Raw genomic sequence first — 111,760 nt, forward strand, 5'->3', positions numbered from 1 at the left:
GACCGACTCGACCTCGTCCTTCGGTTCGACGCGCAGCAGCCGCAGCAGGACGTTGGCGAAGGCGTTGATGCCGAACACGAACGGCCGCAGCGCCCGGGTGAGGGCGGCCAGCGGCGGGCCCAGCAGCAGGGCGCTGGGCACCGGAGCGGCGAGGGCGATGTTCTTCGGCACCATCTCGCCGATCAGCATGTGCAGATAGGTGGCGAGGGCCAGGGCGATGACGAACGCGATCGGGTGCACCAGGGCGTCCGGGATGTTCACCGCCTCGAAACCGGGCTCCATCAGGTGCGCGATGGCGGGTTCGGCGACCGCGCCGAGCACCAGGGAGGAGGCGGTGATGCCGAGCTGGGCGGTGGCCATCATCGCGGACAGGTGCTCCAGCGCCCACAGTGTCATCCGCGCGCGCTTCTCACCCGCCTGGGCGCGCGGTTCGATCTGGCTGCGGCGCACCGAGATCAGGGCGAACTCCGCGCCGACGAAGAAGGCGTTGGTCAGCAGGGTCAGGGCGCCGATGGCGAGCTGCAGGGCGGTCATCGGGCGCCTTCCAGGGCCTGGGCGAGCGGGGCGGGGGCCGGCTCGGTGACGCGTATGCGGTCGGCGCGGTGGTGCTCGACGTCCAGCACGTCCAGCCGCCAGCCGTCCAGTTCCACCACGTCGCCCTTGACGGGGATGCGGGCCAGGTGGGTGGCGATCAGTCCGGCGACGGTCTCGTACGGACCGTCCGGCGCGGTGAGCCCGATGCCGGCGAGCCGGTCGAGGCGGACGCTGCCGTCGGCCTCCCACACGGAGCGTCCGTCGTCGGTGTCCGGGGCGGGTGCCAGGTCGGGCATCTCGAAGGGGTCGTGTTCGTCGCGGACCTCGCCGACGACCTCCTCGACGATGTCCTCCACGGTGGCCACGCCCGCCGTGCCGCCGTACTCGTCGATGACGACGGCCATGGTGCGGTGCGCGCGCATCCGTTCCAGCAGCCGGTCGGCGGGGAGGCTGTCGGGCACCAGCAGCGGCGGGGCGGTCAGCTCGGTGACCGGGGTGCCGGCCCGCCGCTCGGGCTCCAGGGCGAGCACGTCGCGGATGTGGACGGTGCCGACCACCTCGTCGAGGCTGTCGCGGTAGACGGGGAAGCGGGACAGGCCGGTGGCGTGGCTGAGGGCGGCGGCGTCGGCCGCCGTGGCGTGCACTTCGAGGGCCTTGACGTCGACCCGGGGGGTCATCACGTTCTCGGCCGTCAGCTCGCTCAGGTGCAGGGTGCGGACGAAGAGCTCCGCGGAGTCCGCCTCCAGGGCGCCCTCGGCGGCCGAGCGCCGGGCGAGCGCGCCCAGTTCCTCGGCGGTGCGCGCGGAGGCCAGTTCCTCGGCGGGCTCCAGACCGACGCGGCGCACGAAGCGGTTGGCGGTGCTGTTGAGGTGGCCGATGAACGGGCCGAAGGCGGCGGTGAACGCGCGCTGGGGCCCGGCGACGACCTTCGCGACCGCGGCGGGACGGGAGATCGCCCAGTTCTTCGGGACCAGCTCGCCGATCACCATCAGCACCACGGTGGACAGCGCCACCCCCAGCAGGGTCGCCACGGTCGGGGCGGCGCCGCCCAGGCCGAGGGAGCGCAGGGGTCCGCGCAGCAGGGCGGCGAGGGAGGGTTCGGCGAGCATGCCGATCACCAGGGAGGTGACCGTGATGCCGAGCTGGGCGCCGGACAGCTGGAGTGTCAGGCGCCGTACCGCGCGCAGCGCGCCCTCGGCTCCGCGCTCGCCGGCTTCGGCGGCGCGCTCCAGTTCACCGCGCTCGACGGTGGTGAGGGAGAACTCCGCGGCGACGAAGACCGCGCAGGCCAGGGTCAGCAGCAGTGCGAGCAGGAGCAGCAGGACCTCGGTCACCGTGCCACCCCCGCTCCCCTGCTGGCCGTATGGCACGGACGGGCGGTGGTGGCACGGCTGCTACTGGGAGGATCACCCATCGGGAGACCGTCGCTCCTTCTCGGACGCGTGGGAGGAATGGTGTGGAAGCAGGATGGCCTGTTTCCACACCAACTGTAAAGGAGCCGCAAAGTCACTGATTCGGGCGCCACGCCCGCGCGGCACCGGGGCCACCGCCGTCGGGACGGCCACTCCTGGGGCGGTCATCGGGGAGACAGGCCCCGGTGACGGGCTCCCGCGGGGGCCGGTGGGCCGGGCGGTCCCCCGGCGTGGCCCGGCCGGGGACGCCTCAGGTGATCTGCAGCACGTCCTTCACGGGGCGGCGCGGGGTCGCCGGGCCCCGGGGGCCGTAGCCGAGGCGCAGCACCATGTGCACCTGCCCGGTGCCCGACGCCGGGTCGCGGACCAGCGGGCGCAGCGCCCGGTCCTCCAGGGCGTGCGAGGTGAGGGACGTCGCCAGGTCGGCCAGGGTGGCCTCCAGCAGGACGCGTTCCAGTGCCTGTCCGGCCCGCAGCCAGTCGGCGGGGCCCTCGCCGCGCGTGCTGAGCAGGGCCAGCCGCGGGGTGTTCTCGAACGTGGTGGTGCCGCGGTCGGCGACCGTGCGGCGGCCCGCGAAGTCACGGACGGGGGCCCGGCCGTCCTGCTTGCGCGGCCCGAAAGCGTACTCGGGGACGCCGTCGACGGCGGTGTCCGCCTCCGCGCCCAGCCGGGTCCAGCGCAGCACGTCCTCGTTGGCGCCGGGGTCGGCGAGGTCCCGGCTCTCCGCGTCGTGGACCAGGTCGAGCACCGTCTCGGCGTGCCAGGCACCGGGGAAGAGCAGCGTGGCCCCCTCCAGGGCCGCGGCGTTCTCCAGGGCCGCCCGTACCTCGTCCGGGAGGTCGCTGTCGGCGAAGGGGTGACGGCTGGTGTGCCGCTGCCGGATCGCCGGGTACAGCCGGCTCAGCTCCGCGTCCGCGGGGCGGTGCGGGAGCGGGGCGGACAGCCGGACGGCGGCGAGCAGCAGGGGGTCCGCGGGGTCGGGCAGCAGGTCGGTGTCCGCGACGAGGTCCGCGTGAGCGGTGGCGACCCGCAGGTTGAACAGGGCGGCGCCGCAGCCGATGTGCAGCGCCCGGCCGTCGGGGTCGGAGTGGGGCATGGCCCGTTCGGGATCGGCGCGCAGCAGCAGGAGGTGGTCCGCGGCGCGGTAGTGGAAGCGCCACGGCTGGGCGTTGTGCATGGACGGTGCCGCGGTCGCCGCGGCGACCAGCGTGGTGACCGTCCTGTCGTCGAGCGGTCGCGAAGCCATGCTGTCCTCCTCACACCACGGTACCGGCGCCGGTACTCCGCCGGGTTCCCCCGTCCGTCTGCCGGAACCCGGGACGTCCGGGACCGGTGTACGGCCCGCCGGGCCGCTGTCAGCCCTCCACCGTCGCCAGGTCCACGCCGTACAGGGAGCGTCCGCCGACGAGTTCGCGGCCGGTGACGATGTCGGGCTCGATCCGGACGAAGACCTCGTGCCGTGCGGGCACCCAGGCAACCGGCCCGTCGCGGAACAGCCGCTCGCGTTCGCCGGGGTCGGTGACCACGGCGGCGGAGCCGGTGACGACCACGCTCCAGCCGGCCTGCCGGGCCGCGTCGACGTCGTCGGCCTCGAAGGCGACCACCGCGCGGTCGACCGCACGGGCCAGCGCGGAGCCCGCGGCGGTGCGCAGCAGCACGGCACCGTCGTGGTCGAGGACGAAGGTGACCGGCAGCACGGCCGGCATGGCCCGGCGCGTGTAGACGATGCGGCCGACGGGCACGGTGGCCATCAGCCGCAGGGCCTCCGTGCGCCCGAGTTCGCGGAAACCGTCTTGGGGGTACATCGCCAGTCCGTCCGTTCGTCTCCGTGCAGCGGTGCTGCGTGCCTCGGTCCTGCGGCGGGCCGGCCCCGGATGCGAGGACCGGCGGTCCCGCTCCCGGCGGCGAACGGCCCCGGGACCGCGTCCGCCGGGCGGCTCGAGGGCCGGCGAAGGGGTGGTCGCGTCCGGTTCGCGGCGGACTCCGGCGTGCTCACCGCGCCGCGTGCCGTTCACAGGTGCGGTACGACGGCCACCGGGCAGCCTGCCTGCTGGAGCAGGGCGTGGGTGACCGGGCCGGTACGCGGTGTCCTCGGCCGGCCGGCTTGCCGGTGGCCGACGACCAGCAGCTCCGCGGTGGACGCCGCCCGCAGCAGGGCGTCCGCCGGCTTGCCCCGCACCACCGTCTCCAGGACGTCGACGTCGGGGTACTTGTCGCGCCAGACGCGGAGCACCGCGGAGACAAAGCCCAGCCACTCCTCCGCCCGCTGGGGGTCGCCGGCCAGGCCGACCTCGCCGGGGCCCAGGGTGAGCGGGTCGGGGGCGCGCCAGGCGTGCAGCACCCGCAGCCGCGCCCGGCGCGAACGGGCCGACTCGAAGGCGAACCCGATCACCTCGTCGCTCGGTTCGGTGACGTCGAGGCCGAGGAGGACGTCGCGCCGTCCGGCGCCGGTCTCCCCGTCGGGGCCCGGCGGTGTCCCGGTGTCCGCCCGTACGAGAACGACGGGATGCGTGGCCTTGGCCACCACACCGAGGGCGACCGAGCCCATGAGGAATCCGGTGATCCGGCCCAGCCCGCGGGAGCCGAGCACCAGCGGGTCGGCGTCCCCGGCCGCCTTCACCAGGGCGTCGACGGCCGGTCCCTCGACCTGGCCGTCGCGCAGGCGCACTCCGGGGCTCGCGGCGAGGGCGTGCTCCTCGGCCTGCCGCAGCACCCGCTGGGCCAGGGTCCGGCGGGCCGCGCCCGCGATCAGTGCCTCACCGCGCGGGGTTCCCTCGCGCACGTGGAGCAGGTGGAGGGACCGGCCACGACGGGTGGCCTCGCGCGCCGCCCACGCGGTGGCGGCCAGGCTCTCGGACGAACCATCGACTCCGACGACAACGGGCGGCAGCATGACACGCACCTCCGGGACGAGATCTTCTTCCCCGCTTCCAGCATCTCCGCGGCGGCGTCGCCGGCCCAGGGCCCACAGGGTCGTCGCCTGGGGCCGTCAGACCCCATTCGGGCGGCCCTCCGGCGGTACGGACGGCCCTGAGGCGTACGCGTGTGCGAGCCCAACCCGCGCTCCGCGGGGGTGACTTGAGGCGGCGTACGGGGACAGGGTGCGGCCGGACCGCCTATGCTTCTACGCGTTTGTAGAACGAATGCCGCACGCCTCCCGGGCGGGCGGCACCGTCCTCATGGAACACACGTACGTTTAAGGAGCGGACGCCCTCATGGTGTTCAAACGACTGCTCGGCTCACTCGGCGTGGGCGGCCCCACCGTCGACACGGTCCTCACCCCGGGCCCCGTCCGGCCCGGCGGGGAACTGACCGGCCGGGTCCACCTCAAGGGCGGCGGCGCCGCCTTCGACATCGAGCACATCACGCTGGAACTGGTGGCACGGGTGGAGGCCGAGCACGAGGAGGGCGAGAGCGAGGGCGTCGTCGCCTTCGGCCGTTTCACCGTCGGTGGTGGTTTCCGGCTCGGCGAGGACGAGGAACGCGACGTGCCGTTCGGCGTGACGCTGCCGTGGGAGACACCGATCACCGAGCTGTACGGGCAGCCGCTCGGCATCGTGCTCGGCGTACGCACCGAACTGTCGGTGGCGGGCGCCCGGGACAAGGGCGACCTCGACCCGCTGACCGTCGGCGCGCTGCCCGTGCAGGAGGAGATCCTGGACGCGTTCGGCCGGCTGGGCTTCGGCTTCCGGTCGGCGGACCTGGAGTACGGGCACATCGGCGGGACGGGGCAGCAGCTGCCCTTCTACCAGGAGATCGAGATCACCCCGTCGCCCGAGTACGCGCACCGGCTGAACGAGATCGAGGTGACGTTCCTCGCGCACCCCGGCGGCATGGAGGTCGTCCTGGAGGCCGACAAGCGCGGCGGCCTGTTCTCCGGCGGCCACGACGCGCTCACCCGGTTCACCGTCGGCCACCACGACTCCCGCAACTGGAACAGCGAGGTCGACGGCTGGGTGCGCCGGCTGGTCGAGCGGGGCGGGTACGGCGAGCACGCCGGACACCACGGCGACCACGGCCACGGCGACCACCACCGTTCCGGTCCCGGCATGGGGACGGTCGTCGCGGCGGGCGCCGCCGGACTGGCCGTCGGTGTCGTCGGCGGCATGGTCGCGGCCGAGGTCGTCGACGAGGTCGGGGACTTCTTCGAGGGCGACGAGGAGGACTGACGGCGGCGGCCGGAGGTCCCCGGGGCGCTTACTTCTACACTAATGTAGAAGTAAGCCGTGCCCGGAGCCGCATGCTCCGGGCACCCCCGACACGTACGGAGTCCTCATGGCCCTGTGGGACCGCCTCAAGGATTCTGCGTCCCAGATGCAGACCCAGCTGACGGCTAGGAAGAACGACCTCAAGAGCGGCGCCTTCCGCGACGCGAGCATGGCGATGTGCGCCCTGGTGGCGGCCGCCGACGGCACGGTGGACCCGTCCGAGCGGCAGCGCGTGGCCCAGCTCATCGCCACCAACGAGGTGCTGCAGAACTTCCCCGCCGACGACCTGCGCCGCCGCTTCGAGGACAACCTCGGCAAGCTCACCGCCGACTTCGCCTTCGGCAAGGTGAGTGTCCTGCAGGAGATCGCCAAGGCGAAGAAGAAGCCCGCCGAGGCGCGGGCCGTCATCCAGATCGGCATCGTCATCGGCGGCGCCGACGGCGACTTCGACCAGGACGAGCGGGCCGTGGTCCGCGAGGCGTGCTACGCCCTCGACCTGCCGCCGCACGAGTTCGACCTCTGAGCGGAGCGGACCACGCGGCGGGCCGGCCCCGGCCCGCCGCGCCCGCACGCCCCCGCCGTCCGGGTCACAGGGGCGTGGCCGCGTACAGGATGAGCGCCATCGTCACGGCGGAGTTCGCCGACGACATCGCGGACATGACGGCTCCCGCGGCGGCGCCCCACGCCGCCAGCCCCACCACGGTGAACAGCGACGGCCAGCGCCGCACGGCCGGGGCGGGCCCGAGCAGGGCCGCCACCCGGCGCGGAACCGGGCCGGCCGCGGCCAGGCCCGCCAGGGTGGACACCGGAGTGCCCCGCGACACCAGGGCCGCCCTGCCGATCGCCTGCGCGACGGCCCGGCGGCTGCCGACCCGCTGCGCGGCGTCCTCGTCCGCCCACCGTTCGGCCGTGTAGGCCACCGCGGTCCGCAGCGGCCGCAGGAACGGATTGGCCCGCGCGGCCAGCTGGACCGCGAGGAGGTAACGGTGGTGCCGGCCCGCGAGATGGGCCCGCTCGTGCGCGAACAGCGCCCGGCGTTCGGCCGGCCGGAGCCGCTCCAGCAGCCCGGTGGTCACCACCACCCGGTCCCGTCGCCCGCCCGGCAGCGCGTACGCGTAGGGCACCCCGTCGGGGAGGACCGCCACCTCCGTCCCGCGCAGCCCGGCCAGCGCCCGGTGGGCACGGCGGCGCACCCGGCCGTGCCGCCACAGCGTCCGGCCGCACGCCACCACCACCGCGCACAGGGCGGGGATCGCGGCCTTGCCGACGATCTCGTCGTACGGGACGGCGGCACGCACCTCGGGGTCGGACCAGCCGTCGGGCAGGGGGTTGCCGGGCAGCTGGGCGGTGCCGACCACCATCACCAGCGCCAGGCACACGGTGCTGCACACCGCCATCACCGCGGCCACCCCGGTCAGCAGCCGGGTCGCGGTGCGCGGGTGCAGATGGTGCTCGGCGAGGCGCGCGATCGGCCATGCGGTCAGGGGCAGCACCAGCGGCAGAAAGACGAAGACCCCCATGACGGCTCAGTCTTCCCCGCCGCTCTCCGGCCGTTCCAGCAGTTCCCGCAGCAGGCGCTCGTCGGCCGGACCGAGGCCGGTGACGAAACTGGCCAGTACCGCCTGCCGGTCGCTCTCGGCGTCCAGCATCTTGCGCATCCGGTGGGCGGCCAGGCCCGCCTGGTCCGACGCGGGTGTCCACGCGAAGGACCGGCCCGCGCGCCGGCGGGTGACCGCGCCCTTGGCCAGCAGCCGGGTCAGGATGGTGACGACGGTCGTGTAGGCGAGGTCCGTGCCGAGGCGTTCCTGCACCCAGCCGGCCGTCGCCGGGCCGTCCGCCTCCCGCAGCGCCGACAGGACCATCGCCTCCAGCTCGCCCTGCCCCCGCCGCCGGGAACGCTGCCGCTCCTCCGCCACGCCCTGACTCCCTTCCGCCACCGCCGGTTCACCGGGCAGACATCGTATAGACGCCCTCCCGGTCTCCCCGCGCGGTCCACAGGGGCCCACTCCTAATCTACAGTGATGTAGATTCACGCCCCCGCCCCGGAGAAGGAGCAGGACACCATGTTCGGACTGAGCGAGCTGGCCGTCATCCTCGTCGTCGTCATCGCGGTCCTCGCGGTCAAGAAGGGTCCGGACCTCATCCGCTCGGCGGGCAAGTCGACGCGCATCCTCAAGGCGGAGAGCCGCGCGCTGCGGACGCCCGCACCCGGGGAGGCCGAGCGCCCCGGCGGCACACCCCCGCGGGACGGCAGGCCGTGACCCCACCGCGGTGACGCTCCTTCACGGCGGGGGCTGCGAGCCGCTCCGACGAGGACATGAGCGGGCCGGGAGGCGGGCAGGAGGTCACCGGCGGCGACTCGAACGGCCCGGGGCGGGCGCCGCCCCGGGTGACCTTCGGTGCCGCAAGGCCGATACTGCCCTTAGCAGGATCTCCCGCCCGTCGGCCGACCCTCTTAGGAGATACCCGTGAAGATGCTCATCAACGTACCGGAGACCGTGGTGGCGGACGCGCTGCGCGGAATGGCCGCGGCGCATCCCGAGCTGTCGGTGGACGTGGAGAACCGGGTGATCGTCCGCAAGGACGCCCCCGTGGCCGGGAAGGTGGGCCTGGTGTCCGGCGGAGGATCCGGGCACGAGCCCCTGCACGGCGGGTTCGTGGGTCCCGGGATGCTGTCGGCGGCCTGTCCGGGCGAGGTGTTCACCTCTCCCGTGCCCGACCAGATGGTGCGGGCCGCCGCGGCCGTGGACAGCGGCGCCGGTGTGCTGTTCATCGTGAAGAACTACACCGGTGACGTCCTCAACTTCGACATGGCCGCCGAGCTGGCCGAGGACGAGGGCATCCAGGTCGCGAAGGTGCTGGTCAACGACGACGTGGCGGTGACCGACAGCCTGTACACGGCCGGGCGCCGGGGCACCGGCGCGACGCTGTTCGTGGAGAAGATCGCGGGCGCGGCGGCCGAGGCGGGCATGCCGCTGGAGCGGGTGGAGGCCGTCGCCCGGCAGGTGAACGAGAACTCCCGCAGCTTCGGCGTGGCGCTGAGCGCCTGCACCACCCCGTCCAAGGGCACGCCGACCTTCGATCTGCCCGAGGGGGAGCTGGAGCTGGGCATCGGCATCCACGGCGAGCCGGGCCGGGAGCGGCGGCCGATGATGACGTCCGGTGAGATCGCCGGGGCCGCCGTCGACGCGATCCTCGCCGACATCACCCCGCGCAACCCGGTGCTGGTCCTGGTCAACGGCATGGGCGCCACCCCGCTGCTGGAGCTGTACGGCTTCAATGCCGAGGTGCAGCGTGTGCTGGGCGAGCGCGGGGTCCCCGTGGCTCGCGTCCTCGTCGGCAACTACGTCACCTCGCTCGACATGGCGGGCGCCTCGGTCAGCCTGTGCCAGATCGACGAGGAGCTGCTGCGGCTGTGGGACGCCCCCGTGCGCACTCCGGGGCTGCGCTGGGGCATGTGAGAGACGCCGGGTGACGGTTCAGGAGTACCTACCACGCGAGGAGTTCCCGTGCTCGACGCCGACTTCTTCCGCCGTTGGATGACGGCCGCCGCCGCGTCCGTCGACCGCGAGGCGGACCGTCTCACCGCCCTCGACTCGCCGATCGGGGACGCCGACCACGGCAGCAACATGCAGCGCGGATTCCGGGCGGTGCGCGACGCGCTGGACAAGGAGCCGCCCGCCACCCCGGGAGCGGTGCTGACCCAGGCAGGGCGTCTGCTCATCTCGACCGTGGGCGGTGCGTCGGGGCCGCTGTACGGGACGCTGCTGCGCCGCGCGGGCAAGACACTCGGCGACGCCGCCGAGGTGGACCGGCGGCAGCTGGCCGAGGCGCTGCGCGCGGGGACGGACGCGGTGATGCGGCTCGGCGGCGCGGCGCCGGGCGACAAGACGATGATCGACGCGCTGGTGCCCGCGGTGGACGCGCTCGGCGACTCCTTCGCCGCCGCCCGCGACGCGGCGGAGGAAGGGGCCGTCGCGACGACACCCCTGCAGGCCCGCAAGGGCAGGGCCAGCTATCTCGGTGAGCGCAGCATCGGTCACCAGGACCCGGGGGCCACGTCGTCGGCGCTGCTGTTCGCCGCGCTGCTCGACGCCTCGGACACGGAGGCGGGCCATGAGTGACGACACGCGGGTGGGGATCGTGCTGGTGTCGCACAGCGCGACGGTCGCCGAGTCGGTGGCGGAGCTGGCCAAGGGCCTGGCGGGCTCCGGCAGCACGGTCGCCGTGGCTCCGGCGGGCGGCTCGGAGAGCGGCGGCCTCGGCACCAGCGCCGAACTGATCTCGGCGGCGGCGGCGTCGGTCGACCGCGGGGCCGGGGTGGCGGTGCTCACCGATCTGGGCAGCGCGGTGCTCACCGTGAAGGCGCTGCTCGCCGAGGGGGACGAACTCCCCGAGGACACCCGGCTGGTGGACGCGCCGTTCGTCGAGGGCGCGGTGGCCGCGGTGGTCACGGCGTCCACGGGGGCGGACCTGGCCGCGGTGGAGGCGGCGGCCGCGGAGGCGTACACGTACCGCAAGGTGTGACGGCCGCGGTGGCGGCCGGCCCGCTCGGTCAGTCGCCGCCGTTCACGAACGCGCGGGCCAGCCGCTCCCCCTGGGCCGCCGCGGCCTCGCGGTCCTCCACGGGGGTCACCTCGCTGCCCTTGAACACGATGTAGGTGACACCCGAGGGGGTGCCGCCGCCGTGCGGGTCCGGGTCGATGCCGAGCGAGTCCGCCGCGGCGTAGGAGGCCTCGCCGATGATGTCCGAGGGACCGGTGTCGCCGACGACCGCGTAGCGCACCCGGTCGCGGTACACCAGGGCCGCGACCGACCCGCCGCGCACGCCGTGGGACCGGTAGTCCCAGACGGCGCCGGGGGCGGGCACCACGATGTAGGGCAGCTTCTCGGCGCTCAGCGGCCGGCCGTCGGACCGGGCGAAGGCGGTGGAGGCGGAGAAGTGGGGGTCGGTGCCGGCGTTGCAGCGGAGGCCGGGACGGCCGTCGCAGTCGATGTCCATGTCGGCCTTCCAGAACACGGCGTCGCGGGTGCCGCAGACCGGGACGGTGGCACGGGCGCCGTGGTCCTTGCGGTAGCGGCCGTGGGAGACGGGCGTGCAGGTGCGCACCTTGTCCAGCAGTTCGGCGGCGCTGACGGGGGCCGTGCCCCGCCCGGGGACCGGTGCGGCACGGCGCGCGACGGCGGGGTCGGTGCGCCGCGGGGGGCCGGGGTCCGTGTGCCGCGCGGCCGCGGGGTCGGCGCGCCGTGGGGAGTCGGGGTCGGTGCGCGCGACGGCGGGGCCGGCGCGCCGTGCGGCGAGCGGGGCGGTGAGCCGCACGGGGACGAGTTCCGGGCGCCCCGGGCTGACGGGCGACATCTGTCGTGGAGCGACCGGGTGCGCGCGCCGCGCCGCCTGTTCGGTGCGGGGCTGGGGCGTGGCGGCGGGGGGCGACGAGGGGGCCAGCAGGGCGACACCGGCCAGGATCAGGGTGAGCGGCGGGACACAGGACACGGTCAAGGGGCGGCCTCTCGTCGGGGACACTGACACACACTCGGGCACTTTGCCCGATTTCAACCGAGTGTGACGGTATGACAAGCCCGCCTGGGCCGGACGGCACACGATCGCACCGGCGACCGCGCGAGAGGCCGGAACGCGAGCCCGCCCCCGTCCGGGCCGTCCCGCCGCGGGCACCGGCGCCGGATCCCCTGATGCCGGCACCCCGGGCCCCGGGCCGAACTCGACCGCCGCGCGGGGCCCTTCGGGCCGCCGGGACGCCGAGCGCGCACGGCGCCCCGGCACACCACCCCTTCCGCCCTCTTGATGTGGCCGCGTCAGCGGCCTCATATTGGTACGGACCAATTTCGGGTCGTCCGTGTTCCCCCGAGGGAGGCAGAGTCGTGCGTGGCGTTCCCCCAGCCGTGTCCTCGCGTCGCCTGCTCGCGCTCTGCGGGGTCCTCCTGCTGGTCGCCTCCTGCCGGTGGGGCGGATCCGGGGAGGCGGCGAGCGAGCGGCTCCCCGCCGCGCCCACCGGCGTCACGGCCGAAGCCGGCAGCGCCACGGGTGTGCACGTCATGTGGAACGCCGTCACCGCCACCGACGCGAAGGTGAGCCGGTACGAGGTGTACCGGGGCGCCACCAAGGTCGAAGAGGTGCCCGGTTCCCGGCACATGGTGGACGTCACCGGACTCCGGCCCGCGACCGCCCATGTCCTCACGGTGCGGGCCCGGGACACGGACGGGCGGCTCGGGCCGCCCAGCCGGGAGGTACGGGTGACGACCCCCGCGGCGGCCCCGGCCGACGACTCCCCGCCCGGCCGTCCCGCCGGGACGCGTGGCCGGGCGGCCGGAAGCCGGGCGGCCCAGCTGTCGTGGTCCGCCTCCGCGGACGACCGGGGCGTGGTGTCGTACGACATCCACCAGGGCGACACGAAGATCCACAGTGTGGGTGGGAACCAGACGGCCGCCGTCGTCACGGGGCTGCGGCCGGGAACCCGCTACGCGTTCACCGTCCGGGCCAGGGACGCGGCCGGCAACGTCTCCCCGCCCGGCGCCGTCGTCCGCCTCACCACCACGGGCGGCGCGGACGGCGGCGCCGCGACCGCTCCCACCGACTTCCGCGCCGTCAGCGAGGAGACCGACGGCGCCCACTACCTCGCCCTGACCTGGACGCCCCCGCGCGTCGACGGGGTGATCACCGAGTACGAGGTGCGCCTGGACGGCCGCACCGCCACCTCGCTCGTCTACGGCGGCGACGCGCCACGCGACCGGGCGGCCTACCGCTTCTACCTGGGCCCGGAGGCGGGAGTCACCCACCGGGTGCGGGTCCGGGCGATGCTGCCCGACGGGACCTGGGGCGGCTTCTCGGCCGAGCGCACGGTGACGACCGGCGCCCCCTCCTGATCCCCCCTCGGCACGCCCGGCGGCCCGGCGTCACCTGCCCGGATGCGGCCGGAGTGCGCGGCGGCCCCGCTGCCCTTTGGCTGGCCTCGTGGCAGCACGGGCGCTCCCCGACCTCGGCGGCGCAAGGGATGTACCGCCGGCCGTGCCGCCGGGAGGCAGTCCCCATGCACATCTCGAAGCCACTGCTCCGCTCCGGGCCCACCGTGGCAGCCGCCGCCGCGCTCGCCCTGTCCCTGGCCGGACCGGCCGCCGCGGCCGGCATCTCGGTGAGCACCACCGGGTCGACGGTCTCGGTCAGCACCACCGCGTGCACCCAGGTCAACGGCCACTGGGGCACCGCGTCGCTGCTCGGCAGCGGCCAGACCAGCTTCTCGCAGGGCCGCCAGGTGGCGCTGACGGGAACGGCCGCGGGCCAGTCCGCCGCCTGGTCGAACGTCGGCGCGGGCACCTACACGGTGATCGTGGTGTGCTCCGACGGCAGTACCGCGGGCACCCAGGCCGTCGTCGTCTCCCCCGTGTCCAGCCCCTCGGCCACCCCCACCGCCTCGCCCACCCGCGGCGTGATGGGCGGCGTCGGCGGCGGCTCGGCGGACTACGGCACGGTCACCCTGGTGGCGGGCGGCGCGCTGGTCGGGACCGGCCTGCTCGCCACGGCCTGGTACCTGCGCCGCCGCGCCCGGCCGCGCCACCTCTAGGGCCGGCGCCGGCCGCCATCACGTCCGACGCGCTCCGGTCGGGCGGCCGGCGTCATCTCCTTTGGTGGCCGGGCGGTCACGCCGTCCGCGCGCCCGGCCACTCCCCCTCGTCCGGCTCCGGCAGACTCTCGAACTCCGAGAGCGCGTGGTCGAGCCACTGGGTCCAGAACGTCTCCAGGTCGATGCCGGCCCGCAGCACCAGATGCCTCAGCCGGTCCTGCGGCCCGTCCTTGCCGGGCGGGAAGTCGCGCCGCTCGATCTCCCGGTACTCCTCCAACTGCCGCCCGTGCAACTCGCGGTGGCGCCGCAGATCGGCGTGGAGCCCTTCCGTGCCGACCACGGCCGCCGCCCTCAGCCGCAGCAGCGTCACATCCCTCATCGGCTTGGGGTCCTGGGACGCGGCGGTCCAGCGGGCCAGTTCGTCCCGGCCCGCCCGCAGCACCTCGTACGCCTTCTTCTGCCCGCGGGCCGGGTGCTCGGAGGGCAGGGCCCGGATGAGGCCCCCGGCCTCGAGTCTCCCCAGCTCACGGTAGATCTGCTGGTGGGTCGCGGACCAGAAGTAGCCGATCGACCTGTCGAACCGGCGGGTCAGCTCCAGCCCCGACGACGGCTTCTCGAGCAGGGCGGTGAGGATCGCGTGCGGGAGTGACATGCGCTCATCCTAGGAACGGGGCCCGGCCCTAGAGGGCCGCCGCCAGCTCCGTGCCCTGCTTGATGGCACGCTTGGCGTCCAGTTCGGCGGCCACGTCGGCACCGCCGATCAGGTGGACGGGGCGCCCGGCGGCGAGGAGCATGTCGTACAGGTCTCGGCGCGGCTCCTGCCCCGTGCACAGGACGACCGTGTCGACCTCCAGTACGGTGCTCTGGCCGTCGACGGTGACGTGCAGCCCGGCGTCGTCGATGCGGTCGTAGCGCACGCCCGGGACCATGGTGACCCCGCGGTGCCTGAGTTCGGTGCGGTGGATCCAGCCGGTGGTCTTGCCGAGTCCGGCGCCGACCTTGGAGGTCTTGCGCTGCAACAGGTGGACGGTGCGCGGCGGGGCGGGCCGCTCGGGCACGGCGAGGCCGCCGGGGGCACGGTAGTCCAGGTCGACGCCCCACTGCCGGAAGTACGTCTCGGGGTCCTCGTGCGCCTTGTCGCCGCCGTCGGTCAGGAACTCGGCGACGTCGAAGCCGATGCCGCCCGCGCCGAGGATCGCGACCCGGTCGCCGACGGGGGCCCCGTCGCGCAGCACGTCGAGGTAGCCGAGCACGCTCGGGTGGTCGACACCCGGGATGTCGGGGACGCGCGGGGTGACACCGGTGGCGACGACGATCTCGTCGTGCCCGGCCACGTCGTCGGCGGTGACGCGGGTCTCCAGCCGTACGTCGACGGCCAGTTCGGCGAGGCGGGTGCGGAAGTAGCGCAGCGTCTCGTCGAATTCCTGCTTGCCGGGGACCCTGCGCGCCACGTTGAGCTGCCCGCCGATCTCGCTCGCGGCGTCGAACAGGGTGACGTCGTGGCCGCGTTCGGCCGCGCTCACCGCGCAGGCCAGGCCGGCCGGGCCGGCGCCGACGACGGCGATCCGCTTGCGGCGGCGGGTCGGGGAGAGGACCAGCTCGGTCTCGTGGCAGGCGCGCGGGTTGACCAGGCAGGAGGTGATCTGTCCGCTGAAGGTGTGGTCGAGGCAGGCCTGGTTGCAGCCGATGCAGGTGTTGATCGCCTCGGAGCGGCCGTCGGCGGCCTTGGCGACGAAGTCGGGGTCGGCGAGCATGGGGCGGGCCATCGAGACCATGTCCGCCGTGCCCTCGGCGAGCAACTGCTCGGCGAGCTCGGGGGTGTTGATGCGGTTCGTGGTGACGAGCGGGACCGAGACCTCGCCCATGAGCCGCTTGGTCACCCAGGTGTAGGCGCCGCGCGGCACGGAGGTGGCGATGGTGGGGATGCGGGCCTCGTGCCAGCCGATGCCGGTGTTGATGAGGGTGGCGCCGGCCTCCTCGACGGCCTTGGCGAGGGTGATCACCTCGTCCAGGGTGGAGCCGCCGGGGACCAGGTCGAGCATGGAGAGCCGGTAGATGACGATGAAGTCCTCGCCGACCGCCTCGCGCACCCGGCGGACGATCTCGACGGGGAAGCGCATCCGGTTCTCGTAGGAGCCGCCCCAGCGGTCGGTGCGGTGGTTGGTCTGCCGGGCGATGAACTCGTTGATCAGGTAGCCCTCGGAGCCCATGATCTCGACGCCGTCGTAGCCGGCCTGCCGGGCGAGGCGGGCGGCGCGGGCGTAGTCGTCGACGGTGCGCTCGACCTCGTCGTCGGTGAGTTCGCGGGGCGCGAAGGGGCTGATCGGAGCCTGGAGGGAGCTGGGGGCGACCAGGTCGCGGTGGTAGGCGTAGCGGCCGAAGTGCAGGATCTGCATCGCGATGCGCCCGCCCTCGCGGTGCACCGCCTCGGTGACCTCCCGGTGCCGCTCGGCCTCGGCGTCGGTGGTGAGCTTGGCGCCGCCCTCGTAGGGCCGTCCCTCGTCGTTGGGGGCGATGCCGCCGGTGACGATGAGGCCCACTCCCCCGCGGGCGCGGGCGGCGTAGAACTCGGCCATGCGGGAGAAGCCGCCCTCGGCCTCCTCCAGGCCGACGTGCATGGAGCCCATGAGGACCCGGTTGGGCAGGGTGGTGAAGCCCAGGTCGAGGGGGGTCAGCAGGTGGGGGTAACGGCTCATCGGGCCCTCCGTGCGCGGTGTCGTGCCTGTAGTTGTAAGGCACGCGCACCCGCTTATGCAACTAGTTGCATAAAGGTGACGGAGGGCACAGCGGGCACGGGTTTCCCCGCGAGCAGGAGGTGCTCGCGGGGAAACCCGTGCCCGAGGTGCTTCAGGACCGGGCCTGCGGGCGTCGCGTCCGGAGCCCCGCGTAACCGGAATCGACGGACGCCCCGCCTGGCGGTCCGGTCGACGGGTCCCGGCCCCGCGGGCATGCGCCGCATGCCGGCGGGCGCGGGCCGGGACACGCACCGTGCGGCGTCACCTGCTTTCGAGGCGGACGTGCAGCTCCCGCTCCTGGTCGCCGGAGACCGTGGTGAGATCGCGCACGGTGAACAGCGAGTCGAGGGTGGTGCGGAACCGGTCGACAGCCCAGTAGCCGCCGTGCACGTCGGCGTCGACCGAAGAGGTCAGCCGCGTGGGGCGGGCGCCCTCGTGCGCGTCGGCGACGTCGAACGTGCCCAGCCACACCGTGGGCCGGGTCCGGTGGAGTTCCTCGGGCACGTCGTCGGAGCACCGGTCGGACGCGAAGCACGCGCACAGCGCGTCGAAGACGATCCGGGCGTCGTCCTTGCTGCACCCGCTGATCTCGACCGAGACGGACTCCGGGTGCGGTTGCCGGCTTTCCATCGTGATCGCTCCTCTCGTGGGTCACGCCGTCCCCACCCCCCACTCAGCAAAGCACCACATGCCGCGGAGCACTACCCGCGCGCCGACCCCGCGGAGCCCCGGTTCGCGGGCGCGCGCCACCCCGGTGGGGGAAGCTGGAGGCGAACGGCCGGAGCGGCGGAGAACCGCCCCCGCACGCGGTAGAACAAAGGGGTGTCGGCACGGTGAGGGTGTGCCCGGGAAACGGCGAAGGCGGGGCGTGCGATGAGTGCAGCGGGGTCGTTCCCGGCCGGCGGTGACCGGCCGGATCCCGGGCCGGCGCGTCCCAGCGGCCTGCTGGACGTGCTGCGCGTGGCCTCGGTGGTCCTGGACACCGAGGGGCGCATCACGCTCTGGAGCCCGCAGGCCGAGGAACTGTTCGGCTACAGCGCGCGGGAGGCACTGGGCCAGTACGCGGCCCGGATCATGGTGCACGAGGAACACCTGGACCTCGTGGTGAAACTGTTCGCCGACGTCATGCGCACCGGTCGGAGCTGGGCGGGCGCCTTCCCCATCCGGCGCAAGGACGGCGGCACCCGCCTGGTGGAGTTCCGCAACATGCGGCTGCTGGACGACCGGGGGGACGTGTACGCCCTCGGCCTCGCGGTGGACCAGTCGACCGTGCGCCGGCTCGAACGCGACGTCGCCCTGACCGCCCGGATCGTCGCCCAGTCCCCCATCGGCCTGGCCGTCCTGGACTCCGCGCTGCGGTACGTGTCGGTGAACCCGGCACTGGAGCAGATCAACGGCATCCCGGCCGAGCAGCACCTCGGCCGCACGGTCCGGGAGGTGGTGCCGCTGCTGGTCGTGGACGCGATCGAGGACGCCGCCCGTGAGGTGCTGGACACCGGCCGGCCCGCCGTCGACCTGTTCACCACCGGCCGCACCCCGGCCGACCCGGACGAGGACCACGCCTGGTCGGTGTCCCTGTACCGGCTGGAGAACGCGCTCGGCACGGTCCTGGGCGTGGCCATGTCCCTGGTGGACGTCACCGAGCAGTACCGGGCGAACGCCGAGGCCGAGAGCGCGCGGTGGCGGCTCGCGGTGATCGCCGACGCCACCGCCCGGATCGGCACCACCCTGGATCTCGACCGCACGGCCGGCGAACTCGCCGACGTGGCCGTGCCGGAACTGGCCGACGCGGCGGCGGTGGACCTGCTGGACACCGTGGTGCGGGGCCGGCGCAGCGCCCTCGGCCCCACCGAGGCGGCCGTGATGCGGCCGCTCGCGGTCCGCTCGGTGGACGCGGTCGACGTGGTGCCCGCGGCCGACCCGCCGGGCCGGGTGACCCGCTACCCTCCGGACCGGCTGATCACCGAGTGCGTGCGCACCGGACTGCCCGTGATGGTGGCGCGGGTGAAGGACGAGGACCTCGCCCGGATCGCCCGTTCCCCGGAGGCGGCGGGGCTGCCGGCGCGGGCGGGCGTCCACTCGTACCTGGCCGTGCCGCTGATCGCGCGCGGGGAGGTGCTCGGCGCCCTCGACCTCAAGCGCACGCGCACCCCCCGCCCCTTCGACGAGGACGACCTGCTGCTCGCGCGGGAGCTGGCCTCGCGCGCGGCGGTGCAGATCGACAACGCCCGCTGGTACCAGAACGCCCGCGACACCGCCCTGACCCTGCAGCGCAGTCTGCTGCCGAGCCATCCGCCCGTGACGGGCGGCCTCGAGGTCGCCTCCCGCTACCAGCCGGCCGGTGCCACCAGCGAGGTGGGCGGCGACTGGTTCGACGTGATCCCGCTGGACGACGACAGGACGGCGCTCGTCGTGGGGGACGTGATGGGCAGCGGCATCCCCGCCGCGGCCACCATGGGCCGGCTCCGCACGGCGACCCACACCCTCGCCTCCCTGGGCCTGGACCCGGCCGTGTTGCTGGAACACCTGGACCGGATCACCGGCGGGCTGGACCAGGCGATCGCCACCTGCGTGTACGCCGTCCACGATCCGCGCGAGCGGCGGTGCACCCTCGCCAACGCGGGGCACCTGCCGCCGGCCCGGGTCCGGACCGGCCGCCCACCCGAACTGCTCGACCTGCCCACCGGCGTGCCCCTGGGCGTGGGCGGGGTCGCGTTCTCCACGACCACCGTCGCACTGGAGCCGGGCGACCGGCTGGTGTTCTACACCGACGGTCTCGTGGAGACCCGCCGCGATCCGCTGGACGAGCGCCTCGACCGGCTGCTCGCCCTGCTGGACCGGCCCGGTCACTCCCTCGAGGAGGTCTGCGACCTGCTCCTGCGCACGCTGCGCGAACCCGACAACTTCGACGACGTGGCCCTGCTGATCGCCCGCGCGACGGCACCGGACGACTGAGCCCGGCCGCGTTCCGGCACCGGCGCCCGGCCACCGTCCGCCACCCCGGCCCGACTCCCGCCTGCCACCCCGGTCCGGCTCGGCCCGGTTCGGCCCGGTTACCGTCCGCCGCGCCGGACCGGCAGCGGTCTGACGCCGATCACGACATGGGCGTACCGCTCCTCGCAGACGGCCAGCCGGGTGCGCAGGCCGGCTCCGGTGAAGGCGGCGACGGCGGCGGGGGCCTGCCGGCTGCTGGTCTCCACCAGGAGCCGGCCACCGGGCGCGAGCCATCCGGGTGCCCCCTCGGCGACCCGTCGCAGGACGTCGAGGCCGTCCGCGCCGCCGTCGAGCGCGACGCGCGGCTCGTGGTCGCGGGCCTCCGGCGGCAGCAGGGCGATGTCGTCGCTGGGCACGTACGGCACGTTCGCCGCGAGGATGTCGACACGGCCCCGCAGCACGCCGGGGAGCGCGTCGAACAGATCGCCCCGGTGGACCTGCCCGCCGAGGGCTGCCACATTGCGGCGGGCGCAGCGGACCGCGGCCGGGTCGATGTCGGCGGCGTGCAGCTCCGCCGTGCCGAGTCCGGCCGCCAGGGCCGCTCCGACGGCGCCGGTGCCGCAGCACAGGTCCACCACGACGGCCGCGCCGGCCGTCTGCGCGAGAGCCTGTTCGACGAGGAACTCGGTGCGTCGGCGGGGGACGAAGACGCCCGGTTCCACGGTGATGCGCCGGCCGTGGAAGTCCGCCCAGCCGACGACGAGTTCGAGGGGCAGTCCGGCCGCCCGGCGCTCGACCATCGGGGCGATGTCGGCCGGGGTCGGGGCGGCGGCGGTGATCAGTTCGGCCTCGTCCTCGGCGAAGACGCACCCGGCGGCGCGGAGAGCCGCCACGACGGAATCCCGGGACGGGGGGCCGGGCGCGGGTGAGGGCGGAAGGTCAGGACGCGGGGAGGGTCCGGACGGGGTGTGCGGGGTGTGAGGCAAGAGCCTTGGGCCTTTCGGGAGCCGAAGGGCGCTCCCGCGGTCACACGCTGCCGGTGAACCGCGTCGCTTCGAGAGGGGAGCACCCGATCTGACAAGCGGTGATGGGTCCCACCTCCTTCGGCCTCCCGGCCGGGTCGGTCCGCGGCCGGACGGCCACAGTACCCGACGATCTCCCGGTCGTGCGGTGCGATGCGGCCTGGCGGCGCACGGGCCTTTCGCACCGCGTACCGTTGAACGCGGAAACACTTCAGCACCAGCCGTCACGGAAACACCGATCACGTGAACATCACCCGAGGCTTCACCGGCCGCCCCCGTGTGCACCATCCCGGACTGCCGCCCGGTCAGTACGACGCGGGCGACGAGTGGCCCGTCCTGTCGGCCGAGGTCACACCCGACCTCGCCCCGGCCGACTGGACCTTCCGGATCGACGGGCTGGTGGCGGAGCCCCGTACCTGGGACTGGGACGAGGCGCACGAGCTGCCCCCCTCGGCGTACGAGGGCGACATCCACTGTGTGACCGGCTGGTCGAAGTTCGGGGTGCGGTTCGGCGGTGTCTCGCTGGACGCGTTCCTGGACGTGGTCCGGCCCCATGGGTCGGCGACCCATGTGGTGGCGTACGCGCACACCGGCTACACCGCGAACCTGCCTCTCGCCGATGTGTCCGGCGGCCGGGCGTGGATCGTCTGGGAGTACGGCGGACGGCCGCTCGACGCCGAACACGGCGGTCCGGCGCGGCTGGTGGTGCCGCACCTGTACTTCTGGAAGAGCGTCAAGTGGCTCGCGGGGCTGCGGCTTCTCGACCACGACGAGCCGGGCTTCTGGGAGGGCAACGGGTACCACCCGCGCGGCAACCCCTGGGAGGAGCAGAGGTACTCCGGTGACTGAGCTGACGACGGAGACGGCCGGGGCGACGGAAGCGCCCGGGACGGCGGGGACGGTGCGCGGCGCTCAGGAGCGGTTCGCTCCGCCGACGCGGTTCGCTGTGCCCGGCCGCATCGCCGTGAGCCCGCAGGACGCCTCCGTGTGGCGGACGGCCACACTGACCGGGATCCGCCGCGAGACGCCCCGCGTGTCCTCCTTCCGGTTCGCCGTGCCCGGCTGGCCGGGACACCTGCCCGGCCAGCACCTGATGCTGCGGCTGACCGCCGAGGACGGATACGTGGCCCAGCGCCACTACTCGATCGCGTCCGCCCCGGACGACTCCGGGCACATCGAACTGACGCTGGACCACGTCGAGGGCGGCGAGGTCTCGGGCTGGTTCCACACGGTGGCCCGCCCCGGTGACCGGATCGAGGTGCGGGGCCCGCTCAGCGGCTTCTTCGCCTGGCCGGCCGACCGGCCCGCGCTGCTGGTGGGCGCGGGCTCCGGCGTGGTCCCGCTGTGGTCGATGGTGCGCTTCCACCGGTCGCGGGACATGAGGGTGCCGCTTCGGCTGCTGGTGTCGACGCGCAGTCCCGAGGACCTGATCTTCGCGCGCGAGATGCGGTCGGAGACCACACCGGTGTTCACGCGGAGCGCGCCGGAGGGTGAGGCCGTGGGACGTCTGGGGGCGGCCCATGTGGCGCCGTTCATGGCGAAACAGCCTCCCGGTGGGTGGGAGGCCTATGTGTGCGGTTCCAACTCCTTCGCCGAACACGCCTCCCGGCTGCTGGTGGCGGCCGGTCAGCCCGTGGAACGCATCCGGATCGAACGCTTCGGCTGACGCCGCTCCGGCGCCCGTCCGGACGGTGGGACTCGACGGGCCCGCACGCGCGCCCGGTGACGTGGTGCACGTGTGGTTCGACTCCCCTGAGCGTGCCGTGCCGCCCCCGGTCGACGACGCCTCCGTCCGGCAGTACGGCATCGGCGTGGGGACCGCCGCGGAGGGCGGCACGGTGGCCGTGGTGCTGCTCGCCCACCGCGCGGTGCGCCGGGTGGCGGTGCGGCGGAGGCCGGCGGAGTGGGAGCGGGCGTGGGCCCGCACCGGGCCGGAGCGGACGCACCGCGGGGTGGGAGCGGGGCGGGACGCGCGACCGGCCGAGACACCCTGCGGAAAACGCTTTCTGCGGCTTTCACCTGTGGTTTTCACGGAACCCCCTGGCGGCTTTCCGGATGATCCACGTACGGTGTCCTCGCTTCGCACTGTCTCTTCACGAAGGCGGTCCCTGATGGCCCTGTTCGACCTCCCCCTCGACGAACTGCGCGAGTACCGCAGCGAGTCCACGGCGCCCGAGGACTTCGACGCGTTCTGGTCCAAGACGCTCGACGAGGCGCGCGAGCACGATCTGGACGCGCGTTTCGAGCCGGTCGACACCGGACTGTCCACGGTGCGGGTGTTCGACGTGACGTTCGCCGGGTTCGGCGGTCATCCCGTGAAGGGCTGGCTGACGCTCCCCGCCGGGGCGGACGCCCCGCTGCCGCTGGTGGTCGAGTTCATCGGCTACGGCGGCGGCCGCGGACTCCCCCACGAACACCTGCTGTGGGCGTCCACGGGCCGGGCGCACTTCGTGATGGACACCCGCGGACAGGGCAGCGCCTGGGGTGCCGGCGGCGGTACGGCCGACCCGGTGGGAGGCGCCCCGGCGTACCCCGGGTTCATGACCCGCGGCATCGACGCGCCGGCGAACTACTACTACCGCCGGGTGTTCACCGACGCCGTCCGCGCGGTGGAGGCGGCGCGGTCGCATCCGCTGACCGACGCGAGCCGTACGGTGGCCGTCGGCTCCAGCCAGGGCGGGGGCATCGCCCTGGCGGTGGGCGGACTGGTGCCGGACCTGGCGGGCGTCGCGCCGGACGTGCCGTTCCTGTGCGACTTCCCGCGCGCGACGACGCTCACCGACCGGCACCCCTACCGGGAGATCGGCCTGTACCTGAAGACGCACCGCGGCCGCTTCGACGACGTCCTGCGCACCCTGTCCTACTTCGACGCCGTGCACTTCGCCGCCCGCGGCCGCGCCCCCGCGCTGTTCTCGGCGGCCCTGGAGGACCAGACCTGCCCGCCCTCGACGGTGTTCGCGGCGTTCCACGCCTGGGCGCACGAGGACAAGGCCATCGAGGTGTACGACTTCAACGACCACGAGGGCGGCGGACCGTTCCACGAGGCGGCCAAGCTCCGCTGGATGCGTTCGTACATCTGACCTCCGGCCGGCCGCCACGGCGCCGGGAGGAGCCGGTCGCCACCGGCCGGCGGGGCAGCCGTGCCGCGCTGTCCCGCCGCGGCGTTCGTGCGGGCCGGCCGGGGAGCGCGGGCCCGTCAGGCACCCGCTACCGCGCCGCCCGTTCCGCGACCACCAGCCGCACCTTCGGACTGCCGTCGGCCCGCCGCCCGAACTCGGGCAGCGGCCAGAACCGGACCCCGAATTCGGCCCTGCCCAGCTCCCGCCACATCTCACCGAAGCGGAAGCCCCGGTAGTACATGACGAACGGCGGCCGCCACACCGCGTTGCGCACCCGCATCGCCGCGTCGAACCCCCACAGCAGCCCGTAGGTGTACGAGCCCGGCCGCGGCGGGGCGACCACGGGGAACACGAAGCGCCCGCCCGGCCGCAGCACCGAGTGGACCTGGCCGAAGAGCCCCGGCAGCTCACCCGGCAGGAAGTGGCCGAACGCCCCGAAACTCGTCACGAGATCGAAGTCCGGGCCGAACGGCAGGTCCCGAGCGTCCGCCCGCACCCAGGTGACCGGCGGCCCCGGCGGACGGGTGCGGGCCCGCGCCACGTCCAGCATGCCGGCGCTGAAGTCCACGCCGGTGACGCCCTCCCCGCACACCTGCCTCAGCACGTCCACACCCGCCCCGGTGCCGCAGCACAGGTCGAGCCCCGTACCGAACGGGCCTGCCCGCCGCAGCGCCGACACCGTGGCGTCGAGGACCGAGTCCGGCGTGCGGAAGGGCGTGTGGTCGAACTTGGGCGCGAGGAGGTCGTAGCCGCGTTCCACGGACGACAGCGCCTGGACGGCGAGTTCACGCAGGCGAGGGCCTTCGGGGCTGAACATCGGTTCAGCCTAGAGGAGGGGCTCCGTCCGCAGGGGTCACCCCGGTGCCGACGCGCCCCCGGCGGCCGGCCGCGCGCCGAGGTGTGGCATCCGGGTGCTCGGCGGCGCTCTGCGGCCCTGGCAGCGCTGGGTTCCCGGGGCCCGTTCCTACGTTTGCGGTATGACTATCGGATTTGCCTCACGGGTGGCCGTGCCGACCTGCGCGCTCTGCGCGGCGGGTCTGCTGGTGCTGGCACCGGCCGCGGCCGCCACCGGTACGGGCGTCGATCCCGGGCCCCGGGCCACGCCCGCGGCCGCCTCGCTGCTGTACCGGCCCGGCACGCATGTCCGCCCGCACCGCGGAACGCCCGCGGTCCCGGACCTGTCCGCCCGATCGTGGCTGATCGCCGACGCCCGCACCGGAGAGGTGCTGGCGGCACACGACGCGCACCGCAGGCTGCCGCCCGCCAGCACCCTCAAGACCCTGTTCGCCCTCACCGTGCTGCCGGCCCTGCCGTCCGGCATCCGGCACCGGGTCGGCGCGGAGGAACTGGAGGACGTCGGCCCCGGCAGCAGCCTCGTCGGGGTCGCGGAGAACCGGACGTACCGGGTGGCCGACCTGTGGAACGGGGTCTTCCTCAGCTCCGGAAACGACGCCGTGCGCGTGCTGGCCGGGCTGACCGGCGGCTGGCGGGACACGGCCGAGCGGATGCAGGCCAAGGCCCGCTCCCTGGGCGCCCGGGACACCCGGGTGACGTCGCCCGACGGCTACGACGCGCCCGGACAGGTCTCGTCCGCCTTCGACCTGGCCGTGTTCGGGCGGGCCGGACTGCGCAATCCCGAGTTCGCCCGGTACTGCGCCCTGCGGGAGGCGCGGTTCCCGGGACGCGACGGCGACTCCTACGGGATCGTGAACACCAACCGGCTGCTCACCGGCGCGGACGGCGTGGCGCCGTACCGGGGCCTGATCGGGATCAAGAACGGCTACACCAGCGACGCCGGGAACACGCTCGTGGCGGCCGCGCGGCGCGGCGGGCGCACGCTCGTGGCGACGGTCATGAACCCCCGTTCGGACGACGGGTACGCGGTGTACGAGGAGACGCGCTCGCTGCTGGACTGGGGGTTCGCGGCGGCCGGGCGGGTCGACCCGGTGGGCTCGCTGGACGCCCTGCGGACCGGACCGCTGCGGGGGCCGGAGGCGGAGTCCGCGGCGGTGCCGGCCGCCCGGCGGCAGGACGGGCCGGGCCGGCCGGTGTCGTGGACGATCGCCGGCGCCGCCCTGCTGGGCGGGGCGGGGACGGCGCTGTTCCTGCGGCTCAGATGGGGTCCGGTGCCGGCGGGCTGACCGCGGCGCGCGGGCCGGAGGACGGACCGGCCGGGGCGTTCACGCGCAGGCCGGCGCCCGCACCGGATCGAGCGCCGGCACCGGGCGCACCTCGCCGACCGGCCGCCCGCCCCCGAGCAGCGGCTCGCCGGCGAACGCCGCGAGCAGTGAGGCGTCCACACCCGCGAGCGCCAGCGCCCCCGCGGTCACGGGCACGCGCGCCCGGGACGCACCGTCGGCGATCTTCACGGCGACGGCGCGGCCGTCGGGCAGGGCGGCGACCTGCACACCCTCGAAGCCGTCCTTGGCGAGCAGTCCGGGCACGGCCCGCATCAGCGCGGCCACGTCCCGGCCGGAGCCGGAGGCCATCTCGGCGTGTTCGCGCATCGCGTCGGCGACGCGTGCCCCGGGGGTGTCCGGCGCGGCGGTGGTGAGCCGGGCGGCGGCGACGGCGAGACCGCGCAGGGAGACCGCGAACAGCGGCGCGCCGCAGCCGTCCACGGTGACCGTGGCGACGCGCTGCCCGGTGAGTTCCTCGACCACCTCGGCGATCGCGCGCTGGAGGGGGTGGGCGGGGTCGAGGTAGTCGTCGAGGGACCAGCCGTTCAGCCGGGCGGTGTACAGCATGGCGGCGTGCTTGCCGGAGCAGTTCTGGGCGAGCCGGGACGGCGGGCGGCCCTGGCGCACCCAGACGTCCCGGACGGCCGGGTCGAACGGCAGGTCGGGCACGTTGCGCAGGTGGTCCTCGGTCAGTCCGGCCCGTTCGAGGATGCGCCGGGTGCCCGCCAGGTGGCGCTGCTCCCCCGAGTGGCTGGCCGCGGCGAGCGACAGCAGCGCGCCGTCGAGCGGCAGCCCGGCGCGGACCATGGCCACCGCCTGGAGGGGCTTGAGCGCGGAGCGCGGATAACAGGCCGCCTCGCTGTCGCCGATCTCGAAGCGGACGCCGCCGTCGGCGCCGAGGACGACGACGGAGCCGTGGTGGACGCCTTCGACGACCCCGCCGCGTATCAGGTGGGCGACGGGGGCGTGCAGGGGCTCGCGGATCGGGGGCGGGTCCACGGGGAGGCTGCTGTACATCACACTGCCTGGGGTCGGTCGTGGCGCGGCGCCGGGCGCACGATGTCGGTGAGGGTGGTCTCGACGCGGTCGAGATGGTGGGTCATGGCGTCCACGGCGTCGCGCTCGGAGCCGTCGGTCAGCGCGTTGAGGATCGCCCGGTGCTCACGGTCGGACTGCCCGCGGCGGTCGCCGAGTTCGTTGAGGAACGCGGACTGGCGGGCCAGCGCGTCCCTGATCTCCTCGATGACCCGGCGGAACACCGGGTTCTGGGCGGCCTCGGCGACGGCGAGGTGGAACAGGGTGTCCATCGCCACCCACGCGGCGGTGTCGGTCTCCCGCTCCATCCGGTCCAGGAGCCGCGCCAGACGGTCCAGGTCCTGCGGGGTGCGGCGCCGGGCGGCGTGCCCGGCGACCGGGATCTCGATGTGCCGGCGCACCTCCATGAGGTCGCCGGCCGCGTAGTCGCCGAAGGTGGGGTCCTGAACGGCGTCGGCCACGACGAACGTGCCCCTGCCGGTTCTGGAGACGGTCAGGCCCATCGTCTGCAGGGCCCGCAGGGACTCACGCAGGACGGGCCGGGAGACCCCGAGGGTGCGGCACAGCTCCGCCTCGGAGGGCAGTTTGTCGCCGATCGCGTACTCGCCGCGCTCTATGGCTCCGCGGAGGTGGCCGAGCACCGCCTCCATTGCGCTGACGCGCCGCGGACCCGCACCACCTGTCTGGCTGTCTGACAGGTTCACGCCTCGATCGTGCGGGGCGGGCCGGAGCGCTGTCAAGGCGGGGCGGGGTAAGGCCCGCCACACTCGCCGGTCCGCGTTCCGCCGGAGGTCATGACCACAGCGTCTCGCCCACGGCCGCGCCCGCGAAGGCCGCGGCCAGGGCGGCGGTCACGTTCGCCGCGACGTTGAGCACCGCGTAGCCGCGGGCGCCGGTCTCGGCCAGACGGAGGGTCTCGTAGGAGAACGTCGAATAGGTGGTCAGGGCGCCGCACAGGCCGGTCCCGAGCAGCAGGCGGAGGTCCTCGCCCACGGCGCCCGCGACGGCCGCTCCGGTGAGCAGGCCCAGGACCAGGGAGCCGGTGACGTTGACGGTGAAGGTTCCCCAGGGGAACACCGAGTCGTGCCGGGACTGCACCGCGCGGTCGGTGAGGTACCGCAGCGGGGCGCCGACCATGGCACCCAGCACCACGTACAGCCAGTTCATCGGGTCCCTTCGTCCGGCCGGGCGGTGCCCGGTCGGCGGACGGCCTCGCAGCGGTCGAGCAGGACCAGTCCGTCGGGGACGAGCGCGTCGAGTTCCGGGAGGAAGGCCCGTACGCGCTCCTCGGTGTCGACGACGACGACCGCCACCGGCAGCTCGTCGCCGAGGGACAGCAGCCGGGAGGTGTGCACGACGGAGGACGCGCCGAAGCCTTCGACACCGCGGAAGACACTGGCGCCCGCGAGTCCCGCCGCGTGCGCCCGGTGGACGATCTCCGAGTACAGGGGCCGGTGCCGCCAGGTGTCGTTCTCCCCGACGAACACGGTCAGGCGCGTCACGGTGCCGGTCGGTCGTGTCATGGGTGCCTCCTGACGAGAACACGGCGGGTCGCCGCGGCGGCCGTCCACACGGCGGCGAGGGCGGCGACGGGAGTGGCGACGAGGCAGGCCGCTCCCGCCGCCTGGTGGCCGCCGTCCAGCAGGTCACGGACGTCCACCGCGTACGTCGAGAAGGTGGTGAACCCGCCGAGGACACCGGTGCCGAGGAACGGGCGGACCAGGGGGTGGGCGGTGCGCACCTCGGTGACGATCACCATGAGGACGCCGATGGCGGCGCAGCCGGCGACGTTGACCCCGAGGACGGTCCAGGGGAAGGCGCCCGCCGGCGTCGGCCACCCGAGCGTGGCCGCGTAGCGGGCCGTGGCTCCCGCCGCCCCGCCGAGGGCGACCGCGGCGAGGACGGGGGCCTGGGCGCGCATGCCGGGCCGGGCCCGGCGGCCCTCGTTCTCCGGGGCTGTCACCGTCGTACGTCTCCCACTCGCTCGGGATCAGCGTAACGGCCGGACGGCGCCGCGGGGCACTCGGCCGGGTGCGCTACCAGCCCTTGCCGAAGACCTGCGCCACCTCGGCGATCCGCATCTCGTCGCGCCGGTAGCGCAGCCGGTCGGCGGAGGTGCTCAGCAGGCCGAGGGCCGTGAGGAGCCGCAGGTGGGTCAGGGCGGCCGGGCGGGGCACGCCGAGCCTCGTGGCGATGTCGTCCGCGGTGAGACCGTGCTCGGCGACAGCGGGTTCGCTCAGCCACGCCAGGATGCGCAGCCGTGTCCCGTCGACGGGATTCCTCAGCATCTCGTACACCTCCGCACCGGATTCCTCCTCCGGTGCCCTCCCACTGTCCCGCGACCGGGGCCCCGGTGTCCCGGTCTGCCGGTACCTTGTCCGGGACCCGACGTCCCCGCGGCACAGGGCGGTTCGGCCGTCGGCGCACGGTGGCGGCGGGGCACCGGCCGGAGTGCGGCGGCCCCCTGCCCCGCACCGGCCGGGGCAGGGAGCCCGGGTGTCACCTGTGGCGGAACCAGGCCGTCGCGGGCAGCGCGCGGTCGTCGTAGCCGAAGAGCGCCTGGTTCTCCCAGCCGTTGCCGGAGGAGGGGTCGGCCGGGTCCCAGCCGTTGCCGTCGCGGGCGGTCCAGGTGGCCTCCCAGTAGAAGACACCGAGGCCCCGGCCGTCCGGGACGGCCTCCACGATGCTCGCCACGTCGTTCATCCAGCGGGTCTGGCCGGTGGTGGACGCCGGGTAGCCGGGGACGAGTTCGCCGTCGAGGTCGATGATGTTCTCGAGGCCGTCCTCGCTGTCGAGCCGGAACGGGTAGGCCGTCTCGGCGACGAAGACGGGCTTGCCGTAGCGGCCGGCGGTGTCGTCCAGGGTCGTCTGGAAGTCGTGCAGGGTGCCGTGCCAGTAGCCGTAGTACGACAGGCCGACGGCGTCGAAGCGCACGCCGTGGGCGACGGCGTTGTCGAACCACCAGCGGGTGCCCTCCAGGTCGCCGCCCTCGGCGAGGTGCAGCGCGACGACCGTGGAGGGGCTGACCGCCTTGGCGGCGTCGTAGCCCGCGTTGAGCAGTCCGGCGAGCCCGCTCCAGTGGTCCGTGGAGCCCTCATTCCACAGCATGCCGCCGTTGATCTCGTTGCCGACCTGCACCATGTCGGCGGTGGTGCCCTGGGACTTGAGGGCGGCGAGCACGTCGTGGGTGTGGTCGTGGACGTCCTTCTTGAGCTGTCCGTAGCCGTGTCCGGCCCAGGCGGCGGGCTTGTACTGCTTGCCCGGGTCGGCCCAGGTGTCGGAGTAGTGGAAGTCGACGAGCAGCTTCATGCCCTGCGCCTTGATCCGCTTGGCCATGGCCAGGACGTGCGCCTTGTCGTTGTAGCCGTCGGCCGGGTCCACCCAGACCTTCAGGCGGGCGTAGTTCATGCCCGCGGACCGCAGGACGGCGACCGGGTCCCCGGCGGAGCCGGAGGCGGTGCGGTAGACGCCGCCCCGGGCTTCGCTCTTGGGCAGCGAGGAGATGTCGGCGCCCTTGACGGACAGGCCCGAGGTGCCGCGGGCGAAGGTCAGGTCGTCGACGTTGATCCAGTTGCCGGCGCGGGCGTCGCTGGTGACGCCGACGGTGCACTGGTTGCTGGTCACCCTGACCGGCACGACGATCCGTATCCAGCCGGAGTCGGACACCGGCAGGCCGGTGCGCTGCTCGGCTCCGCCGCAGTTCCTGAGGACGAGGTGGGCGGAGTTCTGGCCGCCGCCGGAGCGGACCCAGGCGGTGAGCCTGTAGTCGCCGTTGGCCAGGCCCGACAGGTACTGGTACGTCTCCACCTTGTAGGCGGAGGAGGACCAGTGGGTGAGGCGGTGGCCGCCGTCGCGGCCGCCGGACTCCGTGTAGGAGGCGGCGGTGTCGCCGTACTCGGACCAGCCGGCCGGTATGGCGGCGCCCGAACCGCCGCTTTCGAAGCCCGCGTTGGTGAGGGTGCTCGCGGCCGTCGCGGTCCGGGCGGGCAGGGTCGTGAGGGCGAGCCCGGCCACGAGCGGCGGCAGCAGGGCGCGGAGTGTGCGTCCGGGATGGAACATGGGCGTTCGTCGTCCCTTCGACGTGGGGGTGGGGGTGCCCCGGACCCGGGGAGGGGCCGGGGCCACCCTCCGCCCGCGGCCGGTGTGCTCGCGCGGGCGGAGGGGAGTCACGGCTCAGCCGTCGAGTCGCACGACCCGGACCGCTCCGGCCGGGACCGGCAGGCGGCCGACGGCGCGTTCACCGGTCAGCAGTTCGGTGCCGGACGTGTCCAGCGGCACCTTGGCATCGGCGGCGGTGTGGTTGATCACGAACAGGAAGGTGCCCGACTCGCCCGTGCGGCGCACCACTTCGACGTCGCGGGGCAGGTCGGTGCGCGGGGCGAGACCGGCGTCCTCGGCGGCCCGGCCGAGGAGGCCGGCGAGGCCCTCGGCGCCGAGACGGGTGGAGACGTACCAGGCGGTGCCGTCGCCGAGGCGGTGCCGGGTGACGGCGGGACGGCCGGCGGTGAGGCCGTCGGTGTAGGTCCACACGGTCTCGGCGCCCCGGGGCACCACGAACTCCGTCCAGACGTCGGCGTCGAGTTCCGCCTCGCCGGGGCCGGTGAGGCGGACCCGCTCGCCGCGCAGCAGGGGGGAGAACTCCTCGACGGTCAGGCCGAGAACATCGCGCAGGGCGCCCGGGTAGGGGCCCTCGTGCACGGCGTCGTGCTCGTCGACGATGCCGGAGAAGTACGACACGACCAGGGTGCCGCCGCCCTCGACGTACTCCCTGAGGTTGTTCCCCGCCGCCTCCGTCATCAGGTACAGGGCCGGTACGACGACGAGGGGGTACCTCGACAGGTCGGCTTCGGGGTGGGCGAAGTCGACGGTGAGGTGGTGGTCGTAGAGGGCCTCGTAGTAGGCGTCGGCGCGTTCGCGGGCGTCGTGGTCCTCGCTGGGGCGCCAGTCGAGGTTCTGCGCCCACCAGGACTGCCAGTCCCAGAGCACGGCCACGTCGGCCTCGGTGCGGGTGCCCCGGACCGCCGCCAGCGAGCCGACGGCCGCGCCGAGTTCCGTCACCTCACGGAAGACACGGGTCCCGGTGCCGCCGTGCGGCAGCATCGCGGAGTGGAACTTCTCGGCGCCGCGCCGGGACTGGCGCCACTGGAAGAACATCGCGCCGTCGGAGCCGCGGGCCACGTGGGCGAGGGAGTTGCGGGCCATCTGGCCGGGTGCCTTGGCGGGGTTGCGGGGCTGCCAGTTGACGCCCGAGGTGGAGTGTTCGAGAAGCAGCCAGGGGGCGCCGCCGCCGACGGAACGGGTGAGGTCGGCGGCCATGGCGAGGTTGACGTGGGTGCGGCGGCCGTCGGTGATCAGGTAGTGGTCGTTGGTGACGAGGTCCACCTCGCGGCCCCAGGCCCAGTAGTCGACGGAGTCGCACTGGCTGAGGGCGGTCATGAAGTTGGTGGTCACCGGGACGCCGGGCGTCAGGCGGTGCAGGATGTCCCGCTCGGCGGTGAAGTTCTCGCGCATCGTGGCGTCGGCGAACCGCCTGTAGTCCAGCGCGTGGGCCGGGTTGCCGGCCGTGGGGGTCGCGCGCGGCGGGTTGATCTCCTCGAACGAGGCGTAGCGCTGCCCCCAGAAGGCCGTTCCCCAGGCTTCGTTGACGGCCTCGACGGTGCCGTACACGGTCGCCAGCCAGTGGCGGAAGTGCGCGGCGCAGGAGTCGCAGTAGCAGGCCGAGACGGGGACGCCGTACTCGTTGTGGACGTGCCACATGGCGAGCGCGGGGTGGTCGCCGTAGCGTTCGGCGAGCCGGGTGGTGATGTTCGCGGCGGCGGCCCGGTAGTCGGCGTTGCTGTGGCAGATGGCGCCGCGGGAGCCGAACTCCAGGCGCACTCCCTCGGCGGTGACCGGCAGCGCGTCGGGGTGGGCGCGGTAGAACCAGGCGGGGGGCACCACGGTGGGCGTGCCCAGGTCGACGCGGATGCCGCCCGCGTGCAGCAGGTCCAGGCTGCGGTCGAGCCAGCCGAAGTCGTACGCGCCGGGCGAGGGTTCCAGCAGGGCCCAGGAGAAGATCCCGGCGCTCACCATGGTGACGCCGGCCTCCCGCATCAGCCGGACGTCCTCGTCCCAGACGGCCTCCGGCCACTGCTCGGGGTTGTAGTCCCCGCCGAACGCGAGCCCGGTGAGGCCCCTGGGGGTGGATTCCGGCATGGATTCTCTCCCGATGAGTCGAAGTTCTGAGAACGTGCACACACATTCTCTGCCGTGCGAAGCCCACAAAACCGCACAGCAACAACCATTGACAAGTGTCCGATGTGTTTCTCTACTGTGAACGCTCACAGAAGCATGGCTGGTCTTCGCATCGGGCGGAGGCCCCAGGTCAGGGGAGAGATCCATGCCGTACACGAAGCATCGTCGCCTCGTGAGTTCCGCCGTCGCCGTCGCGCTCGGCGCCTCCGCACTCGCCGCCTGTGGCTCGTCGTCCGACGACGACGGCGGGGCCCGGCCGGGTCCGGTGTCACTGACGTACTGGACCTGGACGCCCGGCATGGACAAGGTCGTGGACCTGTGGAACAAGGGGCCGGGCAAGGAGGAGCGGATCACCGTCACGGTGAAGAAGCAGGCGTCCGGCGACACGCTGGTGACCAAGATCCTCACCGCGCACAAGGCCGGCAAGGCGCCCGACCTGGTGCAGGCGGAGTACCAGGCGCTGCCCACCCTGGTCAGCAATGACGCGCTCGCCGACATCGGCGACACGGTGGGCGACGCGAAGAGCAAGTTCGCCGAGGGCGTCTGGCAGCAGACCACCCTGGGCACGGACGCCGTCTACGCGGTCCCCCAGGACATCGGGCCGATGATGTTCTACTACCGCGAGGACCTGTTCAAGGAGTACGGCCTCACCGTGCCGGCCACCTGGGACCAGTTCGCCGAGACCGCCCGGAAACTGAAGAAGGCGGCGCCCGACAAGGACCTGACCACCTTCTCCGCCAACGACTCCGGGCTGTTCGCGGGCCTCGCCCAGCAGGCCGGCGCCCGGTGGTGGACCACCTCCGGCGACCGGTGGAAGGTCGGCATCAACGACGCGGCGACGAAGAAGGTGGCCGAGTTCTGGGGCGGTCTGGTCGCGGAGGGCGCCGTCGACAACCAGCCGATGTACACCCCGGCCTGGAACAAGGCCCTCAACACCGGCAAGCAGATAGCGTGGGTGAGCGCCGTGTGGGCGCCGGGCACCCTGACCACCGCCGCGCCCGACACCAAGGGCAAGTGGGCCATGGCCCCGCTCCCCCAGTGGGACGGGGGCGGGAGCAGCACCGGCAGCTGGGGCGGCTCCTCCACCGCCGTGACCACGGACTCCGGGAACAGGGAAGCCGCCGCGAAGTTCGCCGCCTGGCTGAACACCGACGGCGAGGCGCTCAACGCGCTGGCCAGGGAGAGCGGCATCTACCCGGCCTCCACCTCGGCCCAGCTCAGCGGCGCCTTCACCAGCCCGCCGGAGTACTTCTCCAACCAGCCCGACTTCTACACCAGGGCCGCCCGGATCGCGGAGACGACCGCGCCCTCCGCCTGGGGACCGAACGTGAACGTCGCCTACACGACGTTCAAGGACGCCTTCGGTGCCGCCGCGAAGAACAAGTCGGACTTCACGGCCGCCCTGGACGCCATGCAGCGGGAGACGGTCGCCGACCTGAAGAAGCAGGGCTTCGGGGTCGCGGAGTGAAGTCCCCCGGCCGCCGGAAGCCGGACGGGGCCGGGAGGGCCCCGTCCGGTCGCCCCTCCCCCACCGCCCTCAGGCCGGCGCGCGGCGCCCCCTACTTCTTCCTGATCCCCGCGGCCCTCCTCTTCCTGCTGTTCTTCGCGCTGCCCATCGGGTACGCCGTCTGGCTCAGCTTCCGCAAGGTGCGGGTGTCCGGCCTCGGCCTGGGGGCGGGCGCCCGCGAGGAGGTCTGGGCCGGACCGGAGAACTACACCGGCGCCCTGTCCGACGGCGAACTGCTGAACGGCGCGCTGCGGGTGCTGGGGTACGGCGGCATCGTGGTGCCGGTGATGCTGGGCCTGGCCCTGGTGTTCGCGCTGATGCTGGACTCCGACCGGGTGCGGCTCGCCCCCTTCACCCGGCTCGCGATCTTCCTTCCCTACGCCGTTCCCGGTGTGGTGGCGGCCCTGCTGTGGGGCTTCCTGTACCTGCCGGACGTCAGCCCCTTCTACTTCGTGCTGGACAGGCTGGGGCTGCCGCAGCCGGATCTGCTGGACGGCGGCCCGCTCTATCTGGCGCTGTCGAACATCGCGGTCTGGGGCGGCACCGGCTTCAACATGATCGTCATCTACACCGCGCTGCGGGCGATCCCCGCCGAGGTGTACGAGGCGGCGAGGCTGGACGGCGCCGGCCCGCTGCAGATCGCGCTGCGGATCAAGATCCCGATGGTGGCGCCCTCGCTGGTGCTGACCTTCTTCTTCTCGATCATCGCGACGCTCCAGGTGTTCAACGAACCCACCACCCTCAAACCGCTCACCAATTCCGTGTCCACCACCTGGAGTCCGCTGATGAAGGTCTACCAGGACGCCTTCGGCAACGGCGACATCCACGCGGCCGCCGCCCAGGCGACGATCATCGCGCTCGCCACCCTGGTGCTGTCCTTCGGGTTCCTGCGGGCCGCGAGCCGGCGCACCAAGCAGGAGGCCGCACGATGAGTTCCCTCCCCCTGGCCGGGGCCGCGCCGGCGGCCGGCACGACCCGCGCTCCGGGGCGCCGCCGCCGGATCGCCCTCGTCCCGACCGTGACCCTGCTGCTGGGCGCGCTGTACTGCCTGCTGCCGGTCGCCTGGGTGGTCGTCGCGTCCACCAAGTCGGGCTCGGAGCTGTTCTCCACGTTCACGTTCTGGCCCGGCACCGGCTTCGCGGAGAACCTCTCCGACCTCGGCGCCTACCGCGACGGCGTCTACTGGCAGTGGATGGGCAACTCCGCCCTGTACGCCGGTCTGGGCGCACTGCTGTCGACGTGCGTGTCGGCGGTCAGCGGCTACGCCCTGGCGACCTACCGCTTCCGGGGCCGCGAGACGCTGTTCAACGTGCTGCTCGCCGGTGTGCTGATGCCCCCGGTGATCCTCGCCGTGCCGCAGTACCTGCTGCTGGCGCAGGCGGACCTCACCGACTCCCACCTGTCGGTGCTACTGCCGCAGATCCTCTCCCCGTACGGGGTCTATCTCGCGCGGATCTACGCGGCGGCCGCCGTGCCGGCGGACGTGGTGGAGGCCGGACGGATGGACGGCGCGGGCGAGTGGCACATCTTCACGCGGGTGGCGCTGCCGATGATGGTGCCCGGTCTGGTGACGGTCTTCCTGTTCCAGTTCGTGGCGATCTGGAACAACTTCCTGCTGCCGTACATCATGCTCAGCGACGACGAGAAGTTCCCGATCACCCTCGGCCTGTACACCCTGCTCGAACAGGGCGCCAGCACGCCGGCGCTGTACACCCTGGTGATCACGGGCGCGTTTCTCGCGGTGTTCCCGCTGGTGGCGCTCTTCCTGGTCGTCCAGCGGTTCTGGAGCCTGGATCTGCTGTCCGGGGCCGTAAAGTCATGACCATGGGCAACACGGGGGGCAGGCGCAAGCCGCCGACGATCCACGACGTGGCGCGCGAGGCCGGTGTCTCGCGCGGCACCGTCTCGCGGGTGCTCAACGGCGGCCACTACGTCAGCCCCACCGCGGCGGAGGCGGTCAACGCCGCGATCCGCAAGACGGGTTACGTCGTCAACCGGCACGCCCGCTCGCTGATCACCGGCCGCTCCGACTCGGTGGGCTTCCTGCTCACCGAACCCCAGGAGCGGTTCTTCGAGGACCCCAACTTCAACGTCCTGCTGCGGGGTTGTACGCAGGCACTGGCCGCGCACGACATTCCGCTGCTGCTGATGCTGGCCGGTACGGACGACGAACGGCGGCGCATCACCCGGTACATCACCGCCGGGCACGTGGACGGGGTGCTGCTGGTGTCCAGCCACTCCGGCGACCCGGTGGCCGAGGAACTGCGCGCCGCCGGAGTGCCGCTGGTCGCGTGCGGGAAGCCGATCGGGCTGGGCTCGAAGGTGAGCTACGTGGCCGCCGACGACCGGGACGGGGCGCGTGACATGGTGCGGCACCTGCTGGCCCTGGGCCGGCGCCGGATCGGCGTGGTGACCGGCCCGCAGGACACCCCCGGTGGCGTGGAACGCCTCGCCGGTTACCGGGAGGTGCTCGCGGAGGCGGGCGTGGAGGCCGACGAGCGGCTGGTCGTCCCCGGGGACTACAGCAGGGCCAGCGGCGAGGCGGCCGCCGAGCGGCTGCTGGCGCGGGCCCCGGACGTGGACGCCGTGTTCGTGGCCTCCGACCTGATGGCGCAGGGGGTACTCACCGCGCTGCACCGGGCGGGGCGCCGGGTGCCGGAGGACGTCGCCGTCGGCGGTTTCGACGACTCGCCCGCGGCCGTCGCCGCGACTCCGGAACTCACCACGATCCGTCAGCCGTGGGACCGCATCAGCGCGGAGATGGTGCGGGTGCTGCTGGCCCAGATGGGCGGTGAGGACCAGGCGGCGGTGATCCTGCCGACCGAGCTGGTGAAGCGGGACTCGACGTGACGGGCGCACCCCCGCGACCTGCCCGGACGGGCCGCCCCGGGCACGTTCATTGAATTTCGAACGAGTGTTACCGTTCGAGTATGGGAGCGACGGCGGCCGGCGCGCGGCTCGAGGAGCGGTGGCGTGACATCCTCGCGGTGCACGCGCGCACCCTGGGCGAGATCGACCGCGCGCTGCACGCGTACGGGATCGGCGCGTCCGACTTCGAGGTGCTGGACCTGCTGGCGGCCGGGACGGCCCGGGAGGGCGGGCAGTGCCGGGTGCAGGACCTGGCGGGCCGGGTCCACCTCAGCCAGAGCGCGCTGTCCCGCCTCGTCGCCCGGCTGGAGCGGGACGGCCTGGCCGAGCGGGCGATGTGCCCGGAGGACCGGCGCGGCGTGTACGTGGCGCTCACGCCCCGGGGCCGCGCCCTGCACGCCGAGGCACTGCCGCTGCAGCGGGCGGCCCTGGCCCGCGCCCTGGGCGGCCGGGCCGGGTGATCCCCGCGGGGCCGCGCCCCGGCACGCGGCGGCCGGTACGGGTCAGGGGCGGGCCAGCAGGGTGCGTACTCCCTCCGAGGTGAGCGTGAGGCGGTGCTCGGAGCTGCCGTCGATGGTGAGCGACAGGTCGTCGGCCGGCCATTGGGCGGCCAGCGCCCCGAGCGGGACGAGGCGGTAGCGGGAGACGAACGGCAGCAGTCCCGCCATCTCCAGCTCCGAGGTGAACACGGGCACCACGTGGTCGCCGCCCGGCTGCTCCAGCACCGGCAGTGCCACGGCGCCCGGGTCGGCGGCCTCCTCGTCGCCCGCGTCGTCGGGCACCGGGATCAGCACGTCGCTGTCGGCGAGGGCGTCCAGCGCCGCCGTGTCCTCGGTGTTCACGGACAGGGTGTCCAGGGCCCGCTGGGCGGGCGTGGGGGCGTTGTTCTCGTGCGCGGGTGTTTCCATGACAGATTCCCTGCTTGCGGCGGTCGTGCGGACCGCCCGGGACACGGTCCGCCCCGGGCACAGTGCTGGACGCATACCCGATCGGATGTCGCGCAACCATGCGAATCCCGGTGCCGCGAGCCCTCACGGAGACCCCCTCGGGAGCGCCCAGCCAGCATGGCTATCATATGAGCACCCTCTAGCTCGAAAGATGATCCTGTGACTGTCAACGAAGACTCGTTCACCGACTGGAAGCACCGCGAGGAAATCGCGGAGTCCATGATCCCGATCATCGGGAAGCTGCACCGCGAGCGGGACGTGACCGTCCTGCTGCACAGCCGCTCCTTGGTCAACAAGTCGGTGGTCAGCATCCTCAAGACCCACCGCTTCGCCCGGCAGATCGCCGGTGAGGAACTGTCGGTCACCGAGACGCTGCCCTTCCTGCACGCGCTCACCGCGCTCGACCTCGGCCCCTCCCAGATCGACATCGGTCTGCTCGCCGAGGCCTACCGGGCCGACGACCGGGGCCAGTCGGTGGCCGAGTTCACCGCGGAGGCCGTCGCCGGCGCCACCGGCGACAACAAGATCGACCGCCGTGAGCCGCGCGACGTCGTCCTCTACGGCTTCGGCCGCATCGGCCGTCTGCTGGCCCGGCTGCTGATCGAGAAGTCGGGCTCCGGCAACGGGCTGCGGCTGCGCGCGATCGTGGTCCGCCGGGGCGGCGAGCAGGACATCGTCAAGCGGGCCTCGCTGCTGCGCCGGGACTCCGTGCACGGCCAGTTCCAGGGCACGATCACCGTCGACGAGGCGAACAGCACGATCGTCGCCAACGGCAACACCGTGAAGGTGATCTACGCGAACGACCCGTCGGAGATCGACTACACGGCGTACGGCATCAAGAACGCCATCCTGATCGACAACACCGGCAAGTGGCGCGACCGCGAAGGGCTGTCGCTGCACCTGCGTCCCGGTGTCGACAAGGTGGTGCTGACCGCGCCCGGCAAGGGCGACGTGCCCAACATCGTGCACGGCGTCAACCACGACACCCTCAAGCCGGACGAGCAGATCCTGTCCTGCGCGTCCTGCACCACCAACGCGATCGTGCCGCCGCTGAAGGCGATGGCGGACGAGTACGGGGTGCTGCGCGGGCACGTGGAGACGGTCCACTCGTTCACCAACGACCAGAACCTGCTGGACAACTACCACAAGTCGGAGCGCCGCGGCCGTTCCGCGCCGCTGAACATGGTGATCACCGAGACCGGTGCCGCCTCGGCCGTCGCCAAGGCGCTGCCCGACCTCGACGCGACCATCACCGGCAGCTCGATCCGGGTCCCCGTGCCGGACGTGTCGATCGCGATCCTGAACCTCCAGCTGGCCCGCGCCACCGACCGCGAGGAGGTCCTCGACTACCTGCGCAACGTGTCGCTGACCTCCCCGCTGAAGCGCCAGATCGACTTCATCAGCGCGCCCGACGCGGTCTCCAGCGACTTCATCGGCTCGCGGCACGCCTCGATCGTGGACGCCGGAGCGCTCAAGGTCGAGGGCGACAACGCCATCCTGTACCTCTGGTACGACAACGAGTTCGGCTACTCGTGCCAGGTCGTCCGGGTCGTCCAGTACGTCTCGGGCGTGGAGTACCCGACGTACCCGGCACCCCAGGGCTGACCCGGGGAGCGACGCCGCCGCACGGGCGGAACGACGGGGGCGGGGCCGACGAGATGTCCGGCCCCGCCCAGGTCTGCCCGTTTGACCGGCGGTAAGGGCCAGATCGATAACGATCGCCCCGTCCGGCTTGCCCGGGCACCCGCAGTTCCTAGTCTTCGCTCATGTCCCTCTTCAGCAGTCGCACCAGCAGACGCCCCCGCATCGCATTGGCCCTCGACGACGCCGAACTCGCGCGTGTACTGGGAAAGCTGAGCAAGCGGGCCGGTGGCGGCAAGTCGGCCGACGTGGCGCTGGTCGCCTCCCTGCTGGAGGAGACCGGGGACGACTGGGACCGCCGCGGCCACCGGATGTCCGTACTGGCCGAGGCGACCGCGGACACCGGGGTGGCCGCCGCCTGGCTGGGCAGGGAGCCGGACAACGCCGACGCCCTGGTGTTCCACGCCAGGGTCGAACTGGCGCGCGGGCTGCGGGACGGGCACGTGGAGGACGCCGGGGAACTCGTCTCCCGGTGCCACCGGGCCTCCGAACTGAACCCGGAGGACCCCCTGCCGTGGGTGGTCCTGCTCGGCGTGTCACGGGTCGAGCGGTACGGCCGCAACGACGTCAACGCCGTCTGGCGGGAGGCCACCGGACGCGACCGCTGGCACCGTGAGGCGTATCTGCAGATGCTCGCCTACCTGTCGCCCGAGGAGGGCGGCTCCAGCGCGTCCGTCCTCGACTTCGTCGACGTGGTGCGCACCCGCATCCCGGCCAACGCGCCGTGCGCGGCGGTGGAACTCACCGCCGCCGTCCGCCAGTACCAGGGACTGCTGGCGCAGGGCGGCGTGCGGGCCATGACGGCCGGTCAGCTGTGGCAGGGCGGACAGATCGCGGCCGCGCTGGAGCAGGCGGCCGCCCTGTGGGCGAAGCCGGGGTTCTTCCAGCACGCGGCGGCCGCCGCCGATCTGAACGTGCTGGCCTACGCGCTGTGCGCGGCGGGACGCGCCGCCGACGCGCACCCCGTCTTCCAGACGCTCCAGGGCATGGTCACACCCTGGCCCTGGGACGTCGACGGCCCGGCGGTGCAGCGCTACGAGCAGCACCTGTCCAAGTCGGAACGGGGCCGGCAGGGCGGCATCGGGAACGCCTGACCCCGCCGCCCGGCCGGGCGCCGCCGCCGACCGCCCGTGCGCGTACCGCGACGTCCGGGTGCCGCGCCGGGTCAGGGGCGGGACACGAGGGCCCCGATCGCCTCCCGGAGGGTCTTCCCCGGGTCGGTGGAGTGGATCTCGTGGCGCCAGGCGACGAACCCGTCGGGGCGGACCAGGACCGCGCCGTCGGTGGTGACGCCGTGGGCCGCGGCCCAGTCCGTACCGGGGTCGGCGGTCAGGTCGGCGGCGGGGCCCTCGCCGATGCCGTACGCGTCGACCGGTACCGACATCCCGGCCGCGACCTCGGCCGCCGCGGCCTTCCAGGGGCTGTCCTGCGCGCAGAGGAGGACCAGTGAGCGCTCGTACAGGTCCAGCGTGGAGATGCGGTCCCCGGCGCGCTCCAGCCACAGGTGAGGGGCACGGCTGCCGGGCTCACCGGTCAGCATCACGCCGTCGGGGATGACCGGCGTCGCCGGGTCGGTGCCCAGGACCGCGCCGCGCGGATAGCGGTAGCAGAGGGCCACGTTGAGGATGCCGCCCCCCTTCATGCCGGGACCACCGGGGCCACCCGCCCCGGGACCGCCGGGGCCGCCGGGACCACCCGGGCCGGGCGCGCCGAGGGCGGGGGCGCCGGGGGCGGGCGTGTACCCGGGGTGGCTGTGCTCGCTCGAACGGGAGGAGGCACGGGCGCTGGTCGCCTCCGCGACGGGCCGGCGTTCGGCGTCGTAGGTCTCCAGCAGGCCGGGCTCGGCCCAGCCACCGAGCACGGCGGCGAGCTTCCAGGCGAGGTTGTGGGCGTCCTGGATGCCGGTGTTGGAGCCGAACGCCCCGGTGGGCGACATCTCGTGGGCGGAGTCTCCGGCCAGGAACACCCGGCCGTCCGCGTACCGTTCGGCGACCCGCTCGGCGGCGTGCCAGGCGGCCCGGCCGGTGATCTCCACGTCGAGGTCCGGTACGCCGACGGCCCTGCGGATGTGTGCCGCACACCGCTCGTCGGTGAACTCCTCGATGGTCTCGCCGTGTTCGGGGTGCCAGGGGGCGTGGAACACCCAGTGCTCCCGGTTGTCGACCGGCAGCAGGGCTCCGTCGGCCTCCGGGTTGGTCAGGTAGCAGACGATGAACCGCCGGTCCCCGACGACGCCGGCCAGGTCACGCGAGGTGAACGTGAGGCTCACGTTGTGGAACAGGTCGCCGGGGCCGTTCTGCCCGATGCCCAGCGTCTCACGGACGGGGCTGCGCGGTCCGTCCGCGGCGACCAGGTAGTCCGCCCGGATCCTGGTGTGCTCGCCGGTCTCCCGGCTCTTGACCAGCACCGTCACACCCTCGGAGTCCTGGTCGAAGGAGAGCATCTCCGTCCCGAAGCGCAGGTCCCCGCCGAGCTCGCGGGCCCCCTCGAGAAGCACCGGCTCCAGGTCGTTCTGGCTGCACAGGCACCACCCGCTGGGACTGAAGCGGGCGAGCCCGCCGCCGGGGTCGATCTCCTGGAGCAGCCACTCGCCCTCGTCGCCCGCCAGGCTCGGGGTCTGCCAGATGCCGTGGTTGTCCGCCAGGGTCGACGCGGCCCGGCCGATGCGCTGCTCGAGCCCGGCCGCCCGGAACAGTTCCATGGTCCGCACGTTGTTGCCCCGCCCGCGCGGGTGGATCGAGGTGCCCGCGTGACGTTCGACGAGTGTGTGCGGCACGCCCAGGCGCCCCAGGAACAGCGACATCGACAGGCCCACCAGCGAGCCGCCGACGATGAGCACCGGCGTGCGGTGATCCGCTCCGCCGGCCGTATCCGATCGATTCATTGAAACGCCTCCAGCGTCGCCCTCGACGGGCTGTGGAACAGGACGCACCTTTCATGCCCGGTGCGGGCCGGTCCGCGTCCCGGCGGCACCCGGATGACACGCGGTTCACCCACCTGCCCCGTGTCGCTCGCGCGCACCGGAGAGTCGCGGCAACGATCGACGCATGGCGACCCCGGGCCTTCTGACGCGGCGGTCGTTCCTGACCGTCCGACCATGAGGAGAGGTGCGCCGGATGACCATGTCGGCACGCATTGCGCAGTCGGCGTTCGACGGCTCGAGGCTGCGGGTGATCCTGCTCCTCGACCTGTACGAGGGGGCCCAGGAACAGTTCCTCGACGCGTACGAGCACATGCGCAACAAGGTCGCGTCCGTTCCCGGCCACATCAGTGACCAACTGTGCCAGTCGATCGAGAACCCCTCGCAGTGGCTCATCACCAGCGAGTGGGAGAGCGCCCTTCCGTTCCTCGCGTGGGTGAACAGCGAGGAGCACATCGCGATCGTCCGGCCGATGCACAGCTGCGTCCGGGACACCCGGTCGATGCGCTACAGCGTCCTGCGCGAGACCCACCCGGAACAGCCGGCCGCGTCCGGGGACACGCGGACGAGCCTGCAGACTGAGGCCCGCGTGGGCCCGGGACTGACCCGCCACGCCCTCACCTTCACCGTCAAGCCGGGTACCGAGTCCAAGGTCGTGGACATCCTGGCCAACTACGACGCGCCCGAGACGCGCATCAACGGCACCACGCGGCTGCACCGGACCTCCCTCTTCATGCACGGCAACCGCGTCGTGCGGGCCGTGGAGGTGGAGGGCGACCTCCTGGCCACGCTGTGCCATGTGGCCAGTCAGCCCCAGGTGCAGGCCGTGGAGGAGGCCATCAACCCCTACCTGGAGCAGGACCGGGACCTGAGCGACGCCGACTCGGCCCGGATCTTCTTCACCCGCGCGGCGCTCCCCGCCATGCAGCACGTGGCGGCCGGCCGGCCGCGGCCCGACCACCTGCGGCGGCACATGCTGTACTACCCGGCCGTGGCGGGCCGCGGCCTGGAGCTGGCCCGGTTCCTCGCCCACCAGGACGAGGCCGCGGCGAGCGACCCCGACAGCCCGGTGTACGCGAGCACCGTCTTCCAGCGCGACGACGTCGTGACCCGCATGATCGACATCACGGGCGAACTCGACCTCGACCCGCTCTCCTCCCTCGGCATCAAGGGCCCGGGCAAGCCCGCCGAACTGGAGCGTCTCCTGGACGGCGCCGCGATCGGCGTCGAGGGCTCCCTGGACTCGGAGCGCACCCTGCACCGGCTCCTGGCGCACGCCGACATGATGCCCGTCACCGACCGCACCTCTGCGGATTCCTGAAGGTCGACCGCGGTGACGTCCGCGGCCGTGCCCGCCCGGACGTCACCGGCACACCCGGAGGTAACACCCCTATGTCCAAGCAGCATCCACGCATCGTGGACCTGAGCGAGACGGAACCCAACCGACGGCGCGGAGGTGATCTCAGGACCCTGCTCACCCCCGCCACCGTGGGTTCCACCAGCGGCTTCATGGGTCTGGCGATCATCAAGCCCGGCGAGCGCATCGGCGAGCACTACCACCCGTACTCCGAGGAGTTCGTGTACGTGGTGAGCGGCGCGCTCGAAGTGGACCTGGACGGGGAACCGTTCGCGCTCCGCGCCGAGCAGGGCCTGATGATCCCGATCGACATGCGGCACCGTTTCCGCAACGTCGGCGACCAGGAGGCCCGCATGGTGTTCCACCTGGGCCCGCTCGCCCCGCACCCGAGTCTCGGTCACGTCGACACCGAGGAGACCGAAAGCGCCGTCGCCGGGCCGCAGTTGAAGGTCGGCGGGCCCGAGCACGGCCGGTCGGCCGAGCCGAGCGAGGCCATAAAATGACCCGGCGAGTGGCCGTCACCGGCATAGGTGTGGTCGCTCCAGGCGGCATCGGAGCGACGGCGTTCTGGGATCTCCTCGCAGCCGGCCGCACCGCGACCCGCGGCATCTCCCTGTTCGACCCCGCCGGTCTGCGTTCGCGCATCGCCGCCGAGTGCGACTTCGACCCCTTCGAGCACGGTCTGGACGCGGACCTCTGCCAGCACGCGGACCGCTACATCCAGTTCGCCGTGGTCGCCGCCGCCGAGGCGGTACGGGAATCGGGACTGGACACCGGGTCCCTGGACCCGTGGCGCACGGCGGTCTCGCTGGGCAGCGCGGTCGGCGGCACCACCCGGCTGGAGAGCGACTACGTCCGGGTCAGCGAGCACGGACAGCGATGGGACGTCGACCACCGGCAGGCCGAGCCGAAGCTGCACCTGGCGTTCTCGCCGAGCACCCTCGCCTCGGTCGTCGCCGAGCGGTTCGACGCCCGGGGCCCGGTGCAGACCGTCTCCACGGGCTGCACCTCCGGTCTCGACGCGGTCGGCTACGCCTTCCACACCATCAGCGAGGGCCGGGCCGACGTCTGCATCGCGGGAGCCTCGGACTCGCCGATCTCACCGATCACGATGGCCTGCTTCGACGCCATCAAGGCGACGTCGCCGAACAACGACGACCCCGAGCACGCCTCCCGGCCCTTCGACGCCCACCGCGACGGCTTCGTGATGGGCGAGGGCGCGGCGGTGCTCGTGCTGGAGGAGTACGAGCACGCACGCGCCCGCGGCGCGGAGATCCTCTGCGAGATCAGCGGCTACGCCACCTACGGCAACGCCTACCACATGACCGGTCTGACCAGCGAGGGACTGGAGATGGCCCGGGCGATCGACACCACGCTCGACCAGGCCCGTATCGACCCCACGCTGATCGACTACGTCAACGCGCACGGATCCGGCACCCGGCAGAACGACCGGCACGAGACGGCCGCGGTGAAGCTGTCGCTCGGCGAGCACGCCCGGCGGACACCCATGAGCTCCATCAAGTCCATGGTGGGGCACTCGCTGGGCGCGATCGGCGCGATCGAGGTGGTCGCCTGCGTCCTCGCGCTGAAGCACCAGGTCGTGCCGCCGACGGCGAACTACGAAACCCCCGACCCGGAGTGCGACCTGGACTACGTGCCGCGCACCGCCCGCCCGCGGAAGCTGGACCATGTGCTCTCCGTGGGCAGCGGGTTCGGCGGTTTCCAGTCCGCGGTGCTGCTGTCCGGGCCGGGCGGGAGGACACGATGAGCACAAGGCGCCCTGGGCGCGCGGCCGTCACCGGCATCGGTGTGGTCGCGCCCAACGGACTGCGGACCGACGCCTACTGGAAGTCCGTCCGCGAAGGCCTCGGCGTGCTGGACCTGATCAGCCGCGAGGGCTGTGACCACCTGCCGCTGCGCGTGGCGGGCGAGGTGCGGTCCTTCGACCCGGCGGCCCTGATCGAGGACCGGTTCCTGGTGCAGACCGACCGGTTCAGCCACTTCGCCATGGCCGCGGCCGCCATGGCCCTCGACGACGCCGGGCTCGGCGGTGAACCCGCCGAACCGTTCTCGATCGGGGTGGTGACCGCCGCCGGCTCCGGGGGCGGCGAGTTCGGCCAGCGCGAGTTGCAGAAACTGTGGAGCAAGGGGTCGAAGTTCGTCGGCCCCTACCAGTCCATCGCCTGGTTCTACGCCGCGAGCACCGGCCAGATCTCCATCCGGGGCGGCCTCAAGGGGCCGTGCGGGGTGGTGGCCAGCGACGAGGCCGGTGGTCTGGACTGCCTCGCGCACGCCGCCCGGGCGGTGGGACGCGGCACCGACGTCATGGTCGTGGGGGCGGCGGAGGCGCCGCTGGCCCCGTACTCGATGGTCTGCCAGCTCGGCTACCCCGAGCTGAGCACGCTCGACGACCCCGACCGGGCCTACCGTCCCTTCACCGAGAAGGCGTGCGGTTTCGTCCCCGCGGAGGGCGGTGCCCTGCTCGTCGTCGAGGACGAGGACCGGGCCCGCGAGCGCGGGGTGCCCGTACGGGCCACCGTCGCCGGCCATGGCGCCACGTTCACCGGGGCTTCCCGCTGGGCGGAGTCCCGCGAAGGGCTCGCCCGGGCGATCTCCGGGGCCCTGGACGAGGCGGGCTGCGCCCCGGAGGAGATCGACGTCGTGTTCGCCGACGCCATGGGCGTGCCCGAGGCGGACCGCGCGGAGGCACTGGCGATCGCCGACGTCCTCGGCGCGCACGGCAGGCGGGTGCCGGTCACGGCGCCCAAGACCGGCATCGGCCGCGCGCACTGCGCGGCACCCGTGCTGGACACGGTGGCCGCGGTGCTCGCGATGGAGCACGGGCAGGTCCCGCCCACGCCGAACGTCTTCGACATCTGCCACGACCTCGACCTGGTGATGGCGCACGCTCGCCCCGCGGAGCTGCGCACCGCCCTCGTCCTCAGCAGGGGACTGATGGGATCCAACGCGGCGCTGGTCGTGCGCCGCGGTGACGACTGCGCCCGGTAGGTCCGGGCGGGGAAGGAGAAGTCACCCATGATCACCACCGAAGTGACCTTCGACGAGCTGTCCGCCCTGATGAAGCAGGCGGCCGGCATCACCGTCGACCCGCAGGAGCTCAAGGAGGCCGCGGAGTCCCCGTTCGACTCCTTCGGCCTGGACTCGCTCGGTCTGCTCGGCATCGTCGGCGAGCTGGAGAACCGGTACGGCCAGTCCCTGCCGCCCGACTCGGAGCGCTGCAGGACGCCCCGGGAGTTCCTGAACCTCATCAACAGCACCCTCACGGCTGGAGCCTGACAGTGGCCGGACACACCGAGAACAGCATCACCATCGACGCTCCCCTCGACCTGGTGTGGGAGATGACCAACGACCTGGAGAACTGGCCGCGGCTGTTCAGCGAGTACGCGTCCGTGGACGTCATCTCCCGCGAGGGGAACACGACGACGTTCCGGCTGACCATGCACCCGGACGAGAACGGCAAGGTGTGGAGCTGGGTGTCGGAGCGCACCCCGGACCGCGAGAAGCGGACCGTGCGCGCCCGCCGGGTCGAGACGGGACCGTTCGCCCACATGGACATCCTGTGGGAGTACGCGGAACTGCCCGGCGGGGTCGAGATGCGCTGGACTCAGGACTTCGCGATGAAGCCCGACGCCCCGGTCGACGACGCCTGGATGACGGACAACATCAACCGCAACTCCCGTACCCAGATGGCCCTCATCCGGGACCGGATCGAGCAGGTCGCCCGCGACAGCGAGAGCGCGTCCGTCGCGTCCTCGCGCTGAGCGCCGGCCGGGACCGGCCGCGGAAGAACAGGGAAGGACTCCCCCATGCACCACGCCCTCATCGTCGCCCGGATGAAGCCCGGTTCGGCCGCGGACATCGCCGACGTGTTCGCCGACTCCGACCGGGGTGAGCTGCCCCACCTCGTCGGGGTCAGCCGGCGCAGCCTCTTCCAGTTCGGCGACGACGTGTACCTGCACCTCATCGAGGCCGAGAAGGACCCGGCACCCGCCATCGCCAAGCTGGCCTCGCACCCCGAGTTCCGGGGCATCAGCGAGCGGCTGGAGGCGTACGTCAGCCCGTACGACCCCGCCACCTGGCGCGGTCCGAAGGACGCCATGGCGCAGTGCTTCTACCGCTGGGAGCGCGGCGCCGGCTCCTGAGCCGCGCGCCGGGAGAAACCCCGAGGCCGCCGGTTCCGCGTCAGTCGCGGAGCCGGCGGCCTCGGGGTTGCGGCGCCTTCGGATCAGCCGGGTACGGTGCACTCGAAGGCGTGCAGATACGCGTTGACGGGACGGATCTCGCCGATGACCAGGCCCGCGCCGGTCAGCCGGTCGATCATGCTCTGCCGGGTGTGCTTGGCGCCGCCGACGTTGAGGAGCAGCAGCAGGTCCATGGCGGTGGTGAACCGCATCGACGGGGTGTCGTCGACGAGGTTCTCGATGACCACGACCCGGGCTCCGGGCCGGGCCGCCGCGCGGACGTTGGCGAGGACCCGGCGGGTGCTGTCGTCGTCCCACTCCAGCACATTCTTGATGATGTACACGTCCGCCTGGACGGGCACGTCCTCGCGGCAGTCACCGGCGACGACCCCGACCCGGCCGGCGAGCGCGCCGCCCCGGCGCAGCCGCGGGTCGGCGTTCTCGACGACACCCGGCAGGTCGAGCAGCGTGCCGTGCAGGTGGGGGTGCTTCTCCAGGAGGCTGGCCAGCACGTGTCCCTGGCCGCCCCCGATGTCCACGACCGAGGAGGCGTCGTCCAGGTCGAGCAGCAGGGCCACGTCGCGGGCGGACTGCTCGCTGGACGTCGTCATCGCGCGGTTGAACACGTGGGCGGACTCGGGGGCGGACTCGTTGAGGTAGGTGAAGAACTCCCGGTCGTACACGTCCTCGAAGACGTTGCGGCCCGAGCGCACCGCCTCGTCGAGCAGCGGCCAGACGCTCCAGGTCCACGGCTCGGTGCACCACAGGGCGATGTAGCGCAGGCTGTGCGGGTCGTCCTCACGCAGCAGCCGGGACATCTCGGTGTGTTCGAAGGTGCCGTCGGGGTTCTCGGCGAACACGCCCTGGCAGGTCAGGGCGCGCAGCAGCCGCCGCAGGGTGTGCGGCTGGGTCTTCACCGCCGTCGCCAGGTCGTCGACGGTCATGGGACTGTCGTCCAGGGCGTCCGGCACGCCCAGGCGGACGGCCGCGCGGACGGCGGCGGCGCACGCCGCCCCGAATACGAGCTCCCTCAGCCGCATGGGCGGCGGGGGAGCCGGGTCGACGGTGGTCATCCGTTGCCTCGCTTCTGCTGTTGTGCAGTCTCTGGGGGACGGAGCGGGTCAGCACATTCCGGCGGGTTCGGAGAGCGTGCAGGTGTTGCGGCTGAAGGTGTTGGTCTTGGCGGTGTCCCGGTTGGCCAGGTCGGCCGGGCCGTTGCCGGTCAGCAGGTTGTCGCGGATCTCGTTGCGCTCGCTGGGCGTGCCGACGAGGCTCTTGAACAGCACGATGCCGCCGGACAGCGGTGAGGTGCCCTTGTTGTCCTCGACCCGGTTGAAGGCGACCAGGGTCTCCTCGACGCCGGTGAGGACGATGCCCGAGCCCTGGAGGAAGGGCAGGCGCGGCGTCTTGTCGCAGTGCTTGTTGTTGCCGTGGACGTGGTTGTGGGTGACGCTCAGGTGGCCGGCGCGCGGGGCGGTCTCGTCGCCCACGACGAACACGGCGGCGCAGTTGCCGGTGGCCTCGTTGTGGTCGACGCTCATGTTCCGCAGCCGCCGTACGGTGACGCCGACCCGGTTGCCTTCGGTCATGTTGTGCCGCACGACGGTCTTGCCGGCGTCACGGGCGCCTTCCTCGGTGTCGACGGTGTTGGCGACGAACACTCCGGCGTCGCCGTTGTTCCGCGTGAGGTTGTGGCTGATGACGCCGCGTACGGAGCGTTCCTGCGCGATGCCCCACTGGCCGTTCTTCTCCGCGCTCACGAAGCGGACCTTCAGGTTGTCGGTCCCGGTGGCCCACACACCGTTCTTGGCGTAGCCGCGCACCGTCAGGGACCTGATGCCGACGTCCTTGACGGGCTTGTCGTCGGTGCCGGTCACACAGATGCCGTTCCCGGCCTTGGCGCAGGCGCCCTTGGCGTCCGCGGCGGGCATCAGGACGGTGCGGCCGGCGCCGTGGCCGCGCAGGGTGATGTCCGGCGAGGTGATGTCGACGCTCTGCCGGTAGGTGCCGGCCGCGAGCAGGACGGTGTCCCCCGGCTCGGCGGCGTCGACGGCCTTCTGGATCGACTGCCCGGGCTGGACGCGGTGCACGGCCGGCTGCTGGGCCGCGGGGGCGGCACCCAGCCCCGCGGCCACGACGGCGGTGGTGCACGCGAGGTACGTCAAGTGTCGTCTGTTCATGAAGCCGAAGCTATGAGCGGGTGATCGCCCCCGCCACCGGTGATCACCCAGCCGGGCGCGGTGATCACCGGTCCCGCTCGCCCGTTCGGCTGCGGTTGCCTCGCCCGGCTCCGCGCGGGGCTGTGTCGTGGGCACTGACCTCGCCCGCGAGCAGGGCATCGCCGGCCCCCGGGCGTCCAGCCACGCAAGCAGAGGGACGGAGTGCACCCATGCCCCGAATACGCGGATCCCGTGCGGGCCGCCGACGGCGTACCGCGGTCGTCGCGGTCCTGGTGACCGGCTCGGCCATGCTGACCGGACCGGACCCCGCCGCGGCCGGCGGCGCTCCCCCGTCTCCGCCGGCCGTCCCGCGGCTCGACTGGAGCCGGTGCGTGCCGGGCAGCGCGTTCGACTGCGCGACGGCGAAGGCGCCGCTGGACCACGACGATCCCGGCGGCCGCACCATCGAACTGGCCGTCGTCAGGCGGAAGGCGACCGACCCGGAGCGGCGCGTCGGCACCCTGTTCTTCAACCCGGGCGGACCCGGCGGCCCGGGTACGGTGCAGATGCCGCAGAACTACACGTCCTTCCCGCAAGAGGTGCGGGAGCGCTTCGACATCGTGAGCTGGGACCCCCGCGGGGTCGGCAGCAGCACCGCGGTGAACTGCTTCGCGAGCCCCGCGGAATCCGCCGACTGGAACGCGAGCCACCCCGCGGGCTTCCCGGTGGGCGAGAAGGAACGCGCGGCGTTCACCGCCTCGTACGAGGAACTGGGCCGGCGCTGCGAGCGGCGTGACCCCGAGCTGCTGCGCCATGTGTCGACCGCCGACACGGCACGCGACCTCGACCTGCTCCTCGCGGCGGTCGGCGAGGACCGGCTCACCTACCTGGGGATCTCCTACGGCACGATGCTGGGCGCCACCTACGCGAACCTGTTCCCCGACAAGGTCCGCGCCATGATCCTGGACGGCAACTGGGATCCGCGGGCCTGGACGAACGACGCCTCGGACGAGGACCCGCGGCTGACGAGCTTCCAGCGCCTGGGGTCGGACCGCGGCGCGGCGGAGACCCTGGAGGAGTTCCTCACCCTGTGCGGGGCGGCCACCACCGACCGCTGTGCCTTCTCGGCCGGCAGCCCGCAGGCGACCAGGGCCAAGTTCGAGGAGCTGATGGTGCGGCTGCGGAAGCAGCCCGTGCACGGGTGGACCTACGCCGGCACGGTCGCCGCCGCGGTGAACGGCTTCTACGTCGTCCATCCCGGGTGGACACGCCTCGCCGCCACCCTGCAGGACCTGTGGCAGGGGCGGGCCCCGGCGCCCGCGCCGCTCCCGCCCCCGCCGGCGGTCCCCGAACCCGACCCGTACCTGGGCGAGGAGCGGGCCACCGCGGTGTTCTGCGGTGACAGTCCCCATCCGCGGGACCCGGCCGCCCATCACCCCCTGGAGGAGCTGAGCGCCGCCCGCGCGGGCGACGTCGGACGCTTCTGGGTCTGGTCCTCCGGGGGCTGCGCCACCTGGCCCGCGGTCGCCGACCACCGTTACCGCGGGCCGTGGGACAGGCCGACGGCCCGTCCCGTCCTGGTGGTCGGAACCACCTACGACCCCTCCACGCCCTTCTCGGGTGCGCGGGCCATGGCGGCCGAACTGGCCGACGCCCGCCTGCTCACCCTCCGCGGGCACGGGCACACCGCGCTGCTCAACCCCAGCAGTTGCGTGCGGGCCCACGAGAGCCGCTACCTCGTCGACGGCACCCTCCCGCCGCCCGGCGCGACGTGCGAGCAGGACACGCCCCCCTTCGGCGCGCCGAGGCCCAGCGGCGGTGTCTCCACGGGCGGCGGCGGAACGGCCGGCGCCCTCTCCTGAACCGGCGCCGGCCATCGCGTGACCGGGCGCGGTGGCCGGCGCGTCAGCCGCGTGCCGTCCCGCGCGCCGCCGGCCGGGAGAGCGCCTCGTGGAGGGACTCCTCGCGCCAGCGGCGCAGGAGTTCGTGGAAGGCGACGGCGCCGTGCGGGTACGCGGTCGGGCCTCCCGGCCGTCCGGCCCCTTCGCGGTTGTAGTAGCCGGGGGTGCACTCGGCGTGGAACCACTCGTGGTCGGGGGCGCCTTCGGCGATGGCGGCGAGCCAGGCGTCCTCCGCCTCGCGGGAGGGTTCGACGAGGGCGCCCTCGGCCTCCGCGGCGGCGACGAGGGCGGCGGCGTGCACGGCCTGTTCGTCCAGGACGTGGGTGAAGTTGACGCTGCTGGCGTTCTGCAGGGATCCCATGTGGATCAGGTTCGGGAAGCCGTTGCAGGTGAAGCCGTGCAGGGTGCGGACGCCGTGCCGCGCCCAGGCGTGGAGCAACGGGACGCCGTCCCGGCCGTGGACGGGGAGCCGGCCGGAGCTGACGCCGGAGATGCCGACGGAAAATCCGGTGGCGAGGATCAGACAGTCGAGTGCGTACTCGGTGCCGGCCACCACGACACCTCTCCGGGTGACGCGTTCGATGCCGTGGGTGTCGGCGGTGTCGACCAGGGTGACGTCGGTCCGGTTGAAGGCCTGGTAGTAGGTGTCGGAGAAGGTGGGGCGCTTGCAGGCGTACCGGTACCAGGGGGTGAGCGTCTCGGCCGTCCGCGGGTCGGTGACCGTCCGCCCGACGCGGGCCCGCACCTCGTTCATCTTGGCGGCGTCGGCGGCCTCGTAGGCGGCTTCGAAGGCCTCCCGGTCGGCGGGGCGGCGGAAGCTCGGCAGCAGTTTCTCCAGCAGGCCCGCCGACGACGTCCAGCCGTCGGCCACCAGGTCCTCCTCGTACTCCTCTCCGGAGACGATGCGCAGGAAGTTGTCGCGGCGCGCGCGGGCCCAGCCCTCGCGGTCCGCGCCGACGTCCGCGGCCGTGGTGCGGCGGTTGGCGCGCACGTCCACCGTGGAGGGGGTGCGCTGGAAGACGTAGAGGTGTCCGGCGTCCTCGGCCAGCATCGGGATGACCTGCACACCGGTGGCACCGGTGCCGACGACGCCGACGCGCTTGTCCGCGAGCCCGGTCAGGCCGCCCTGCGGGGTCCCTCCGGTGTAGGCGTAGTCCCACCGGGAGGTGTGGAAGGTGTGCCCCTCGAAGTCTTCGATGCCGGGTATCGCGGGCAGTTTCGGCTCGGTCATGGTTCCGGTGGCGGTGATGACGTACCGCGCCAGGAAGCTGTCGCCGCGGTCGGTCTCCACACGCCAGCCGCGGGAACTCTCCTCCCAGGTCAGCTCGGTGACGGTGGTGGAGAACAGGGCGTCCGCGTAGAGGTCGTGCCGTCGCGCGATCCGCATCGCGTGCTGCCGGATCTCCTCGCCCGGGGCGTACTTCCACTCGGGTACGTAGCCGGTCTCGTCGAGCATCGGCAGGTACACGTGGGACTCGATGTCGCAGTGCACGCCCGGGTACCGGTTCCAGTACCAGGTGCCCCCGAAGTCGCCGCCCTTGTCGATGACGCGGATGCGTTCCACGCCCCGCGCGCGCAGCCGGGCCCCGGCGAGGACGCCGCCGAAGCCGCCGCCGACGACGGCGACGTCGACGCCGTCGCGCACCGGTTCACGGACGGCGGGTCCGCCGGCGTACGGGTCGGCGGCGTAGAAGCCGAAGTCGGCGTCGGCGCCGACGTACTGGCGCGGCCCGTCGGGCCGGACGCGCCGCTCGCGTTCCCGGGCGTAGCGCCGGCGCAGCGCGGCGAGTTCATCGGGGGACGGAGCCGGGGCGGGCACCTGGGGGGAGGGCGTCATGTGGGGGGACCTCGCTTCTGTCCGTCTGCTCGTCCGGCTCCGGTTCGCCACCGGAGAGCATGAACTGCCGTGAAACCAAACCGTCTTGAGGAACCGTAGCAACAACCGGACAGGGTTGTCCGGTTAGAGTGCGGGACGACGACGATCTCCGGACAGGAAGAGTGACCCCCATGCGACGATTCCGGAACCGGTCCCTGGCCGCGCTCACCGCCCTCGGCGCGCTGGCCCTGAGCGGCTGCGGCGCCGAGGCGCACACTCCCGGCGACCGGGCCGCTCCCGGCCCCTCGGGCAGGACCGTCACCGCGCACCAGCTGATGCGGCTGACCACGGTGCACGAGGAGACCGGCATGACCCTGCTGGAGGGGCCGGTCTTCGGCGCGGACGGCCGGCTGATCGTGGTGGACGTCACCGCTCCGCCCGGGAAGCCGAAGGTGATGAGCGTCGACGTCCGCGGGAAGAAGGCCCGGACACTGTTCACCGACGACCGGGGCGCCTACACGTCGGCCCAGTTCAGCCCGTACGACGGACGGCTCTACCTGTCCGACTTCGCGAACGGCGAGATCGTCTCCCTCGCTCCCGGCGGCGGCGACCGGCGCACCTTCTTCACCGGCGAGGTCGGCGGCGCGCGGATGCAGCCGGACGACATCGCCTTCGACCGGGACGGCAACCTGTACGTCAGCGACTCCCTCGGCCTGACCACGGGCGAGGCGCGCGGCCGCGTGGTGCGCGTCGACCGCGACGGCGGGGCAGCCACCGTGCTCGCCGACGGACTCGCCGCGACGAACGGCATCTCCTTCGACGTCGGCTACCGCGGCCTGTGGATCAGCGAGCTGACGGAGAACCGGATCTCCTACCTCCCCGTCGACGGGCGTCCCGGGGCCGCCGGCCGGCACACCGCCGTCCGTGTCGACGGGGGCGTCGCCCAGACCGACTCGATCGCCGTGGACGCGGACGGCAACCTGTACCAGGGTCTGCACGGACGGCCCGCGATGGCCGTGTACGACCGGTACGGCGAACGCCTCGCGACGGTGGAGGTGCCCGCCCGCGCCGGAGGGCTGGAGTCGGCGACCAACGTGGCGATCACGCCCGGCGGGACCAAGGCGTACATGACCGTCAGCGGACCGGCGGGCGGGTACCTGTACGCGTTCGAGGCGTTCGCGGAGGGCATCCGGCAGTCCAACGGCGGCTGACGCCGCGGGCCCTCAGCCTTCGAAGGGCCGCACCGGTCCGACCGTGACGCCGAGGAGCCGCCAGGCCGCCAGGGCCCGCCGGGCGCGCTCCTCGCGGGTCGGGCCGGTGACGGCCCCGGAGACCATCGCGACGGCGAGCATGAGGTCGTCGGGCCGTTCGGGCGCGCCCAGGCGGTGGCCGTCGCGCAGGCACCCGCGCAGGGCGCGCTCCACCCGCTCGGACAGGTCCCGGGCGAAGGCCGCGACGGACGGCCCGCCGTTCGCCCCGTCGGCGTGCAGCAGGCCGATGAACGCGGCCGACTGCGTCAGGTGCCAGGTCAGCACCCCCAGCACGGTGTCGAGTCGGGCTCCCCGCGCGGCGGCCGCCTGCTCGATCTGGCGCACGTTCTCCTCCAGGACGGCGGCGGCGATGGCGTGCCGGTCGGGGAAGTGACGGTAGAGCACGCCCTGGCCGACCCCGGCCCGGCGGGCTATCCGGGACAGCGGAGCGTCCAGTCCGTCCGCCGTGAAGATCTCGCGGGCGGCGTCGACCAGGGCCGCCCGGTTGCCGGCCGCGGCCTTCGGCCCCCGGTTGGCGGGCCTCCGCCCGACCGGCGTGAGGTGCTGGGTCATCCGGCCAGGGTATCGGGGGCGGCCCAGCGGACCGCGGCCCTATCCCAGCCCTTCCGCGGCGACGGCGAGGGCCCGGCTCAGGGTCGCCTCCAGCCCGGCCCCGGCGGCGGAGGGTTCGTCGTGCCAGGCGTGGTGTTCCACGGCGGCGCGCAGGGCCGCGTTGAACATCGCCGCACGGATCGTCACGCGCAGGTCGTCGGGCGGCAGTCCGGCGCGCTCGGCCAGGGCGCGGGCGAACGCCGGCTCGGCCTCGTCGTAGGTCTGCAACCACACGGCGCGCAGCGCGGGTTCGGTGCGGGTGAGCCGCACCAGGGCGCCGACGGTGGCCCGGTCGGGTCCCCCGGCGACGGCCGGGGCCGCCGCCAGCCAGCGGGCCGCGGCCCGCTCCAGGGGCTCCCCTGACGGCCATTCCCGCAGGAAGGCGGTGACCGTGTCGATGCCCTCCGAGAACAGCGGCGTCACGCAGCTCTCCTTGCTCGGGAAGTAGCGCCACACCGTGCGCGCCGAGAGGCCGACGGCCTCCCCGATCTGCTCGCCGGTCGTCCGCGCGACGCCCCGGGTGACGAAGAGGTCCACCGCGGCCCGGGCGATCTCCCGCCGGATCTCGGTCCGGCGCGCCTCGGTCTGGGGCGGCCGCCCCGTCCGGCCACGGCGTGCGCTCATCGGTCCCTCCGGTCCGTCGGTTCGTGTGATGGAGCTCTCCGGAATCTTCCACGACGACTTTGTGTCACTCAGCGACAGTAAGTCGTACGGTGGGGGCGACGCCCGGAACGGCCGGGCCTGTCCGATGAACAGGAGACCGTCATGGCCGACGCATTCGAGGGACGCGCCGTCGTCGTCACGGGGGCGGGCTCGGGGATAGGCCGCGCCGCCGCGCTGGCCTTCGCCGCCGAGGGCGCCCGGGTCCTGGTCGCGGACCTGAACGCGCAGGGCGCCGCGGCGGCGGTCGAGGAGATCGAGAAGGCCGGCGGCACCGCGGTCGCGGTCACCGGCGATCTCGGCGAGCAGCCGGTGGTGGACGAGGTGACACGGACCGCCGTCGAGCGCTTCGGCGGTGTGGACGTCCTGGTGAACAACGCCGGGATCATGGACGCGATGACGGCGGCGGCCGACGTGACCGACGCCGAGTGGGACCGTGTCCTGCGCGTCAATCTGACCGCGCCGTTCCTGCTCACCCGCGCCGTGCTGCCGCACATGCTGGCGGCCGGCCGGGGCGTCATCGTCAACACCGCCTCCGAGGCGGGTCTGCGGGGCAGCGCGGCGGGCGCCGCCTACACCGCCTCCAAGCACGGCGTGGTGGGACTGACCAGGAACCTCGCGGTGATGTACCGGGGGCGGGGCATCCGGGCCAACGCCATCGCCCCGGGCGGCACCGCCACCGGCATCGGTGTCGCCGCCGACCCGGCGGGGCACGGCCCGGCGGCGCTCGGCCCCCACTTCGTCAACATGGGCCGGCTGGCCCGGCCCGAGGAACAGGCCGCGGCCATCCTGTTCCTCGCGTCCGACGCCGCGAGCGGCATCAACGGTGTGGTGCTGCCGGTGGACGACGGCTGGGCGGCGGTCTGACGCCGCGCCGGTCCACCCGGCCGGCGCCCCCTCCCCGGTTCCCCGACCGCACGGCGGCCGTCGCCTACGCGCGCCACTCCCCGCCGGGTGACGCGCGGTCACCGGGCGCCCGCGGCCGCGGGCCGCCCCGACCCGATGGGAGGGCACTCGGGCCGGCGTCGCCGCCACAGCTCCGCCGGAGCCGCCTGTCCCCCTTCGGACACCCGTCGCCCGCCCTGCCGCGCGTGGACCCACCGACGGTCATGGTGCCGAGGTCCACCCTCCAGAGGCAGCGACGTGCCTAGAAGAAGCCCAGCTTCCTCGGCGCGTACGACACCAGGAGGTTCTTCGTCTGCTGGTAGTGGTCGAGCATCATCCTGTGGTTCTCGCGGCCGATACCGGACTGCTTGTAGCCGCCGAACGCGGCGTGCGCCGGGTACGCGTGGTAGCAGTTGGTCCACACCCGGCCGGCCTTGATCCCGCGGCCCAGGCGGTAGGCGGTGTTGCCGTCCCGGGTCCACACGCCGGCTCCCAGGCCGTACGGGGTGTCGTTGGCGATGCTCAGGGCCTCGTCGACCGAGTCGAAGGTGGTGACCGAGACGACCGGGCCGAAGATCTCCTCCTGGAAGATCCGCATGTCGTTGGTGCCGCGGAAGATCGTCGGCTCGACGTAGTAGCCGCCCTCCAGACCGGGCACGGCCCGCGGGGTGCCGCCGGTGAGGACCTCGGCGCCCTCCTGCCGGCCGATGTCGATGTAGGAGAGGACCTTCTCGTACTGGTCGTTGCTCGCCTGGGCGCCGATCATCGTCTCCGGGTCGAGGGGATCACCGCTGACGACGGCCTTGGTGCGCTCGACGCAGCGTGCCATGAACTCGTCGTAGACGGCGGCGTGGATGAGCGCCCGGGACGGGCAGGTGCACACCTCGCCCTGGTTCAGCGCGAACATCACGAAGCCCTCGACGGCCTTGTCCAGGAAGTCGTCGTCGGCGGCCGTGACGTCGGGCAGGAAGATGTTCGGGCTCTTGCCGCCCAGTTCCAGCGTGACCGGGACGATGTTCTCGCCGGCGTACCGCATGATCAGGCGTCCGGTGGCGGTCTCGCCGGTGAAGGCGACCTTGGCGACGCGAGGGCTGGACGCGAGCGGCTTGCCCGCCTCCACGCCGAAGCCGTTGACGACGTTGAGGACGCCCGGCGGGAGCAGGTCGGCGATCGGCTCGATCACGTACAGGATGCTGACCGGGGTCTGTTCGGCCGGTTTGAGGACCACGCAGTTGCCGGCGGCCAGCGCGGGTGCCAGCTTCCAGGCGGCCATCAGGACGGGGAAGTTCCACGGGATGATCTGGCCGACCACGCCCAGTGGTTCGTGGAAGTGGTAGGCGACGGTGTCGGCGTCGATCTCGGCGATACCGCCCTCCTGGGCGCGGACCACTCCGGCGAAGTAGCGGAAGTGGTCGATCGCCAGCGGGATGTCGGCGGCGAGTGTCTCGCGTACGGGTTTGCCGTTCTCCCAGGTCTCCGCGACGGCGATCTTCTCGAGGTTCTCCTCCAGCCGGTCGGCGATCCGGTTGAGGAGGCACGACCGCTCGGCGACGGAGGTGGCGCCCCACCGGGGCGCCGCGGCGTGGGCGGCGTCCAGGGCGAGTTCCACGTCGGCGGCGGAGGAGCGGGCGACCTCGCAGAACGTCCTGCCGGTCACCGGTGTCGGGTTGTCGAAGTACCGGCCCTCCACGGGGGCGGCCCAGTCACCTCCGATGAAGTTGTCGTACCTGGGGGCGAAGTCGACGATGCTGCCGTCCGTTCCCGGTTGCGCGTACACTATGGCGGCTCTCCTCGGTCGATGGCGGTGCGGTGGCCCGACGGCCCGCCGTCCGCTCGTTCGGCGGTCCGGCCGCTGCGTCGTGACGAACCGCACTGTGCGGCCCGGAGGTTGGCGCGAGGTTGGCGCGGTCAGTACCGCAGGGCCGTGGTGAGACGGCCCGCCGCCAGGGCGCGGCGCGTGTCGCCCGGGTCGAGCAGCCGCAGCGCGTGCTCGTGCACCTCCGCGTCGTACGGGGCCCGTTCGCCGTAGCGCAGCGCGTGTTCCGGGCGGCGACTCGCCAACACGGCCTCGCGCACCGCCACTTCCAGGTGGGTGCGCCATTCCTCGATGCCGGGGGCCTGCGACCCGGGCAGCAGCGGACCGCCGTAGAGGCCGAGAGCGGTCTCCGCGTCCCCCCGCTCCAGCGCGCGCAGCACCTCGCGCGCGTCGCAGGACACGGGTGCGGTCAGCGCGTAGCGGCGGGTGGCGACACCGCCGTCGAGGGCGCGGCGGAGATGGGAGATCTCCGCCTTGAACGTCGAGGCGGTGACGGTCCGTTCGCCGTACAGGGCTTCGCGCAGCCGGCCGGGCGTGAAGCCCTCCCGTTCCAGCGCGAGCAGGGTGAGGATCTCCAGTTGCCGGGGCCGCAGCGGCAGGGGGGCGCCGCCGCGGGAGGCCCGCCCGGTGCCGAGGCAGGTGAGCCGTACCGGGGTCGTGTCCTCCCGGCGGGGCGGCTCGGCACGGAGCCGGGACTCGATGGCTGCCGCCAGGGAACGCACGGTGGACATGGCCAGGGGGTTCGCGCGGTCCCAGGTGGTGGACATGTCCAGCACGCCGAGGACGCGTCCGTCCGGGCCGTGCACGGGAGCGCAGTAACACACCCAGCCGTGCAGGGCGGTGACCAGGTGCTCGGCCGAGAAGACGGAGCTGGGACGGCCGGTGCGCAGGGCGAGGGACAGGGCGTTGGTCCCCATGGCGCCCTCGTCCCAGCGGCCGCCGGGCGCGAAGTTGACCCGTTCGGCCCGCCGGCGCATGGTGGGCCCGCCGCAGGTCCACAGGATGGTGCCGGTCCGGTCGGTGACCGCGGTGACGAACCCCGCGTCCTCGGCGATGGCACGGAGCTCTTCGGCGAGGCCGTCGACCGGCCGGCGCAACGGCGAGCCGAGCCAGCGGCGGTGCGCCGCTCCCCCGTCGGTGACGGGGGCGCTGTCCAGCGCCGGGTCGACGCTGCCGAGCGAGCGCAGCCAGGACTCCGTCACGTCCGGCCGGGGTGCCCCGGCGCCGGACGGCCTGGCTCCGGCGTCCCTCATCTGCGGCACCCAGCGCGACCACGCGCTCTCCAGCCTGGCCTTCCGCTGCCGCAGCTCGCTCCGCTGTGCCATGTGCCCTTCCTGCCGCCGAAGGGGAACAACCGGACACCGCCCGCGAGAGACGCACCGGCGCGCCCGGCGCGCCCCTCGGGCCGATGTCTGTGTTATCCGCCTCCCCGGCGGCAAAAGCAAGGGCGCGACGGGCCCGCCGGCACCCGGACGCACGGGCGTGAGGCGGCGGGCGGGCCGGGTACCCGTGCCGGCCCGGGAGGGCGCACGAGGGTACGGGGGGAAAGCCGTCAGCCGTACGGCCCGCGACGGAGGGAGCCGGCCATGCACGCACCGCCCGAGGGGAGCGCCGAGATCCTCTTCATCGGCAACGCCACCCTGCTGATCCGTTATGGGGACCTGACGCTCCTGACGGACCCGAACTTCCTGCACCGGGGGCAGCTCGCCCACCTCGGCTACGGGCTGGTCTCGCGCCGGCTGTCCGAGCCGGCCCTCGACGTCGCCGGCCTCCCCCACGAGGACCTGGACGCGGTGGTGCTGTCGCATCTGCACGGCGACCACTTCGACCGGGTGGCCCGGCGCGGACTGGACCGGGGCCTGCCCTTCGTCACGACCCCGCACGCCTCCCGCGTGCTGCAGGGACTGCACGGCTTCCACCGTGCGGTGGGTCTGCGCACGTGGCAGAGCCACACCCTGGTGCGCGGCGATTCCCTGCTCCGGGTCACGTCGCTGCCCGGACGGCACGCCCCCGGCCCCGCCCGCCTCCTGCTGCCTCCGGTGATGGGGAGCCTGCTGGAGTTCGGTGACCGATCCGGCACGGTCCGCCTGGTCCTCTACCTCACCGGTGACACCCTGATGTACGACGGTCTGCGGGAGATCGCCCGCCGCTTCCCGGACATCCACCTGGCGGTCCTGCACCTGGGCGGGACCACACTGCCCGGCGGCATGGTGGTCACCATGGACGCCGGGCAGGGCGCCGCGCTGCTGGATGTGATCCGTCCGCGCCACGTGCTGCCCGTCCACTACGACGACTACACGGTGTTCCGCTCCCCGCTCACGGACTTCCTGACCGAGGCGGGCCGCCGCGGGCACGGCGCGCGGATCCTGCGGTGCGGCCGGGGTGAGCGGGTGACGGTGGGCGCCGACACCGCCGAGACCTCCGGAACCTCCGGCAGCACGGTCTCCGGGCCGCCCCGGTAACGGGGCGGCGGGGCGCCGCCTCGGGGCCGCCGCCCCGCCGCCGTCTGGATGCCAGGGCGGCACCTTGGGCGTAGTGTCCGCATTATGCGTGGTGTCCGGTGTGATGGGTGTTGCGCAGTCCGGAAGGGGACGGCGGCGCATGGTTCTCGACGGCCGGCCCACGACGCGGCCCGTGGGTACCTGATGCCCCCGCACCCGCGGACGGGGGCCTGATGGACGCCGCGCTGGCCGCCGTGGTGCGGGAGAGCGGCGCGTTCTGCGCGCTGCTGTACGTGCTGCCGCCGGGCGACGACGCGTTGTGGCTGGTCACGGTGGCGGGGCTGCCGCAGGAGTTCGCCCTGCCGTGGCGGCGCGTCGCGCTGACCGACCCCATCCCGGTGGCGGACGCGGTGCGCGAGCGGCACCTGGTGTGGGTCGGCGGCCAGGAGGAGATGGCGCGCCGCTATCCGCGTCCGGCCCTCGTCCTGCCGTACGACTTCGCGCTGGCCGCCGCTCCGCTCACCGCGCCCTCCGGTGTCCTGGGCGGACTGGTGCTGCTGTGGTCCGGGGACCGTCCGGCACGGCTCGGCCGGGGCGAGCGGGAGGCGGTCGAGTCGGGCTGTCACCGTCTGGGGGACCTGCTCCAGCAGTCCACGGACCGGGGCGATCCGCCGCGGCCCCGAGGCCGGCCGCGGGCCGTGTCCCTCCCGAGCGGCCGCACCGCTCCACCCGACGAGGCGGCCGCGGCCACGGCCTTCGTCGACCGGCTTCCCGGAGGGTCCTGCGCGCTGGACATGCACGGCCGCATCACCTTCCTCACCCCCGCCGCCGCCGACCTCCTCGGCGCCGGCCGGGACGACCTGCTGGGCGCGCTGCCGTGGGAAGCGCTGCCGTGGATGGACGTCCCCGAGGTCGAGGACCGCTACCGGGCCGCGATGGTCAGCCGTCGGCCGCAGGACTTCACCGTCCTGCGCCCGCCGGGCACGTGGCTCGCGTTCGAGCTGTACCCGGACGCCTCCGGGATCAGCGTCCGCATCACCGGCGCCGAACCGCCCGGGCACACCCCCGCGTCGCCGTCCGCCGCCGGGCCGAGCCGCGCCACCATGCTGTACCACCTGATGCAACTGGCCGCCACCCTGACCGAGGCCGCGGGTGTGCAGGACGTGGTCGACCAGACCGCCGACCGGCTCCTGCCCGCTCTCGGCGCGCAGGGCCTGGTACTGATGACCACCGAGGACGGCCGGTTGCAGATCCTCGGCCACCGGGGCTACAGCGCCGAACTCATCGACCGCTTCGACACCGTCCGCCTGAGTTCGGACATTCCCGCCGTCAAGGTGCAGACCACCGGGGTGCCGGGCTTCTACCCCACGTTCGCCGACCTCCGGCGGGAGTTCCCGGCCGTGCCGCACGACGACGGCATGGCCGCCTGGGCCGTCCTGCCGCTGATCGCCTCCGGCCGCCCCAGAGGCTCGCTGCTCCTGTCCTACGGCCGGCCCCACCCCTTTCCGCCCGGTGAACGCGCCGTGCTCACCTCGATCGCGGGCCTGGTGGGGCAGGCCCTGGACCGCGCCCGCCTCTACGACGCCAAGCACAACCTCGCGCACCGCCTGCAGTCCGCCCTGCTGCCGCGCACGCTGCCCACCGTCAACGGCATGAAGGTCGCGGCACGCTACCTCCCGGCGGCCCGGGGTCTGGGGATCGGGGGTGACTTCTACGACCTGATCCGCCTCGACGACCACAGCGCCGGCGCCACCATCGGCGACGTGCAGGGCCACAACGTGGACGCGGCCGCCCTCATGGGGCAGGTCCGCACCGCCGTCCACGCCCACGCCACCGCGGGCTCCTCCCCGGACCAGGTCCTGGCCGGTACCAACCGCCTGCTCAACGACCTGGAGCCGGGCCTGTTCACCAGCTGTGTCTACGTCCACCTCGACCTCGCCACCCGGCGCGGGTGCATGGCCACGGCCGGCCATCCGCCGCCGCTGCTGCGCCGTCCCGACGGGCACACCGAGCTCCTGCGGGTTCCCCCGGGGCTCCTGCTCGGGATCGAGCCGGACTCCACCTATCCGACCCTGGACGTGTTCCTGCCCCCCGGCGGTGTCCTGGTCCTCTACACCGACGGGCTCGTCGAAGCCCCCGGGGTGGACATCGACGACGCCACCGCCGCCCTCGCCGGTCTGCTCGAACGCGCGGACCCCACCGACCTCGACGCCATGGCCGACCTGCTCATCCGCCACGCGCCCAGCCCGGGGGACGACATCGCCCTGCTCCTCATCAGCCTCGACGGATGACACGCCTCCCCGGGATCCGTTCCGGCGCGGACGGGCGACGCGAGGGCGCAGAGGCGTCCGCCGGGGGCCGCAACCGGCCGGGGCGGGACGTCACCCGCCGGACGGAGAGTGTTCCCGCACGCGGCGCAGGCGGTGTTTCGGGGCGGGCCCGAAGGGTGAAGCCGAAACCGACGCGGGCATCGGCAGCACGGCTCCCCGGCGACGGGTGGCCGCCCGTGCCCGCCCCCCAGCAGGCCCGACCCTCCCAGAGGCCCATGTCCACCGCACCAGCAGCCGACACCGGCCGGATGCGCGGGGCACCCGTGCCCGAGCCGTCCCCGGAGCAGCTCGACGCGTTGCTGCGCGAGTTCGCGGAGCAGCCCGCGGGACCGCGCCGGACGGCCCTGCGGGACCACCTGATCCGTCTGCTGCTTCCCGTGGCGCGGCGCATCACCCGCCGTTTCCAGCGCCACGGCGAGGAGTTCGACGATCTTGCGCAGGTCGCCGCCCTGGGACTGATCAAGGCCGTAGACGGCTACGACCCCGCGCGGGGCCATGCCTTCCTGTCGTACGCGCTTCCCACGGTCACCGGTGAGCTGCGCCGGCATCTGCGCGACCGCACGGCGGTCGTCCGGTTGCCGCGGCCCCTCTGGGAGGCGAGCGGCCGCGTCATCCAGGCCGTCGAGGAGCTGGAGCAGCGGCTCGGCGGCCGCTCCCCCACCGTGGAGCAGATCGCCGAGCACACCGGGCTGGACCGGGACCGGGTGCGGTCCGCGCTGCGGGCCGTGCACGAGTGCCGGGCGCGTTCCCTCGACGAGCCGGCCGGGCACGACCGGACGACGCCGCCGGCCCGTGCGGCCGGCGCCGAGGACCCCGCGCTCGGCCGGGTCGTCGACTCGGTGTCCCTGGCCGCCCTGGTGAGGCAACTGCCGGAGCGCGACCGCCGCGTGCTGTACCTGCGGTTCTACCGGGAGTGCAGCCAGCCGCAGATCGCGCGTGCCGTGGGGGTGTCGCAGATGCAGGTGTCGCGCATCCTGCGGCGCTGCTTCGACCGGCTCCGTGAGGGTCTGGAGGCGGGCGAGCCGAGCGCGCCCGGCCGTGCGCAGTCCCGGCAGCCGGCACCCGCGCCGCGCGCCCCGCGCACCACGGCGGGCGCGTCCCGCCCCGCGGGCGCCGGTGGCCCGGCACGCCCCGCGCCCCGTGCCGCCCCGCCGCTCACCGCCGCCGCCCCGGTCCCCGCCGGAGAGTCACCCCGCCGGCACCCGCGCGGTGACCCGCGCAGCCCGGCCCGACGGCAGCCGCCCGGCATCCCGCACGGCCCCCGCGCCAGGGCGGACGGGCCGCGCCGGACGGGCGCCGGCGGCCCCATCCGCGCCGCTTCCCGTGCCGCTGCACCGCTCGCCCCCACGGCCGGGTCGTCGCCGCGCCGGCACCGGAGCGGTGGCGGATCCGTCCCGGCCCGTGCGCCGCGCGGGCCGGGACGCCGAGGCGGGGGCCGTCCCGCCGGGCGGCGTTCGGCGGGCCCGTGCGGTCTCCTCGCGCCCGGTTCGAGGTGGCGTCCACGTGCGGGGCCGGTGCCGGCGCGGTGCCCCCGCCGGACGGTGCGGCCGCCGCCCGCCCGTACGCGCACGAGAAGGAACACCTTCCCCGCCCCTGTCCGCCCCGGGCGGCACGGACGGGGGGACGCGAGCCGACGGAGGAGCGCACCGTGAGGCGTCACCTGCACCCGCTCCGGCACGCATGGCACTGGCTGGGCGCCCAGACCCTGGTGCGGCGGGGCCGTGACCTCGAACTGATGCACAGGGCCATGGGGTTCGCGACGCTGGCGCTGGTCACGCTGGCGCCCCTGCTCATCGTGATCGCCGCCGCCGATCCGCTCGGACGGGGCGGCTTCGCCGCCTGGCTGGCCGACGGCATGGGGCTGTCCGGCCGGTCCGCGCGCGTCCTCGCGGAGATCATCAGCCCACCGCGGGAGGTGGTCGGCACCACCAGTGTGTGGGGTGTGGTGGCGCTGGCCGTGTTCGGCATCCCGTTCGGCGGGAGCGTCCAGACCGGCTACGAACGGACCTGGAGCGTGCCGCCCGGCCCCTGGCACCGGATCTGGCGCCAGGCGGTCTGGCTGTGCGTGCTCACCGCCTACCTGTACCAGGAGGTACTGACCCGCGACGCCCTGTACGGGCCCGAGCGGATCACCCTCTCGCTGGCGACCGGGGTGGTGTTCTTCTGGTGGGGGCAGCGTTTCCTGCTGGGCGGACAGGTCCGCTGGCGGCACCTGCTGCCGGGTGCGCTCGCCACCATGACGGGCCTGATCGGCCTGCGGGCCTTCTCCTACTTCGTCTTCACCCCGCTGATCGTCGAGAACGCGATCAGCTACGGCACGGTCGGCGTCGTCCTCGTCGTCGAGTCCTGGCTCATCGGCGTGGGGTTCGTCATCTTCGGCGGCGCCATGTTCGGCCGCTGGCTCTTCGACCACCACGGGCACCGGTTCACCGCGGATCTCCCCCCGCGGACCGGGACGGAACCGCCGGGCCGGGGCGGCTGACGGGCGCGCCCCGGTCCCGCTCCCGTCCCGGCCGTTCCCCGCAGGGTCACGCGGCGGGCGTGCCGGCGAGCGCGGTCACCGGGTCCAGCGCGTCCCCGTGGAAGAGTTCCCGCCCCCGGGCGATCCGGCCCTCCCGGAGGGCGCCGTCGGCCGACAGCCTCCGCAGGGCGCGCAGCAACGCGGCGCCGTCCGCGGCGGTCTCCGAGACGCCGAGCGCCGCCATCCGGCGTACGCCCTCCGCGCCGTGACCGGGCAACGGGCGGTAGCCCACCACGGGCGTCCCGCAGGCCAGTGCCTGGACGGCGGTCTGTCCCGCCGCGTTGTCGACCAGGACTCGGGCCGCCCGCAGCAGCCCGGGCATGTCGGTGACCCAGTCCGGTACAAGCGCGTCCGGCAGCCCGGCCAGGCGGGCCCGCAGACGGTCGTTGCGGCCGCACAGCACGACCGGGAGGAAACCGGCTCCGGCGAGCAGCCGGGCGGTGGCGTCCAGTTCGCTGGCCGCGCCCCAGGCTCCGGCGGACAGCACGACGGGCGGGCGCCCGGGGGCGTGCTCCTCGAAGTGCCGCCGCCACCGGGCGGCTCCGCCGGCCGGCGCGAGGAACGCGGGCGCCACCACCGGTCCGGTCGGCTCGACGGGCACCGGGATGCTGCGGCGCACGTCCCGCGCGGCGTCGTCGGTGAGGCAGAGGTACAGGTCGTTGCCGGGGTGGAGCCATTGCCGGTGGACGGCGAAGTCGGTCAGGAAGACGGCGCTCGGCGACCGCAGCCGTCCCTGGTCCCTGAGGTGACCGGTCAGCTGGGCGGCCAGGTGGAAGACCGGGACCACCACGTCGGCGCCCGAGCGCTCCGCGAGCCCCGTCAGGCGGCGGCCCGCCAGCCGCGCGAGGGGCAGACCGCTGGGGCGGCGACGGGGGCCGGGGCGCAGCAGTGCGCGGTAGAGGCCCGCGTAGGCCCACGGGAAGTGCCGTACCGACGCCTGGTAGCAGAGACGCAGGCCGGTGCCCAGGCCGTGCGGGAGCAGCCGCAGGAGGTCCACGGTCTGTGCGTCGTGGCCCTGCTCCCTGGCACGGCGGGCCAGCTCGCCGGCCACCGTGTCGTGGCCGGCACCCATGCTCGCGGTGACGATCAGCAGCCGCAGTCTGCCGCCCGCCGGCGCGTACCGGCGGGGCACCGAGGACGGTGAGTGCACGGGATGGCGGGTCTCCCCGCGCCGGGCCGGTGAAACACGCCGGGCCGCGTTTCGGCCGGCCGGTCCCGGGATACTCCCGTGCGTCCCTCCCCCGCCGAACGCCGGGAGCGGCCGCCGACGCGGCCCCCGGGCGTTCACCCCCGCAGCCGAGGTGCAGCCCATGTCTCACGCTTCCCGTGCCGGCGCCGCCGACGTGTCGTCGCCGTGGACGTCCGCCGTGCCGGCCGGCACCGTGCCGCGGGCCCCGGCCGACGGCAGCGGGCGTCCCCGTGCCGCACTGGTGACCGGCGCCTCCTCGGGCATCGGTGCCGCCGTGGCCCGGCGGTTGTCCGCCGGGGGGTGGCGTCTGATCCTGAACGGGAGGGACGCCGGGCGTCTGTGCCGGGTCGCGGAGCACGCCCCCGCGGACGTCTTCCCGGCGGATCTGGCCCGGCCCGGGGCCGAGCGGCGGCTGACCCGCTTCGCCCTCGACCGCACCGGCCGTCTGGACCTGCTGGTGGCCGGGGCCGGCGTCGGCTGGGCCGGGGACTTCACCACGATGCCCCCGCGGGCCCTGGAGGAGGTCGTCGGGGTCGATCTCCTGGCGACGTTGCGGCTCGTCCGTCAGGTGGTGCCGCACATGGTGGCGGCCGGGTCCGGGCGCGTGGTGCTGATCGGGTCCCTGGCGGGGACGGTGGCCGTGCGGGGGGAGGCCGTGTACTCGGCGGCCAAGGCGGGACTGGGCGCCTTCGCGGACGCGCTGCGCTACGAGCTGCGCGGGAGCGGCGTCGGGGTCAGCCTCGTGGTGCCGGGGGTGGTGGACACGCCGTTCTTCGACCGGCGGGGCGTCCCCTACCGGCGTGCGTGGCCGAGGCCCGTCCCGCCGGAGCGGGTGGCCGACGCGGTATGGAGCGCCGTCGTCCGCGGCCGGGACGAGGTCTACGTCCCGGGCTGGCTGGGTCTGCCCGCCCGGGTACGGGGCGCGGCACCGGGTCTGTACCGGCGGCTCGCCGCCGTGTTCGGCTGAACGGCGGGGCGGGCGTGCTGGTCGTCGTGCTGGCCCTGCTGGCGGCGTTGTCCAACGCCGCGGCCTCCGTGCTGCAGCGGCGGGCCGCGGCGGACGAACCGGGGGGCGGCCCGGGTGTGCGCCAGGCCGTGCGCTGGCTCGGGCAGCTGCTGCGCAGGCGGTACTGGGTGGCCGGGGCCGGGATGCTGGCGCTGTCCACCGTGCTGCAGGCGGCCGCGCTGAGCGTGGGGAGTCTGGCACTGGTCCAGCCGCTCATGGCGGCCGAACTGCTGTTCACCCTGGTGGTCGGCAGCATGGTCTTCCACCGCCGCCCGGACCGCCGGACCTGGCTGGCGTTCGTCGCGCTGGCCGCGGGGCTGGCGGCGTTCCTGACCTCGGCCGCCCCGACCACCGGCCGGAACACCGCCTCAACGGAACAGTGGCTGGCGGCCTCGGGAGCGGTGCTCGGCGGCGTGGTGCTGCTGGTGCTGGCGGCCCGCCCGGTGCGGGGGGCGCCGCGCGCCGCGCTGCTGGGGCTGGCGTCCGCCGTGTCGTTCTCCCTGACGGCGGCGCTGCTCAAGGAGGTGACCGGCAGGCTTCCCGACGGGCCGGCGGCGGTACTGGGCACATGGCCCGTCTACGCCATGGCCGCCGCGGGAGGTGTGGCCTTCCTGCTGCTGCAGAGTGCCTTCCGGGCCGGGACGCTGGCCGCGTCACAGCCCGCCCTGACCCTCGGGGACGCGCTGACGAGCGTCGCACTCGGGTGGGGGCTGTTCGGGGAGCAGATCACGCTCGGGGTACGGACGGTGCCGGCCGTGGTGGGCGTGGTGCTCATGGGCGCGGGCACCGCCGGGCTGGCCCGTGCCCCGTCGGTGGCCGGAGACTGGGACACGGCGGCACGTCGTCCGGGCACCGGCCGTGCCGCCCGGCGGGTGCGGTGAACCGCCAGGACCGAAAGGAGCCGGATGCCGATGGTCACGTCCTCCCGGCGTACGTCCGCCGTGCTGGCTCCGGTCACCGCGGTCGCCGCGGCGCACATCGCGCCCGCCGCGACCTGGCTGCCGGTGGTGCGCCGCCGCTTCCCGCGCCTGGCCGGGGTCGGAGACCCCTCCCATGTGGCCCTGACCTTCGACGACGGCCCCGATCCGGAGTCCACCCCGCGTTTCCTCGACGTCCTGGAGGAGCTCGGGGTCCGGGCGACGTTCTTCGTCCTGGGCGACGGTGTCGTACGGCATCCGGCCGTGGTGCGGGAGACCGTCCGCCGCGGGCACGAGGTGGCCGTGCACGGCTGGCGCCACGACCGTCCCTGGCTCCCCGCCCCCGCGGACGACGTGCGCGCCCTGGCGCGCGCGTCCGGCACGGTAGGGGAGCTGACGGGCGGGTGCCCCCGCTGGTACCGCCCGCCCTACGGCATCCTCACCTCGGGACGCTGGGCGGCGGCCCGTGCGGCGGGCCTGCGGCCGGTGCTGTGGACCGCCTGGGGCAGGGACTGGACGTCCGGCGCCACCCCGGCGTCGGTGCGCGCCACCGTCACGGCCGGGCTGCGCGGCGGCGGCACCGTGCTCCTGCACGACACGGACGCGATGTCGGCCCCGGAGTGCTGGCGGGCCGCGCTGGGCGCCCTGCCGGGCATCGTGCACCGGTGCCGGGAGGCGGGCCTGTCGGTCGGCCCCCTCGCGGAGCACGGCACGGCCCCGGGGGGCGCCGCCCGGCCGTGAATGCGCGGCACCGTCCTGGAACTGCGCCGGCTACGGTGACGGCCGGCGCGCCGCGCTCAGACGGAGACGGCCTTGGCGAGGTCGACCACCCCGTCGCCCTGCGCGTCGGGGAGCGGAGCGTATCCCTGCCGCCGGTAGAGGGTGAGGTTGCGCCGGCTGGCGGCGCCGGTGGACAGGACGATGCGCAGGCATCCCTCCCCGGCCGACTCGGCGTGCCGCAGCAGCCACCGGCCCACGCCACGCCCCCGCAGGTCGGGGGCGACGGCGAGCCGCCCGATGTGCAGGTCGGCGCCGGTGCGCCGGGTGCGGACCATGCCCAGCAGCCGCCCGTCCCGCCACAGGCCCGTGGTGTGCCAGTCGGCCAGCCAGGCGCGCACGTCGTCCGGCGACTCGTGGAGCGCGGGGATCGCCAGGGTGTCGTTGGCGAGCGCCTCCTCCACCCAGCAGCAGCGCTGCAGCACCGTTACCTCGGGGGCGTCGTCCGGGCCCAGGCGCCGTGCGTACGACCCGGGGAGGGGGCCCGCCACGGCGTCCGCGTGTCCTCGCTCACGCAGCGGGGTGAGGGCCCGTGCGACCTGCACCAGTTCCGTCAGGAGCCCTTCGGCCGCGTCGGCGTGACGCGCCTCGGGGGCGAACCGGTCCTCCCGCGTCGCGTCCGCGATCCGCAGGGCGACGGTCGCGCCCAGGGGGACCAGGCGCAGGGTGGTCACCACCTGCTTGGCGTGCTGGACCGCGCGGGTGCCGGCGGAGGTGTGGCCGTAACTGACGAAGCCGGCCGGCTTCCAGGCCCATTCCGGGCCCAGGTAGTCGAGCGCGTTCTTCAGGGTCGCCGGCATGCCGTAGTTGTACTCCGGTGTGACGAAGACGAAGCCGTCCGCGCCGTCGACTATCTCGCTCCACCGGCGGGTGTGCTCGTGGTGGTGGACGCCGGTCGAGGGGTGTTCCTCCTCGTCCAGGAACGGCAGGCGCAGATCGCTGATGGCCAGGGGCACGAGATCGGCGTCGAGCAGGCCGGCAGTCGGCGCGAGCGTGTCGGCCAGCCACTGGCCGACGGCGGGGCCGAGCGCGCCGGGACGGGTGCTGCAGACCAGGAGGACGATGCGGAGCCGTTTCGTTGTCATGGAAATGAAATTAGCCGGTAGATTGGTTACATGTCAATGAACAAGCCTGACGCTCCGGTCCACTGGCTCACGGCCGACGAGGAACGGGCCTGGCGGGCGTACCGGCGGATGGTGATCGCGGTACAGGCCCGCACCGTGCGGGACCTTGCCGCACACGGATTGTCCGAGCCGGACTACGAGGTGCTCAGCACGCTGTCCGAGCGCCCCGACGCCACCAGCACCCTGCGCGAACAGGCCGCCAAGATGGGGTGGTCGCGCAGCCGTCTGTCCCGCCACGCCACCCGCATGGAGGCGCGCGGACTCATCCGGCGCGCACCGGACCCCTCCGACGGACGGGGCTGCTACCTGGTCCTCACCGAAACCGGGTGGGACACGCTCCGGGAGGCCGCCCCGACCCATGTCGCCTCCGTGCGCAGGCATGTCGTCGACCGGCTCGGCCCCGAGGACCTCGCGGCCCTCGGCCGCATCGCGGAGAAGATCGCGGACGCTCCCTGAGGACGACCACGGGACGGTCCCGCCCGCCGGACCCGCGGCGGTTCCTCGACTGGCCGGACTCCCACCGCGTCCTGCGCGTGGCAGGCCGGCCGCGACGAACGCCGGCCTGGTGCACGCGGCACACGCCATCGTGCGACAGGCACGCGGGAGATCCCGACACCCGGCGCCACCGCCGGGCGCCGCTCCGGCCGGCCGATGAGTTTCCGGCCGTGCGGAAGTCATCCGGTGCGGAACGACCGACGACCCGGCGCGCTCGCACACGGAGGAGACGCATGGCCAAACTCATCTATTCGATGATCACCTCGCTCGACGGCTACGCCGAGGCCGCGGAGGGCGACCTCGGCACCGGGGCCGAGGACCCGGAGGTGCACACCTTCATCAACGACCTCTTCCGCCCCGTCGGCACCTACCTCTACGGCCGGCGGATGTACGAGACGATGGTCTACTGGGAAACCGCGCACCGCGAGCCCGGCGGGCCCCCGCACATCCTGCAGTTCGCCCGCGACTGGCAGGCGGCGGAGAAGGTCGTGTACTCCACGACCCTCGAGTCGGTGTCCAGCGCGAGGACCAGGATCGAGCGGACCTTCGACCCGGACGCGGTGCGCAAGCTGAAGGCCGAGGCCGATCGCGACATCACCGTCGACGGCCCGAACCTCGCGGCCCAGGCGATCACGGCCGGGCTGGTGGACGAGTACCACCTGTTCATCACCACCAGCGTGGTCGGCGGCGGCAAGCGGTTCTTCCCCGACGGCGTGCGCCTCGATCTGGAACTCGTCGAACAGCGCGCCTTCGGCACGGGACTGATCCACGCGCACTACCGGACCCGCTGAGCCGCGTGAGGCGCCTCCGGCGAGGCGGATGTCACCCGGCCGCGCGCCGGCGGTCCCGGGCCCGCTTGCCGGCCCGCCGCGCCCCGTCCATCAGCTTGTCCCGTCCCCAGGACAACAGGAGGGCCGGCGGCGTGACGAGCAGAGCGATCAGCAGAGCCGGCTCCCAGTCCATGCCGTCCCGCCGGTACCGCATCATCAGCACCACGCAGACATAGGTGAGCACCACGATCAGGGCGGTCTTCATCGGTTTGGGCAGACTCATGCAGCCCCAACTACCCTCCACCGCCTACTGCATGACCGTGGCGCGCTCTTTGGGACGTGACGCTCGTCAGGTCGGCGGCCCGGGGTCAGAGCCGGTCGGGAGGCTGCGTGACGCCGGACAACCGGTGCAGACGCAGGGCCAGTTGGATCTCCAGCGCGCGGGCCGGGCTCTGCCAGTCGTCGCCCAGGAGGCGGCCCACGCGCTCCAGCCGCTGGGCGACCGTGTTGACGTGGACGTGCAGTTCGTCCTTGGTGCGGGCGGGGCTCATGCCGCACGCGAAGTACGCGTCGAGGGTGTGCAGCAGTTCAGTTCCCCGGCGTTCGTCGTAGGCGACGACCTGACCGATGGTGCGGTCGACGAAACCGGCGACGTCCCGCTCACCGGCCAGCAGGAGGCCGAGGAAGCCGAAGTCCTCGGCGGCGGAGCCGTCACCCGAGCGGCCGAGCAGGCGGAGGGTGTCCAGGCAGCGGCGGGCCTCCGCGTAGGCCTCCGCGACGGTGTCCGGGCGGGCGGTGAGCTGCTCGACGGGGGCGGAAGCGCCGACGGTGACCGGTTCGTGCACGGCCGCGGCCAGGTGGCGGGCGGTGCGGCGGGCCAGGTCGGTGGCGGTGTCGCCGGGGGTGACCGGCAGCAGCAGGACGGTGCCGCCGTCGCGGGCCGCGGCGAGACCCTGCCCGGTCGCCGCCAGGTGCGAGGCGGCGGCCCACAGCCGTCTGCGGGCGTCGGCCTCCTGGTCGGCGTCGGCGGTGCCGCCCTCCAGCCGGGCGGCGAGGACGGCGTGGGTGGCGTCGAGGTCGGCGTGCAGCCGGGCGGCGCGCTCGCGCAGCAGGCGCAGGTCGCGGTCGCGGGCGTCGAGCAGGTCGTCGAGCAGTTCACCCCGGACGCGCCGCTCGGCCTCGGCGGCGGAGCGGCGGGCGAGCAGCAGCAGCGACGTCACCATGGCCGCGCGCTCCAGGGTGCGCTGGTCGACGGGGTCCAGGCCGGGGTGGCCGCGCAGGACCAGCGCACCGAGCAGTTCGCCGCCGGCGGTGACGGCCGCGATCCAGTCCTCCCGGTGCCGTACCGCGTGGCCTTCCGCGCGTGAGGACTCCAGGGCGTGGGCGGGTACCGCGGCTGCCTCGGTGAACTCGACCGTGCCGTCCAGCACCTCGGCGACGGCGGCGGCGACGTCGTGCACCCCGCCCCCGCGCAGGACCAGCTCGGCCAGCCGGTCGTGGACGTCCGAGGCGCGCTCGATGACGGCGCTGCGGTCCTGGATGATCTCGTTGGCCCGCTCCAGGCCGGCGAGGGCCGAGCGGGTCTCCGCCAGCAGGTTCGCGGTGTCGAGGGCCGCCGCGGCGAGCGCGGCGAAGGACCCCAGCAGGGCGATCTGCTCGCGTTCGAAGACCCTGGCCCGGCGGTCCGCCGCGAAGAGGACGCCGATCACGTGGTGCCCGAGCGTCAGGGGCACTCCGAGGATGGCGACCAGGCCCTCGTCGCGTACCCCGGTGTCGATGCTGTGGGTGTGCTGGAAGCGGTCGTCGCGGAAGTAGTCGTCGGTGACGTACGGGCGGGCGGTCTGGGCGACCAGGCCGCCGAGGCCCTCGCCCATGCCGAGCCGCAGCTGCTGGAAGCGGGCGGCGACCGAGCCCTCGGTGACCCGCATATAGGTGTCGCCCCTGGCCGGGTCGTTCAGGCTGAGGTAGGCGACGTCGGTGCCGAGCAGTGAACGGGCCCGCTGCACGATCGCCTGGAGCACGGCGTCCAGGTCCCGCAGTCCGGCGAGGTCGTGGGCGGTCTCGAACAGGGCGGACAGCTCGGCCTCGCGGCGCCGCCGCCCCTCCAGCTCGGAGCGCACCCGCAGGGCGAGCAGCTTGGCCTGTTCCAGCTCGGTGATCCGCTCGGCGGGCACTCCTTCGGCGCGGGCGAGCAGAACCGGCTGCTCGTACGCCTCGGCGGCGGCGCCCCGGGCCAGCAGCTCGAGGAACGGCGCCTCTGCGCCGCCGGTGCCGGGACGGCCCGCCGGATCGACCGGGGCGGCCGGGGCGGGTGGGGCGGCAGCGGAGACGAAACGCTCGGGGGACTGCGGGTGCTCGCGGGACATGCTCACAGGATTCCTCATCCCGCGGCCGCTCCGTCAGGCCTGTGGACAACTCCACCGGCCTGACGGAGCGGCCGCTGACGGCCGGTGTCTCAGTGCGCGGTCCAGCCGCCGTCCAGGACCAGGGAGGTACCGGTCACGAAGGACGCCCGGGGACCGCACAGGTAGGCCACCGCCTCGGCGACGTCCTCCGGTTCGATCAGCCTCTTGACCGCGGTGTCCTGGAGCAGCACCTCGGACAGGACCCGTTCCTCGGGGATCCCGTGTGCGCGGGCCTGGTCGGCGATCTGCTTCTCGACCAGTGGGGTGCGCACATAGCCGGGGCTCACACAGTTGGAGGTGACTCCATGGGCCGCGCCCTCCAGGGCGGTGGTCTTGGACAGGCCCTCCAGGCCGTGCTTGGCGGCCACGTAGGCGGACTTGTAGGCCGAGGCGCGCAGGCCGTGGACCGAGGACACGTTGACGACGCGGCCCCAGCCCTGCCCGTACATGTGGGGCAGTGCGCCCCTGATGAGCCGGAAGGGGGCCTCCAGCATCACGGTGAGCACCGTGTGGAAGACGTCGGGCGGGAACTCCTCGATGGGCCGGACCAGCTGCAGGCCGGCGTTGTTGACCAGGACGTCGGTGCCGGTGGCGGCGAGTTCGGCGGCGTCCAGGTCGGTGAGGTCCAGGACGTGCGGCTCCACGGTGCCCGGCAGGTCCCGGGAACTCTCGGCGAGCGCCTCCAGTCCCGCGCCGTCCCGGTCGACGGCTCTGACCTTGGCCCCGGCGGCCGCGAGCCGCAGTGTGCAGGCGCGGCCGATGCCGCCGGCGGCACCGGTGACGAGAGCGGTACGGCCACCCAGGTCGAGGGGGGTGGCGTGGAGAGCCGTAAGGGCTGGGGGCGCGGTCATGGATCGACCCTAGGCAGCGACCCCAGGCCGACCCATGTGGTTACGCCCTACAGTTCAGCTGCTTTCAGTGGGGTCGAACCATGTGGGTGCGTCGGACATGGACTGCTTGATCCGGAACCGGGCGAACTCGTTGAGCTCCGGCAGCGCGTCCACGGCGAACCAGCCGACGTCCAGCGATTCGTCGTCGTTGACCCGCGCCTCGCCCCCGACGGCACGGCAGCGGAAGGTGATGTCCATGTACTGGCAGATGTCGCCGTTGCCGTACGTCACCGGGTTCAGCGCCTGCACCAGCACCACGCGCTCGACCGCGCAGCGGACCGCCGTCTCCTCCTCGACCTCCCGCACGGCGCAGGCGGCGGGCTGCTCCCCCGGGTCGGGGATACCGCCGATGACCGACCACCTGCCGGTGTCCGACCGGCGGTTCAGGAGCACCCGGCCCTCGTCGTCGAAGACGAGGGCGGTGACCCCGGGGAGCCACAGCAGCTGATGACCGGCGGAGGCACGCAGGGTGCGGAGGAAGTCAGGAGTAGCCATGCGGCGACCATAACCGGCGCTCCGCCGCACGTGGGAGGGTGTGTGCCGCGCGTCGGACGCCGTACGCCGGAGCGCCGGGCCGGCGTACACCCGCGTGATGAGCGGCGTCGCCCCGAGCGTCCCGCGCGCCTCGGACGCGGTGCGCCTACGCGTCACCGCCGCGTCGTGCGCGCACCCCGGACGTGACGGCCCAGCCCAGACCGCCCGCGGCGACGAGGACCAGGATTACCTCGGGCAGGACGCCGAGCCGGGTGGCGGGGGTCTGCGAGGAACGCAGCGGCACCTCCTGCACCAGCGAGTCGGCGACGAACATGCCGGTCTTCTGCGTGATCCTCCCGTCGGGCATGATCACCGCGCTGACGCCGCTGGTCACCGGCACGGTGACGGCGCGGCTGTGCTCCACGGCGCGGACCCGGGACATGGCGAGCTGCTGGTAGGTCATCTCGCTGCGGCCGAAGGTGGCGTTGTTGCTGGGCACCGAGATCAGCTGGGCGCCCGCGGTGACCGTGTCGCGCACCGCCCAGTCGAAGGCGGCCTCGTAGCAGGTGACGAGGCCCACCCCGGCGCCGTTCATCCGGAACACACCGGGTTCGTCGCCCCGGCTGAAGTCCTGGCGGACCATCGAGGTCCAGTTCTCGTTGATCGCCCCGACGAGCGAGCGCAGCGGAAGGTACTCGCCGAAGGGCTGGACCTGCCGTTTGTCGTAGGTGTCGACGGGACCCTTCGCCGGGTCCCAGAGGATCTGCTCGTTGAGCAGCCTGCCGTCCCTGGAGACCACGCCGCCGACCGAGATGGGCGCGTCGATGGCCTTGGCCGCCCTGTCGATCACGTCGCGCGCGTCGTCGTTGACGAAGGGGTCGATGTCGGAGGAGTTCTCCGGCCAGAGCACGACGTCCGGCCGCTCGGCCCTGCCCGCCGCGACCTCGGCGGCCAGGCGCTCCGTCTCCCGGGCGTGGTGGTCGAGGACGGCACGCCGCTGGGAGTTGAAGTCGAGACCCAGGCGGGGCACGTTGCCCTGGATGACGGCCACGGTCACGGTGCCGCTCTCCGCCCGGTCGCTGACCAGCGTCCTGGACGCGAGCGCCGCGACCAGCGGGACGACGGCACTGAGCACGGCGACGACCGTCACGGACCGCGTCAGCGTTCCCGTGCGGCGGGCCCGCACGGCGAGGCGGACGACCTCGTACAGGCCGAAGCCGCACAGCACGACGGCGAAGCCGAGCACCGGGGTGCCGCCGAGCGCGGCGAGCGGCAGGAAGGCACCGTCCGCCTGTCCGAAGGCGACCTTCCCCCAGGGGAAGCCGCTGAACGGCACGCGGGCGCGGGCCGCCTCACCGGCGACCCACAGCGCCGCCGCCCACACCGGCCAGCCGGGCAGCTTCGACACCGCGGCCACACCGGCGCCGACCAGCGCGACGAAGACCGCCTCGATCACCACCAGGGCGATCCACGGCCCGGGACCGACCTCCACTCCGGTCCACACCAGCAGCGGCAGCAGGAAACCGAGCCCGAAGAGGTAGCCCAGGCCGAGTGCCGCCTTCCAGCTCCGGCCGCGCAGCACCAGGCCGAGCACGGCGAAGGCGGGCAGCGCCAGCCACCACAGGGTGCGCGGCGGGAAGCTGACGTAGAGGAGCAGGCCCGAGAGCGCGGCTGCGGCGGCCGGGAGGAAACGGACGAGGCGCCCGCCCCGCGCGGACGGCGTGGTCTGCGGAGGCATCGGGTCCGACTCGCCGACGGAGGTTGCGGTGACGGTCACTCCGGGAGTCTACGGCGGGTGGACCGGCGGCCGACAGCACGGTCGGGGCGGCGCGAGGGCGCCGAGGGGACACGCGGTCCCGCTCGGCGCGGGAGCGTGCGGCGGCGTCGGGTCAGTGGGTGGTGCCCGGTGCGTGGGGGCGGGGGCGGAGGCGGTCGCGGATGACGCTCACCGCCGCTTCCGCGTCGTCCACGGTGACCGTGAAGGTGTGGCCGTCCCACAGGCGCAGGACGACGCCCTCGCCGCGGCGCACGACGACCGCCGTGCCCTTCTCTGGCCGCCAGCGGTACCCCCAGCCGCCCCAGTGCCGCGGGGTGACGTGGGGGGCGAACTCCGCGCCGGCGACGTGCGACAGCGGGATGCGGCGGCGCGGCAGGCCGATGTGCCCGCAGCGCACCTCCAGGTGGTCCTCGTCGACCCGCAGCGCCACGTGGACGAAGGCGAGGGTGCCGAAGAGGACGAGCAGCCCGGCCGCGATGCAGCCGACGACGGCCATGGCCAGGGGCGCGGCATCGGTCGTCCACGCGGAGTCGACGGCCAGCGCGATGCCCAGCGCCATGCACGCGGCGCCGATCAGCGCCAGCAGCCACTGGAAGCGACCGGTGGCGCGACCGGTCCAGACCTCGGTGGGCGGGGCGAACTCGCCGTGGCGGGGGTCCCTCATGCATGTGAGGTTACTCAGGATTCGCCGGGCGGCTACCTGGTGGCGGAGCGTTACTGCGCCGTCCGGGCGGGAGCGAGCGGCTGGAGCAGCCTGCCTTCGGCGTAGGTGAGGGCGGCTGCGGGCAGCGTGCCCTCGCGTCCGCTCAGCAGCACCGTGAGCGTGCCGCCCGCCGGTGCCCCGGGGGCCGGCCGGGCGCCGAGGCGGCGCAGGGCCTGCGCGGCCACCGCCCCGGCCGAGCCGTGCAGGGCCAGCGGGGGGCGGCCGGGGCGCTGGACGGCGGCCCTGATGCGCTCGGCGACGAGTTCGTAGTGGGTGCAGCCGAGCACGACGGTCGTCACGTCGTCCGGGGTGAGTTCGGCGGCCGCGGCGACCGCGGCGTCGATGGCCGTCTCGTCCGCTCGTTCCACCGCCTCCGCCAGCCCCCAGCAGGGCACCTCGGTGACGCCCACGCCGAGCGCGTAGTTCTCGATCAGGTCGCGCTGGTAGGGGCTGCCGGTCGTGGCCGGCGTGGCCCAGATCGCCAGCGGTCCGCCGCCCGCCGCGGCCGGCTTGATCGCCGGGACGGTGCCGATCACCGGCAGCCCGGGTTCGAGGCGGGCGCGCAGGGCGGTGAGCGCGTGCACCGTGGCGGTGTTGCAGCCGACGATCAGGGCGTCGGGGCGGTGGGCGGCCGCCGCCCCGGCGACGGCGACGGCACGAGCGGTGAGGTCCTGCGGGGTCCGCGGCCCCCAGGGCATGCCCTCGGGGTCGAGGGACAGGACGAGATCGGCGTCGGGACGCAGACGCCGTACCGCGGCGGTGGCCGCCAGCAGTCCGATTCCGGAGTCCATGAGCGCGATCTTCACCCGGCCACGATAGACGATGAGCCGCTCCGGGGCCGTGCCGTGGGGCAGACTGCGCACGTGAGCGCCCTCGTGTGGAGTGCCGCCGGATCACTCGGCGCCTGGCTGTGGCTGCTGCTCTGCCAGGGCTGGTTCTGGCGTACGGACGTCCGGCTGCCGCCGCTGCGGGACCCGGGGACATGGCCGGACGTGTGCGTCGTGGTCCCCGCGCGGGACGAGGCGGCGGTGCTGCCCCTGAGCCTGCCGTCGGTGCTCGCCCAGGACTACCCGGGCCGGGCCGAGGTGTTCCTCGTCGACGACGGCAGTACCGACGGCACCGGGGAGCTCGCGCGCGGCCTGGCGCGGCGGCACGGCGGGCTGCCCCTCACGGTGGGCACACCGGGCGAGCCGCCCGCCGGCTGGACCGGCAAGCTGTGGGCGGTGCGGCACGGCCTCGCGCTGGCGGGGGCACGCGGCCCCGCGTACGTGCTGCTGACGGACGCCGACATCGCGCACGCCCCGGACAGTCTGCGCCGGCTGGTGGCGGCCGCCGGTGCCGGCGGGTTCGACGTGGTGTCGCAGATGGCCCGGCTGCGGGTGGAGAGCCGCTGGGAACGGCTGGTCGTGCCGGCCTTCGTCTACTTCTTCGCGCAGCTCTACCCGTTCCGCCGGATCGGGAGGGAGGGCACGCGGACGGCGGCGGCGGCCGGCGGGTGTGTGCTGCTGCGGGCCGAGGCCGCCGCACGGGCGCGGATCCCCGACGCCATCCGGCACGCCGTCATCGACGACGTGGCGCTGGCCCGCGCGGTGAAGCGGAGCGGCGGACGGGTGTGGCTGGGGCTCGCGGACGGCGTGGACAGCGTGCGTCCGTATCCGCGGCTGGGTGATCTGTGGCGCATGGTGTCGCGCAGCGCGTACGCGCAACTGCGGCACAGCCCGCTGCTGCTGGCCGGTACGGTCGCCGGGCTGGCGCTGGTGTACCTGGTGCCGCCCGTCGCACTGGTCGCGGGCGCCGTGACGGGGAGCGCGGCCGCCGCACTGCCGGGTGCGGCGGCCTGGCTGGTGATGTCGGGGACGTACGTCCCGATGCTCCGTTACTACCGGCAGCCGCTGCGGCTCGCTCCCCTGCTGCCGTTCACCGCCGCGCTGTACCTGCTGATGACGGTGCACTCGGCCGTGCGGCACCACCAGGGACGCGGCGCGGCCTGGAAGGGCCGCACCTACGCCCGGCCCGAGGCCCTGCCGGACGAGGGCTGAGGGGCCCTCACTTGCGGCCCGGGGTCCAGTTCATGCCCCATCCGTAGGCGTGGTCGACCGTGCGCTGGGGGCTCACTCCGCGGTCCGGGACGAGGTAGCGGGCCTCGCGCTGGACGACGAGTTCACCGCCGCCGGTGTTGGTGATCAGGGCGAGGGCGCAGACCGTCGAGGGGACCGTGCATTCGTCGAGGGAGAAGTCGACCGGCGCGCCGTGCTGCGGCCGGAGGGTGACCGTGGCGTGCAGGTCCGCGAAGGAGCGGGCGCCCTCGTAGATGGTGACGAACACGAGGATGCGACGGAAGTGGTGCCTGTGGTCGAGGTTGACGGTGAGGTTCTCGCCCGTCGACACGGCGCCGGTGCGGTCGTCGCCGTCCAGGTGGATGAACGGGGGCTGGTGCAGGGAACCGAAGGCGTTGCCGAGGGCCTGGACGACGCCTTTCCTGCCGTCGGTGAGCTCGTACAGGGCGCACAGGTCGAGGTCGAGGTCGGCGTGCATGGCCACCGGGCGGCCCAGCTTGCCCGCCCAGCCGGAGAACTGCTTGCGCACCTGCCAGTTGAGGTTCACCTGGAGGGCACCCGAGGTGCCGCCCTGTTTGGTCAGCGAGACCGACGGGGCGGACTTGGTGAGCGTGACCTTCGACAGCCGGACCGGCGCGGGGGGCGCCGCCGGCGGGGGCGGGGCGAGGGGCGGGGCCGCCGGGGGCGGCGGCGCGGTGACCGGGGACGCGACGGGCGGCACCGTGGCCGTCCGGGCCGGCGGGGCGGCGTGCTGGGGTTCGTCCACGGTGATGCCGTAGTCGGTGGCGAGACCCTCCAGCCCGCTGCTGTACCCCTGGCCCACGGCGCGGAACTTCCAGGCGCCCTGGCGCCGGTAGAACTCGCCGAGCACGAACGCTGTCTCCGTCGTCGCTCCCGCGCTGTCGAAGCGCGCGGCGGCCGTGCCGCTCGCGGCGTCCTTGACCTCGATGTACAGGTCCGGGACCCGTCCGAACGCGCCGCCGTCGGAGGAGGCGGCCAGGATCACCGTCTCGATGCCCGGCTCCACGCGCGTGAGGTCGACGAGCAGGGTGTCGGTGGTCCGGCCGCCGGCCTCCCGCTTGCCCTCGTGCCGGACGGCACCGGAGGAGTGGGAGGGCTGGTTGTAGAAGACGAAGTCGCTGTCGGAGCGGACCTTCCCGCCGGCCAGCAGGAGCGCCGAGGCGTCGGCGTCGGGTACGCCCGGGCCCGAACGCCAGCCCACTTCCACCCTCAGCGCCGTGGTCGGCACCGGTGTGTTCGATCCCTTCGGCATTGACATGTCCGCCCCCATCACGGGTCGCCCGCGCCAGGTCAGGTCCCGGCATCCGTCGTTCTTCGTCCGCACAACCTATTCCTCCGGGCCGGGAACGCCCACGGACGGCGAGGGGAATCCGGGGGCCAACCGCCGGTAACCGGCCCGGAACTCGGTCTTTACAGGAAAGACGCCCGGCGGATTGCCCGTTTGCCCCGAGTTCGCTCACATTAGTGCGGCCAGGTCACGGCGAGCGCAGAAAACAACCCTCTTACCGGTCTCCCCAAAAGCACATCGTGGGCTTAACTTATGTGCCATGACCTCCCCCCGCTCCACTTATGGCGGCGGCTACTACTCCGCCTCCTTCCCGGACACTCCGATCTACGACTCGCTCGTGGCCGAGCGGGGCACCCCGCAGATCGCCCCGATCCGGGTCCCCGCCGCGTACGAGGCGCCGGTCAGTCATCTGCCCGCGCTTCCCTCGGCGTTGCCCGCCCTCCCGGCGGCCCCGTCCCAGCCCGCCTACGGCTATCCGCAGGCGCCGCAGCCCGCGCCGCTCCAGCAGGCGCACACGGCCTACATCCCGCAGCAGGCGACCGCGCCGCGCGGCTACCCCGGCCCGCAGCCGCAGCCGCCGCGTCCGGCACCGCCCGCCGGCTACGAGGCGATGCGCCCCGCGGCTCCCCGGCCGGTCCCCGCGCCGTACCACGACCCGTACAACCAGCAGCAGTACCGCGGGTACTGAGCCGTCCGCCGGGGTCGTCGGTGCCGGGTGGCACGATGACCCCATGGGGAACGCGCGTCTGCACTCTGTTCACATCCACCCGGTCAAGGCCTTCCGGAGCCTGACGCTCCGGGAGGTCGTCGTGGAGCCCTGGGGTCCGGCCGGGGACCGGCGCTGGATGCTGATCGACGACGGGGGAAGGGTCGTCACACAGCGGCGCCACCCCCGCCTCGCACTGGCCGCCGCCGAGCTTCTGCCCGGCGGCGGCGTCGTGCTGTCCGCGCCCGGCACCGTGCCGGTGACGGCGGCCGTCCCGGCGCCGGACAGGACGGTCCCGGTGAGCCTCTTCGGGGACGAGGTCGAGGCGGTGCCCGCGGAGGACAAGGCCGTGCACGCATGGTGCAGCGCCCTCCTCGGCGTCCCCGTACGGCTGGTGCACCTGGACGACCCGGCCACCAGGCGGCCCGTGGACCCCGGGTTCGCCCTGCCGGGCGAGACGGTCTCCTTCGCCGACGGCTATCCGCTGCTGCTCACCACGACCGCCTCCCTCGCCGGTCTCAACTCCCTGATCGCCGAAGGGCCTCACCGGGCCGAGGGTCCCCTGCCGATGGACCGCTTCCGGCCGAACGTGGTGATCGAGGGCACCGGGCCCTGGGAGGAGGACGGGTGGACGCACGTCACCATCGGCGAGGTGCGTTTCCGCGTCGCCAAGCCGAGCGGCCGGTGCGTGGTGACCACCACCGACCAGCACACCGCCCGGCGCGGGAAGGAGCCCCTGCACTCGCTGGCCGCCCGCCCCCGGCCCGACGGCAAGCTCGTCTTCGGGCAGAACCTGGTGCCGCTCACCCCCGGCACCATCCGGACCGGCGATCCCGTGGAGCCCCGCTAGCTGTGTTGTCCCGCGCGCGTCCCGACGCCGGCGGGAACCGGCCCGGCGCCCCGCCCGTTGGCCCTTCGTGAGAGTTCCGTGAAAAGGGCTCGGGGAAGCTTCCGGGAACCGGCGAGGGGGTGCGGCGGTGGGCGCGATCAGCGGACTGTGGCGCTGGCGGCACAACCCGCTGCGCCGCGGAACGGACCTGGCCGAGGCGTGGTCGGCGCTCGCGGCCCTGCTGTTCGCCGTCCTCGCCGCCCCCGTGATCGGCTGCCTCGTCGGGGCCGCCGCCCAGGACTCGTTGCATCGGTCCGTCCGGGCACAGCAGCAGTCCCGGCACCCGGTGACGGCCGACGTGGTGCGCGCGCTCGACCGGGCCCCGCCGGACGGCGATCCGGGGATGCCCGCGGGAGCGGACCCGCGCAGCCGTGTCCTGGCCCGCTGGACCGCCCCGGACGGCACCGCGCGGAGCGGACCGGTGACGGCGTACCTGAAGTCCCCCCGGCCGGGCGACCGGTTCGGGATGTGGACCGATGACCGGGGGCGGGCGGTCGCCCGTCCGCCGGACCCGGCCGCGGCGACGACGCACGCGGTGCTCGCCGGCATCGGGGCCGCCCTGGTGGCCGCCGGGCTGGCCGAGGGGTGCAGACGGCTGACCGTCCGGCGGATGGTCCGCCGCCGGTACGCGGCCTGGGACCGTGCGTGGGAGCGGGCGGGCCCGGACCGGGGCCTGACCGGGGCCGGCGGCTGACGGCGTTCCCACTCCGGTCAACCCCGTGCCCGTACGCACGCTACGGTGGTCCGGCCGAACCGATCGGCGAGAGCACGGGCGGGAACGAGCCATCAGTACGACGAGGTGGGGGCACAGCTCAGCCATGGCACAGGGCACGGTCCAGGTGACGCACACCGGCACATCGAGGTGGCGGCGCCGCACGGGTGAGTACGCATCGCTCGCCGCCGCCCTGGAGGCCGCGGCCGAAGGCGACGTCCTCACCGTCGCCCCCGGCACCTACCGGGAGAATCTCGTCGTCCAGCGGGCGGTGACACTGCGCGGCCCGGAGGGCTCCCCCGGCTCGGTGCGCATCGCGCCCGTGGACGGTGTCCCGCTGACCGTGCGCGCCTCGGCGGTGGTGCGGGACCTGCACGTCGAGGGGCAGGACGCCACCGCTCCGGCCGTTCTGGTCGAGGACGGCACCCCCGAACTGCGCGACGTCCGGGTGGTCACCCGCTCCGCGGCCGGCATCGAGGTGCGCGGCGGGGCCCGGCCCACGGTGCGCCGCTGCACGGTCGACAACCCCGCGGGCGTGGGCATCGCCGTACTGGACGGCGGGGGCGGGGTGTTCGAGGAGTGCGAGGTGGTGTCCGCGGGTCAGGCGGGGGTCGCCGTGCACGGCGGCGCCCATCCGCGGCTGGAGCGCTGCCGGGTGCACCACGCCGCCGGCTCGGGCCTGACCGCGACCGGGGAGAACTCGGCGCTGGAGGCCGTGGGTTGCGAGGTGTACGAGGTGCGGGGCAGCGGCGTCCAGGTGACCGCCCGCGCCACCGCCCACCTCACCGACTGCGACGTGCACCGTACGACCGGGGACGGGATCACCCTCGACACGGACGCGGTGCTGACGCTGGCCGACTGCCGGATCCACGACATCCCGGAGAACGCGGTCGACCTGCGCTCCCGCTCGGTGCTCACCCTGACCCGCACCACCGTGCGGCAGTTCGGCCGCAACGGGCTGTCGGTGTGGGACCCGGGCACGCGGGTGGACGCCAACCAGTGCGAGATCTTCGACAGCACGGGCGACTACCCGGCGGTGTGGGTGAGCGACGGCGCCACGGCCGTCCTGGAGTCCTGCCGGGTGCACGACGTGCCCGACGCGCTGTTCGTCCTCGACCGGGGCTCCCGCGCGGACGTCGTCGACAGCGATCTGTCGCAGGTGCGCAACACGGCCGTGTCGGTGAGCGACGGCGCCACCGCGCAGCTCGACGACTGCCGGATCCGGGACGCGGCGACCGGCGCCTGGTTCCGTGACCACGGCAGCGGCGGCGTCCTCAGCAACTGCACCGTGGACGGCACGCAGACGGGCGTGATCGTCACCAAGGGCGCCGACCCCACCGTCGAGCGCTGCACGGTCGGTTCGCCGGCCGAGGCCGGTGTCTACGTCTCGGCAGGGGGCCGGGGCACCTTCGTGAACTGCCGGGTCACGGGAAGTGGCGGTTACGGCTTCCATGTGATCGACGGCAGCCGTACGACGCTGCGGAAGTGCCGTACGGAGCGCTGCGCGCGCGGGGGTTACGAGTTCGCCGAGGGCTCGGAGGCGGCGTCCGGTTCGGGCGGTCCGGTCGTCGAGGACTGCACGAGCGACGAGAGCGGCAGCCTGAGGACGCCCGCGGCGCCCGAGCCCGCCGTGCAGACGACGGGCCCCTCCACCGGTCTGCTGGGCACGGTCCCCGCGGCCCGGACCGGCGAGCCGGCACCGTCCGCCCCGCCCGCCCCGCCCGCCCCGTCCGTCCCCGAGCCGCGGACCCGTACCTCCGAGGCCGTGCTCGGCGAACTCGACGCGCTGGTCGGGCTGGAGAGCGTCAAGCGCGAGGTGCGCGCCCTCACCGACATGATCGAGGTGGGCAGGCGCCGCCAACAGGCGGGGCTGAAGGCGGCGTCGGTCAAGCGGCATCTGGTGTTCACCGGCTCCCCCGGCACGGGCAAGACCACCGTCGCCCGGCTGTACGGCGAGATCCTCGCCTCGCTCGGGGTGCTGGAGCAGGGGCACCTGGTCGAGGTGTCCCGGGTGGACCTGGTCGGCGAGCACATCGGTTCCACGGCGATCCGCACCCAGGAGGCGTTCGAGAGGGCACGCGGCGGTGTGCTGTTCATCGACGAGGCGTACGCGCTCTCCCCTGAGGACGCCGGGCGTGACTTCGGCAAGGAGGCCATCGACACCCTGGTGAAGCTGATGGAGGACCAGCGGGACGCGGTCGTGGTGATCGTCGCCGGCTACACGGCCGAGATGGAGCGGTTCCTGTCCGTCAACCCGGGTGTGGCGTCCCGTTTCTCGCGGACGATCACCTTCGGTGACTACGGCCCCGAGGAACTGCTGCGGATCGTGCGGCAGCAGGCCGAGGAGCACGAGTACCGGCTGGCGCCGGGCGCCGCCGAGGCCCTGCTGACGTACTTCACGGAGATTCCCAAGGGGCCCGCGTTCGGCAACGGGCGCACCGCGCGGCAGACCTTCGAGGCGATGGTGGAGCGGCACGCGAGCCGCGTCGCCCAGCTCGGCGAGCCGACCACCGACGACCTGACCCTGCTCTACGCGGAGGACCTGCCCCCCGCGCGCTGAGCGCGGTGCGCGCTCAGGGCGGGGCCCCGCCGCCGGGCTCCCGCGTGTGCCGCGGGGCCGGCACCTCGGGCCGCAGCCGGGCCAGCAGCCGGCGGCGCTCCTCCGCGAACGCCGGGTCGGCCTGGTAGTCGGAGTGGCCGAGGATCGGCGCGGGCAGCGGATGGGTCCCGGTGCGGCCGTAGGCGAGGGGGTCCCTGAGGGCGGGACGGTCCACGTCGGGGCCGCGGTCGCCGGGCAGCCGCACCGGGCCGCCGATGGGGTCGGTGCGCCGGTGGAGGTTGCGCCAGCAGACCACCTCCTGGTGCAGGGAGCCGAGCGCGTCGGGGCCGAAGTGGGCGGGGAACCAGCGGCCGTAGAGCCGCTCCAGCGGGGAGCCGTAGGTGAGCAGGGCGACGCGGGCGCGGACGGACGGGGGGAGCTGCCAGGCCGCGGCGGCGGCGAGGACGCTGCCCTGGGAGTGACCGGAGAGCACCAGCCGTCCGCCGGTGGCCCGGGTCCAGGTGGCGATCCGCCAGGTCAGGTCGGGCACGGCGCGCTCGGCGTAGCAGGGCGGCGCGAAGGGGTGGGCGGCCCGCGGCCAGAAGGTGCCCACGTCCCACAGGATGCCTATGGTGCGCCGCGCGGAGGCGTCCTTGTACGCGCGGCGGCCCCAGGTCACGAAGAGTATGAAGCCGAGCCCGATGAGCCAGGAGCCCAGCGCCTGCGCGGTCTCGGCGGCGCCGTGGACCACGGCGTAGGAGCCCCGCGCCGCCTCGCCGGGGGTCCGGTCGGTGGTGAGGGCTCCGACGAGGGCGCCGGCGCCGAGCAGCAGGGTGGCCGCGGAGGTGACGGCGAGGATGCGGGGTCCGCGGTCGGTGAGGGCGGCCATCGCGCGGACGGAGGCGATACGGCGGGTGCGGCCGGGGTCGCCCGTCTCACCGGCGTACTCGCGTTCCACCGCCGCGCGTTCCACGCGGGCGATCCGCCAGGCCCGCCGGGCGAGCCAGCCGCACATCACCAGCAGCAGGACCAGCAGCGGGGGAATCACGGAGGCCTGCCAGGTCAGCAGGACCGGCGGGCCGGGCACGGACGCGCCGGTGCCGTCCAGCCAGTCGGCCACGCGCTGGGAGACACCGCCGGACATCACACCGCCCAGCGCGCAGGCCAGCATGGCGACGGCCGGTCCGGCCAGGCCCCGCATCGCCGAGCGCCGGTCGGGGTCGGTGCGGTGCAGGGCGTGGGCGGCCCCGGCGAGGACGATCACGAGCAGTCCCTGCACGAGGGTGAGGGCGCCGAAGGCGGCGTCGCCCGGCAGCCGGCCCGACGACTGCCAGCCGGGGCGCTCCCATCCGGCGTACAGCACGCTGAGCCCGAGCAGGAGGAGGGCGGCCAGGGGCAGGCGGCGCACCAGGCGCCGGTCGAGTGCGCCGTCGGGCCGGCGTTCGCTGCGGCCCCGGCGGCAGACCACCCACACCGCGGCGCCCGCCGCGGCGGCCAGGACCGCCTCCAGGAGCACACCGAGGACGGCCAGGGCGGCCGGGCCGCCCGGTGCGCGGTCGTACCGGGCGGCGGCGGAGCCGACGGCGGCGGCGACCGTCAGCAGTCCGGCGGCGGTGTGCGCCGCGCGCAGCCGTGCGCCCAGGCGCCGTCCGTACCAGAAGCCGGGCCGGCTCAGCGCGGTGGGGGCGCCGTCCTCCTCGGGCCCGGGGTCCTGGGCCATCGGCTGCTGCGACTCGTACGCCCTCCAGGTGCGCCTGGACAGGAACCACAGCAGGCCGGTGAGGGCGGTGGGCACCAGGGCGGCGAGGGCCAGTCTGCGTCCCGGCGCGCTCCACCAGCCGCCGTCGGAGGTCCCGGGCGAGAGGAACCCCAGCCAGGAGTGCCGGTCGGCGCACGCGCGGGTGCCCGCGCACTGCCACGCGGTCAGGTCGAGGGCGACCTCGCAGGCGGCCGCGACGAGCAGCACCGTCAGGCTCAGTCCGGTCAGCCGGACCAGCAGTCCGTAGAGCCGGACCGTGCGGCGGCGGCCGCGGGCCGTGGGGCGCATCCAGTGGGCGAGGTTGACGACCATGAAGGGGAGCAGCAGCAGCCACAGGGCGCGGGAGCCGTTGCCGGAGGTGAGGTTGCACCACACGTACGCCTCGGGCACGGGCCCCTCGCGGTTCCCGGCGGGCCGGCGTTCCGCGTCGACGTCGTCGGCCCGGCGGAACACCGCGGCGACGTCGTCACCGGTGATCCGGACCGTGCGCGGGTCGTCGAGCATCCGTTCGGGAGTGGTGCCGCCCACTCCGTGGACCAGGAGTTCCAGCGCGGCCCCGGAGTGGGCGGGCCGTGCGGCGGGGCCGTCGTCGTTTCCGGCCGGTCCTTGCTGCTGCGCGCTCTCCACCGATTCGCACTTCCCCCGTGACGCCTCGTCGGCTCCGTCCGTGCGGCCACAGGATCTCGTGTGACGGGACGGTTCACCCCTCTCGTCACCCAATCTCCCCGATTCGTACCGCGGGCAAGCACCCGGCACGGCACAACAATGGCATGTTCACGATCGTCTACCGGTGGCGCCGTCCGGGGCCCGTCGTGCGAGGATGGGACGTCCGCGCACCGGTGCCGGGAGGACATCCGCTCGTCGCGGTGGGTGCGGAGGGCGTGTCGGACGGCTTTGCGGCGAAAGGACCGGAGCGTACGTGAGCGAGAATCAGAACCTGCTCGCGGAGCAGCGGCGCACCCTGATCCTCGACGAGGTCCGGCGCCGGGGCGGCGTCCGGGTCAACGAGCTGACCCGCAGGCTCGGCGTGTCGGACATGACGGTCCGGCGCGACCTCGACGCGCTGGCGCGGCAGGGCGTACTGGAGAAGGTGCACGGCGGCGCGGTCCCGGTGGTGGAGGCGAGCACGCACGAGCCGGGTTTCGAGGCCAAGTCCGGCCTGGAACTGACCGCCAAGGAGGACATCGCGCGGGCGGCGGCCGAACTGGTCTCCCCCGGCGCCGCGATCGCGCTCTCGGGCGGCACGACGACGTTCGCGCTGGCGCACCGGCTGACCGAGGTCCCCGATCTCACGGTGGTCACCAACTCGGTGCGGGTGGCCGACGTCTTCCACGCGGCACAGCGCACCTCGGGGCCCCGGCAGGGCGCGGCCACGGTCGTCCTGACGGGCGGGGTGCGCACGCCGTCCGACTCGCTGGTGGGCCCGGTGGCCGACCAGGCGATCGCGGCACTCCACTTCGACCTGCTCTTCCTCGGCGTGCACGGGATATCGGCCGAGGCGGGGCTGTCGACGCCGAACCTCGCCGAGGCCGAGACCAACCGTCGTCTCGTGCAGTCGGCCCGGCGGGTGGTGGTGGTCGCCGACCACACGAAGTGGGGGACGGTGGGGCTGAGTTCCTTCGCCTCCCTGGAACAGGTGGACACCCTCGTCACCGACTCGGGCCTGCCCGGGGACGTACGCGCGGAGGTGTCCGAGCATCTGCGGCACCTGGTGGTGGCGGGCGAGACGGAGAACCCGGCGGAGGCCGCCGACCTGTGACGGGGCGCCGGGAGAACTCCCGCGTGCGCCTTCCCGCCCGTGAAGTCGGCATCGGTCGAAGGGGATTGGTCCATGGCCCACCGTCTGCGCCCCGTGGGGCCCGGGTTCGCCGGAGCGGCACCGGTCCGTCTGGTCTTCGCCCGGGAGATCGCCGCCCCGCCGGAGCGGGTGTTCCGTGCGCTGGCCGAGGACGTGACCGGCTGGACCGGGTGGTTCGGGCCCGTCACACTGGCCCGCCCCCTCGCCGGGGGCACGGGGCGGGAGATCCGCCTGCGGGGCGGGGCCCGGTTCCTGGAGACCGTCCTGGTGTCGGAGGCGCCCGAGGTGTACGCCTACCGCGCCGACGTGACCAATGTGCCGGGTGCCCGGGCGCTGGCCGAGGAGTGGCGGCTCGTCCCGGCCGGGACGGGCACGCGCGTGTGCTGGACGATGGCGGCCGACGGTACGGCGCCGTTCCGGCTCGCGCTGCGGGCCGCGCGGCCTGGGCTGGCACGGACGTTCCGCTCCGCGGTGACCTCCCTGGACCGGCGGCTCACGCGGTAGCCGCCCCTCGCGCACCGGCACGGGGCGGGGAGCGTCGCTCCACCGGCCGGGCCCGCACCGTCACTGGCGTGCCGCCGTCGGCACGGCCGCCCGTCAGCCGGACCAGACGCCGGTCCGCAGGAGGGACTCGACCGCCGCCGAGTACGGCGCGATGTCCAGTCCCTGCCCGGCCAGCCAGGTGTCCGAGTAGTACTTGTCCAGGTACCGGTCCCCCGGGTCGCACAGCAGCGTCACGACGCTGCCCCGCCTGCCCTCCGCGACCATCTCCGCGACGAGCTTCAGCGCGCTCCACAGGCCGGTGCCGGTGGAGCCGCCCGCCTTGCGGCCGATGACCCCCTCCAGGGCCCGTACGGCGGCCACGCCGGCCGCGTCGGGCACCTTCATCATCCGGTCGACCGCGCCGGGCACGAAGCTCGGCTCCATACGCGGCCGGCCGATGCCCTCGATCCGGGAACCGCGGTCACAGGCGACGTCCGGGTCGCCGGTCGTCCAGCCCTCGAAGAAGCACGAGTTCTCCGGGTCGGCGACGCAGATGCGGGTGTCGTACTGCATGTAGCGGACGTAGCGCGCCAGGGTCGCCGAGGTGCCGCCGGTGCCGGCCGTGGCGACGATCCACGCCGGCTCCGGGAACCGCTCCAGCCGCAGCTGACGGAAGATCGATTCGGCGATGTTGTTGTTGCCCCGCCAGTCCGTGGCCCGCTCGGCGTAGGTGAACTGGTCCATGTAGTGGCCGCCGGTGTCCGCCGCGAGGGCGGCGGACGCCTCGTACATCGTGCGGGGGTCGTCCACGAAGTGGCACCGACCTCCGTGGAACTCGATCAGACGGCACTTCTCGGCGCTCGTCGTGCGCGGCATGACCGCGATGAAGGGCACACCGATCAGCTTCGCGAAGTACGCCTCCGACACGGCCGTGGAGCCGCTGGACGCCTCGATCACCGGACGGCCCGGCCGGATCCAGCCGTTGCACAGCGCGTACAGGAAGAGGGAACGGGCCAGCCGGTGCTTGAGACTGCCGGTCGGGTGGGTCGACTCGTCCTTCAGATAGAGGTCGATGCCCCACTGCTCGGGCAGCGGAAAGCGCAGCAGATGGGTGTCGGCCGAGCGGTTCGCGTCCGCCTGGACCCTGCGCACGGCCTCTTTCAGCCAGGCCCGGTAGGCGGAGTCGCTGTGGTCGACGTCGAGGGTGGCGCCGGCCGGGGTCTGTTGGGGAGTGCTCACGACAGGGCTCCTTACGCTGAGCGCCGACAGCGTCCCGCGCGGCCGGTACCCCCGATCATATGCACCACCCGCACCACCTCTCACCTGCATAAACACCGCTTTGGGCATCTCAAAGGGACCCGTGGGGGCGCAGTGGGCGGTGCGTGGGGGCGCATGGGTGCGAGTGCTCCCCGCATGCCGGGAAACGGGGCCCGCGCACTGGTGCTCGGCGGCGGGTGGGGGCAGACTGCACCGGCGGAAGCAAGGGCACACTGGATCCGGGCAGGGAGCCGGACCGCGGAGCACGGTGCGGCACACCGACGCGCAGAGGGGGCGGGTGGCATGGCGGAGCCTGAGTTCACGGCCACGGGCGTGCGGATCGGCACACGGCTGCGTTCGCTCACCCGGGCCGGCCAGGTCCGGATCAGGGGCGGCCGGCTGGAGCTGCTCACCAGCTACGGCAGCGAGATCGACAGCGCGCCGGTGCAGGCGGTCCGCGCGGGCAGGCCCTGGTTCGCGCCCGAGGACCGGGCGTCGGCGGACCTCAACGGCAACCGGTACCTGCTCACCCTGGGCGAGCACGATCCCGCGCCGGGTGAGCCCGGACCGCCGGCGGCCCGCCGTTTCATCGAGGCCGTCCGCCGGGCGTCGGGGCGCGACGCCTGAGATGTACGCGAGTTGCGCCACCCCATCCGCTGCGTCACGCTGGTCTCACGTCACTCTGGGTTTACCGGCGATAACGCTGCGAACCAGCCCGCCGGCCACGACAGCAGGCGGCAGCGTCACGCAGGCGCCCTGCTGGATCCGTACTCCGTGTTCTTCCGGACCTCACGTCGGGGAGTCGCAGCCGTGATCAGTCATCCGAGCAGGCACTGCACGGTGGAGCTCCAAGCCCTGCCGTCGCGGATCGGCCAGGTCCGCAGAATCGTATCTGCGCAGTTGCGCTACTGGCACATGGACCCATTGATAGACCGGGCCTCGCTCGGTGTGACAGAGCTGTTGTCCAACGTCCACCGGCATGCCCAGCCCGACAAGACGTGCACGGTCGAGATGGAACTGCTGCTCGACCGGCTCAAGGTGTCGGTGTCCGACCACGATCCGCGCCTTCCGGCGCTGGAGGACGCCGGCCCGCTCGCCACCTGCGGACGCGGGCTGGCGATGGTGGCCGCGATGAGCGAGAGCTGGGGCGCGGTGCCGGACGGCGAGTCCGGCAAGGTCGTGTGGTTCACGCTGCCGACGCCGTCCGCGGACGCTCCGGCGGCCTGGGACCGGTGTCCGCGGCTCACGGCCGCCGAGCCCGCGGACCACCGGTTCGCGGAGGTCGCGTTCGTCGAGCACACCGCCACCGCGACCCACCTCCCCGAACGGGCCCCGGCCCGCTCCACCGTCGCGGGCTGACGGACGCCGGACCGCCCGACGCGGCGGCGGGGCGGCCGCCTCTCCTCCGGGCCCCGGGGCCCGGGAGGCGGGCAGCCGGGTGCGGCGCCCCACGTCGCCTCGCCACGCCACCGGTCACGGACCCGCGGCAGCGCGAGGGGTGAAGGGCGCTCCACCGCGGGCCGCCCCGGGACCACGCGCCCCGGCGCCGCGCGCCACCGACGCCGATCGCCAAGGCCCCGTTCCCGGGACGGCACCCCGAGGTGCCGTCCCGGGAACGGGGCCGGTTCGCCGTACGGCCGACGGCACCGCGTGCGCCCCGGCCGGGAGCGGGCGGGCACGGCGGCCGTCCCGCGCGTCGGGACGACCGCCGCCCGTGCGCCCCGGCCCAGGACGCCCGTCGGTCAGCCTCCGGCCTGGTCGCTGTCCTTCAGCGCGCCCCAGCCGTGCCAGCGGTCGACCTCGATCCAGCCGCTGACCCGGGCCCGCTCACGGTCGGGGTACGGCTTCCCGGTGTACTGACGGGACAGCCGGTCGATGTCGGCCAGGTCCTCGTCGTCGTACAGCTCGGCCACCCGGCCGATCAGGGTGACATGGGTGTACCAGTCGTCCCCGGCCAGGACGGTGAGGGTGACGCGCGGGTCGCGGCGGACGTGCTTCAGACGCACCCGGCCCTCGTCGAAGTTGACCAGCGCGCGGCCGTCCTCCCAGAGGTACCAGGTGGGGGTGGAGACGGGCGCGCCGTCGGAGCGGAGGGTGGCCATGACGCAGGGGTTGGGCCTGCGCAGCAGGGCGTCGGCCTCGGGCGGAAGCGGGGGTTTGGACACTGCGGACTCCTCGGTGTTCCGGGCGGTGGGCGGCGGGACCGCGGTTCAGGCGGCGGGCCCCTCGTCGAAGCCGGCGAAGTAGGCGGCGGCCATGTCCTCGTCGCCGTGGCCCCGGCCGGCGGCCCGCTCCAGTCGTTCGGCGCTCGCGGCGGCGACGTCCAGGCGGACGCCGTGCTGTTCACCGGCCCGCACGATCAGTCTGGCGTCCTTGGCGGCGGTCGTCACGGCGAACTGCGCCGGAGAGAGGCGTCCGTCGAGGATCATCGCCGCCTTGGCCCGCAGATAGCCCATGTCGAGCGGGCCTCCTTCGATGAGGTCGAAGAAGCCGTCCGGGGCGACGTCGAGGGCCTTGGCCAGGGCGAGGGTCTCACCGGCCGCGACGGTGACCGCGAGCACCCAGCTGTTGGCGACCAGCTTCAGGCGCGTCGCGCCGGCCGTCGCGCCGTCGTCGCCGGCCCAGACGGTGCGGGCGCCCACCGCGTCGAACACCGGGGTCACCCTGTCCCGGCCCTCGGCCGGTCCGGCGGCGAGCACGGTCAGCTGTCCGGCCTCCGCCGGCTGGCGGGTGCCGAGCACCGGGGCGTCGTAGAAGAGCAGCCCGTGCTCGCGGGCGAAGCCGGCCAGGTCGGCGACGCCCTCGATCCCCGCCGTGGTCGACTGTGCCCAGACGGTCCCCGGGCGCAGGGCGGGGGCCGCCTGGCGCATCGTGTCCAGGGTGGCGGGGCCGTCGTGGAGCATGGTGAGCACCACGTCGGCGGACTCGACCGCCTCCGCGGGAGTGGCGGCGATGTACACGCCGTCGGCGGCGAGCGGCTCGGCCTTGGCGCGGGTGCGGTTCCAGGCCCGGACGGTGTGTCCCGCGCGGACGAGGCTGCGGGCCATCGCCGCGCCCATGATGCCGGTGCCCAGGACGCTGACGGTGAGCTGGTCGGTCATGAAGGTCGGCCTTCTGTGCGTCGGAGATCCTCTGTCGTCGCGCCGGCGTCCCCGGACGCCGGTTTCCTTCCCGTGCCGTGGTCTTCCCGTGCCGCGGTCTTCCCGTGCCGTGGTCTTCCGGCGCCGGTGCCCTGTTGCACCAGTGCCCCGAGAGGATCGTCCAGCACCGGCTGCCAGGCGAGTTCCGCCGCGCCGACCAGGCTGTTGTGGTCCAGGGTGCAGGCGAGGATGGGGACGCCACCGCTGCGACCCCACAGACTGCGGTCGGCGACGACCGCGCGGAGCCGGTCCGGGTCGGCCTCCAGGAGGGTGCGGTGCAGACCGCCGAGGATGATCCGGTCCGGGTTGAGGATGTTGACCAGTCCGGCCAGACCCAGGCCGAGCCGGTCGATCAGGGACTCGGTGGCGGCGCGCACCCCGGGGTCGTCGTACTGCCCGCGGATCAGGTCGTCGGCCTGCTTCAGCAGGGACATCTCGGGGCCGGGCGCACGCCCCGCCGCGGTGAGCCACGCCAGCGGGTCCGCCTCCACGTCGAGACAGCCGCGGCTGCCGCAGTGGCAGGGGCGGCCCTCGGGATTGACCGCGAGGTGACCGACCTCCAGGGCGAGACCGGAACTGCCGGAGTGCAGACGGCCGTCGAGCACCAGCGCACCGCCGACGCCGCGGTGGCCGGTGGCCACGCACAGCAGGTCACGGGAGCCTCGCCCGGCACCGTGCCGGTGTTCGGCGAGGGCTGCGAGGTTGACGTCGTTGGCCGCGAAGGCGGGCCCCTCCAGACCGGCCGCGCGCACCTGCTCGGCGAAGATCTCCCGCACCGGGGCGCCCGCGGGCCAGGCCAGGTGCAGGGGGTTGAGGGCGAGCCCTTCGGGTTCGGCCACCGCCGACGGCACGGCGAGCCCGGCCCCCACGCACCGCCGGCCGGTCTCCCGCAGCAGCTCGGCACCGGCCGCGACGACGGACCCGAGGACCTTCGCCGGGTCCGGGTCGACGACCTCGCAGCCGGGCGCCGTGGCGACGATACGGCCGCCGAGTCCGACCAGCGCGGCCCGGAAGCCGTCGGCGTGCACCTGCGCGGCGAGCGCCACGGGGCCGTCCTCCGCGACGGAGAGCCGGTGCGAGGGGCGCCCCTGCGAACCGCCCGCCGCTCCGGGCCGGGCGTCCACCCTGATCAGTCCCAGCGCCTCGAGCTCGGCGGCGACCGCTCCCGCCGTCGCGCGGGTGACGCCGAGCTCGGCGGTGAGCACGGCGCGGGTCGGCGCGCGGCCGGTGTGCACGAGTTCGAGCGCGGGTCCGAGCGCGCCTCGCCCCCGGTCCAGCCGCGTCCTCGAGGTGGTCCCATCCCCCGCCGTCCGGGGGTCCGCCTTCCCGCTCATGGGGGCGAGTCTCCCATGATCCGCGGGCGCGGCGGGCTACAGGCCACTGACCCGGAGCGTGATGTTCAGCCGTCCGGACAGCCCCAACTCCGGCGGCCCGGTGTCCGCGTGCACCCGGGGCACGCCGTGGTACGCCAGCCGGGACGGGCCGCCGAAGACGAACAGGTCACCGCTGCGCAGTTCCACGTCGGTGTACGGGCGGGTCCGGGTCTCAGGGTTGCCGAAGCGGAAGACGCAGCTGTCGCCGAGGCTCAGCGACACCACGGGGGCGTGCGACTTCTCGTCACTGTCACGGTGCATGCCCATGCGGGCGTCGGCGTCGTAGAAGTTCACCAGCGCGATGTCGTACCCGGGCCCCGGCGCGGGGCCGTCGCCCAGCGCGTCGGTCACCGCCCGGCGGCCCAGCTCACCGAGCCGTGCGGGAAAGGGCTTCACCGGCGCACCGTCGCCGTCGACGACGGTGCGGGCGTAGCCGTACGGGTACCAGTGCCATCCCAGGCATACCTGCCGGGCGGTCATGGTGCCGCCGCCGGGGGTGCGCACGGTGCGCAGTCCGGCGGGTGGCCGTGCCCATCGCCTGCACGCCTCCAGCAGCTCGCGCTGCTCCAACGCATCCAGCCAGTCCGGCACGTGCACCGCGCCCGGCGCGATCTCGGTCCGGGCCCTGGGGAACAGCTCGCGGTCCATGCCTCCATCCTCCCCGACACCCGCACCACCGGTGCTCGGATAGCCTGGCCGGACGATGAACGACCGTATGACGACTCCGTGGGGCGAGCGGGTGCTGGCCAGGTTCCCCGAGGACCCGCGGGACAGGCTGCGTGCCTGGGACGCCTCCGACGACTATCTCCTCAGGCACCTCGCCGAGCGGCGGGTCCCGCTGTCCGGCACGGTCGTGGTCGTCGGCGACCGCTGGGGCGCGCTGGTCACGGCGCTCGCGGAGCACCGGCCGACGCAGATCACCGACTCCTGGCTCGGACAGCAGGCGACCCGCGCGAACCTCGCCCGCAACGGCGTCGAACCCGGCGCGGTCCGGCTGCTCACCACGCAGGATCCGCCGCCGGAACGGATCGACGTGCTGCTGGTGCGCGTGCCGAAGAGCCTGGCGCTGCTGGAGGACCAGTTGCTGCGGCTGGCGCCGGCCGTGCACGGGGGCACGGTCGTCGTCGGGACCGGCATGGTGAAGGAGATCCACACCTCCACGCTGAACCTCTTCGAGCGGATCCTGGGCCCGACGAGGACCTCGCTCGCCGAGAGGAAGGCACGGCTGGTGTTCTGCGCGCCCGACCCCGCGTCGGCCCGCCCCGCCAATCCCTGGCCGTACCGCTACACGCTGCCCGAGGACGTCGGGCCGGTCTCGGGCCGGACGGTCGTCAATCACGCGGGGGTCTTCTGCGCGGACCGTCTCGACATCGGCACCCGGTTCTTCCTGAAGCACCTGCCCGCCGGCCGGGACGGCGGCCGGGTGGTGGACCTGGGCTGCGGCAACGGCGTGGTCGGTACGGCGATGGCGCTGGCCGATCCGCAGGCCGAGGTGCTGTTCGTGGACGAGTCCTTCCAGGCGGTGGCGTCGGCGGAGGCCACCTACCGGGCGAACGGCGTGCCCGGGCACGCCGAGTTCCGGGTCGGCGACGGCCTGTCGGGCGTGCCGGCCGGCAGCGTCGACCTGGTGCTCAACAACCCGCCCTTCCATTCGCACCAGGCGACCACCGACGCCACGGCCCGGCGCATGTTCGCCGACGCCCGCCGCACCCTGCGACCGGGTGGCGAGCTGTGGGTGATCGGCAACCGGCACCTGGGGTACCACGTGCACCTGCGGCGGCTGTTCGGCAACAGTCACCTGGTGGCGAGCGACCCGAAGTTCGTGGTGCTGAGGGCCGTGAAGCGGTAGCTCAGCGCACCGCGCCCAGGGCCTTCATGATCCCCGCCACCGCCCGCGTCATCGCGTCCCGGCCCGCCGTGAGGTAGCCGCGGGAGTCGACGGCCTCGGGGCGGGCGGTGAGATATTCCCTGATGGCGCCGGTCATGGCGATGTTCAGGGCGGTTCCGACGTTGACCTTGGCGATGCCGCCGGAGACGGCCGCGGCGAGTTCGTCGTCGGGGAGGCCGGAGGAACCGTGCAGGACGAGGGGGACGTCCAGGGTGGCGGCCAACCGTTCGAGGAGGGCGTGGTCGACGGTGGCGGTGCGGGTGGTCATGGCGTGGGTGGTGCCGACGGCGACAGCGAGGGCGTCCACGCCGGATGCGGCGACGAAGGCGCGGGCCCGGTCGGGGTCGGTGCGGGCGCCGGGGGCGTGGGCGTCCGGCGCGGGCTCTCCGGCCTTGCCGCCGATCTCCCCCAACTCCGCCTCGATCCACAGCCCTTGGGCATGGGCCCAGTCGACGGCCGCCCGGGTCGCGGTGAGGTTGTCGGCGTAGGGGAGCCGGGCGGCGTCGTACATCACGGAGGAGAAACCGGCGTCCGGCGCCTGGCGCAGCAGGGCGTCGCTCCGGACGTGGTCGAGGTGCAGCGCGACGGGCACGGCCGCCCGCTCGGCGGCGGCGACGGCGGCGCGGGCGAGCGGGAGAAGCCGGCCGTGACGGAACCTGACGGCGTTCTCGCTGACCTGGAGGACGACGGGGGCGTCCACGGACTCGGCGCCGGCGATGACGGCCTCGACGTGTTCGAGGGTGATGATGTTGAACGAGGCGACCGCCGAGCGGGCGGCGGCGGCGCGGGCGACGAGTTCGCCGGTGGAGGTGAGGGACACGGGCCGTCCTTTCCGGGCGGGTCAGGGGGCGAGGACGACCGAGCGGGTGAGGTGGCGGGGCCGGTCCGGGTCCAGGCCGCGGGCGGCGGCGACGGCGACCGCGAGGCGCTGGGCGCGGACGAGTTCGGCGAGCGGGTCGAGGGTGCCCCCGATCCACCGTCCGCCGGTGTCACGGACCTGCCCGGCCAGTCCCTCCGGGGCGTCGCCGAACATCCAGGTCGCGGTGCCGGCGGTGCTGATGCTGATGGGGCCGTGCCGGTACTCCATGGCCGGGTAGGCCTCCGTCCAGGCCAGCGCGGCCTCGCGCATCTTCAGTCCGGCCTCGTTGGCCAGCCCGACCGTCCAGCCGCGTCCGAGGAAGGTGAACTGGACGCAGTCAGCCAGCCCTTCGGGCAGCGGGGTGTCCAGGGCCGTGCGCGCGTCCTCGACGACCGCTTCGGTGTGCAGGCCCAGGTGGGCGCGGAGCAGGGTGAGGGCGGTGGTGGCGAACCGGGTCTGCACGACGGAGCGTTCGTCCGCGTGGTCGAGGACGACGGTGTCGTCGGCGAGGGACTTCACGGGGGTGGCCGGGTCGGCGGTGAGCGCGGTGGTGCGCGTGCGGCCCTTCAGCCGGCCCAGCAGGTCGAGGACCTCGGTGGTGGTGCCGGAGCGGGTGAGGGCGACGACACGGTCGTAGGCGCGGTGGTGGGGGAACTCGGAGGCGGCGAAGGCGTCGGTCTCGCCCTGGCCCGCGTCCTCGCGGAGGGCGGCGGCGGCCTGCGCCATGAAGTACGACGTGCCGCAGCCGACCACCGCGACGCGCTCCCCCGGGGCCGGCAGGACGGCGGTGTGGGCCCCGGCCTGCCCGGCGGCACGCTGCCAGCACTCGGGCTGGCTGTTCAGTTCGTCCTCGACGTGCGTCATGCGGCACCCCCACCGGCTCGATGATTGCTCCCGCAAGATAGAGGTACCTTTCGATCACGCTCAAGCACTCTGCGCCGTCTCCGTCCCCGGCCTAGGCTGGACGGGAGCGGTGCGCATGTGACGGTGCGCACCGCGGCCCAGGGAGGCTGCGATGGACGGGACGGCGAGGGAGCGGGACACCGCCGCGAGGCCGCGGTACACGCCGATCGCCGATCACGGGCTGATCGGGGACATGCGCAGCGCGGCGCTGGTGGGCACGGACGGCACCATCGACTGGTACTGCTGTCCGTCCTTCGATTCGCCGAGCGTGTTCGGTTCGGTCCTGGACGCCGAGCGGGGCGGCTGCTTCGAGCTCGCCGCGGCCGTGCCGGCGCACACCAAGCAGTTCTACTTCCCCGACACCAACGTGCTGATCACCCGGTTCTTCACCGAGGACGGCGTCGGCGAGGTGCAGGACTTCATTCCCACCGACGGCGAGTCGACGACGGACCGTCCGCACCGGCTGATCCGACGGGTGCTGTGCGTCCGCGGCTCCGTGCCGTTCACGACCCGGGTGGCCCCGCGCTTCGGCTACGGCGCCCATCCGCACACCGTGCGGCTGATCGGCGACATCGCGGTCCTCGAATCCCGGGACCTGTCCCTGGCGCTGACCGCGACCGTCCCGCTGGAGGCCGCGGGGCCGGACGTGCGGGCCGATTTCAAGCTGGCCGAGGGCGAGACGGCGGTGCTCACCCTGGACCAGCTCGACGGGGGCGTACCACCCGGCCGGTGCGAGTGCGGGGAGGCGGAGCGGGAGTTCACCGCGACGGTGGCGTACTGGAGGCGCTGGCTGTCCTCCTCCCGGTACCGGGGCCGCTGGCGGGAGATGGTGCACCGTTCCGCCCTCACGCTGAAGCTGCTCACCTACGCGCCGACGGGCGCGATCGTGGCGGCGCCCACGACGAGCCTGCCCGAGGACATCGGCGGGGAACGCAACTGGGACTACCGGTACGTGTGGGTGCGCGACGCCGCGTTCTGCGTGTACGCGCTGCTGCGGCTGGGCTTCACCGAGGAGGCGGCGGCGTTCATGGCGTTCGTCTCCCGGCACGTCAGCCCGGGGGACCGCAAGGCGTCCGGCCCGCTGCAGATCATGTACGGGATCGACGGCCGGACCGACCTCACGGAGCACGAGCTGCGTCATCTGGAGGGCCATCGCGGCTCGGTGCCGGTGCGGATCGGCAACGCCGCGGCCGACCAGTTGCAGCTCGACATCTACGGTGCGCTCATCGACTCCATCTATCTGTACGACAAGTGGGCCGAGCCGGTCTCCAGCGAGCAGTGGGACCATGTGACGGCGCTGGTGGACTGGGTGTGCACACACTGGGACCAGCCGGACGAGGGCATCTGGGAGACGCGGGGCGGGCGGCAGAACTTCCTGTACTCGCGGCTGATGTGCTGGGTGGCGCTCGAGCGGGCCATCCGGATGGCGAACCGGCGAGGTCTGCCCGCCGACCTCGCTCGCTGGCTGGCCGGCAGGGACACGATCTACCGGCGGATCATGAACGACGGCTGGTCCGAGGCGCGGCAGGCGTTCATGCAGCACGAGGGCGGGGACGTGCTGGACGCGGCGGTGCTGATGATGCCGCTGGCGAAGTTCATCGCGCCGACCGATCCGAAGTGGCTCGCCACGCTCGACTCCCTCACCGAGGACCTGGTGTCCGACTCACTGGTCTACCGCTACGACCCGCGGATGAGCCCCGACGGGTTGCACGGCGACGAGGGCACGTTCTCCATCTGCTCGTTCTGGTACGTCGAGGCGCTGACCCGGGCCGGCCGGCTGGACGAGGCGGCCCTCGCCTTCGAGAAGATGCTGACCTACGGCAACCATCTCGGGCTGTACGCCGAGCAGATCGGCCACACCGGGGAGCAGCGGGGCAACTTCCCGCAGGCGTTCACGCACCTGTCCCTGATCAGCGCCGCGTTCAACCTGGACCGCGCCCTGGGCTGAGGTTCAGTGGCCATGGCCGTCGGTGTGCTCCGGCGTGCCGCTCGCAGGGGTCCGCGCGTCCGCACCGGCCCGCACCGTGAACTCCGCGGTACGCACGACCCCGTCGTGCTTGAAGTCCAGGAACAGCCGGTAGCTGCCGCCGCTGGGGGCGGTGGCCGTGAAGGAGACCTCCGGGCCGGGCTCGGTCCGGCCGTCGCCGGGCTCGCCGTTCGGGTGGACGTGCAGGTAGGCGAGGTCTCCGGCGCGCAGGGCGACCAGGTGGCCGTAGGCGCCGAGGTAGGGCTGCAGGTCGGTGACCGGCTTGCCGTCCCGCGTGACGCGCAGGCCCAGTTCGCTCGCCCGTCCCGGCCGGAGGTCCCCGGTCAGCTCGACCTCGTAGCCGTCGACACGGGCCGTGCCGCGGGGCGGCGGGAGTTCCCCCGGCCGGTAGGCGCCGGAGGCGGCGAGGTCCGCGCCGAGGGTGAGGTTCTCCGCGCCCTTGCCCGCCGGGGTGAAGTCGGCGAAGACCCGGTAGCCGCCGGCCCGGGGCAGGTCGACGGGGATGCTCCAGGTGCCGTCGGCCGCCCGGGTGGGGTGCAGGTGGCGGTAGGTCAGCAGATCGCGGGAGGCGACGATGAGATGGAGTTCCTTGTCGTGTTCGCGCCGGTACTCGGTCAGGGCCCGGCCGTCCTCGTCCCGCACGGTGAAGCGGAGGTCGGTGCGCTCGCCGGCCGTGACCCGCGGGGTCCGCAGATCGAGGGTGTATCCGGCCTCGGAGATCTGGAGTCCGCCGGCCGGAGTGCTGTCGTGTCCGGAGTGCCCGTCCCCTTCCTCCGCCTGCGGTGACGACGGCGCGTGCCGCTCGTCGTGCGCGGGCTCACGCTCCGCCACGACGACCGGGTCGAGGCCCTCGCCGATGCCGTAGGCCGTGCCGAAGGCGGCGGCCAGGGCGGCGGCGAACGCGGTGATCTTCAGTCCGGTGTTCATGACCGTCTCCTCGAAGAAACAAGGGCCTGCGGCTCGCACCGAGCCGGTCCATACAGCTCACCATACCCCCAGGGGGTACTCAGTCAAGCCGTGCGAGCCCTTGCTATGGATACCCTACGGGGGTATACAGGAGATCACGTGCGGGTACCCCCGCCCCGTATCCTTCAGTCACAGGAGCACAGGATGACCGTCCGCACAGCCGGCACCGGAGCCGCGGTGGAACTCACGATCGGCGGCATGACCTGCGCCTCGTGCGCCGCGCGGATCGAGAAGAAGCTCAACCGGATGAAGGGGGTCACCGCCACCGTCAACTACGCCACCGAGAAGGCCCGGGTCAGTTACGGCGGTACGGTGACCGTCCCCGATCTGATCGCCACCGTCGAGGCCACCGGATACACCGCGCGGGAGCCGGCACCGCCCGCGGACACCGCACCGGAGCCCGACGAACTCAGGTCCCTGCGCCACCGGTTGATCACCTCCGTCGTGCTCGCGGTGCCCGTGGTGGCGATGGCGATGATCCCGGCGCTGCAGTTCGAGTACTGGCAGTGGCTGTCCCTGACCCTCGCGGCGCCGGTCGTGACGTACGCCGCGTGGCCGTTCCACCGGGCGGCGCTCACCAACGCCCGGCACGGCGCGGCCACCATGGACACCCTGATCTCGGTCGGCACCTCGGCCGCGTTCCTGTGGTCCCTGTGGGCGCTGTTCCTCGGTACGGCGGGCACTCCCGGGATGACGCACCCCTTCGAGCTGACCATCGCCCGCTCGGACGGCGCGGGGAACATCTACCTGGAGGCGGCGGCGGGCGTCACCGCGTTCATCCTGGCGGGCCGCTACTTCGAGGCGCGCGCCAAGCGGAAGGCGGGCGCGGCCCTGCGGGCACTGCTGGAACTGGGCGCGAAGGACGTCACCGTGCTGCCCGCCGACGGACCCGAGAGGACGGTACCCGTCGCGGAACTGGCGGTGGGCGACCGGTTCCTGGTGCGCCCCGGCGAGAAGATCGCGACCGACGGAACGGTCGTCGAGGGCTCCTCCGCGGTGGACGCCTCGATGCTCACCGGCGAGTCCGTGCCCGTGGAGGTCGCCGTCGGCGACGCGGTCACCGGGGCGACCGTCAACGTCGGCGGGCGTCTGGTCGTGGCGGCCACCCGGGTGGGCTCCGACACCCAACTGGCGCGGATGGCACGGCTGGTGGAAGAAGCGCAGAACGGCAAGGCCGCCGCGCAGCGGCTCGCGGACCGGATCTCCGCCGTCTTCGTGCCCGTCGTCATCGCCCTGGCCCTGGGCACCCTGGGCTTCTGGATCGGCAACGGCGCGGGAGTGACGGCCGCGTTCACCGCCGCGGTGGCCGTCCTGATCATCGCCTGCCCCTGCGCGCTCGGGCTCGCCACCCCCACCGCCCTGCTGGTCGGCACCGGCCGCGGCGCCCAGCTCGGCATCCTCATCAAGGGCCCGGAGGTCCTGGAGTCCACCCGTCGCGTGGACACGGTGCTCCTGGACAAGACCGGCACGGTGACCACGGGCCGCATGACCCTCCTGGGCGTGCACCCCACCGCGGGCACCGACGAGGCGGAAGTGCTGCGCCTGGCAGGCGCGTTGGAACACGCCTCGGAACACCCGGTCGCGCGGGCGGTCGCCGACGGCGCCCGGGAGAAGCTCGGCGGGCTGCCCGCAACGGAGGACTTCGCCAACGTCCCCGGCCTCGGGGTGCAGGGGGTCGTCGACGGCCACGCGGTCCTCGTCGGCCGCGACCGGCTCCTCCAGGAGTGGTCCCTGGACCTCCCCGACGACCTGGTCCGGGCCAGGGACCGGGCCGTGGGGGCCGGACGCACCACCGTCCTCGTCGCCTGGGACGGCGAGGCACGCGCGGTCCTGGAGATCGCCGACGCCGTGAAGGACACCAGCCCCGAGGCCGTCCGCCGGCTTCGCGCGCTGGGCCTGCGCCCGGTCCTGCTGACCGGGGACAACGAGGCGGTGGCGCGCTCGGTCGCGCGCGAGGTGGGCATCGCCCCGGAGGACGTCATCGCCGAGGTGCTGCCGCAGGACAAGGTCGACGTCGTCAAGCGGCTGCAGGCCGAGGGCCGTTCGGTCGCGATGGTCGGTGACGGGGTCAACGACGCGGCGGCGCTGGCGCAGGCGGACCTGGGCCTGGCCATGGGCACCGGCACGGACGCCGCGATCGAGGCCGGTGACCTGACGCTGGTCCGCGGGGACCTGCGGGCGGCCGCGGACGCCATCCGGCTCGCGCGCCGCACCCTCGGCACCATACGGTCCAACCTGTTCTGGGCGTTCGCCTACAACGTCGGCGCGCTGCCGCTCGCGGCGGCCGGACTGCTGAACCCCATGATCGCCGGGGCGGCCATGGCGTTCTCCTCGGTCTTCGTCGTCGGCAACTCCTTGCGCCTGCGCGCCTTCCGGACCGGCTGACCCGGGGCCCGGGCGGGCCACCGGTGTGGTTCTTGCGTACCGTGGGCACCTGGTGATTCCCGCACCCCGGTGCGGGCAGGCCACCCCACGACGCCACCGCGGGAGAAACAGATGAGCGAGCCGCCCACCACCGACCAGGACGTCACCCGTCCGCTCACCGGGCCCGTGCCGGCCGCCGACGGACTGCGCAGGGTCGCCTCCGCGGTGCTCGGCGACATCAGGGCGATAGACGGCGCCCTGTACGCGGCGGTCGCCGCCACGCCGACGCCGACCCTGGACCGGGCGCTGCGCCGCCTCTCCCACACGGCGGACCACTCCAAGATCTCGTTCGCCATCGCCGGTGCGCTCGCCCTGGCCGGGTCACGGCCGCGCCGGGCGGCGCTCGCCGGGGTCGGGGCCGTAGCGGTGGCGTCGGCGTCGGCGAACCTGCTGGGCAAGCGACTGGTGCGCAGGAACCGGCCCGACCGGGAGGCGGCGCGGGTGACCGTGGACCGGCACGTGCCGATGCCGACGTCGGCGTCGTTCCCCTCCGGGCACACGGCGTCGGCGGTGGCGTTCGCTACGGCGGTCGGAACGGTCCTGCCCGCGGCGTCCGTCCCGCTGGGCGCGCTGGCGGGGGCGGTCGGCTACTCCCGGATCCATACGGGCGTGCACTACCCGGGCGACGTGGCGGCGGGAGCGGTGCTCGGCATCGCGAGTGCGGCGACCGCGCTGGCCGTGGCGTCGGCGCGGTTCCCGGCGTCGTTCCGGCGCGGGTGAGAACCGACGCGCGGCGGCGACAGCGGCCGCGCGCGGCGGGGAGGGGACGGGGCGGGGCTGGCCGCCCGCAGTGACCGGCGCGGCCGCACCGTCCAGCCCCGCCGGGCCGCACTCTCGCGCAGGCCCGAGGACGGACACCCCGGCCCGCGCCCCGCACCACCCACCCACCTTCTGGGCGCTACCCAACGGACAGTGGCGCCGCAGGCACCCCACCCGCCCCCCGGATCACCACGACAAACCGTCCAGGTACGCCCCCACCCGCTTCCCGTCCCACGCACCGTCCGCGACCACCACCCGGTACCGGTACGCGAACGACTCCCCCGGCGCCAGCGTGAACTCCTCGAAGAACGCCCAGGAGAAAGCCACCGACGGTACCGGCTCGGAGCGCACGAACCAGTGCGACGGGCGGTTCTCGGGCGCGTGCGCGAAGACCAGCGTGGAGTGGCCGTCGTACTCGTCGTGTTCCGCGGTGAAGGCGAGCCACGGGCTCCGCGTCCCCATCAACTCCCCGGCGTCCGCGCCGCGAAAGGGACCGGCCCCCGGCGCGGAGACCGTCCCCCCGGTGAAGTCCCGCGGCCCCCGCCACTGCAGCCCGGTGTACCCGGCCATCTCCCGGCCGGCGGTGGTCGGCGACCCGAACGCCAGCGACGCGTCCCGCACGTTGGTGAGCCGGATCGACCAGTCCAGCACCCAGGCCCCGGCCTCCTCGTCGACCGAGTGGACGCTCAGCCCCCGCTTCTCCCGTGCCCACTCGGCCCCACCGTTCTCCACCCAGGTGAGGTCCTCGACGCAGTCGAACCGTTCGTCCCCCATGACGAACGCGGAGAAGCCGTCATGCCGCATGGACCCGACCCGCTCGGGCAGGGCCAGGTAACCACGCCCGTGGACATACGAGTTGCCACCCCAGAAGTTCTGCCCCGACAGGTGGCTCGCCGTCATCTGCAGGCCCTTGTGCCACCGGTGGTCGTTCGGCCGGTACCCGGTCACCGTACGCCCGCCGAGCGTGCGCAGCGGATGGGCGTACGGCTTGCGGGACTCGAACGGCTCGGGATCCGGCCGGTAGACGTACCGGAGGACCTCCGTACCCGCAGCACCCGCGAGGACCTCGACGGCCTCCCCGACACGGTGGACGACGCGGACGCTCACACCCGCTCCTCGGACGACCAGCCGTGACGCCCTCCGTGCATGGCGGCGTGGAAGGGGTCCCCGGGGACGATCTCACCGGCCCGCACGGGCCGCCCCGTGAACGCGGCCTTGTACAGGGCCGCGGCGAACTCGAGCGTCCCCCGGGCCTCCCGCCCGCTGCCCGGCGGCCGCACCCCGGCGTCGTAGGCGTCCAGCACGGCACCCAGTTGGGCCGTGTGCGAACTGGGCACGCTGCGCGCGGGCGTGCGCCAGGCGTCCGCGCGCCCGGCGGGAACGTGCGGCGCCGGCGTGTACCTCCAGTCGTCGTCGGTGTGCCCGTACAGATGGGTGAGTTCGACCGTCGCGTCCGCGCAGTCGACCCGGATCCGGCTCACCTCGTCCGGCGAGAGCACGCTGTTGACGACCGTCGCGAGCGCGCCGTCGCGGAAGCGGACCAAGGCGGTGGAGACGTCCTCGCTCTCGGTGCCGTGGACGAGGCGGGCCGCCATGCCCCGGATCTCCTCCCACTCGCCGAGCAGGTGCAGCAGCAGGTCGTACTGGTGGATGCCGTGCCCCATGGTCGGCCCGCCGCCCTCGGTGGCCCACCGTCCGCGCCAGGGCACGGAGTAGTAGGCGGTGTCGCGGTACCACGTGGTCTGGCAGTGCGCGACCAGCGGGGCGCCCAGCGCACCGCTCCGGATCAGCTCACGGGCACGGGCGGCGCCGGAGCCGTACCGGTGCTGGAAGACCACGGAGGCGTACGCCCCCGACGTGTCCTCCGCGGCGGCGATCTCGTCGTACTCCGCGAGCGACAGGCACAGCGGTTTCTCGCACAGCACCCAGGCCCCCGCCTCGAGCGCCGCCACCGTCTGCTCGCGGTGGAGCGAGGGCGGCGTCCCGATCAGCACCAGGTCGGGGCGGACGGCGTCCAGCATGGCGCCCGTCGAGGTGAACCCGGCCACTCGCTCCCCGGCCTCGGAGCGGAAGGCGTCGAGTCTGCCCGGGTCCACATCGACGGCGGCGACCAGTTCGGTGCGGTCGGCGTGGGCGCGCAGCGCGGGCAGGTGCCCCCCGCTGACGACAGCGCCCGTGCCGACGACGGCGACGCGGAGGCGGGCAGGGGGCAGGGACATGGGTCGCTCCTCGCAGCACAGAAGGCAGAAAGCGCTTTCCCAAGACCCTAGGACCGCCCCACCGGCCGGGACAACCCGTCAGGCCGCCCCATCGGTCCCCGCACCACACCGACCGGGCCCCCTTGGCCCGGCACCTCGCCTCCGGTCCGCGCCCCGCTCCCGGCCCTGAGTCCTCCCGCCGCCCCGACGAACCGGTACCGCCGTTCCGGCCGCCCCGTCGCGCCGTACCGCAAGGACACCTCCGCACTCCCCGCCGTGTGGAAGTACTCCAGGTACCGGCGCGCGCTGACCCGCGAAACCCCCGTCAGCCCGGCGCACTCGGTCGCGGACAGGCTCCCCTCCGCCTCCCGCAGGGTGCGTTCGATCAGACCGGCGGTCTCCGCGCTCATGCCCTTGGGCAGCACCGGGGCCACCGGCCCGGCCGCCGCTCCCGCCAGTACGCGATCGACGTCGGCCTGCCCTCGGACCACCGTGCCGAGCATCCGTCCGCGCTGGACGGCGTAGCGCTCGAGCCGCCCCCGCAGGTCCTCGAAGTCGAACGGCTTGAGCAGGTAGTCGACGACCCCCTGCCGCACCGCGCCGCGCACCGCCTCCGCCTCCCGCGCGGCGCTGACGACCATCACGTCGCAGTCGTGCCCGGCGGTACGCAGCCGGGGGATGACATCGAGACCGAACACGTCGGGCAGATACAGGTCGAGCAGCACCAGGTCGGGCCGGAGTTCGTCCACGGCCGCGAGGGCCTGCGCACCGCTGCCCGCCACCCCGACCACGCGGAACGCCTCCAGGCGTTCGACGTAGGCACGGTGCACCCGCGCCACCCGGAAGTCGTCGTCGACCACGAGCACATCGATCGCGTCGGTCGCAACGGTCGCGTCGGCGGTCACGGACGTGGAGTCGCCGTTGTCACCCCGCGTGCTGGTCATGGGTTCTGCTCCCTCCGCCACCACGTCGGTGAGGTGGCCCGGAGCCGCCCATCATGGCGCCCACCTGCGGCGAGGGAAAGAGACCCGCGCCACCGGACCGCCCCGCGGGAGACCTCCGCACACTCCCCGCCCGTCGCCGACACGCCCGCGCACGCCCCGCTGACGCAATGACCACAACCTCCATTGGTTCCGCAAGCACGACAGCCGACGCGGGCGCGGGCACCATGTGGCCCACGTCGGCCCGGCCCCCTCCCCCGTTTCCCGGTACCGGGCCCGGCGCTGTCCCGGACGACCGACCGACAGGTGGTGCCACTCGTGCGTCTGCGCACACCCCTCGCCCTGATCGGGGCCGCCGTGCTCCTCCTCGTGGGCCCGCCGCTGCTCACGACGGGCAGCGGCACCGAGAGCGGCACACGCATCCCGGGCCTGCGTTTCATGGTCCCCAACTCCCCCGGCGGCGGTTACGACATCACCGCCCGTACGGCCGCGAGGAACGCCGAGGACGCCGGGCTCACCCACGGCATCGAGGTGTTCAACCTGCCGGGAGCCGGCGGAACCGTGGGACTGAGCCGGCTGGTGAGCGAGCACGGCAACGGCAGGCTCGCGATGTCGATGGGCCTCGGCGTCGTCGGCGCCGTCCGCTCCAACGACGCACCCAGGACCCTCGCGGACACCACTCCCATCGCCCGGCTCACCGAGGAACAGGACGTGGTCGTGGTGGGGAAGGACTCCCCGTACCGGACGATCGACGATCTGATCGGCGCCTGGAAGGAGAATCCCGGCAAGCACCCGGTGGGCGGCGGGTCCTCCCCCGGCGGACCCGACCATCTCGCGCCGATGCTGATGGCACGGGCGGCGGGGATACCGCCGAAGCAGGTCAACTACATCCCCTTCGACGGCGGCGGTGAACTGCTCGCGTCGATCCTCGGCAACAAGGTGGCCTTCGGGGTGTCGGGCGTCGGTGAGTACCTCGACCAGATCGAGTCCGGTGAGCTGAGGCTGCTCGCGGTCACCGGCCCGGAGCGGGTCACGGGACTCGACGCGCCCACCCTCCGGGAGGCGGGCTACGACGTGAGTTTCACCAACTGGCGCGGCCTCGTCGCACCGCCCGGACTGACGGAGGCCGAGCGCACCAAACTCGTGCGCCTCGCCGAGGAGTTGCACGATTCGAAGGAGTGGCGGGAGTCGATGGAGCGCAACGGCTGGGACGACGCCTTCCTCACCGGTGAGAAGTTCGGCGAGTTCCTGGCAGCGGAGGACGAGCGCGTGGTCTCGGTGCTGAAGGAGCTCGGCCTGTGACGACACCGACCACCGACACCGACACCGGCGCGGCGCCCGCGACCGGACGGCGCGCCTGGATCCGCGAACACTCCGAACTCGGTGTCTGCGTCCTGCTGTTGGCGCTGGGCATTCTCCTGCTGACCGACGCGCTCACCATGGACGTCGACATCGCCCAGCGC

General features: G+C 73.9%; 105 protein-coding genes and 1 pseudogene (2 of these 106 running past the window's edge). 54 read left to right on the top strand and 52 right to left on the bottom strand.

The features are described 5' to 3' along the window. From IE172_RS09145 to IE172_RS09165, 5 genes are all read right to left on the bottom strand, one after another. On the bottom strand, positions 1-534 hold the 5' portion of the coding sequence (locus tag IE172_RS09145; protein ID WP_190096618.1) for a hemolysin family protein. Its footprint begins 492 nt before the window's first position; the window shows 534 of its 1,026 coding nt (coding positions 1-534); it begins with the start codon at positions 532-534; the stop codon falls past the left edge of the window. Continuing rightward, on the bottom strand, positions 531-1,868 hold the full coding sequence (locus IE172_RS09150; protein WP_190096619.1) for a hemolysin family protein: 1,338 nt from the start codon (positions 1,866-1,868) through the stop codon (positions 531-533). Before IE172_RS09150 ends, IE172_RS09145 begins: the two co-directional genes overlap by 4 nt. A 328-nt stretch (positions 1,869-2,196) precedes the next feature. After that, positions 2,197-3,192, bottom strand: a complete 996-nt coding sequence (locus tag IE172_RS09155) for an Acg family FMN-binding oxidoreductase (protein ID WP_190096620.1) — start codon at positions 3,190-3,192, stop codon at positions 2,197-2,199. 109 nt (positions 3,193-3,301) lie between these two features. Then, a complete protein-coding gene (locus IE172_RS09160; protein ID WP_190096621.1) occupies positions 3,302-3,751 on the bottom strand; it encodes a pyridoxamine 5'-phosphate oxidase family protein in 450 nt (149 codons plus the stop codon). A gap of 206 nt (positions 3,752-3,957) precedes the next feature. After that, a complete protein-coding gene (locus IE172_RS09165; RefSeq protein ID WP_190096622.1) occupies positions 3,958-4,839 on the bottom strand; it encodes a universal stress protein in 882 nt (293 codons plus the stop codon). Positions 4,840-5,161: 322 nt separating this feature from the next. Here IE172_RS09165 and IE172_RS09170 point away from each other — a divergent pair, with 322 nt between their 5' ends. After that, on the top strand, positions 5,162-6,115 hold the full coding sequence (locus tag IE172_RS09170) for a sporulation protein (RefSeq protein ID WP_190096623.1): 954 nt from the start codon (positions 5,162-5,164) through the stop codon (positions 6,113-6,115). A 106-nt stretch (positions 6,116-6,221) separates the two neighbouring features. Continuing rightward, positions 6,222-6,677, top strand: a complete 456-nt coding sequence (locus IE172_RS09175) for a tellurite resistance TerB family protein (protein ID WP_190096624.1) — start codon at positions 6,222-6,224, stop codon at positions 6,675-6,677. A 64-nt stretch (positions 6,678-6,741) separates the two neighbouring features. Here the strand turns inward: IE172_RS09175 and IE172_RS09180 are convergent, their stop codons facing one another. Both IE172_RS09180 and IE172_RS09185 read right to left on the bottom strand, forming a co-directional pair. Then, positions 6,742-7,674, bottom strand: a complete 933-nt coding sequence (locus IE172_RS09180; RefSeq protein WP_190096625.1) for a M56 family metallopeptidase — start codon at positions 7,672-7,674, stop codon at positions 6,742-6,744. 6 nt (positions 7,675-7,680) lie between these two features. Further along, on the bottom strand, positions 7,681-8,070 hold the full coding sequence (locus IE172_RS09185; RefSeq protein ID WP_190096626.1) for a BlaI/MecI/CopY family transcriptional regulator: 390 nt from the start codon (positions 8,068-8,070) through the stop codon (positions 7,681-7,683). 147 nt (positions 8,071-8,217) lie between these two features. On the opposite strand from IE172_RS09185, the gene IE172_RS09190 reads away from it, so the two are divergent. From IE172_RS09190 to IE172_RS09205, 4 genes are all read left to right on the top strand, one after another. Then, positions 8,218-8,415 carry a twin-arginine translocase TatA/TatE family subunit gene (locus tag IE172_RS09190; RefSeq protein ID WP_190096627.1) on the top strand — a complete coding sequence of 66 codons (198 nt, stop codon included), beginning with the start codon at positions 8,218-8,220 and terminating at the stop codon, positions 8,413-8,415. A 207-nt stretch (positions 8,416-8,622) separates the two neighbouring features. Continuing rightward, positions 8,623-9,615 (top strand): dihydroxyacetone kinase subunit DhaK, encoded by a 993-nt coding sequence (gene dhaK / locus IE172_RS09195; protein ID WP_190096628.1) that lies wholly within the window; start codon positions 8,623-8,625, stop codon positions 9,613-9,615. Positions 9,616-9,663: 48 nt separating this feature from the next. Next, complete coding sequence (dhaL, locus tag IE172_RS09200; RefSeq protein WP_190096629.1) at positions 9,664-10,278, top strand: dihydroxyacetone kinase subunit DhaL; 615 nt, start codon at positions 9,664-9,666, stop codon at positions 10,276-10,278. Then, positions 10,271-10,681: a PTS-dependent dihydroxyacetone kinase phosphotransferase subunit DhaM gene (locus IE172_RS09205; protein ID WP_190096630.1), complete on the top strand. Its 411-nt coding sequence runs from the start codon at positions 10,271-10,273 to the stop codon at positions 10,679-10,681. The genes dhaL and IE172_RS09205 overlap by 8 nt, the downstream gene beginning before the upstream one ends. Before the next feature lie 28 nt (positions 10,682-10,709). On the opposite strand, the gene IE172_RS09210 is transcribed toward IE172_RS09205, so the two are convergent. Further along, positions 10,710-11,648 (bottom strand): glycoside hydrolase family 75 protein, encoded by a 939-nt coding sequence (locus IE172_RS09210; protein ID WP_229885938.1) that lies wholly within the window; start codon positions 11,646-11,648, stop codon positions 10,710-10,712. Positions 11,649-12,034: 386 nt separating this feature from the next. Here IE172_RS09210 and IE172_RS09215 point away from each other — a divergent pair, with 386 nt between their 5' ends. Beyond that, a complete protein-coding gene (locus tag IE172_RS09215) occupies positions 12,035-13,036 on the top strand; it encodes a fibronectin type III domain-containing protein (protein WP_403379561.1) in 1,002 nt (333 codons plus the stop codon). A gap of 164 nt (positions 13,037-13,200) precedes the next feature. Then, positions 13,201-13,731 carry a hypothetical protein gene (locus IE172_RS09220; RefSeq protein WP_190096632.1) on the top strand — a complete coding sequence of 177 codons (531 nt, stop codon included), beginning with the start codon at positions 13,201-13,203 and terminating at the stop codon, positions 13,729-13,731. A 76-nt stretch (positions 13,732-13,807) separates the two neighbouring features. On the opposite strand, the gene IE172_RS09225 is transcribed toward IE172_RS09220, so the two are convergent. From IE172_RS09225 to IE172_RS09235, 3 genes are all read right to left on the bottom strand, one after another. Continuing rightward, positions 13,808-14,383, bottom strand: a complete 576-nt coding sequence (locus IE172_RS09225; protein ID WP_190096633.1) for a PadR family transcriptional regulator — start codon at positions 14,381-14,383, stop codon at positions 13,808-13,810. Between the two features lie 28 nt (positions 14,384-14,411). Continuing rightward, positions 14,412-16,427 carry an NADPH-dependent 2,4-dienoyl-CoA reductase gene (locus IE172_RS09230; RefSeq protein ID WP_190096634.1) on the bottom strand — a complete coding sequence of 672 codons (2,016 nt, stop codon included), beginning with the start codon at positions 16,425-16,427 and terminating at the stop codon, positions 14,412-14,414. Positions 16,428-16,727: 300 nt separating this feature from the next. Then, positions 16,728-17,096 (bottom strand): hypothetical protein, encoded by a 369-nt coding sequence (locus IE172_RS09235; protein ID WP_190096635.1) that lies wholly within the window; start codon positions 17,094-17,096, stop codon positions 16,728-16,730. Between the two features lie 243 nt (positions 17,097-17,339). Here IE172_RS09235 and IE172_RS09240 point away from each other — a divergent pair, with 243 nt between their 5' ends. Continuing rightward, the gene (locus IE172_RS09240; protein ID WP_190096636.1) at positions 17,340-19,421 is read left to right on the top strand and encodes a SpoIIE family protein phosphatase; all 2,082 of its coding nucleotides are present in this window, start codon (positions 17,340-17,342) and stop codon (positions 19,419-19,421) included. Positions 19,422-19,519: 98 nt separating this feature from the next. Here IE172_RS09240 and IE172_RS09245 read toward each other — a convergent pair whose 3' ends face one another. Then, the gene (locus IE172_RS09245) at positions 19,520-20,293 is read right to left on the bottom strand and encodes a putative protein N(5)-glutamine methyltransferase (protein WP_190096637.1); all 774 of its coding nucleotides are present in this window, start codon (positions 20,291-20,293) and stop codon (positions 19,520-19,522) included. Positions 20,294-20,665: 372 nt separating this feature from the next. Here IE172_RS09245 and IE172_RS09250 point away from each other — a divergent pair, with 372 nt between their 5' ends. The 3 genes from IE172_RS09250 to IE172_RS09260 all read left to right on the top strand — a co-directional run bounded on the left by IE172_RS09250 (position 20,666) and on the right by IE172_RS09260 (position 23,502). Beyond that, positions 20,666-21,271: a sulfite oxidase-like oxidoreductase gene (locus IE172_RS09250; protein ID WP_190096638.1), complete on the top strand. Its 606-nt coding sequence runs from the start codon at positions 20,666-20,668 to the stop codon at positions 21,269-21,271. A gap of 52 nt (positions 21,272-21,323) precedes the next feature. Continuing rightward, complete coding sequence (locus IE172_RS09255; protein ID WP_438817010.1) at positions 21,324-22,088, top strand: ferredoxin reductase; 765 nt, start codon at positions 21,324-21,326, stop codon at positions 22,086-22,088. 445 nt (positions 22,089-22,533) lie between these two features. Beyond that, positions 22,534-23,502: an acetylxylan esterase gene (locus tag IE172_RS09260; RefSeq protein WP_190096639.1), complete on the top strand. Its 969-nt coding sequence runs from the start codon at positions 22,534-22,536 to the stop codon at positions 23,500-23,502. A gap of 127 nt (positions 23,503-23,629) precedes the next feature. Here the strand turns inward: IE172_RS09260 and IE172_RS09265 are convergent, their stop codons facing one another. Next, complete coding sequence (locus tag IE172_RS09265) at positions 23,630-24,358, bottom strand: class I SAM-dependent methyltransferase (RefSeq protein WP_190096640.1); 729 nt, start codon at positions 24,356-24,358, stop codon at positions 23,630-23,632. A 160-nt stretch (positions 24,359-24,518) separates the two neighbouring features. Between IE172_RS09265 and IE172_RS09270 the strand changes: the two genes are divergently transcribed. Beyond that, complete coding sequence (locus IE172_RS09270) at positions 24,519-25,682, top strand: D-alanyl-D-alanine carboxypeptidase family protein (protein WP_190096641.1); 1,164 nt, start codon at positions 24,519-24,521, stop codon at positions 25,680-25,682. 39 nt (positions 25,683-25,721) lie between these two features. Here IE172_RS09270 and IE172_RS09275 read toward each other — a convergent pair whose 3' ends face one another. The 8 genes from IE172_RS09275 to IE172_RS09310 all read right to left on the bottom strand — a co-directional run bounded on the left by IE172_RS09275 (position 25,722) and on the right by IE172_RS09310 (position 32,951). Then, positions 25,722-26,738, bottom strand: a complete 1,017-nt coding sequence (locus IE172_RS09275) for an asparaginase (protein ID WP_190096642.1) — start codon at positions 26,736-26,738, stop codon at positions 25,722-25,724. Next, a complete protein-coding gene (locus tag IE172_RS09280) occupies positions 26,738-27,460 on the bottom strand; it encodes a FadR/GntR family transcriptional regulator (RefSeq protein WP_190096643.1) in 723 nt (240 codons plus the stop codon). Before IE172_RS09280 ends, IE172_RS09275 begins: the two co-directional genes overlap by 1 nt. A gap of 88 nt (positions 27,461-27,548) precedes the next feature. After that, on the bottom strand, positions 27,549-27,923 hold the full coding sequence (crcB, locus tag IE172_RS09285; protein WP_190096644.1) for a fluoride efflux transporter CrcB: 375 nt from the start codon (positions 27,921-27,923) through the stop codon (positions 27,549-27,551). Continuing rightward, positions 27,920-28,279 carry a DUF190 domain-containing protein gene (locus tag IE172_RS09290; RefSeq protein ID WP_190096645.1) on the bottom strand — a complete coding sequence of 120 codons (360 nt, stop codon included), beginning with the start codon at positions 28,277-28,279 and terminating at the stop codon, positions 27,920-27,922. Before IE172_RS09290 ends, crcB begins: the two co-directional genes overlap by 4 nt. Continuing rightward, entirely contained in the window at positions 28,276-28,719 is a 444-nt protein-coding gene (locus IE172_RS09295; RefSeq protein WP_431987054.1) for a fluoride efflux transporter FluC, read from the bottom strand. The genes IE172_RS09290 and IE172_RS09295 overlap by 4 nt, the downstream gene beginning before the upstream one ends. Before the next feature lie 73 nt (positions 28,720-28,792). Then, positions 28,793-29,044, bottom strand: a complete 252-nt coding sequence (locus IE172_RS09300) for a helix-turn-helix domain-containing protein (protein ID WP_190096646.1) — start codon at positions 29,042-29,044, stop codon at positions 28,793-28,795. Positions 29,045-29,255: 211 nt separating this feature from the next. Then, complete coding sequence (locus IE172_RS09305; RefSeq protein ID WP_190096647.1) at positions 29,256-30,815, bottom strand: glycoside hydrolase family 53 protein; 1,560 nt, start codon at positions 30,813-30,815, stop codon at positions 29,256-29,258. 114 nt (positions 30,816-30,929) lie between these two features. After that, the gene (locus tag IE172_RS09310) at positions 30,930-32,951 is read right to left on the bottom strand and encodes a beta-galactosidase (protein WP_190096648.1); all 2,022 of its coding nucleotides are present in this window, start codon (positions 32,949-32,951) and stop codon (positions 30,930-30,932) included. A gap of 184 nt (positions 32,952-33,135) precedes the next feature. Between IE172_RS09310 and IE172_RS09315 the strand changes: the two genes are divergently transcribed. From IE172_RS09315 to IE172_RS09335, 5 genes are all read left to right on the top strand, one after another. Beyond that, a complete protein-coding gene (locus IE172_RS09315; protein ID WP_190096649.1) occupies positions 33,136-34,458 on the top strand; it encodes an ABC transporter substrate-binding protein in 1,323 nt (440 codons plus the stop codon). A gap of 101 nt (positions 34,459-34,559) precedes the next feature. Beyond that, on the top strand, positions 34,560-35,429 hold the full coding sequence (locus tag IE172_RS09320; RefSeq protein ID WP_190096949.1) for a carbohydrate ABC transporter permease: 870 nt from the start codon (positions 34,560-34,562) through the stop codon (positions 35,427-35,429). Further along, entirely contained in the window at positions 35,426-36,319 is an 894-nt protein-coding gene (locus tag IE172_RS09325; RefSeq protein ID WP_190096650.1) for a carbohydrate ABC transporter permease, read from the top strand. Before IE172_RS09320 ends, IE172_RS09325 begins: the two co-directional genes overlap by 4 nt. Then, the gene (locus IE172_RS09330; RefSeq protein WP_190096651.1) at positions 36,316-37,347 is read left to right on the top strand and encodes a LacI family DNA-binding transcriptional regulator; all 1,032 of its coding nucleotides are present in this window, start codon (positions 36,316-36,318) and stop codon (positions 37,345-37,347) included. The genes IE172_RS09325 and IE172_RS09330 overlap by 4 nt, the downstream gene beginning before the upstream one ends. Positions 37,348-37,427: 80 nt before the next feature. Then, positions 37,428-37,826 carry a MarR family winged helix-turn-helix transcriptional regulator gene (locus IE172_RS09335; protein WP_190096652.1) on the top strand — a complete coding sequence of 133 codons (399 nt, stop codon included), beginning with the start codon at positions 37,428-37,430 and terminating at the stop codon, positions 37,824-37,826. Between the two features lie 42 nt (positions 37,827-37,868). Here IE172_RS09335 and IE172_RS09340 read toward each other — a convergent pair whose 3' ends face one another. After that, positions 37,869-38,273, bottom strand: coding sequence for an SseB family protein (locus tag IE172_RS09340; RefSeq protein WP_190096653.1), 405 nt, complete (start codon positions 38,271-38,273; stop codon positions 37,869-37,871). Positions 38,274-38,471: 198 nt separating this feature from the next. Here IE172_RS09340 and IE172_RS09345 point away from each other — a divergent pair, with 198 nt between their 5' ends. Continuing rightward, the gene (locus IE172_RS09345) at positions 38,472-39,917 is read left to right on the top strand and encodes a glyceraldehyde-3-phosphate dehydrogenase (protein WP_190096654.1); all 1,446 of its coding nucleotides are present in this window, start codon (positions 38,472-38,474) and stop codon (positions 39,915-39,917) included. 161 nt (positions 39,918-40,078) lie between these two features. Next, positions 40,079-41,047, top strand: coding sequence for a hypothetical protein (locus IE172_RS09350; RefSeq protein WP_190096655.1), 969 nt, complete (start codon positions 40,079-40,081; stop codon positions 41,045-41,047). Positions 41,048-41,118: 71 nt separating this feature from the next. On the opposite strand, the gene IE172_RS09355 is transcribed toward IE172_RS09350, so the two are convergent. Further along, entirely contained in the window at positions 41,119-42,837 is a 1,719-nt protein-coding gene (locus tag IE172_RS09355; protein WP_190096656.1) for an FAD-dependent oxidoreductase, read from the bottom strand. 232 nt (positions 42,838-43,069) lie between these two features. On the opposite strand from IE172_RS09355, the gene IE172_RS09360 reads away from it, so the two are divergent. The 7 genes from IE172_RS09360 (at position 43,070) to IE172_RS09390 (ending at position 48,393) form a co-directional block, all read left to right on the top strand. Then, entirely contained in the window at positions 43,070-44,194 is a 1,125-nt protein-coding gene (locus IE172_RS09360) for a SchA/CurD-like domain-containing protein (protein WP_190096657.1), read from the top strand. Between the two features lie 71 nt (positions 44,195-44,265). Next, positions 44,266-44,733 carry a cupin domain-containing protein gene (locus IE172_RS09365; RefSeq protein ID WP_190096658.1) on the top strand — a complete coding sequence of 156 codons (468 nt, stop codon included), beginning with the start codon at positions 44,266-44,268 and terminating at the stop codon, positions 44,731-44,733. Continuing rightward, positions 44,730-45,998, top strand: coding sequence for a beta-ketoacyl-[acyl-carrier-protein] synthase family protein (locus IE172_RS09370; protein WP_190096659.1), 1,269 nt, complete (start codon positions 44,730-44,732; stop codon positions 45,996-45,998). Before IE172_RS09365 ends, IE172_RS09370 begins: the two co-directional genes overlap by 4 nt. Continuing rightward, the gene (locus IE172_RS09375; RefSeq protein WP_190096660.1) at positions 45,995-47,239 is read left to right on the top strand and encodes a ketosynthase chain-length factor; all 1,245 of its coding nucleotides are present in this window, start codon (positions 45,995-45,997) and stop codon (positions 47,237-47,239) included. Before IE172_RS09370 ends, IE172_RS09375 begins: the two co-directional genes overlap by 4 nt. 27 nt (positions 47,240-47,266) lie before the next feature. After that, positions 47,267-47,527 carry an acyl carrier protein gene (locus IE172_RS09380; protein WP_190096661.1) on the top strand — a complete coding sequence of 87 codons (261 nt, stop codon included), beginning with the start codon at positions 47,267-47,269 and terminating at the stop codon, positions 47,525-47,527. Positions 47,528-47,529: 2 nt separating this feature from the next. After that, on the top strand, positions 47,530-48,012 hold the full coding sequence (locus IE172_RS09385) for an SRPBCC family protein (RefSeq protein ID WP_190096662.1): 483 nt from the start codon (positions 47,530-47,532) through the stop codon (positions 48,010-48,012). A gap of 45 nt (positions 48,013-48,057) precedes the next feature. Continuing rightward, the gene (locus IE172_RS09390) at positions 48,058-48,393 is read left to right on the top strand and encodes a TcmI family type II polyketide cyclase (RefSeq protein WP_190096663.1); all 336 of its coding nucleotides are present in this window, start codon (positions 48,058-48,060) and stop codon (positions 48,391-48,393) included. 83 nt (positions 48,394-48,476) lie between these two features. Here IE172_RS09390 and IE172_RS09395 read toward each other — a convergent pair whose 3' ends face one another. Both IE172_RS09395 and IE172_RS09400 read right to left on the bottom strand, forming a co-directional pair. Further along, positions 48,477-49,505 carry a methyltransferase gene (locus IE172_RS09395; RefSeq protein WP_190096664.1) on the bottom strand — a complete coding sequence of 343 codons (1,029 nt, stop codon included), beginning with the start codon at positions 49,503-49,505 and terminating at the stop codon, positions 48,477-48,479. Between the two features lie 48 nt (positions 49,506-49,553). Continuing rightward, positions 49,554-50,612: a right-handed parallel beta-helix repeat-containing protein gene (locus IE172_RS09400; RefSeq protein WP_190096665.1), complete on the bottom strand. Its 1,059-nt coding sequence runs from the start codon at positions 50,610-50,612 to the stop codon at positions 49,554-49,556. Positions 50,613-50,821: 209 nt separating this feature from the next. On the opposite strand from IE172_RS09400, the gene IE172_RS09405 reads away from it, so the two are divergent. Next, complete coding sequence (locus IE172_RS09405; protein ID WP_190096666.1) at positions 50,822-52,453, top strand: alpha/beta hydrolase; 1,632 nt, start codon at positions 50,822-50,824, stop codon at positions 52,451-52,453. Between the two features lie 43 nt (positions 52,454-52,496). Here the strand turns inward: IE172_RS09405 and IE172_RS09410 are convergent, their stop codons facing one another. Further along, a complete protein-coding gene (locus IE172_RS09410; protein WP_190096667.1) occupies positions 52,497-54,329 on the bottom strand; it encodes a flavin-containing monooxygenase in 1,833 nt (610 codons plus the stop codon). Positions 54,330-54,499: 170 nt separating this feature from the next. On the opposite strand from IE172_RS09410, the gene IE172_RS09415 reads away from it, so the two are divergent. Beyond that, positions 54,500-55,519 (top strand): SMP-30/gluconolactonase/LRE family protein, encoded by a 1,020-nt coding sequence (locus IE172_RS09415; RefSeq protein WP_190096668.1) that lies wholly within the window; start codon positions 54,500-54,502, stop codon positions 55,517-55,519. A gap of 12 nt (positions 55,520-55,531) precedes the next feature. On the opposite strand, the gene IE172_RS09420 is transcribed toward IE172_RS09415, so the two are convergent. Continuing rightward, positions 55,532-56,131 carry a TetR/AcrR family transcriptional regulator gene (locus IE172_RS09420; RefSeq protein ID WP_190096669.1) on the bottom strand — a complete coding sequence of 200 codons (600 nt, stop codon included), beginning with the start codon at positions 56,129-56,131 and terminating at the stop codon, positions 55,532-55,534. Between the two features lie 39 nt (positions 56,132-56,170). Beyond that, positions 56,171-56,794: a TetR/AcrR family transcriptional regulator gene (locus IE172_RS09425; RefSeq protein WP_190096670.1), complete on the bottom strand. Its 624-nt coding sequence runs from the start codon at positions 56,792-56,794 to the stop codon at positions 56,171-56,173. Between the two features lie 141 nt (positions 56,795-56,935). On the opposite strand from IE172_RS09425, the gene IE172_RS09430 reads away from it, so the two are divergent. Next, the gene (locus IE172_RS09430; RefSeq protein ID WP_190096671.1) at positions 56,936-57,697 is read left to right on the top strand and encodes an SDR family NAD(P)-dependent oxidoreductase; all 762 of its coding nucleotides are present in this window, start codon (positions 56,936-56,938) and stop codon (positions 57,695-57,697) included. A gap of 280 nt (positions 57,698-57,977) precedes the next feature. Here the strand turns inward: IE172_RS09430 and adh are convergent, their stop codons facing one another. Further along, positions 57,978-59,495: an aldehyde dehydrogenase gene (gene adh, locus IE172_RS09435; RefSeq protein ID WP_190096950.1), complete on the bottom strand. Its 1,518-nt coding sequence runs from the start codon at positions 59,493-59,495 to the stop codon at positions 57,978-57,980. 128 nt (positions 59,496-59,623) lie between these two features. Then, positions 59,624-60,856 carry a transcriptional regulator gene (locus IE172_RS09440; protein WP_190096672.1) on the bottom strand — a complete coding sequence of 411 codons (1,233 nt, stop codon included), beginning with the start codon at positions 60,854-60,856 and terminating at the stop codon, positions 59,624-59,626. Positions 60,857-61,117: 261 nt separating this feature from the next. Between IE172_RS09440 and IE172_RS09445 the strand changes: the two genes are divergently transcribed. The 4 genes from IE172_RS09445 (at position 61,118) to IE172_RS09460 (ending at position 66,784) form a co-directional block, all read left to right on the top strand. Continuing rightward, positions 61,118-61,993: an MBL fold metallo-hydrolase gene (locus IE172_RS09445; protein WP_190096673.1), complete on the top strand. Its 876-nt coding sequence runs from the start codon at positions 61,118-61,120 to the stop codon at positions 61,991-61,993. A 212-nt stretch (positions 61,994-62,205) separates the two neighbouring features. Further along, complete coding sequence (locus IE172_RS09450) at positions 62,206-64,263, top strand: SpoIIE family protein phosphatase (protein ID WP_190096674.1); 2,058 nt, start codon at positions 62,206-62,208, stop codon at positions 64,261-64,263. 254 nt (positions 64,264-64,517) lie between these two features. Beyond that, complete coding sequence (locus tag IE172_RS09455) at positions 64,518-65,954, top strand: sigma-70 family RNA polymerase sigma factor (protein WP_190096675.1); 1,437 nt, start codon at positions 64,518-64,520, stop codon at positions 65,952-65,954. After that, a complete protein-coding gene (locus tag IE172_RS09460; protein ID WP_190096676.1) occupies positions 65,951-66,784 on the top strand; it encodes a ribonuclease BN in 834 nt (277 codons plus the stop codon). The genes IE172_RS09455 and IE172_RS09460 overlap by 4 nt, the downstream gene beginning before the upstream one ends. A gap of 46 nt (positions 66,785-66,830) precedes the next feature. Here IE172_RS09460 and IE172_RS09465 read toward each other — a convergent pair whose 3' ends face one another. Continuing rightward, complete coding sequence (locus IE172_RS09465; RefSeq protein ID WP_190096951.1) at positions 66,831-67,895, bottom strand: MGDG synthase family glycosyltransferase; 1,065 nt, start codon at positions 67,893-67,895, stop codon at positions 66,831-66,833. Between the two features lie 238 nt (positions 67,896-68,133). Between IE172_RS09465 and IE172_RS09470 the strand changes: the two genes are divergently transcribed. From IE172_RS09470 to IE172_RS09480, 3 genes are read left to right on the top strand one after another with little or no spacing between them, the layout of a single operon-like run. Further along, positions 68,134-68,979: an SDR family NAD(P)-dependent oxidoreductase gene (locus tag IE172_RS09470; RefSeq protein WP_190096677.1), complete on the top strand. Its 846-nt coding sequence runs from the start codon at positions 68,134-68,136 to the stop codon at positions 68,977-68,979. 14 nt (positions 68,980-68,993) lie between these two features. Continuing rightward, entirely contained in the window at positions 68,994-69,899 is a 906-nt protein-coding gene (locus IE172_RS09475; RefSeq protein WP_190096966.1) for a DMT family transporter, read from the top strand. A gap of 30 nt (positions 69,900-69,929) precedes the next feature. Next, positions 69,930-70,676 carry a polysaccharide deacetylase family protein gene (locus tag IE172_RS09480; protein ID WP_431987327.1) on the top strand — a complete coding sequence of 249 codons (747 nt, stop codon included), beginning with the start codon at positions 69,930-69,932 and terminating at the stop codon, positions 70,674-70,676. A gap of 56 nt (positions 70,677-70,732) precedes the next feature. Here the strand turns inward: IE172_RS09480 and IE172_RS09485 are convergent, their stop codons facing one another. Then, the gene (locus IE172_RS09485; protein ID WP_190096679.1) at positions 70,733-71,797 is read right to left on the bottom strand and encodes a bifunctional NAD(P)H-dependent oxidoreductase/GNAT family N-acetyltransferase; all 1,065 of its coding nucleotides are present in this window, start codon (positions 71,795-71,797) and stop codon (positions 70,733-70,735) included. A gap of 30 nt (positions 71,798-71,827) precedes the next feature. On the opposite strand from IE172_RS09485, the gene IE172_RS09490 reads away from it, so the two are divergent. Then, positions 71,828-72,292 carry a MarR family winged helix-turn-helix transcriptional regulator gene (locus tag IE172_RS09490; RefSeq protein ID WP_190096680.1) on the top strand — a complete coding sequence of 155 codons (465 nt, stop codon included), beginning with the start codon at positions 71,828-71,830 and terminating at the stop codon, positions 72,290-72,292. A gap of 272 nt (positions 72,293-72,564) precedes the next feature. Continuing rightward, positions 72,565-73,122 (top strand): dihydrofolate reductase family protein, encoded by a 558-nt coding sequence (locus IE172_RS09495; protein ID WP_190096681.1) that lies wholly within the window; start codon positions 72,565-72,567, stop codon positions 73,120-73,122. Between the two features lie 31 nt (positions 73,123-73,153). On the opposite strand, the gene IE172_RS09500 is transcribed toward IE172_RS09495, so the two are convergent. The 7 genes from IE172_RS09500 to IE172_RS09530 all read right to left on the bottom strand — a co-directional run bounded on the left by IE172_RS09500 (position 73,154) and on the right by IE172_RS09530 (position 80,156). Beyond that, a complete protein-coding gene (locus IE172_RS09500; RefSeq protein WP_190096682.1) occupies positions 73,154-73,384 on the bottom strand; it encodes a hypothetical protein in 231 nt (76 codons plus the stop codon). An 85-nt stretch (positions 73,385-73,469) separates the two neighbouring features. Beyond that, positions 73,470-75,467 carry a helix-turn-helix domain-containing protein gene (locus IE172_RS09505; RefSeq protein WP_190096683.1) on the bottom strand — a complete coding sequence of 666 codons (1,998 nt, stop codon included), beginning with the start codon at positions 75,465-75,467 and terminating at the stop codon, positions 73,470-73,472. A gap of 89 nt (positions 75,468-75,556) precedes the next feature. Beyond that, positions 75,557-76,357 carry a 3-hydroxybutyrate dehydrogenase gene (locus IE172_RS09510; RefSeq protein ID WP_190096684.1) on the bottom strand — a complete coding sequence of 267 codons (801 nt, stop codon included), beginning with the start codon at positions 76,355-76,357 and terminating at the stop codon, positions 75,557-75,559. 54 nt (positions 76,358-76,411) lie between these two features. Further along, positions 76,412-76,891, bottom strand: a complete 480-nt coding sequence (locus IE172_RS09515) for an NUDIX hydrolase (protein ID WP_190096685.1) — start codon at positions 76,889-76,891, stop codon at positions 76,412-76,414. A 145-nt stretch (positions 76,892-77,036) separates the two neighbouring features. Continuing rightward, a complete protein-coding gene (lnt, locus tag IE172_RS09520) occupies positions 77,037-78,647 on the bottom strand; it encodes an apolipoprotein N-acyltransferase (protein WP_190096686.1) in 1,611 nt (536 codons plus the stop codon). A 112-nt stretch (positions 78,648-78,759) separates the two neighbouring features. Next, on the bottom strand, positions 78,760-79,311 hold the full coding sequence (locus tag IE172_RS09525) for a hypothetical protein (protein WP_190096687.1): 552 nt from the start codon (positions 79,309-79,311) through the stop codon (positions 78,760-78,762). 50 nt (positions 79,312-79,361) lie between these two features. Then, complete coding sequence (locus IE172_RS09530; protein ID WP_190096688.1) at positions 79,362-80,156, bottom strand: glutamate racemase; 795 nt, start codon at positions 80,154-80,156, stop codon at positions 79,362-79,364. 39 nt (positions 80,157-80,195) lie between these two features. Here IE172_RS09530 and IE172_RS09535 point away from each other — a divergent pair, with 39 nt between their 5' ends. Next, positions 80,196-81,389, top strand: coding sequence for a glycosyltransferase (locus tag IE172_RS09535; RefSeq protein ID WP_190096689.1), 1,194 nt, complete (start codon positions 80,196-80,198; stop codon positions 81,387-81,389). A gap of 7 nt (positions 81,390-81,396) precedes the next feature. On the opposite strand, the gene IE172_RS09540 is transcribed toward IE172_RS09535, so the two are convergent. Continuing rightward, positions 81,397-82,680 carry a TerD family protein gene (locus IE172_RS09540; protein WP_190096952.1) on the bottom strand — a complete coding sequence of 428 codons (1,284 nt, stop codon included), beginning with the start codon at positions 82,678-82,680 and terminating at the stop codon, positions 81,397-81,399. Between the two features lie 295 nt (positions 82,681-82,975). Between IE172_RS09540 and IE172_RS09545 the strand changes: the two genes are divergently transcribed. The 4 genes from IE172_RS09545 to IE172_RS09560 all read left to right on the top strand — a co-directional run bounded on the left by IE172_RS09545 (position 82,976) and on the right by IE172_RS09560 (position 87,583). Continuing rightward, entirely contained in the window at positions 82,976-83,404 is a 429-nt protein-coding gene (locus IE172_RS09545; RefSeq protein ID WP_190096690.1) for a DUF6643 family protein, read from the top strand. Between the two features lie 43 nt (positions 83,405-83,447). Continuing rightward, positions 83,448-84,272, top strand: coding sequence for an MOSC domain-containing protein (locus IE172_RS09550; RefSeq protein WP_190096691.1), 825 nt, complete (start codon positions 83,448-83,450; stop codon positions 84,270-84,272). Positions 84,273-84,399: 127 nt separating this feature from the next. Next, entirely contained in the window at positions 84,400-85,005 is a 606-nt protein-coding gene (locus IE172_RS09555; RefSeq protein WP_190096692.1) for an Rv1733c family protein, read from the top strand. A 124-nt stretch (positions 85,006-85,129) separates the two neighbouring features. Beyond that, on the top strand, positions 85,130-87,583 hold the full coding sequence (locus IE172_RS09560; protein ID WP_190096693.1) for a right-handed parallel beta-helix repeat-containing protein: 2,454 nt from the start codon (positions 85,130-85,132) through the stop codon (positions 87,581-87,583). Positions 87,584-87,596: 13 nt separating this feature from the next. Here IE172_RS09560 and IE172_RS09565 read toward each other — a convergent pair whose 3' ends face one another. After that, positions 87,597-89,948 carry a hypothetical protein gene (locus IE172_RS09565; RefSeq protein ID WP_190096694.1) on the bottom strand — a complete coding sequence of 784 codons (2,352 nt, stop codon included), beginning with the start codon at positions 89,946-89,948 and terminating at the stop codon, positions 87,597-87,599. A 292-nt stretch (positions 89,949-90,240) separates the two neighbouring features. Between IE172_RS09565 and IE172_RS09570 the strand changes: the two genes are divergently transcribed. Both IE172_RS09570 and IE172_RS09575 read left to right on the top strand, forming a co-directional pair. Then, positions 90,241-91,080 carry a DeoR/GlpR family DNA-binding transcription regulator gene (locus tag IE172_RS09570; RefSeq protein ID WP_190096695.1) on the top strand — a complete coding sequence of 280 codons (840 nt, stop codon included), beginning with the start codon at positions 90,241-90,243 and terminating at the stop codon, positions 91,078-91,080. A gap of 72 nt (positions 91,081-91,152) precedes the next feature. Then, complete coding sequence (locus tag IE172_RS09575) at positions 91,153-91,623, top strand: SRPBCC family protein (RefSeq protein WP_190096696.1); 471 nt, start codon at positions 91,153-91,155, stop codon at positions 91,621-91,623. Positions 91,624-91,716: 93 nt separating this feature from the next. Here the strand turns inward: IE172_RS09575 and cds1 are convergent, their stop codons facing one another. Next, positions 91,717-92,841: an L-cysteine desulfhydrase Cds1 gene (cds1, locus tag IE172_RS09580; RefSeq protein WP_190096697.1), complete on the bottom strand. Its 1,125-nt coding sequence runs from the start codon at positions 92,839-92,841 to the stop codon at positions 91,717-91,719. Between the two features lie 321 nt (positions 92,842-93,162). On the opposite strand from cds1, the gene IE172_RS09585 reads away from it, so the two are divergent. Continuing rightward, positions 93,163-93,486, top strand: a complete 324-nt coding sequence (locus IE172_RS09585; protein WP_190096698.1) for a hypothetical protein — start codon at positions 93,163-93,165, stop codon at positions 93,484-93,486. Between the two features lie 183 nt (positions 93,487-93,669). Further along, the gene (locus tag IE172_RS09590) at positions 93,670-94,218 is read left to right on the top strand and encodes an ATP-binding protein (protein WP_190096699.1); all 549 of its coding nucleotides are present in this window, start codon (positions 93,670-93,672) and stop codon (positions 94,216-94,218) included. A gap of 383 nt (positions 94,219-94,601) precedes the next feature. Here IE172_RS09590 and IE172_RS09595 read toward each other — a convergent pair whose 3' ends face one another. The 4 genes and pseudogenes from IE172_RS09595 to IE172_RS09610 form a co-directional block, all read right to left on the bottom strand. Further along, on the bottom strand, positions 94,602-95,024 hold the full coding sequence (locus tag IE172_RS09595) for a PPOX class F420-dependent oxidoreductase (RefSeq protein ID WP_190096700.1): 423 nt from the start codon (positions 95,022-95,024) through the stop codon (positions 94,602-94,604). Between the two features lie 45 nt (positions 95,025-95,069). Next, positions 95,070-95,960, bottom strand: coding sequence for an NAD(P)-dependent oxidoreductase (locus tag IE172_RS09600; protein WP_190096701.1), 891 nt, complete (start codon positions 95,958-95,960; stop codon positions 95,070-95,072). Positions 95,961-96,100: 140 nt separating this feature from the next. Continuing rightward, positions 96,101-97,333, bottom strand: a pseudogene (locus IE172_RS09605) (ROK family protein); the annotation flags it as partial. A gap of 36 nt (positions 97,334-97,369) precedes the next feature. Further along, positions 97,370-98,020, bottom strand: a complete 651-nt coding sequence (locus tag IE172_RS09610; RefSeq protein ID WP_190096702.1) for an alpha-ketoglutarate-dependent dioxygenase AlkB family protein — start codon at positions 98,018-98,020, stop codon at positions 97,370-97,372. Positions 98,021-98,087: 67 nt separating this feature from the next. Here IE172_RS09610 and IE172_RS09615 point away from each other — a divergent pair, with 67 nt between their 5' ends. Then, positions 98,088-99,221, top strand: a complete 1,134-nt coding sequence (locus IE172_RS09615) for a methyltransferase (RefSeq protein WP_190096703.1) — start codon at positions 98,088-98,090, stop codon at positions 99,219-99,221. 1 nt (position 99,222) lies between these two features. Here IE172_RS09615 and IE172_RS09620 read toward each other — a convergent pair whose 3' ends face one another. Both IE172_RS09620 and IE172_RS09625 read right to left on the bottom strand, forming a co-directional pair. Further along, positions 99,223-100,080 carry a class II fructose-bisphosphate aldolase gene (locus IE172_RS09620; protein ID WP_190096704.1) on the bottom strand — a complete coding sequence of 286 codons (858 nt, stop codon included), beginning with the start codon at positions 100,078-100,080 and terminating at the stop codon, positions 99,223-99,225. 21 nt (positions 100,081-100,101) lie between these two features. Further along, positions 100,102-100,983 carry an SIS domain-containing protein gene (locus IE172_RS09625; RefSeq protein ID WP_190096705.1) on the bottom strand — a complete coding sequence of 294 codons (882 nt, stop codon included), beginning with the start codon at positions 100,981-100,983 and terminating at the stop codon, positions 100,102-100,104. 151 nt (positions 100,984-101,134) lie between these two features. Here IE172_RS09625 and IE172_RS09630 point away from each other — a divergent pair, with 151 nt between their 5' ends. Next, a complete protein-coding gene (locus tag IE172_RS09630) occupies positions 101,135-102,970 on the top strand; it encodes a glycoside hydrolase family 15 protein (RefSeq protein WP_190096706.1) in 1,836 nt (611 codons plus the stop codon). 3 nt (positions 102,971-102,973) lie between these two features. Here IE172_RS09630 and IE172_RS09635 read toward each other — a convergent pair whose 3' ends face one another. Continuing rightward, positions 102,974-103,936 carry a DUF8832 domain-containing protein gene (locus tag IE172_RS09635; protein WP_190096707.1) on the bottom strand — a complete coding sequence of 321 codons (963 nt, stop codon included), beginning with the start codon at positions 103,934-103,936 and terminating at the stop codon, positions 102,974-102,976. 183 nt (positions 103,937-104,119) lie between these two features. Here IE172_RS09635 and IE172_RS09640 point away from each other — a divergent pair, with 183 nt between their 5' ends. Together IE172_RS09640 and IE172_RS09645 are read left to right on the top strand one after the other, a co-directional pair. Next, positions 104,120-106,360, top strand: a complete 2,241-nt coding sequence (locus tag IE172_RS09640) for a heavy metal translocating P-type ATPase (protein WP_190096708.1) — start codon at positions 104,120-104,122, stop codon at positions 106,358-106,360. Between the two features lie 111 nt (positions 106,361-106,471). Next, positions 106,472-107,119: a phosphatase PAP2 family protein gene (locus IE172_RS09645; protein ID WP_190096709.1), complete on the top strand. Its 648-nt coding sequence runs from the start codon at positions 106,472-106,474 to the stop codon at positions 107,117-107,119. Positions 107,120-107,344: 225 nt separating this feature from the next. Here IE172_RS09645 and IE172_RS09650 read toward each other — a convergent pair whose 3' ends face one another. The 3 genes from IE172_RS09650 to IE172_RS09660 are packed head-to-tail and all read right to left on the bottom strand — an operon-like array spanning position 107,345 to position 110,300. Continuing rightward, entirely contained in the window at positions 107,345-108,265 is a 921-nt protein-coding gene (locus tag IE172_RS09650) for a DUF6807 domain-containing protein (protein ID WP_190096710.1), read from the bottom strand. Then, positions 108,262-109,377, bottom strand: a complete 1,116-nt coding sequence (locus IE172_RS09655) for a Gfo/Idh/MocA family protein (protein ID WP_190096711.1) — start codon at positions 109,375-109,377, stop codon at positions 108,262-108,264. Before IE172_RS09655 ends, IE172_RS09650 begins: the two co-directional genes overlap by 4 nt. A gap of 47 nt (positions 109,378-109,424) precedes the next feature. Next, on the bottom strand, positions 109,425-110,300 hold the full coding sequence (locus IE172_RS09660) for a response regulator (RefSeq protein WP_229885915.1): 876 nt from the start codon (positions 110,298-110,300) through the stop codon (positions 109,425-109,427). Between the two features lie 315 nt (positions 110,301-110,615). Here IE172_RS09660 and IE172_RS09665 point away from each other — a divergent pair, with 315 nt between their 5' ends. Together IE172_RS09665 and IE172_RS09670 are read left to right on the top strand one after the other, a co-directional pair. After that, a complete protein-coding gene (locus IE172_RS09665; protein WP_190096712.1) occupies positions 110,616-111,599 on the top strand; it encodes a Bug family tripartite tricarboxylate transporter substrate binding protein in 984 nt (327 codons plus the stop codon). Continuing rightward, on the top strand, positions 111,596-111,760 hold the start of the coding sequence (locus tag IE172_RS09670) for a tripartite tricarboxylate transporter TctB family protein (RefSeq protein ID WP_190096713.1). 381 nt of this gene lie beyond the right edge of the window; the window shows 165 of its 546 coding nt (coding positions 1-165); the start codon lies at positions 111,596-111,598; its stop codon lies beyond the right edge, outside the window. The genes IE172_RS09665 and IE172_RS09670 overlap by 4 nt, the downstream gene beginning before the upstream one ends.

Origin of the sequence: Streptomyces griseoflavus (assembly GCF_014649995.1) — a bacterium.
Taxonomy (GTDB): Bacteria; Actinomycetota; Actinomycetes; order Streptomycetales; family Streptomycetaceae; genus Streptomyces; species Streptomyces griseoflavus.

What these genes read in the sequence shown, in the direction of transcription:
- IE172_RS09155 (WP_190096620.1), bottom strand. Translation starts at nt 3,192, where the DNA reads ATGGCTTCGCGACCGCTCGACGACAGGACGGTCACCACGCTGGTCGCC.
- IE172_RS09160 (WP_190096621.1), bottom strand. Translation starts at nt 3,751, where the DNA reads ATGTACCCCCAAGACGGTTTCCGCGAACTCGGGCGCACGGAGGCCCTG.
- IE172_RS09165 (WP_190096622.1), bottom strand. Translation starts at nt 4,839, where the DNA reads ATGCTGCCGCCCGTTGTCGTCGGAGTCGATGGTTCGTCCGAGAGCCTG.
- IE172_RS09170 (WP_190096623.1), top strand. Translation starts at nt 5,162, where the DNA reads ATGGTGTTCAAACGACTGCTCGGCTCACTCGGCGTGGGCGGCCCCACC.
- IE172_RS09175 (WP_190096624.1), top strand. Translation starts at nt 6,222, where the DNA reads ATGGCCCTGTGGGACCGCCTCAAGGATTCTGCGTCCCAGATGCAGACC.
- IE172_RS09180 (WP_190096625.1), bottom strand. Translation starts at nt 7,674, where the DNA reads ATGGGGGTCTTCGTCTTTCTGCCGCTGGTGCTGCCCCTGACCGCATGG.
- IE172_RS09190 (WP_190096627.1), top strand. Translation starts at nt 8,218, where the DNA reads ATGTTCGGACTGAGCGAGCTGGCCGTCATCCTCGTCGTCGTCATCGCG.
- IE172_RS09205 (WP_190096630.1), top strand. Translation starts at nt 10,271, where the DNA reads ATGAGTGACGACACGCGGGTGGGGATCGTGCTGGTGTCGCACAGCGCG.
- IE172_RS09220 (WP_190096632.1), top strand. Translation starts at nt 13,201, where the DNA reads ATGCACATCTCGAAGCCACTGCTCCGCTCCGGGCCCACCGTGGCAGCC.
- IE172_RS09225 (WP_190096633.1), bottom strand. Translation starts at nt 14,383, where the DNA reads ATGTCACTCCCGCACGCGATCCTCACCGCCCTGCTCGAGAAGCCGTCG.
- IE172_RS09230 (WP_190096634.1), bottom strand. Translation starts at nt 16,427, where the DNA reads ATGAGCCGTTACCCCCACCTGCTGACCCCCCTCGACCTGGGCTTCACC.
- IE172_RS09235 (WP_190096635.1), bottom strand. Translation starts at nt 17,096, where the DNA reads ATGGAAAGCCGGCAACCGCACCCGGAGTCCGTCTCGGTCGAGATCAGC.
- IE172_RS09240 (WP_190096636.1), top strand. Translation starts at nt 17,340, where the DNA reads ATGAGTGCAGCGGGGTCGTTCCCGGCCGGCGGTGACCGGCCGGATCCC.
- IE172_RS09260 (WP_190096639.1), top strand. Translation starts at nt 22,534, where the DNA reads ATGGCCCTGTTCGACCTCCCCCTCGACGAACTGCGCGAGTACCGCAGC.
- IE172_RS09265 (WP_190096640.1), bottom strand. Translation starts at nt 24,358, where the DNA reads ATGTTCAGCCCCGAAGGCCCTCGCCTGCGTGAACTCGCCGTCCAGGCG.
- IE172_RS09270 (WP_190096641.1), top strand. Translation starts at nt 24,519, where the DNA reads ATGACTATCGGATTTGCCTCACGGGTGGCCGTGCCGACCTGCGCGCTC.
- IE172_RS09275 (WP_190096642.1), bottom strand. Translation starts at nt 26,738, where the DNA reads ATGTACAGCAGCCTCCCCGTGGACCCGCCCCCGATCCGCGAGCCCCTG.
- crcB (WP_190096644.1), bottom strand. Translation starts at nt 27,923, where the DNA reads ATGAACTGGCTGTACGTGGTGCTGGGTGCCATGGTCGGCGCCCCGCTG.
- IE172_RS09290 (WP_190096645.1), bottom strand. Translation starts at nt 28,279, where the DNA reads ATGACACGACCGACCGGCACCGTGACGCGCCTGACCGTGTTCGTCGGG.
- IE172_RS09300 (WP_190096646.1), bottom strand. Translation starts at nt 29,044, where the DNA reads ATGCTGAGGAATCCCGTCGACGGGACACGGCTGCGCATCCTGGCGTGG.
- IE172_RS09305 (WP_190096647.1), bottom strand. Translation starts at nt 30,815, where the DNA reads ATGTTCCATCCCGGACGCACACTCCGCGCCCTGCTGCCGCCGCTCGTG.
- IE172_RS09310 (WP_190096648.1), bottom strand. Translation starts at nt 32,951, where the DNA reads ATGCCGGAATCCACCCCCAGGGGCCTCACCGGGCTCGCGTTCGGCGGG.
- IE172_RS09315 (WP_190096649.1), top strand. Translation starts at nt 33,136, where the DNA reads ATGCCGTACACGAAGCATCGTCGCCTCGTGAGTTCCGCCGTCGCCGTC.
- IE172_RS09325 (WP_190096650.1), top strand. Translation starts at nt 35,426, where the DNA reads ATGAGTTCCCTCCCCCTGGCCGGGGCCGCGCCGGCGGCCGGCACGACC.
- IE172_RS09330 (WP_190096651.1), top strand. Translation starts at nt 36,316, where the DNA reads ATGACCATGGGCAACACGGGGGGCAGGCGCAAGCCGCCGACGATCCAC.
- IE172_RS09335 (WP_190096652.1), top strand. Translation starts at nt 37,428, where the DNA reads ATGGGAGCGACGGCGGCCGGCGCGCGGCTCGAGGAGCGGTGGCGTGAC.
- IE172_RS09340 (WP_190096653.1), bottom strand. Translation starts at nt 38,273, where the DNA reads ATGGAAACACCCGCGCACGAGAACAACGCCCCCACGCCCGCCCAGCGG.
- IE172_RS09350 (WP_190096655.1), top strand. Translation starts at nt 40,079, where the DNA reads ATGTCCCTCTTCAGCAGTCGCACCAGCAGACGCCCCCGCATCGCATTG.
- IE172_RS09355 (WP_190096656.1), bottom strand. Translation starts at nt 42,837, where the DNA reads ATGAATCGATCGGATACGGCCGGCGGAGCGGATCACCGCACGCCGGTG.
- IE172_RS09360 (WP_190096657.1), top strand. Translation starts at nt 43,070, where the DNA reads ATGACCATGTCGGCACGCATTGCGCAGTCGGCGTTCGACGGCTCGAGG.
- IE172_RS09365 (WP_190096658.1), top strand. Translation starts at nt 44,266, where the DNA reads ATGTCCAAGCAGCATCCACGCATCGTGGACCTGAGCGAGACGGAACCC.
- IE172_RS09370 (WP_190096659.1), top strand. Translation starts at nt 44,730, where the DNA reads ATGACCCGGCGAGTGGCCGTCACCGGCATAGGTGTGGTCGCTCCAGGC.
- IE172_RS09375 (WP_190096660.1), top strand. Translation starts at nt 45,995, where the DNA reads ATGAGCACAAGGCGCCCTGGGCGCGCGGCCGTCACCGGCATCGGTGTG.
- IE172_RS09380 (WP_190096661.1), top strand. Translation starts at nt 47,267, where the DNA reads ATGATCACCACCGAAGTGACCTTCGACGAGCTGTCCGCCCTGATGAAG.
- IE172_RS09390 (WP_190096663.1), top strand. Translation starts at nt 48,058, where the DNA reads ATGCACCACGCCCTCATCGTCGCCCGGATGAAGCCCGGTTCGGCCGCG.
- IE172_RS09395 (WP_190096664.1), bottom strand. Translation starts at nt 49,505, where the DNA reads ATGACCACCGTCGACCCGGCTCCCCCGCCGCCCATGCGGCTGAGGGAG.
- IE172_RS09400 (WP_190096665.1), bottom strand. Translation starts at nt 50,612, where the DNA reads ATGAACAGACGACACTTGACGTACCTCGCGTGCACCACCGCCGTCGTG.
- IE172_RS09405 (WP_190096666.1), top strand. Translation starts at nt 50,822, where the DNA reads ATGCCCCGAATACGCGGATCCCGTGCGGGCCGCCGACGGCGTACCGCG.
- IE172_RS09410 (WP_190096667.1), bottom strand. Translation starts at nt 54,329, where the DNA reads ATGACGCCCTCCCCCCAGGTGCCCGCCCCGGCTCCGTCCCCCGATGAA.
- IE172_RS09415 (WP_190096668.1), top strand. Translation starts at nt 54,500, where the DNA reads ATGCGACGATTCCGGAACCGGTCCCTGGCCGCGCTCACCGCCCTCGGC.
- IE172_RS09420 (WP_190096669.1), bottom strand. Translation starts at nt 56,131, where the DNA reads ATGACCCAGCACCTCACGCCGGTCGGGCGGAGGCCCGCCAACCGGGGG.
- IE172_RS09425 (WP_190096670.1), bottom strand. Translation starts at nt 56,794, where the DNA reads ATGAGCGCACGCCGTGGCCGGACGGGGCGGCCGCCCCAGACCGAGGCG.
- IE172_RS09430 (WP_190096671.1), top strand. Translation starts at nt 56,936, where the DNA reads ATGGCCGACGCATTCGAGGGACGCGCCGTCGTCGTCACGGGGGCGGGC.
- IE172_RS09440 (WP_190096672.1), bottom strand. Translation starts at nt 60,856, where the DNA reads ATGGCACAGCGGAGCGAGCTGCGGCAGCGGAAGGCCAGGCTGGAGAGC.
- IE172_RS09445 (WP_190096673.1), top strand. Translation starts at nt 61,118, where the DNA reads ATGCACGCACCGCCCGAGGGGAGCGCCGAGATCCTCTTCATCGGCAAC.
- IE172_RS09450 (WP_190096674.1), top strand. Translation starts at nt 62,206, where the DNA reads ATGGACGCCGCGCTGGCCGCCGTGGTGCGGGAGAGCGGCGCGTTCTGC.
- IE172_RS09455 (WP_190096675.1), top strand. Translation starts at nt 64,518, where the DNA reads ATGTCCACCGCACCAGCAGCCGACACCGGCCGGATGCGCGGGGCACCC.
- IE172_RS09465 (WP_190096951.1), bottom strand. Translation starts at nt 67,895, where the DNA reads ATGGGTGCCGGCCACGACACGGTGGCCGGCGAGCTGGCCCGCCGTGCC.
- IE172_RS09470 (WP_190096677.1), top strand. Translation starts at nt 68,134, where the DNA reads ATGTCTCACGCTTCCCGTGCCGGCGCCGCCGACGTGTCGTCGCCGTGG.
- IE172_RS09480 (WP_431987327.1), top strand. Translation starts at nt 69,930, where the DNA reads ATGGTCACGTCCTCCCGGCGTACGTCCGCCGTGCTGGCTCCGGTCACC.
- IE172_RS09485 (WP_190096679.1), bottom strand. Translation starts at nt 71,797, where the DNA reads ATGACAACGAAACGGCTCCGCATCGTCCTCCTGGTCTGCAGCACCCGT.
- IE172_RS09490 (WP_190096680.1), top strand. Translation starts at nt 71,828, where the DNA reads ATGTCAATGAACAAGCCTGACGCTCCGGTCCACTGGCTCACGGCCGAC.
- IE172_RS09495 (WP_190096681.1), top strand. Translation starts at nt 72,565, where the DNA reads ATGGCCAAACTCATCTATTCGATGATCACCTCGCTCGACGGCTACGCC.
- IE172_RS09500 (WP_190096682.1), bottom strand. Translation starts at nt 73,384, where the DNA reads ATGAGTCTGCCCAAACCGATGAAGACCGCCCTGATCGTGGTGCTCACC.
- IE172_RS09505 (WP_190096683.1), bottom strand. Translation starts at nt 75,467, where the DNA reads ATGTCCCGCGAGCACCCGCAGTCCCCCGAGCGTTTCGTCTCCGCTGCC.
- IE172_RS09510 (WP_190096684.1), bottom strand. Translation starts at nt 76,357, where the DNA reads ATGACCGCGCCCCCAGCCCTTACGGCTCTCCACGCCACCCCCCTCGAC.
- IE172_RS09515 (WP_190096685.1), bottom strand. Translation starts at nt 76,891, where the DNA reads ATGGCTACTCCTGACTTCCTCCGCACCCTGCGTGCCTCCGCCGGTCAT.
- IE172_RS09525 (WP_190096687.1), bottom strand. Translation starts at nt 79,311, where the DNA reads ATGAGGGACCCCCGCCACGGCGAGTTCGCCCCGCCCACCGAGGTCTGG.
- IE172_RS09540 (WP_190096952.1), bottom strand. Translation starts at nt 82,680, where the DNA reads ATGCCGAAGGGATCGAACACACCGGTGCCGACCACGGCGCTGAGGGTG.
- IE172_RS09545 (WP_190096690.1), top strand. Translation starts at nt 82,976, where the DNA reads ATGACCTCCCCCCGCTCCACTTATGGCGGCGGCTACTACTCCGCCTCC.
- IE172_RS09550 (WP_190096691.1), top strand. Translation starts at nt 83,448, where the DNA reads ATGGGGAACGCGCGTCTGCACTCTGTTCACATCCACCCGGTCAAGGCC.
- IE172_RS09560 (WP_190096693.1), top strand. Translation starts at nt 85,130, where the DNA reads ATGGCACAGGGCACGGTCCAGGTGACGCACACCGGCACATCGAGGTGG.
- IE172_RS09575 (WP_190096696.1), top strand. Translation starts at nt 91,153, where the DNA reads ATGGCCCACCGTCTGCGCCCCGTGGGGCCCGGGTTCGCCGGAGCGGCA.
- IE172_RS09585 (WP_190096698.1), top strand. Translation starts at nt 93,163, where the DNA reads ATGGCGGAGCCTGAGTTCACGGCCACGGGCGTGCGGATCGGCACACGG.
- IE172_RS09600 (WP_190096701.1), bottom strand. Translation starts at nt 95,960, where the DNA reads ATGACCGACCAGCTCACCGTCAGCGTCCTGGGCACCGGCATCATGGGC.
- IE172_RS09610 (WP_190096702.1), bottom strand. Translation starts at nt 98,020, where the DNA reads ATGGACCGCGAGCTGTTCCCCAGGGCCCGGACCGAGATCGCGCCGGGC.
- IE172_RS09615 (WP_190096703.1), top strand. Translation starts at nt 98,088, where the DNA reads ATGACGACTCCGTGGGGCGAGCGGGTGCTGGCCAGGTTCCCCGAGGAC.
- IE172_RS09625 (WP_190096705.1), bottom strand. Translation starts at nt 100,983, where the DNA reads ATGACGCACGTCGAGGACGAACTGAACAGCCAGCCCGAGTGCTGGCAG.
- IE172_RS09630 (WP_190096706.1), top strand. Translation starts at nt 101,135, where the DNA reads ATGGACGGGACGGCGAGGGAGCGGGACACCGCCGCGAGGCCGCGGTAC.
- IE172_RS09635 (WP_190096707.1), bottom strand. Translation starts at nt 103,936, where the DNA reads ATGAACACCGGACTGAAGATCACCGCGTTCGCCGCCGCCCTGGCCGCC.
- IE172_RS09640 (WP_190096708.1), top strand. Translation starts at nt 104,120, where the DNA reads ATGACCGTCCGCACAGCCGGCACCGGAGCCGCGGTGGAACTCACGATC.
- IE172_RS09645 (WP_190096709.1), top strand. Translation starts at nt 106,472, where the DNA reads ATGAGCGAGCCGCCCACCACCGACCAGGACGTCACCCGTCCGCTCACC.
- IE172_RS09655 (WP_190096711.1), bottom strand. Translation starts at nt 109,377, where the DNA reads ATGTCCCTGCCCCCTGCCCGCCTCCGCGTCGCCGTCGTCGGCACGGGC.
- IE172_RS09660 (WP_229885915.1), bottom strand. Translation starts at nt 110,300, where the DNA reads ATGACCAGCACGCGGGGTGACAACGGCGACTCCACGTCCGTGACCGCC.